The organism is Bacillus sp. ISL-57 (genome assembly GCF_018613135.1).
GTDB lineage: Bacteria > Bacillota > Bacilli > Bacillales > DSM-1321 > Peribacillus > Peribacillus frigoritolerans.
In genome coordinates, this window is sequence record NZ_JAGGQV010000010.1 from 1 (window position 1) to 106131 (window position 106131).

At 38.2% G+C, this 106131-nt stretch carries 98 protein-coding genes, 5 pseudogenes and 1 riboswitch; of the genes and pseudogenes, 73 read left to right on the forward strand and 30 right to left on the reverse strand.

Features of this window, described 5'->3' with window-relative positions; genetic code table 11:
- Positions 1–270: 270 nt before the first annotated feature.
- Positions 271–485 (forward strand): annotated as a pseudogene (locus J7I90_RS28270) (IS110 family RNA-guided transposase); the annotation flags it as partial.
- 14 nt (positions 486–499) lie between these two features.
- Here the strand turns inward: J7I90_RS28270 and J7I90_RS15045 are convergent.
- Positions 500–1591 carry a GntR family transcriptional regulator gene (locus J7I90_RS15045; protein ID WP_214772676.1) on the reverse strand — a complete coding sequence of 364 codons (1092 nt, stop codon included), beginning with the start codon at positions 1589–1591 and terminating at the stop codon, positions 500–502.
- Between the two features lie 346 nt (positions 1592–1937).
- On the opposite strand from J7I90_RS15045, the gene J7I90_RS15050 reads away from it, so the two are divergent.
- The 14 genes and pseudogenes from J7I90_RS15050 to J7I90_RS15110 all read left to right on the forward strand — a co-directional run bounded on the left by J7I90_RS15050 (position 1938) and on the right by J7I90_RS15110 (position 20356).
- Positions 1938–3548: a xylulokinase gene (locus J7I90_RS15050; protein WP_214772678.1), complete on the forward strand. Its 1611-nt coding sequence runs from the start codon at positions 1938–1940 to the stop codon at positions 3546–3548.
- Positions 3549–3570: 22 nt separating this feature from the next.
- The gene (locus J7I90_RS15055; protein WP_214772680.1) at positions 3571–4266 is read left to right on the forward strand and encodes an L-ribulose-5-phosphate 4-epimerase; all 696 of its coding nucleotides are present in this window, start codon (positions 3571–3573) and stop codon (positions 4264–4266) included.
- Between the two features lie 51 nt (positions 4267–4317).
- A complete protein-coding gene (gene araA / locus J7I90_RS15060) occupies positions 4318–5742 on the forward strand; it encodes an L-arabinose isomerase (protein ID WP_214772682.1) in 1425 nt (474 codons plus the stop codon).
- 239 nt (positions 5743–5981) lie between these two features.
- On the forward strand, positions 5982–7376 hold the full coding sequence (locus tag J7I90_RS15065; protein WP_214772684.1) for a sugar porter family MFS transporter: 1395 nt from the start codon (positions 5982–5984) through the stop codon (positions 7374–7376).
- Positions 7377–7625: 249 nt separating this feature from the next.
- On the forward strand, positions 7626–8669 hold the full coding sequence (locus tag J7I90_RS15070; protein WP_214772685.1) for an aldose epimerase family protein: 1044 nt from the start codon (positions 7626–7628) through the stop codon (positions 8667–8669).
- Positions 8670–9466: 797 nt separating this feature from the next.
- Complete coding sequence (locus tag J7I90_RS15075; protein WP_214772686.1) at positions 9467–10147, forward strand: C40 family peptidase; 681 nt, start codon at positions 9467–9469, stop codon at positions 10145–10147.
- A gap of 209 nt (positions 10148–10356) precedes the next feature.
- Positions 10357–10463 (forward strand): annotated as a pseudogene (locus J7I90_RS27425) (hypothetical protein); the annotation flags it as partial.
- Between the two features lie 304 nt (positions 10464–10767).
- A complete protein-coding gene (locus tag J7I90_RS15080; protein WP_214772687.1) occupies positions 10768–11604 on the forward strand; it encodes an alpha/beta fold hydrolase in 837 nt (278 codons plus the stop codon).
- Between the two features lie 608 nt (positions 11605–12212).
- Positions 12213–12588: pseudogene (locus J7I90_RS15085) on the forward strand (iron chelate uptake ABC transporter family permease subunit); the annotation flags it as partial.
- Between the two features lie 266 nt (positions 12589–12854).
- A complete protein-coding gene (locus J7I90_RS15090) occupies positions 12855–14684 on the forward strand; it encodes a sensor histidine kinase (protein ID WP_214772688.1) in 1830 nt (609 codons plus the stop codon).
- Positions 14662–15828, forward strand: coding sequence for a response regulator (locus J7I90_RS15095; RefSeq protein WP_214772689.1), 1167 nt, complete (start codon positions 14662–14664; stop codon positions 15826–15828). The genes J7I90_RS15090 and J7I90_RS15095 overlap by 23 nt, the downstream gene beginning before the upstream one ends.
- Complete coding sequence (locus J7I90_RS15100; protein WP_214772690.1) at positions 15828–17102, forward strand: ABC transporter substrate-binding protein; 1275 nt, start codon at positions 15828–15830, stop codon at positions 17100–17102. The genes J7I90_RS15095 and J7I90_RS15100 overlap by 1 nt, the downstream gene beginning before the upstream one ends.
- Positions 17103–17248: 146 nt before the next feature.
- On the forward strand, positions 17249–18712 hold the full coding sequence (locus J7I90_RS15105) for a glycoside hydrolase family 68 protein (protein ID WP_214772691.1): 1464 nt from the start codon (positions 17249–17251) through the stop codon (positions 18710–18712).
- 105 nt (positions 18713–18817) lie between these two features.
- The gene (locus tag J7I90_RS15110) at positions 18818–20356 is read left to right on the forward strand and encodes a glycoside hydrolase family 32 protein (protein WP_214772857.1); all 1539 of its coding nucleotides are present in this window, start codon (positions 18818–18820) and stop codon (positions 20354–20356) included.
- 219 nt (positions 20357–20575) lie between these two features.
- On the opposite strand, the gene J7I90_RS15115 is transcribed toward J7I90_RS15110, so the two are convergent.
- On the reverse strand, positions 20576–22009 hold the full coding sequence (locus J7I90_RS15115) for an IS4 family transposase (protein WP_214772692.1): 1434 nt from the start codon (positions 22007–22009) through the stop codon (positions 20576–20578).
- A 190-nt stretch (positions 22010–22199) separates the two neighbouring features.
- Between J7I90_RS15115 and J7I90_RS15120 the strand changes: the two genes are divergently transcribed.
- Together J7I90_RS15120 and J7I90_RS15125 are read left to right on the forward strand one after the other, a co-directional pair.
- Positions 22200–24659 (forward strand): SpoIID/LytB domain-containing protein, encoded by a 2460-nt coding sequence (locus J7I90_RS15120; protein ID WP_214772693.1) that lies wholly within the window; start codon positions 22200–22202, stop codon positions 24657–24659.
- Positions 24660–25260: 601 nt separating this feature from the next.
- A pseudogene (locus tag J7I90_RS15125) lies at positions 25261–25527 on the forward strand (SPFH domain-containing protein); the annotation flags it as partial.
- Between the two features lie 420 nt (positions 25528–25947).
- Here the strand turns inward: J7I90_RS15125 and J7I90_RS15130 are convergent.
- Both J7I90_RS15130 and J7I90_RS15135 read right to left on the reverse strand, forming a co-directional pair.
- Complete coding sequence (locus J7I90_RS15130; RefSeq protein ID WP_214772694.1) at positions 25948–26220, reverse strand: hypothetical protein; 273 nt, start codon at positions 26218–26220, stop codon at positions 25948–25950.
- 198 nt (positions 26221–26418) lie between these two features.
- Entirely contained in the window at positions 26419–28038 is a 1620-nt protein-coding gene (locus tag J7I90_RS15135) for an ABC-F family ATP-binding cassette domain-containing protein (RefSeq protein ID WP_034307325.1), read from the reverse strand.
- Positions 28039–28381: 343 nt separating this feature from the next.
- On the opposite strand from J7I90_RS15135, the gene J7I90_RS15140 reads away from it, so the two are divergent.
- A complete protein-coding gene (locus J7I90_RS15140; protein WP_214772695.1) occupies positions 28382–28783 on the forward strand; it encodes an RDD family protein in 402 nt (133 codons plus the stop codon).
- Between the two features lie 189 nt (positions 28784–28972).
- Here the strand turns inward: J7I90_RS15140 and J7I90_RS15145 are convergent, their stop codons facing one another.
- The gene (locus tag J7I90_RS15145) at positions 28973–29212 is read right to left on the reverse strand and encodes a hypothetical protein (protein WP_214772696.1); all 240 of its coding nucleotides are present in this window, start codon (positions 29210–29212) and stop codon (positions 28973–28975) included.
- 324 nt (positions 29213–29536) lie between these two features.
- On the opposite strand from J7I90_RS15145, the gene J7I90_RS15150 reads away from it, so the two are divergent.
- Positions 29537–31822, forward strand: coding sequence for a HelD family protein (locus tag J7I90_RS15150; RefSeq protein ID WP_251025302.1), 2286 nt, complete (start codon positions 29537–29539; stop codon positions 31820–31822).
- Between the two features lie 40 nt (positions 31823–31862).
- On the opposite strand, the gene J7I90_RS15155 is transcribed toward J7I90_RS15150, so the two are convergent.
- Positions 31863–32384: a GNAT family N-acetyltransferase gene (locus J7I90_RS15155; RefSeq protein ID WP_214772697.1), complete on the reverse strand. Its 522-nt coding sequence runs from the start codon at positions 32382–32384 to the stop codon at positions 31863–31865.
- A 140-nt stretch (positions 32385–32524) separates the two neighbouring features.
- On the opposite strand from J7I90_RS15155, the gene J7I90_RS15160 reads away from it, so the two are divergent.
- Both J7I90_RS15160 and J7I90_RS15165 read left to right on the forward strand, forming a co-directional pair.
- On the forward strand, positions 32525–32716 hold the full coding sequence (locus J7I90_RS15160; RefSeq protein ID WP_034307314.1) for a hypothetical protein: 192 nt from the start codon (positions 32525–32527) through the stop codon (positions 32714–32716).
- 78 nt (positions 32717–32794) lie between these two features.
- A complete protein-coding gene (locus tag J7I90_RS15165; protein ID WP_214772698.1) occupies positions 32795–33208 on the forward strand; it encodes a hypothetical protein in 414 nt (137 codons plus the stop codon).
- Positions 33209–33302: 94 nt separating this feature from the next.
- Here the strand turns inward: J7I90_RS15165 and J7I90_RS15170 are convergent, their stop codons facing one another.
- Positions 33303–34493, reverse strand: coding sequence for an alanyl-tRNA editing protein (locus J7I90_RS15170; RefSeq protein WP_214772699.1), 1191 nt, complete (start codon positions 34491–34493; stop codon positions 33303–33305).
- Positions 34494–34975: 482 nt separating this feature from the next.
- Between J7I90_RS15170 and J7I90_RS15175 the strand changes: the two genes are divergently transcribed.
- From J7I90_RS15175 to J7I90_RS15185, 3 genes are all read left to right on the forward strand, one after another.
- Positions 34976–35431, forward strand: a complete 456-nt coding sequence (locus J7I90_RS15175) for a response regulator (protein WP_214772700.1) — start codon at positions 34976–34978, stop codon at positions 35429–35431.
- Positions 35388–35630 (forward strand): response regulator, encoded by a 243-nt coding sequence (locus J7I90_RS15180; RefSeq protein WP_214772701.1) that lies wholly within the window; start codon positions 35388–35390, stop codon positions 35628–35630. The genes J7I90_RS15175 and J7I90_RS15180 overlap by 44 nt, the downstream gene beginning before the upstream one ends.
- Before the next feature lie 121 nt (positions 35631–35751).
- Positions 35752–36624 carry a CvfB family protein gene (locus J7I90_RS15185; protein WP_214772702.1) on the forward strand — a complete coding sequence of 291 codons (873 nt, stop codon included), beginning with the start codon at positions 35752–35754 and terminating at the stop codon, positions 36622–36624.
- Positions 36625–36669: 45 nt separating this feature from the next.
- Here the strand turns inward: J7I90_RS15185 and cotJC are convergent, their stop codons facing one another.
- From cotJC to J7I90_RS15200, 3 genes are read right to left on the reverse strand one after another with little or no spacing between them, the layout of a single operon-like run.
- Positions 36670–37239 carry a spore coat protein CotJC gene (cotJC, locus tag J7I90_RS15190; protein ID WP_048679126.1) on the reverse strand — a complete coding sequence of 190 codons (570 nt, stop codon included), beginning with the start codon at positions 37237–37239 and terminating at the stop codon, positions 36670–36672.
- Positions 37240–37252: 13 nt separating this feature from the next.
- Positions 37253–37519: a spore coat protein CotJB gene (locus tag J7I90_RS15195; protein WP_034307303.1), complete on the reverse strand. Its 267-nt coding sequence runs from the start codon at positions 37517–37519 to the stop codon at positions 37253–37255.
- The gene (locus J7I90_RS15200) at positions 37520–37753 is read right to left on the reverse strand and encodes a spore coat associated protein CotJA (protein ID WP_311315192.1); all 234 of its coding nucleotides are present in this window, start codon (positions 37751–37753) and stop codon (positions 37520–37522) included.
- A 257-nt stretch (positions 37754–38010) separates the two neighbouring features.
- Here J7I90_RS15200 and J7I90_RS15205 point away from each other — a divergent pair, with 257 nt between their 5' ends.
- The 4 genes from J7I90_RS15205 to J7I90_RS15220 all read left to right on the forward strand — a co-directional run bounded on the left by J7I90_RS15205 (position 38011) and on the right by J7I90_RS15220 (position 42507).
- Positions 38011–38844: a 3D domain-containing protein gene (locus J7I90_RS15205; RefSeq protein ID WP_214772704.1), complete on the forward strand. Its 834-nt coding sequence runs from the start codon at positions 38011–38013 to the stop codon at positions 38842–38844.
- A gap of 154 nt (positions 38845–38998) precedes the next feature.
- Positions 38999–41125, forward strand: coding sequence for a DNA helicase RecQ (gene recQ, locus J7I90_RS15210; RefSeq protein ID WP_251025319.1), 2127 nt, complete (start codon positions 38999–39001; stop codon positions 41123–41125).
- 124 nt (positions 41126–41249) lie between these two features.
- The gene (locus J7I90_RS15215) at positions 41250–41456 is read left to right on the forward strand and encodes a cold-inducible protein YdjO-related protein (protein ID WP_034307297.1); all 207 of its coding nucleotides are present in this window, start codon (positions 41250–41252) and stop codon (positions 41454–41456) included.
- Positions 41457–42312: 856 nt separating this feature from the next.
- Positions 42313–42507, forward strand: a complete 195-nt coding sequence (locus J7I90_RS15220; RefSeq protein ID WP_034307294.1) for a cold-shock protein — start codon at positions 42313–42315, stop codon at positions 42505–42507.
- Between the two features lie 83 nt (positions 42508–42590).
- Here J7I90_RS15220 and J7I90_RS15225 read toward each other — a convergent pair whose 3' ends face one another.
- Entirely contained in the window at positions 42591–43505 is a 915-nt protein-coding gene (locus J7I90_RS15225) for a YitT family protein (RefSeq protein WP_222619851.1), read from the reverse strand.
- Between the two features lie 374 nt (positions 43506–43879).
- On the opposite strand from J7I90_RS15225, the gene J7I90_RS15230 reads away from it, so the two are divergent.
- From J7I90_RS15230 to J7I90_RS15265, 8 genes are all read left to right on the forward strand, one after another.
- Positions 43880–44638, forward strand: coding sequence for an MHYT domain-containing protein (locus tag J7I90_RS15230; protein WP_214772706.1), 759 nt, complete (start codon positions 43880–43882; stop codon positions 44636–44638).
- A 13-nt stretch (positions 44639–44651) separates the two neighbouring features.
- Positions 44652–45044 carry an ATP-binding protein gene (locus J7I90_RS15235; protein ID WP_251025303.1) on the forward strand — a complete coding sequence of 131 codons (393 nt, stop codon included), beginning with the start codon at positions 44652–44654 and terminating at the stop codon, positions 45042–45044.
- Between the two features lie 50 nt (positions 45045–45094).
- Positions 45095–46306, forward strand: a complete 1212-nt coding sequence (locus J7I90_RS15240; protein WP_214772860.1) for an MFS transporter — start codon at positions 45095–45097, stop codon at positions 46304–46306.
- Between the two features lie 477 nt (positions 46307–46783).
- Complete coding sequence (locus J7I90_RS15245; protein ID WP_214772707.1) at positions 46784–47578, forward strand: SGNH/GDSL hydrolase family protein; 795 nt, start codon at positions 46784–46786, stop codon at positions 47576–47578.
- Positions 47575–48486, forward strand: coding sequence for an ABC transporter ATP-binding protein (locus tag J7I90_RS15250; RefSeq protein ID WP_214772708.1), 912 nt, complete (start codon positions 47575–47577; stop codon positions 48484–48486). Before J7I90_RS15245 ends, J7I90_RS15250 begins: the two co-directional genes overlap by 4 nt.
- Entirely contained in the window at positions 48479–49459 is a 981-nt protein-coding gene (locus J7I90_RS15255) for an ABC transporter permease (RefSeq protein WP_214772709.1), read from the forward strand. Before J7I90_RS15250 ends, J7I90_RS15255 begins: the two co-directional genes overlap by 8 nt.
- Before the next feature lie 326 nt (positions 49460–49785).
- Positions 49786–50622 carry an MBL fold metallo-hydrolase gene (locus J7I90_RS15260; RefSeq protein ID WP_214772710.1) on the forward strand — a complete coding sequence of 279 codons (837 nt, stop codon included), beginning with the start codon at positions 49786–49788 and terminating at the stop codon, positions 50620–50622.
- 80 nt (positions 50623–50702) lie between these two features.
- Positions 50703–51134 (forward strand): CBS domain-containing protein, encoded by a 432-nt coding sequence (locus J7I90_RS15265; RefSeq protein ID WP_214772711.1) that lies wholly within the window; start codon positions 50703–50705, stop codon positions 51132–51134.
- A 42-nt stretch (positions 51135–51176) separates the two neighbouring features.
- On the opposite strand, the gene J7I90_RS15270 is transcribed toward J7I90_RS15265, so the two are convergent.
- Together J7I90_RS15270 and J7I90_RS15275 are read right to left on the reverse strand one after the other, a co-directional pair.
- Positions 51177–53150, reverse strand: a complete 1974-nt coding sequence (locus tag J7I90_RS15270; RefSeq protein ID WP_214772712.1) for a S9 family peptidase — start codon at positions 53148–53150, stop codon at positions 51177–51179.
- 167 nt (positions 53151–53317) lie between these two features.
- A complete protein-coding gene (locus J7I90_RS15275; protein WP_214772713.1) occupies positions 53318–53638 on the reverse strand; it encodes a YckD family protein in 321 nt (106 codons plus the stop codon).
- Positions 53639–53913: 275 nt separating this feature from the next.
- Between J7I90_RS15275 and J7I90_RS15280 the strand changes: the two genes are divergently transcribed.
- Positions 53914–54060, forward strand: a complete 147-nt coding sequence (locus J7I90_RS15280) for a lmo0937 family membrane protein (RefSeq protein WP_214772714.1) — start codon at positions 53914–53916, stop codon at positions 54058–54060.
- An 84-nt stretch (positions 54061–54144) separates the two neighbouring features.
- Here the strand turns inward: J7I90_RS15280 and J7I90_RS15285 are convergent, their stop codons facing one another.
- Together J7I90_RS15285 and catR are read right to left on the reverse strand one after the other, a co-directional pair.
- Positions 54145–55062, reverse strand: coding sequence for an NAD(P)/FAD-dependent oxidoreductase (locus J7I90_RS15285; protein ID WP_214772715.1), 918 nt, complete (start codon positions 55060–55062; stop codon positions 54145–54147).
- A gap of 138 nt (positions 55063–55200) precedes the next feature.
- Positions 55201–55524 (reverse strand): catDE operon transcriptional regulator CatR, encoded by a 324-nt coding sequence (gene catR / locus J7I90_RS15290; protein WP_048678030.1) that lies wholly within the window; start codon positions 55522–55524, stop codon positions 55201–55203.
- 242 nt (positions 55525–55766) lie between these two features.
- On the opposite strand from catR, the gene J7I90_RS15295 reads away from it, so the two are divergent.
- Together J7I90_RS15295 and J7I90_RS15300 are read left to right on the forward strand one after the other, a co-directional pair.
- A complete protein-coding gene (locus tag J7I90_RS15295) occupies positions 55767–56867 on the forward strand; it encodes a nitric oxide synthase oxygenase (RefSeq protein WP_285289434.1) in 1101 nt (366 codons plus the stop codon).
- A gap of 62 nt (positions 56868–56929) precedes the next feature.
- A complete protein-coding gene (locus tag J7I90_RS15300; protein WP_214772716.1) occupies positions 56930–57202 on the forward strand; it encodes a hypothetical protein in 273 nt (90 codons plus the stop codon).
- An 86-nt stretch (positions 57203–57288) separates the two neighbouring features.
- Here the strand turns inward: J7I90_RS15300 and J7I90_RS15305 are convergent, their stop codons facing one another.
- A complete protein-coding gene (locus J7I90_RS15305; protein WP_214772717.1) occupies positions 57289–57426 on the reverse strand; it encodes a hypothetical protein in 138 nt (45 codons plus the stop codon).
- 617 nt (positions 57427–58043) lie between these two features.
- On the opposite strand from J7I90_RS15305, the gene J7I90_RS15310 reads away from it, so the two are divergent.
- Entirely contained in the window at positions 58044–58982 is a 939-nt protein-coding gene (locus J7I90_RS15310) for a magnesium transporter CorA family protein (RefSeq protein ID WP_214772718.1), read from the forward strand.
- A 30-nt stretch (positions 58983–59012) separates the two neighbouring features.
- Here the strand turns inward: J7I90_RS15310 and J7I90_RS15315 are convergent, their stop codons facing one another.
- Positions 59013–59204, reverse strand: a complete 192-nt coding sequence (locus tag J7I90_RS15315) for a hypothetical protein (RefSeq protein WP_063576027.1) — start codon at positions 59202–59204, stop codon at positions 59013–59015.
- 98 nt (positions 59205–59302) lie between these two features.
- On the opposite strand from J7I90_RS15315, the gene J7I90_RS15320 reads away from it, so the two are divergent.
- Positions 59303–59464: a hypothetical protein gene (locus tag J7I90_RS15320; RefSeq protein WP_214772719.1), complete on the forward strand. Its 162-nt coding sequence runs from the start codon at positions 59303–59305 to the stop codon at positions 59462–59464.
- Between the two features lie 115 nt (positions 59465–59579).
- Here J7I90_RS15320 and J7I90_RS15325 read toward each other — a convergent pair whose 3' ends face one another.
- A complete protein-coding gene (locus J7I90_RS15325; protein WP_214772720.1) occupies positions 59580–59714 on the reverse strand; it encodes a YuzL family protein in 135 nt (44 codons plus the stop codon).
- A gap of 98 nt (positions 59715–59812) precedes the next feature.
- Between J7I90_RS15325 and J7I90_RS15330 the strand changes: the two genes are divergently transcribed.
- On the forward strand, positions 59813–60064 hold the full coding sequence (locus tag J7I90_RS15330) for a YkuS family protein (RefSeq protein WP_214772721.1): 252 nt from the start codon (positions 59813–59815) through the stop codon (positions 60062–60064).
- A gap of 55 nt (positions 60065–60119) precedes the next feature.
- Here the strand turns inward: J7I90_RS15330 and J7I90_RS15335 are convergent, their stop codons facing one another.
- The gene (locus J7I90_RS15335; RefSeq protein ID WP_214772722.1) at positions 60120–60569 is read right to left on the reverse strand and encodes an OsmC family protein; all 450 of its coding nucleotides are present in this window, start codon (positions 60567–60569) and stop codon (positions 60120–60122) included.
- Between the two features lie 72 nt (positions 60570–60641).
- Complete coding sequence (locus J7I90_RS15340; RefSeq protein ID WP_214772723.1) at positions 60642–60809, reverse strand: hypothetical protein; 168 nt, start codon at positions 60807–60809, stop codon at positions 60642–60644.
- 159 nt (positions 60810–60968) lie between these two features.
- Here J7I90_RS15340 and J7I90_RS15345 point away from each other — a divergent pair, with 159 nt between their 5' ends.
- From J7I90_RS15345 to J7I90_RS15355, 3 genes are read left to right on the forward strand one after another with little or no spacing between them, the layout of a single operon-like run.
- Positions 60969–61730: an SDR family oxidoreductase gene (locus J7I90_RS15345; protein ID WP_214772862.1), complete on the forward strand. Its 762-nt coding sequence runs from the start codon at positions 60969–60971 to the stop codon at positions 61728–61730.
- A gap of 27 nt (positions 61731–61757) precedes the next feature.
- A complete protein-coding gene (locus J7I90_RS15350; RefSeq protein WP_214772724.1) occupies positions 61758–62264 on the forward strand; it encodes a hypothetical protein in 507 nt (168 codons plus the stop codon).
- Complete coding sequence (locus J7I90_RS15355; RefSeq protein WP_214772725.1) at positions 62257–63309, forward strand: alpha/beta fold hydrolase; 1053 nt, start codon at positions 62257–62259, stop codon at positions 63307–63309. The genes J7I90_RS15350 and J7I90_RS15355 overlap by 8 nt, the downstream gene beginning before the upstream one ends.
- Before the next feature lie 182 nt (positions 63310–63491).
- On the opposite strand, the gene J7I90_RS15360 is transcribed toward J7I90_RS15355, so the two are convergent.
- The gene (locus J7I90_RS15360; RefSeq protein WP_214772726.1) at positions 63492–64091 is read right to left on the reverse strand and encodes a nitroreductase family protein; all 600 of its coding nucleotides are present in this window, start codon (positions 64089–64091) and stop codon (positions 63492–63494) included.
- Between the two features lie 242 nt (positions 64092–64333).
- Between J7I90_RS15360 and J7I90_RS15365 the strand changes: the two genes are divergently transcribed.
- From J7I90_RS15365 to J7I90_RS15380, 4 genes are read left to right on the forward strand one after another with little or no spacing between them, the layout of a single operon-like run.
- Positions 64334–65311: a ring-cleaving dioxygenase gene (locus tag J7I90_RS15365; protein WP_214772727.1), complete on the forward strand. Its 978-nt coding sequence runs from the start codon at positions 64334–64336 to the stop codon at positions 65309–65311.
- 24 nt (positions 65312–65335) lie between these two features.
- Positions 65336–66283 (forward strand): ring-cleaving dioxygenase, encoded by a 948-nt coding sequence (locus J7I90_RS15370; RefSeq protein ID WP_214772728.1) that lies wholly within the window; start codon positions 65336–65338, stop codon positions 66281–66283.
- On the forward strand, positions 66283–66891 hold the full coding sequence (locus J7I90_RS15375) for an alpha/beta hydrolase (protein ID WP_214772729.1): 609 nt from the start codon (positions 66283–66285) through the stop codon (positions 66889–66891). Before J7I90_RS15370 ends, J7I90_RS15375 begins: the two co-directional genes overlap by 1 nt.
- 17 nt (positions 66892–66908) lie before the next feature.
- The gene (locus tag J7I90_RS15380; RefSeq protein ID WP_214772730.1) at positions 66909–67517 is read left to right on the forward strand and encodes a flavin reductase family protein; all 609 of its coding nucleotides are present in this window, start codon (positions 66909–66911) and stop codon (positions 67515–67517) included.
- 45 nt (positions 67518–67562) lie between these two features.
- Here J7I90_RS15380 and J7I90_RS15385 read toward each other — a convergent pair whose 3' ends face one another.
- Positions 67563–67724: a hypothetical protein gene (locus tag J7I90_RS15385; protein WP_214772731.1), complete on the reverse strand. Its 162-nt coding sequence runs from the start codon at positions 67722–67724 to the stop codon at positions 67563–67565.
- Between the two features lie 27 nt (positions 67725–67751).
- Positions 67752–67854, forward strand: a riboswitch (SAM riboswitch).
- An 83-nt stretch (positions 67855–67937) separates the two neighbouring features.
- Here J7I90_RS15385 and mmuP point away from each other — a divergent pair.
- The 3 genes from mmuP (at position 67938) to J7I90_RS15400 (ending at position 70758) form a co-directional block, all read left to right on the forward strand.
- Positions 67938–69332, forward strand: a complete 1395-nt coding sequence (gene mmuP / locus J7I90_RS15390) for an S-methylmethionine permease (RefSeq protein ID WP_214772732.1) — start codon at positions 67938–67940, stop codon at positions 69330–69332.
- Positions 69322–70284 carry a homocysteine S-methyltransferase gene (gene mmuM, locus J7I90_RS15395; protein WP_214772733.1) on the forward strand — a complete coding sequence of 321 codons (963 nt, stop codon included), beginning with the start codon at positions 69322–69324 and terminating at the stop codon, positions 70282–70284. Before mmuP ends, mmuM begins: the two co-directional genes overlap by 11 nt.
- A gap of 306 nt (positions 70285–70590) precedes the next feature.
- A complete protein-coding gene (locus tag J7I90_RS15400; protein ID WP_162878727.1) occupies positions 70591–70758 on the forward strand; it encodes a hypothetical protein in 168 nt (55 codons plus the stop codon).
- 494 nt (positions 70759–71252) lie between these two features.
- Here J7I90_RS15400 and J7I90_RS15405 read toward each other — a convergent pair whose 3' ends face one another.
- Complete coding sequence (locus tag J7I90_RS15405; RefSeq protein ID WP_214772734.1) at positions 71253–71627, reverse strand: helix-turn-helix domain-containing protein; 375 nt, start codon at positions 71625–71627, stop codon at positions 71253–71255.
- A 229-nt stretch (positions 71628–71856) separates the two neighbouring features.
- Here J7I90_RS15405 and J7I90_RS15410 point away from each other — a divergent pair, with 229 nt between their 5' ends.
- The gene (locus J7I90_RS15410) at positions 71857–72846 is read left to right on the forward strand and encodes an asparaginase (protein ID WP_214772863.1); all 990 of its coding nucleotides are present in this window, start codon (positions 71857–71859) and stop codon (positions 72844–72846) included.
- A gap of 23 nt (positions 72847–72869) precedes the next feature.
- Positions 72870–74300, forward strand: a complete 1431-nt coding sequence (gene aspA / locus J7I90_RS15415; RefSeq protein ID WP_034307227.1) for an aspartate ammonia-lyase — start codon at positions 72870–72872, stop codon at positions 74298–74300.
- A 278-nt stretch (positions 74301–74578) separates the two neighbouring features.
- Here aspA and J7I90_RS15420 read toward each other — a convergent pair.
- Positions 74579–75266: pseudogene (locus J7I90_RS15420) on the reverse strand (MFS transporter); the annotation flags it as partial.
- A gap of 285 nt (positions 75267–75551) precedes the next feature.
- Between J7I90_RS15420 and J7I90_RS15425 the strand changes: the two are divergent.
- From J7I90_RS15425 to J7I90_RS15445, 5 genes are all read left to right on the forward strand, one after another.
- Complete coding sequence (locus J7I90_RS15425; protein ID WP_214772735.1) at positions 75552–75995, forward strand: SRPBCC family protein; 444 nt, start codon at positions 75552–75554, stop codon at positions 75993–75995.
- Positions 75996–76162: 167 nt separating this feature from the next.
- Complete coding sequence (locus J7I90_RS15430; RefSeq protein WP_214772736.1) at positions 76163–76426, forward strand: metal-sensitive transcriptional regulator; 264 nt, start codon at positions 76163–76165, stop codon at positions 76424–76426.
- Positions 76427–76654: 228 nt separating this feature from the next.
- Positions 76655–78112, forward strand: a complete 1458-nt coding sequence (gene cls, locus J7I90_RS15435; protein WP_214772737.1) for a cardiolipin synthase — start codon at positions 76655–76657, stop codon at positions 78110–78112.
- A 420-nt stretch (positions 78113–78532) separates the two neighbouring features.
- Complete coding sequence (locus tag J7I90_RS15440; RefSeq protein WP_214772738.1) at positions 78533–79282, forward strand: (S)-benzoin forming benzil reductase; 750 nt, start codon at positions 78533–78535, stop codon at positions 79280–79282.
- Between the two features lie 190 nt (positions 79283–79472).
- Positions 79473–80735, forward strand: a complete 1263-nt coding sequence (locus J7I90_RS15445) for a glycosyl hydrolase family 18 protein (RefSeq protein ID WP_214772739.1) — start codon at positions 79473–79475, stop codon at positions 80733–80735.
- A gap of 152 nt (positions 80736–80887) precedes the next feature.
- On the opposite strand, the gene J7I90_RS15450 is transcribed toward J7I90_RS15445, so the two are convergent.
- Positions 80888–82129, reverse strand: a complete 1242-nt coding sequence (locus tag J7I90_RS15450) for an MFS transporter (protein ID WP_214772740.1) — start codon at positions 82127–82129, stop codon at positions 80888–80890.
- Positions 82130–82345: 216 nt separating this feature from the next.
- Here J7I90_RS15450 and J7I90_RS15455 point away from each other — a divergent pair, with 216 nt between their 5' ends.
- From J7I90_RS15455 to J7I90_RS15505, 11 genes are all read left to right on the forward strand, one after another.
- On the forward strand, positions 82346–84061 hold the full coding sequence (locus tag J7I90_RS15455; RefSeq protein ID WP_214772741.1) for an ABC transporter ATP-binding protein: 1716 nt from the start codon (positions 82346–82348) through the stop codon (positions 84059–84061).
- Positions 84062–84683: 622 nt separating this feature from the next.
- Positions 84684–85631, forward strand: a complete 948-nt coding sequence (gene manA / locus J7I90_RS15460; protein WP_214772742.1) for a mannose-6-phosphate isomerase, class I — start codon at positions 84684–84686, stop codon at positions 85629–85631.
- 215 nt (positions 85632–85846) lie between these two features.
- Positions 85847–86587, forward strand: coding sequence for a sugar phosphate nucleotidyltransferase (locus tag J7I90_RS15465; protein ID WP_214772743.1), 741 nt, complete (start codon positions 85847–85849; stop codon positions 86585–86587).
- Positions 86584–87543, forward strand: coding sequence for a dTDP-glucose 4,6-dehydratase (gene rfbB / locus J7I90_RS15470; RefSeq protein WP_214772744.1), 960 nt, complete (start codon positions 86584–86586; stop codon positions 87541–87543). Before J7I90_RS15465 ends, rfbB begins: the two co-directional genes overlap by 4 nt.
- Positions 87536–88393 (forward strand): dTDP-4-dehydrorhamnose reductase, encoded by an 858-nt coding sequence (gene rfbD, locus J7I90_RS15475; protein ID WP_251025305.1) that lies wholly within the window; start codon positions 87536–87538, stop codon positions 88391–88393. Before rfbB ends, rfbD begins: the two co-directional genes overlap by 8 nt.
- Positions 88386–88844 (forward strand): dTDP-4-dehydrorhamnose 3,5-epimerase family protein, encoded by a 459-nt coding sequence (locus J7I90_RS15480; RefSeq protein WP_214772745.1) that lies wholly within the window; start codon positions 88386–88388, stop codon positions 88842–88844. The genes rfbD and J7I90_RS15480 overlap by 8 nt, the downstream gene beginning before the upstream one ends.
- Before the next feature lie 437 nt (positions 88845–89281).
- Positions 89282–90388 (forward strand): glycosyltransferase, encoded by a 1107-nt coding sequence (locus tag J7I90_RS15485; RefSeq protein ID WP_214772746.1) that lies wholly within the window; start codon positions 89282–89284, stop codon positions 90386–90388.
- Positions 90389–90605: 217 nt separating this feature from the next.
- Positions 90606–91643 (forward strand): mannose-1-phosphate guanylyltransferase, encoded by a 1038-nt coding sequence (locus J7I90_RS15490; RefSeq protein ID WP_214772747.1) that lies wholly within the window; start codon positions 90606–90608, stop codon positions 91641–91643.
- A gap of 54 nt (positions 91644–91697) precedes the next feature.
- A complete protein-coding gene (gmd, locus tag J7I90_RS15495; protein WP_214772748.1) occupies positions 91698–92654 on the forward strand; it encodes a GDP-mannose 4,6-dehydratase in 957 nt (318 codons plus the stop codon).
- Between the two features lie 187 nt (positions 92655–92841).
- Complete coding sequence (locus J7I90_RS15500; protein ID WP_214772749.1) at positions 92842–93468, forward strand: LamG-like jellyroll fold domain-containing protein; 627 nt, start codon at positions 92842–92844, stop codon at positions 93466–93468.
- 571 nt (positions 93469–94039) lie between these two features.
- Positions 94040–94318 carry a TylF/MycF family methyltransferase gene (locus J7I90_RS15505; protein WP_214772865.1) on the forward strand — a complete coding sequence of 93 codons (279 nt, stop codon included), beginning with the start codon at positions 94040–94042 and terminating at the stop codon, positions 94316–94318.
- Between the two features lie 351 nt (positions 94319–94669).
- On the opposite strand, the gene J7I90_RS15510 is transcribed toward J7I90_RS15505, so the two are convergent.
- Entirely contained in the window at positions 94670–95269 is a 600-nt protein-coding gene (locus tag J7I90_RS15510; RefSeq protein WP_214772750.1) for a class I SAM-dependent methyltransferase, read from the reverse strand.
- Positions 95270–95627: 358 nt separating this feature from the next.
- On the opposite strand from J7I90_RS15510, the gene J7I90_RS15515 reads away from it, so the two are divergent.
- From J7I90_RS15515 to J7I90_RS15525, 3 genes are all read left to right on the forward strand, one after another.
- Complete coding sequence (locus J7I90_RS15515) at positions 95628–96629, forward strand: glycosyltransferase (RefSeq protein WP_214772751.1); 1002 nt, start codon at positions 95628–95630, stop codon at positions 96627–96629.
- Between the two features lie 151 nt (positions 96630–96780).
- On the forward strand, positions 96781–97911 hold the full coding sequence (locus tag J7I90_RS15520; protein ID WP_251025306.1) for a glycosyltransferase: 1131 nt from the start codon (positions 96781–96783) through the stop codon (positions 97909–97911).
- Positions 97912–98581: 670 nt separating this feature from the next.
- Positions 98582–99865 (forward strand): glycosyltransferase family 2 protein, encoded by a 1284-nt coding sequence (locus J7I90_RS15525; RefSeq protein WP_214772752.1) that lies wholly within the window; start codon positions 98582–98584, stop codon positions 99863–99865.
- A 14-nt stretch (positions 99866–99879) separates the two neighbouring features.
- Here J7I90_RS15525 and J7I90_RS15530 read toward each other — a convergent pair whose 3' ends face one another.
- The 4 genes from J7I90_RS15530 to J7I90_RS15545 form a co-directional block, all read right to left on the reverse strand.
- Positions 99880–100704 (reverse strand): glycosyltransferase family 2 protein, encoded by an 825-nt coding sequence (locus J7I90_RS15530; protein ID WP_214772753.1) that lies wholly within the window; start codon positions 100702–100704, stop codon positions 99880–99882.
- Between the two features lie 412 nt (positions 100705–101116).
- Positions 101117–101728, reverse strand: coding sequence for a class I SAM-dependent methyltransferase (locus J7I90_RS15535; RefSeq protein WP_214772754.1), 612 nt, complete (start codon positions 101726–101728; stop codon positions 101117–101119).
- A gap of 80 nt (positions 101729–101808) precedes the next feature.
- Complete coding sequence (locus tag J7I90_RS15540; RefSeq protein ID WP_396020140.1) at positions 101809–102696, reverse strand: glycosyltransferase family 2 protein; 888 nt, start codon at positions 102694–102696, stop codon at positions 101809–101811.
- Positions 102697–102869: 173 nt separating this feature from the next.
- Positions 102870–106131 (reverse strand): hypothetical protein (locus J7I90_RS15545; protein ID WP_214772756.1); only part of this gene is annotated, 3262 nt, incomplete at its 5' end.

Here is a 106131-nt window from a genome sequence, read left to right on the forward strand (position 1 = left end):
ACAACCAGTTTCTTATACAGGGTATCTTCCTTAAGATCCACCAAAAAAAGTTCAGCCTGGTTGTATTGTTATTTTCCATTATTGTCAAGGGGTTAATGGGCTAGACTCTATTTTGAGTTTAGATTTTCGTAGTAGATGGTGGCGGCGAGGAGCGCCGCCATAGGAGTTTCTTATGGAACAAAACGGGTTCAGCTTTTAAAAAAATAGGGCTCCTCAGTAAGATATGAGTAATACACCACTCTAACTCAAAACCCTAGAAGGAACCCTAATATGAAGTTTAAAAGGCAAGATAAACTAATCGAGAGCATTTCCGATAAACATATAATTGTTGGGGTGGGGGTGCCCAACAATTATATGTGGCTAGAGCAGTGAATTTCCGTGGTGTTGTAGTCGTAGATCCACTTGCATTTGATAAGACTGAAGATGGATTTGCTGGTTTATTAAAATGGATGGAGGCAGCCATTGTGGGAACGGAGCCTACAGGCATCACACACTAAGATTATTGTATGTCTAACTCTTTGACAGTTTCTCCTTCAATTAACACTGGTTGATAATAGGTTTCGTTTGGTAAATCCTTCTTTCCTTGTAACTTTTTGATGACCCAATCAGCTGCATCATGTCCCATTTGTTCTTGTGGGTGTGTTAATGTCGTTAGTTTGATATTTGCATTTTTCGCAATATAGGAATTGTCCTGGCCAATAATTGATAATTGTTCGGGAATAGAAATATCAAGTTGTCTGCATACATTTGCTACTTCCAATCCTACCTCGTCGTTATAGCAAACAATGGCAGTCAACACGTCTCTATTTTCATTTAGGAACCCTTTCAAGTTCGTGTAAAGGTCTAGCTTCGTTTCTGTAGTATACGAAAACAATTGCTCTGGTTGAAAGCGTAATTTGGCTTCTCCAAGTGCTTTTATATATCCTTTCATTCGATACTTTCCTTGTAAATCATCCATTTTAGCAATGAGTCCGATTTGGGTGTGTCCTTTCGAAATCAATTCTTTTGTTGCGAGATAGCTAGACTGCACATCGTCCAGGCAAAAGAAAGGAACCTCTAATTCTTCATAATAAGCGTTAATCATGATGAATGGAACCTCTTGTTCCTTAAACGATAGGTAGTAACCGATGTTGGGATTGTAAAGGTTGCTTTTTGTAGGTTCAATGATCAAACCATCCACGCCAAATGACAACATCATTTCCAAGGCTTTCTTTTCTTGTTCGACATCATTATTTGTACTGGCTAATAGTAACGAATAATTATCTTCATTCAATCTTCTTTCAATTCCGCGGATAATAGAGGGGAAAATGTAATCAGAAATGTAGGTCGTGATTACACCTATCGTTTTATTTTTGGAATGGCTACCAGATTTTGATTGATATTGGTTACTAACATATGTGCCAGATCCTTTTTCACTTCTTAAGAATCCCTCGTTTGATAATTCTAAAATGGACTTTCGTACAGTGTGTCGGCTAACGTTATACATTTCTTGCATGACGGATTCAGTAGGAATTTGTTCCCCTACACTATATTCACCTGTAAGGATTTTATTTTTTAAATCATCAATGATTACCTGATACTTCGGTTTCATTAAACCTCACTTCTTTCATAATTGTTTGCATGCTAATTAATTCACTTGAAGTATTTGTGCGGACATATTTTAACATAATTTTGAATGATTTAAAACAAATCGCCTTATTTTTTGTATAAATTATAGGAAAGTTATAAAATCCCCTATTTACCTTTAGGTTTCATGTCATAAAAATTCCTTTATTACTAATTTACCACTCAAAGGTGAGGATGGAGTATTTCGCTCGAAAGTTGTAAGTATAAATAATATTCACTATTGACAAATGTACGTACAGAAAAATATAATATGGTTGTTAATATATTTAAGCGCCTCCTTTTATTGAAAGCGCTGTCAGGAGGGGATTAACGTGCAAACGAGTCGTTTGAAAATTAAACATGCGATTACCGAGGGAGAAACTTCACTTGGGATTGAATTTGGATCCACCCGTATTAAAGCGGTGTTGATTGATAATCGTTATGAAACTATCGCATCTGGAAGTTATGAGTGGGAAAACCTCTTGGAAAATGGAATTTGGACGTACAACTTAGTGGATATTATCACTGGTCTGCAAACAGCTTATAGTGAAATGAAGCAAGAAGTTGAACGGAATTACGGAATTACCATTCGGAAAATAGGTTCTATTGGATTTTCCGCAATGATGCACGGGTATATGGCTTTTGACAGTACAGGGGAGCTACTTGTTCCGTTTCGAACTTGGCGCAACTCAACAACTGGTGTTGCAGCAAAAGAATTAACTGATCTATTTCAATTTAATATCCCTGAACGGTGGAGTATTGCCCACCTTTATCAAGCAATATTAAATGAAGAGAAACATTTACCTCGTATTGATTGCATTACGACTTTGGCTGGATACATTCACTGGTTATTGACTGGTAATAAAGCAATTGGCATTGGAGATGCTTCTGGTATGTTCCCCATTGATGAATTAACGCAAGATTACAATGAATCAATGGTCAAGCAGTTTGATGATTTAATTGTGACGAAAGATTATCCTTGGAAACTAAAAGAGATTCTTCCCAAAGTTTACATTTCAGGAGAGCAAGCGGGTGAATTGACCGAAATTGGAGCGAAAATCCTGGATAGATCAAGGAATTTACAACCAGGCACTCCAATTTGCCCACCGGAAGGCGATGCTGGAACTGGAATGGTTGCTACGAATAGTGTAAGGAAACGTACCGGAAACGTATCAGTAGGAACTTCCGTTTTTGCCATGATTGTACTGGAGAAAGAACTTTCAAAGGTATATCCAGAAATAGATTTGGTAACTACACCAAACGGAAGTCCAGTTGGAATGGTTCACGCGAATAACTGTTCAAGTGATCTCAATGCTTGGCTGGGATTGTTCCGTGAATTTTCTGAGGCAATGGGGCAGAAGGTTGAAACAAATAAATTATTTGAAGTAATGCTGAATAAGGCTTTGGAAGCGGATCCAGATGGTGGCGGTTTGCTTAGCTACGGTTATTTCTCAGGTGAAAATATCACAGGATTAGAAAAAGGGCGACCTTTATTTGTTCGCTCACCTGAGAGTCATTTCAATTTAGCGAACTTCATGCGGACTCACCTTTTTACTGCTTTTGGTGCTTTGAAAATCGGCATGGGTATTTTGACAACGGAAGAAAATGTTGCAATTGATCGTATTTTGGCTCACGGTGGTTTATTTAAAACGCCTCTTGTAGGACAAAAAATTGTTGCCGCTGCAATGAATGCTCCAGTTTCAGTGATGTCAACAGCAGGAGAAGGCGGCGCGTGGGGAATGGCGATTCTAGCATCTTACATGATAAATAAAGATCAAAATGAAAGTTTAGAAGACTTCCTCGACAAAAAAGTATTCGAAGAGGCTGAGGGGCAAGAAATTTATCCTGATCAGGTGGATGTTAAAGGATTTGAAGCATTTATTGAAAGATACAGGAAGGGTTTAGTGATTGAGCAGGCCGCTGTAGACAATTTGATGTTATGAGTGGAAAACTGGAGGGATTGACGTGTTAGAACAACTGAAAGAAGAGGTATTTCAAGCAAATTTGGACTTGCCTAAATATGGACTCGTGAAATATACATGGGGAAATGCGAGTGCCATTGATCGTGAAAGCGGTTTATTTGTTATCAAACCTAGTGGTGTTGATTACGAAACGATGAAAGCCAGCGATATGGTTGTTGTTGATTTAGATGGCAATGTTGTTGAAGGCAAGTTGAGGCCTTCATCAGATACAGCGACTCACGCAGTACTTTATAAGTATTACCAAGAAATCGGCGGCATTGTACATACTCATTCAACTTGGGCGACAATCTGGGCTCAAGCAGGCCTTGATGTTCCGGCGATGGGGACCACTCACGCAGACACATTTTACGGATCCGTCCCATGTGCCCGCTACCTAACACAAGAGGAGATTGATCGTGGGTACGAAGTGGAGACTGGGAAGTTAATCATCGAAACATTTGAAGAGCGCGGGTTAGACATTTTAGCCGTTCCTGGTGTCTTACTTCATGGTCATGGTCCCTTTACTTGGGGAAAAGATGCAAAAACCGCCGTAATGAATAGTGTGGTGTTGGATGAAGTTTCGAAAATGAATTTATTTACACGGGAATTAAATCATTTTGCAAAAGAATTACCACAAAATATTTTGGATAAACACTATTTACGAAAACATGGAAAATATGCTTATTACGGTCAAAAGTAAGATCAACTCTATCAAATTATCAAACCATTAGATAAAGAAAAGAGGCTTATTATGTTAACAACAGAAAAAAAAGAATTTTGGTTTGTCGTAGGATCACAACATCTATATGGGGAAGAAGCGTTAGCAGAGGTCAAGGCGAATGCACAAACGATAACCGATGCATTAAATGAAAGCGGTATTTTACCCTATCCACTTGTATTGCAAGATTTAGCTGTCAGTGCAGATAAAATCACAAGCATCATGAAAGAAGTCAACTATCGTAACGAAGTTGCCGGTGTCATCACTTGGATGCATACTTTCTCACCTGCAAAAATGTGGATTCGTGGAACAAAATTATTACAAAAACCATTGCTTCATTTGGCTACACAATTCAATGAAAGCATTCCTTGGGCAACGATTGATATGGACTTCATGAACTTAAACCAATCCGCTCATGGTGACCGTGAATATGGTTTTATCAATGCCCGTTTGAAAAAACAAAATAAAGTTGTTGTAGGTTATTGGGAGCGTCCTGAAGTGCGCCAGCAAATTGCACAATGGATGGACGTAGCGGTTGCTTATAACGAAAGCTTCAACATTAAGGTCGCTCGTTTTGGAGACAACATGCGTAACGTTGGAGTAACCGAAGGGGATAAGGTTGAAGCGCAAATCCAATTTGGGTGGACAGTTGACTATTTTGGAATCGGAGACCTTGTTCAATATGTAAATGCGGTTACTGATGAAGAAATTGATGCTTTATTTGCAGAATACGAAGGACTTTATGAATTTGATTATGGTACCTACAGTAGGGAAGATTGGGAGAAAAGCGTAAAGGTACAGGCAAGCTATGAAATTGCGATTAAACGTTTCCTTGATGATGGTGGTTACACGGCCTTCACAACGAACTTCGAAGATTTATATGGGATGAAACAACTTCCTGGTCTTGCCGTCCAACGTTTGATGGCACAAGGATATGGCTTTGCGGGTGAAGGAGATTGGAAGACGGCAGCACTTGATCGCTTACTGAAAGTGATGAGCCATAACCAATCAACTGGATTTATGGAAGATTACACCTATGAATTAGCCGCTGGACAAGAATCTATCCTTCAATCACATATGCTTGAAGTCGACCCATCTTTAGCAAGTAACAAACCAAAAATTATCGTATCTCCATTAGGTATAGGTGATCGTGAAGACCCAGCACGTTTGGTATTCGACGGCAAAGCAGGAGATGGTGTCGTTGTTTCCATGGCTGACTATGGTACAAACTATAAACTTTTGATTAATGAAGTTTCTGCATTTGAGCCAACTGTTCCAGCACCAAACCTTCCTGTGGCCCGTGTACTTTGGGAAGTGAAGCCAAACTTCCAAGATGGAGTGAAAGCTTGGATTGAGAATGGTGGCGGTCACCATACAGTTGTTTCATTGAATTTAACAACAGACCAAATCATAACCTATGCCAAACTTGTTGGCTTGGAATACGTAGTTATCAAGTAATGTCTCCCCCTCCAAGGAGGCTCTGCTTCCTTGGAGGGGAAAAATAGGTAATCCAGAAGTTTCTGGAAATAGTAATAGATTAGTATTTTTCCTGTATCCGGAAGCGTATTCGTGTTTTGCATGGAAAAGATGAAAGCGTTTTAATAGCAGAATGACGACACAGAATTCATCCTGATAAATAGTTTTTAGTAGTGGGATTTTTAAAAATATAATTTTAAAACCTTGAGGAGGGAATTTTAATGGTTAATGATAAGAAAATCTCAAGTGGATTCATTTATTTTTTTGGGGCTTTTGGAGGCATTCTCTTCGGTTATGATATCGGCGTCATGACGGGTGCTTTGCCTTTTCTGCAACATGATTGGAACCTTCAAAACAACCCAGGTGCCATTGGCTGGATTACCTCTTCGTTGATGTTTGGAGCTATTTTTGGAGGTGCCATGGCCGGACAACTTTCCGATCGTTTAGGACGGCGCAAAATGATTTTAATATCTTCTATCATTTTTGCTGTTGGATCCATTTTGGCAGGAATATCCCCTCATAATGGGATCCTTTTTATGATAGTTGCCCGGATTTTATTAGGGTTGGCTGTTGGAGCTGCTTCTGCGTTGGTCCCAGCCTATATGTCGGAAATGGCGCCTGCACGTTTACGTGGACGTCTGTCAGGAATTAATCAAACAATGATCGTCTCTGGAATGTTGCTTTCGTACATTGTCGCTTATTTATTGAAAGACTTACCAGGAACAATGGCATGGCGGCTGATGCTTAGTTTGGCTGCCGTACCTGCATTGATCTTATTTATTGGAGTGTCCAGGTTACCCGAATCACCACGTTTTTTAATTAAGAACAAGAAAATGGATGAAGCTCGTAAGGTGTTGGGCTATATTCGCAATAGCAAAGAAAAAATTGATTCTGAAATAACACAAATACAAGAAACTGTTAAAGAGGAAGCAAAGGTAAATCAAAAAGCATCATGGGGTACCCTTTTAAGTAATAAATACCGTTATTTAGTAATGGCTGGTGTGGGTGTTGCTGCGTTTCAACAGTTCCAGGGAGCAAACGCAATTTTTTATTACATTCCTATGATTGTGGAAAAAGCAACAGGGCATGGAGCCAGCTCAGTATTGATGTGGCCAATTATTCAAGGGGTTATTCTCGTACTAGGTTCATTAATATTCCTAATGATTGCTGATAAATTTAATCGCCGTACTTTATTAACAATCGGCGGAACGATTATGGGGCTATCCTTTATTTTGCCGGCCATATTGAATGTATTAATTCCTAATGCAAACCCGATGATGATGGTTGTTTTCTTAAGTATCTATGTAGCTCTTTATTCATTCACTTGGGCTCCATTAACCTGGGTCATAGTTGGGGAAATTTTTCCGCTGGTAATTCGCGGGCGGGCGTCAGGAGTGGCTTCATCATTTAACTGGATTGGTTCTTTCTTGGTTGGGTTGCTATTTCCAATCATGACCGCTTCGATGTCTCAAGAAGCTGTTTTTGCAATCTTCGGTGCTATTTGTTTACTTGGTGTTTTATTTATCCGGACATGTGTTCCTGAAACTCGAGGTCATACTTTGGAGGAAATTGAAAAGATTGGAGAAAGCAGACGAGATAAGGGGAAAAGTGCTTAAATTAGACCTATTAAGGGTTGGAGCGGAATTCAATGAAGCTATACCAGAATAGGAGAGATTTTAAATCAGGGGGCAATAAGGTAAATACTTCATCAAGGAATATGTTGATTTACTCATATGATTCCTTTTCTTAGGCCCGAGGTTGCTACTTCGGGCTTTACAATTATTAAAAATGTTAGCTGAACTTTTTATGCAATTTTTTTAGCTTTTATTTATATGAAGGAATTTAATAGGGAAGGAGCCGATAAAATGAAAGTAGCACAAAGCTCGTTTGGAAATGATGTCTTGCTGTTTACCATAGAAAATGATCATGGAGTAAGAATGGAAGTTACAAACTTTGGTGCAAGAATCGTCAATCTGTTCGTCCTGACGGAATCGGGTCGTAATAATATTGTATTGGGATTTGACTCGATTGAGGATTACAAAAAAGAAACATATTTTGGAGCAACAATAGGAAGAGTCGCTGGAAGAATAAAAAATGGCCAATTTTCAATTGGTGATTCACGTTACCAAACATCTGTAAATCAATTAGGGAATACCTTACATGGTGGCAGCCCTGGATTCGATGAAAAAGTCTGGGGTTATGAAGTGAAGGAGACGGATGAAAGTGCATCGATCATCTTTTCAACCGACTCACCCGATGGCGAGAATGGTTTTCCGGGGAATTTGAAAGTAAGTGTGACTTACACATTAAACAACTTAAATATTTGGTCAGTCAGCTATCAAGCAACTAGTGATAAAGACACAATTTTTAATCCGACCAATCACGTCTATTTTAACTTAACGGGGCATCCCAGCAATCCAATCGATGATCACTTCTTACAAATCTTTTCTGAAGAATTTGCACCAGTAAATGACGATACCACGGTAACTGGGGAAAAGCGAAGCACAATTGGCACGCCTTATGATTTTCGAACCCCGAAGAAATTAAAATCAACCTTTGAAGCCATGGACGCAGAAGTTAAAAAGGTTCAAGGGATCGATCATCCATTCTTCCTTACGCGCCCAGGATTTCATCAAACTGCAGCCAAATTAATTAGTCCTGACCAGAAAATAACAGTCGAGGTATACACAGAAGAACCTGCGGTTGTCATTTACACGGCAAACTTTGTGAAAGGTGTGCCACTTATGCACGGAGAAAAATTAATTCAACACGGCGGAATAACGTTTGAAACCCAAGTTGCTCCAGGAGCGATTGAGTTTGAAGATTTTGGGGATATTCTTCTTTTAGCAGGCCAAGATTATACTTCCCAAACAAAATACAAAATTGAGGTCAGGACCCCCCTCAGCTGAAGTTTCCAGTACGTGTGTTAAAACGTCGAATAGGTGGATTTGGTTTCGATAATTTTACATCGATTCGGCTGCTTGTTAGAATTAACATCAGGTGACTGTAGAGCGATCGAGCATAGCTCGTGACATTCCCGCCGAATAAGAGTTAGCCACTCACTCGAAATGAGTTTTGGATGATAGGGGACAACTTATAACTTTAAGCGTAAACAGTTAGAAAGTGGGCCGTAAAACTAAGGTTAAAGGTGAGCCCCCATTTAAACAGCACATATTTCTATTCGTAGCACCTCCTGATACGATCCTTGTATCAAATGAGGTGTTTTTCCTATGCCTCAAAAAAAATTAACGATTGTTCCCGACAAATCATTCACTCGATTGTTTTGTACGAAACAAGGCAGAAATTCTACAAGAATGGAATGACATCACGAAAATTATTCAGGCAGTTATAGTCGTGAGCGGTATGCCTTTGTTAGACATCCATTTTAAGGTTAAGAGGATGTTTATTTACTTTAATAAGCTCAAAGATTTGTAACTAGTGAAAAATTAAAATTTAAGGAGCGGAGAATATATCATAGTATTAATGAAAATGTAGAGGAGGCTATCCAAACCGGATGGTTACTACTATAAAAAGCGAGGAATTTACTCTTAATTACACCTTTCGGGAGTATAAGCAATATTTTGGTTATTTTGTATTTTATACTCACTTTATGTATTCATTTGTAATAATAATGTAAAATTAGGTAAATATATGTGTCACTTAAAGATGATAAAATTATAAAAAAGTGATTTAATCGGGGGAGAAAATGAAAAAAATTATAGCATCTTTTGTTGTTTCTGGATTGTTACTATCAAATCCGTTGGTTGGTAATGCTGCATTGGGCGATCGTACATTGAAAAGTGGAATGACTCATATAGAAGTAAAACAATTACAAGAAGTTCTAAAGAAAAAACAATATTTTAAGAGTAATAATACAACTAAATATTTCGGAACCGTTACTAAAAGTGCAGTCGTAAAGTTCCAAAAAAGTAAAGGTTTAAAAGCTGATGGTATTGTAGGTCCGAATACATATAAAGCTTTGGGGGTAAAAAAGAAGACCTCCAACGCTAATGTAAATAAAACAAGCAATAAATCTTCTGCGATAGTGAAGGAAGCAAAGAAACATTTGAATGTACGGTATGTATGGGGTGGAACTACACCAAAAGGTTTTGATTGCAGCGGATTCCTAAAATATGCTTTTGATAAAGGCGCAAATGTCACATTACCAAGAACGGTATCGGAAATTTATAAAAAGGGGACAAAGGTGTCCAAACCACAAGCTGGAGATGTGGTCTTTTATGAAACATATAAACCTGGTGCCTCACATGCAGGTATTTATATAGGTGGCAATCAATTCATACACAGCTCCTCATCAAACGGTGTAAGCATTTCCTCCATGGATAATAGTTATTGGAAGAAAAGATATTTAGGATCAAAAAGAATGTAATAGAGAAGGTTGCCAGTTCTTTTTTGAAGAGACTGGCTTTTCTAGTTCTACCAATAGGTTACGATACTAAGAAGTCCTACGGATGGTAGACTCGGTATTAAAACATAAAATTTTTTTAAGACACAATTTTAGCTTTTTTTGCTCCCAGAAACACTTGGGTATAATGGACTTCCATATACCACATAAAAATTCTTTAATTCTCACAAAAGACAGTCGAGGAAGTTTATAAAAACCGTGAAAAGTTTACCCAGGAGGTACAAGGGTAGCCTCGCAGGGCTTAGTTAAAGTTGGCCTTATTATCGTAGCGTTCAAGCTGTGATTCCTAATTCCAACTTAATTGGAGATACCCTAATTGGAGTTGCTTAGAAATCTCTAATTCGATTTTTTAAGTTTAGTTTTTTCAATATTATTTAATAATTTACACACCTTGGTTTAAACAAATAAATTGTAATCTAATAAAATTAATTGATTTGATATTTTTTGAATAATTTTACAATTTCAATAGTAGGGAATATAATAATCCTATAAACATTTTGCAAAAAATATGTTAAATATTTTGGAGTAAAGAGTTTTATTAAGAGAAGCAAGAATATAGGTTTAATTCATGGGAGGAAATTTATATGGCAAAATTTACTGTAGGAAATGAAAATCATGCTCCAATTGAACTTTATTATGAGGATCATGGTTCAGGGAAACCCGTTGTCTTAATACATGGTTGGCCTTTAAGTGGACGCTCTTGGGAATATCAGGTGCCAGCTCTTATTGAAGCAGGTTACAGAGTCATAACATATGATCGTCGTGGATTTGGAAAATCATCTCAGCCGTGGGAAGGATATGAATATGAGACATTTACTTCTGATTTACATAAACTGTTAGAACATTTAGATCTTCAAAATGTCACACTTGTTGGTTTTTCTATGGGTGGAGGTGAGGTAGCTCGATACATTAGTACGTACGGAACAGATCGTATTGAAAAGGCTGTTTTTGCTGGAGCAGTTCCTCCTTATTTATACAAATCAGAGGATCATCCTGAAGGAGCATTAGATGATGCAACAATTGAAGAATTCAAAAGTGGCGTGATAAATGACCGCCTTGCATTTCTTGACAAATTTACGAAGGGGTTTTTCGCGGCGGGTAATCAAACAGATTTAGTTAGTGAGCCATTCCGTTTATATAATCGGGAAATTGCAGCTAGTGCCTCACCTAAGGGAACGCTCGATTGTATAACGGCCTTTAGTAAGACAGATTTTAGAAAGGACTTGGAAAAGTTCAATATACCTACTCTTATTATTCACGGTGACTCTGATGCAACTGTACCTTTTGAGTTAAGTGGAAAACGTACATATGATTCCATTCCTGGTAGTAAGCTCGCTTTAATAAAGGGTGGTCCGCATGGATTAAACGCAACTCATCCAAAAGAATTTAATGAAGCGTTACTAACATTTTTAAAAGATTAATAAAGTAATGACGATCCTATTTCAAATGGGAAGGAGGCAGTCTTTCTTTTAATAAGTTTGTAGGAAAACTCTTAATATGAGGCAGAAGTAGAGTGTTTGCTAGAAGATACTTTTAGTAAATGACTCGTAGCAATCATTATTACACTGATATAAGGGGTTTATTGGTTAATTCTACACTTTTCAATACCCTTTATGTTACCTGCAATTGCATTTTTGGGGTTCTGCTAATAAATAAGTTAGCTGTGATATATACGGTATTATAACTATTAGCAGAATCTAGGGCACCCCGAGATGTACTTGACCTTAATTGTTATAAACGTATTTCTAAAGAAAAAAGGCAGTCTAATACCTTCCTAGTTAATAGAAGAAACTCGTAAAAAAAGGAGCCTTTGCCCAAAGTGACAAAGGCTTACTTCTATATTTATTTCCCATTTCCGTCCTTGCATCGTATAAAACCCAACAGCCGTTCCCCATAATAATATAGTCCAGACATATCCTTTTCATAATTCATCATATTTTGACGAATGTCTTCTAAAGTTAATGTAAATGGAAGATGAATTTTGCCCTAATATAGTGAGTTAATTAATTTATTCTCGTAACTATAACCAATTCTCATCCCCTTTACACTGTACAAAGTGACTCGGCTGAATCTTTTTGGTTTGAGTGAACCTGTGCCAATAGGCTTAGGTGTATCAGTTGAAAAAAAGGGCGATCCTGTTGCTGACATCGGTTTCGCTTGCAGCAGCAGCTGTCTCTGTCACAGGAGGCATCGCCTTCGTCGGGCTCAGGGTTCCGCACTTTGCAAGAGCTCTGGTCGGACCTCGAAATCAGCTCTTCCTGCCGGTAGTGATTCTGATCCGCGCCTGGCTGCTCCTTCTGGCAGAATACCATCGGAAGAGAAACATACTTGAACCCAAAGGAATACCTGCGGGGATTATGATCGCTATAATAGGGGATCCTTTGTTTATGTATTTGTTGTTGGAGAGTAGGAGAAAAAGCACGATTTTTGTAAAAGCTGAAGATGTCTTCAGCTTTTTTTGTTTGCCTTATCATCTTCAAATCACTTGGCGCAGCGCAGATTGGAACATAATATAAGCCCGAACTGCGAAAGATAACGATACATGCACTTACACGAATCCTACTTAAGCATGATTGACTTGGTTTTTTGATTTGATATAGTTTTAGGATGCTAAAGTGAGAAGATAAGGTCAGACTAAAAAAAGAGCCTTCTGCGAAAGGGGGTGCCTCCTGTGAAAAGCATACAAAGCCGTTTATTGATCATGCTGCTGATTTTCATCGTTCTGCCCTATTTCCTGTCCGTTTTTTTCATCTACACTTACACAAAAAGCAGTGTGGAGCAGTATGAACTTGAAAACAGCCGGGAGCAGCTTCAGAAGAATGCGGATGAACTGGAGCAGTATTTTGACGACATGATTGATTTTCCATATATTCTGTACCGCAACCCTGATCTGTTTCGGATTTTTAAAAACGGCTTCGAGGACTCCATTTATTTCAGCCCTATGACCATGGAAAAGAGTCTCGAAACCTTTTATCTAATGAGAAACGAATTCAGGCAAATCCGTTTCTATATTGCTAAAAACAATGAGTCATTCACTGTCTATAATGCAATGATCAGCACACACAGGTATCAGCCGAATTTTCTGAAGCAGGGCCCGATCAAACAGCTGTATACATCTGACTCACAATATTTGATTGAGCCGCCCCACCCACTTGAGAATTACAATAATGCAGCCATTGTTCCAAAATCGGACAAAACGATGGTGATGACTTTTCACCACAAAATTATAGATGTTCTTTCTAAAAAGTTTCTTGGGATGATTACAATCGACATTGATTTGGGCGAGTACGCCCGCATTTGCAATAACCTTGTCCAGGGAGACGCATCTTCAGTTTTGCTTATTGATTCAAAAGATCGCGTCATGTATGCAAATGATCGTGCCCTGATTGGAAAACCTCTTCCTGCCGATGAAAAGCAACGTCTTGACGGGAATGGGAGCCGGCATGATGACGATATTCTCTTATCAAAAGAGTTATCAGGGTCACTGAACGGCTGGAAATTGATTAAGGTCATGTCGAGCCAGGCTTTATATGAAGATGTCAGGAAAACCGCCTATACCAATATCCTTGTCGGCATCGGCGTAGGAATATTGGGTTTGCTGATGATAGGCATTATCTCAAATAGGATTACCCGTCCCATTACGAGGCTGAGCAGCAAAGTCCGCTCCATTGAAGGCGGAAATATGAATGTCCCTTTTGATGATACCAAAAGCGATGAAATTGGCCATTTGGAGTCACACATGAAGGATATGATGAACCGGATCAATTCCCACATTGACCGTGAATATAAACTTGAAATTGAAAACAGGAAGAACCAGTTCAGGGCGTTAAAATCACAGGTTAATCCTCATTTTTTGTTTAACGCTTTACAATCCATCGGCGCTGTCGCCCTCAGGTCGAATGCACCAAAGGTCTATCAATTGCTGACTTCACTGTCCAAAATGATGCGCTACTCAATGCAGGCAGATCAATGGGTACGGGTTCGGGATGAAGCTGAGTATACAAAAGCGTACCTCTCCCTTCAAACAGAGCGTTTTGGTGAAAATGTAAGTTACTCGGTCAATATCGATGAGTCTATTATGGACATGACTATTCCAAGTATGATTCTCCAGCCCCTGGCAGAGAATTTTTTTAAACACACGTATGAGGAAGGTTATAGCAACGCTCATTTGTCGATTAACGGGGAAAAACAAGGAAACGATCTGTTCTTCACTGTCGAGAATGATGGTCCGGGTCTGACGGAAGAAGAGCTTCAGACTCTTCGGGAACATATCTATTCACCCCCTTACGAAGGGACTTATTCGCATGAACATATAGGCCTGAAGAATATTCGTGACAGGCTGCTTCTAGGGTATGGACCAAGTGCAGAAATGAAAGTAGATTCGAATGACGGACTGGGGTTTTCCGTTAGCATGAGAATCCCGATAAAGAGCCCCTTGGGAATAATAAAGACTTATTTCAGGAAAGGAGATGCACACGGTGAAAGCACTGATTGTCGATGATGAATTCAATGTGCGGGACGTCATACGCCATTTAGGCCAGTGGGAAACTCACGGCATCACCAAGCTATTGGAAGCCAAAAATGGCCATGAGGCAAAATCACTGATTGAAAAAGAACGCCCGGAGATTATCTTTACAGACGTGAAAATGCCCGGTATGGGCGGAATCGAACTGATTGAGTGGCTGGATTCCATTTCCTATCCTGGGAAAGTTATTTTCATTACTGGTTATAACGATTATTCCTATATGCGCAAAGCCATTCAGCACAGCAGCTTTGATTACCTGCTGAAGCCGATTGAGTATGAGGCGTTCAATCATACACTGGAAAAATCGGTACAAGCCTGGAAGGTTGACTTTGAACATGCTGAAGTGCTGGAAGATGTGAAAAAACTGCGGAGAAACCAGTTAGCCACTGCGATATGTCTGGGGGACCGTTCAGATTCAATCAGCCTTGCCGAGTTTCTTCCTGAATCGGAGGGCTATATGCTGACGCTGCTCTCCTTTTACCAGATGCACAATCCGGATTTCTATATCCAAAAGCTTTCAGATGAGCTTACGGACCGCAAATTAGGAAATGCGTTTTCCCTGCAGACGGATCTTAACCTCTGCCTTGTTATCACCATTCGCGATCAATGGCTCTCCGTTGAGGAATGGATCAGCCAGGAGTTCGATATCCCGGTTAGGCTTGTAACTGAAGAGCAGATCGAAACTTTATCGGATATCAGGACCTCGTTTCAGGCTCTGCAGAAAAAGCTCGAGGAACAAAACTTCCGATCCATCCACCGTCTGGATGAAATAGATGCCGCTCGCCGCATGGAAGACATGGTTTCCTATGTTGACATGTATTATATGGAGGATTTGAGTCTGGAAAAGCTGTCGAATGTTTTCTTTTTAAGCCGCGAGCATATCTCGAGAAAGTATAAGCAAGAAACCGGAATGACCCTGTCCAAATACATCACGGAGCTTAGAATCAGCCAGGCAAAGTCGTGGCTGAAACAAAAAGACAAAAGCATTTATTCCATCTCGACCATGCTTGGCTATCAAGATGAAATCTACTTTTCAAAGCTATTTAAAAAGGTCGTCGGCATGACGCCTTTTGAGTTCAGGAACAGGAACGATCAACATGAATCTAAAGGGGTGACATGATGAAAAACAGGTTTTTATCCCTTTTGTTAATCGGAGCCGTCAGCCTGCCTCTTTCTGCATGTCAGGATGAAGCCTCACCAGAAAAAACGGAAAAGACAGAGCGGAAAATCACGCTGGATTTAAGGAATCCGAAAGTGGAAATCTCCACTCAATTTGAAGAAATGACACGTGCTTATGAACGGGAAAATCCTCACGTCAATATCAGGGTACATACTGTTGGAGGCGCAATGGATGACCTCGCCGACCTAAAAGCCGAAATGGCGACCGGCACTGGTCCGGATATCTTTACAAACAGCGGCTATGAAAATGCCAAGCTGTGGCGGAATTATCTGGAGGATCTTTCAGGGGAGCCCTGGATTAATCAAGCATACAAAGAATCCCTGACGCCAGTCACATTGGACGGGAAAATTTACGGAATGCCGGTTAACCTTGAAGGGTATGGCTTTATCTATAATAAGAATCTATTTAAAAAAGCCGGCATAACTGAACAGCCAGCCACTCTTTCTGAACTGACAGCAGCTGCCGAAAAGCTGCAGAATGCAGGCATTACTCCCTTTGCAACAGGCTACTATGAAGACTGGAAATTGGGCGACCATCTAATGAATGTTGCTTTTGCCCAGCAAAAGGATACTGATGCTTTTATAAGAAATTTAAATAACGGTACGGAAAAAATCAGTACCAATCAAACATTTAAGGATCTCCTTGCCCTGCTGGATCTCACCATAAAGTACGGAAACGATAATCCGCTGTCAACGGACTATACAATGGAAGTGAATCTGTTTACCTCCGAAAAAGCAGCCATCATTCTGCAAGGCAACTGGATTCAGCCGATGATCGATCAAGCTTCGCCTGACATGAACATCGGTTTTATGCCGATTCCGATTAATGACCGACCTTTAAAGGAAGCCCTTGTCGTCAGCGTTCCAAATTATTGGGCCGTAAATAAACAGTCCATTCCTGAAAAGAAAAAAGAAGCCAAGAAATTTTTAAATTGGATGGTGTTGTCAGAACAAGGAAAACGGTTCATGACGGAAGAATTCAAATTCATTCCTGCGTTTAAGAACATTAAAACTGATGATATAGGGCCGCTCGCAGAAGAAACTCTTCGGAATTACAAAGATGGGAACACCGTCCCATCTAACTGGTTTCACTTCCCTGTTGAAATTAGGGAAGAATTCGGAGCCGCTACTCAGCTCTATGTCGGGAAACAGCTGAACCGCAATCAACTGCTCATTGAATATCAGAAGTCCTGGGAGAGGTTTTCGAAGGAATAGCCTCTTGCCGGGGCTTTTTTTTGCCTTCCACAATTGTGATATCAATATACGACTAAATTCCAATCAATATGTGGCATACCTCTCTTTTCACGAATCGCCTATAATTCTACTGTACTAGCAAACACATAAAACGAGGAGGAAGATTTATGAACTTTAGCAGGCTTGCCAAACAGGCAACAGCAGGAATACTTAGTACTGGCATTCTATTAAGCGGTACTGTTACCCAATCATTTGCAGCTTCAAAGGATCCGGCAGATTACAAAGAAACGTACGATACTTCACAAATCACTCGATCAGCTATGAAAGATATGATTAATCAGCACGGTGATACTAGATATGCCGTTCCTAGGTTTGACGAATCCACAATTAAAAACATCCCTTCTGCCAAAAAAGTAACGGAATCAGGCGAAACCATTAATTTAGATGTGTGGGATACATGGCCATTGCAAAACGCTGATGGAACTGTTGCAGAGTACAAAGGATATCATATCGTTTTTGGATTAGCAGGAGATCCTAAAAACGCGAGTGATACGTTCATCTACATATTCTACAAAAAAGCGGGCGACAACTCCCTTGATGCTTGGAAGAATGCTGGAAGAGTATTTGATGCCAATGATAAAAACGTTCCAAATGATCCTTATCTAAAAGAGCAAGCCGAAGAGTGGTCAGGTTCTGCAACCTTCACTAAGGACGGGGAAGTTCGCTTATTCTATACAAACCGTGAACCGTATATACCTGAGTCAGGGAATTATGGGAAACAAACCTTGACAACCGCTCAAGTAAACCTTTCAGAGCCAGATTCTGAAACATTAAAAGTGGATGGAGTTGAGGATTACAAATCCATCTATGAAGGCAAAGACAGCAAGTACTATCAAACTGTAGATAAATTTGTAGAGGACGGAAATTCCGCTGATAATCATACCTTCAGAGACCCTCACTATGTAGAAGACAACGGCCGCAAATACCTTGTATTTGAAGCAAATACGGGTACAGAATATGGCTACCAAGGCGAAGAATCGCTATACAATAGAGCTTATTATGGCAACAGCAATAAATTCTTCCAGGATGAGAAAAACAAACTTATGCAAAGCCCTAAAAAAGAGTTAGCTGAACTTGCAAACGGTGCAATTGGAATCATTGAGGTAAACGACGATTATACATTGAAAAAAGAAATGAAGCCATTGATTGTTTCAAATACGGTCACAGATGAAATCGAACGTCCAAACATCTTTAAAAAGGACGGCAAGTGGTATTTATTCACAAGTTCAAGAGGATCAAAAATGACCATTGATGGAATCGATAATCAAGATATTTACATGTTAGGCTACACGTCAAATTCCTTAACTGGCCCATATAAACCATTGAATAATACGGGTATCGTCCTGCATCAGGATCTAGATCCATATGACATCACTTGGAACTATGCACACTATGCGATCCCGCAGGCTGACAGTGATAATGTTGTAGTGACAAGCTACATGACAAACAGAGGTTATTTTGAAGACAATAAATCTACCTTTGCCCCAAGCTTCCAGCTTAACATTAAAGGGAAACAAACATCGGTAGTAAAAGACAGTATTCTTGAACAAGGCCAGATTACGGTTAAGTAGTTACCAGTGAAAAGAAAAAGAAAATGTCAGGAAAACTTGGCATTTTCTTTTTTCTATTTTAAAAGAGAAAAGTGGTGAGTTTAAGTGAACAAAAAGAAATATAAGATGGTTGGATTATTCGTTCTTGGATTATGGATGGTTATTTGCACAGGAATTTTGATTCATTCATTTTATAAAACAAAAGAAGCTAATTCCCCAAATAAGGTAGAAAAGCACTCATACCGGGCTGCCTATCATTTTACTTCCCCTGATCATTGGAAAAACGATCCACAGAAGCCCCTTTACTTTGAAGGAAATTATCATTATTTTTACCTTTATAATGGAGATTACCCGGATGGCAATGGTACAGAATGGCGACATGTCAACTCTAAAGATTTGATTCACTGGAAGGATGAAGGAATTGCCATTCCAAAATATACGAATCAAAATGGGGATCCATGGACAGGGTCAGTCGTGTTTGACAAGGAAAATACAGCTGGGTTTGGAAAAGAGGCTTTTGTGGCGGTCGTAACACAACCATCTAAGGGTGGCCAGAAACAAGAACAATTTCTATGGTACAGTACGGACAAAGGAAATACGTTTACCTCTTACAGTGACGAGCCTATTATGAAAAATCCAGGAACGAAGGATTTTAGAGATCCCAAAATCATCTGGGATAACACGTATCAAAAATGGGTCATGACCATGGCCGAAGGATCGAAAATAGGTTTTTATGAGTCTTATAACCTGAAAGATTGGCGCTATATGAGCAGCTTTACCACTAAGAACATTGGAGTTTTAGAGTGCCCTGACCTTTACCAGATCCGCGCTGATGACGGGACAGTAAAGTGGGTGCTGGGCGTCAGTGCAAACGGAAAAGCAGCAGGGAAACCCAACACCTATGCATACTGGACAGGAACGTTTAATGGAACGGAATTTCTTCCAGATAACACTGAACCGCAATGGCTAGACTACGGTTTCGATTGGTATGGCGGAGTAACGTTTGAAGATGGCAAGGCAAGTGACAAATTAGACAAACGCTATGCCCTCGCTTGGATGAATAACTGGGCCTACGCCAACAATACGCCGACATTAAAAGAAGGGTTTAACGGAATGGATTCGATCGTCCGTCAAATTGAACTAAAGCGTGAAAGCGAGAATAAGTATTATCTTTCTTCACAGCCTTCAGATTCATTAAAAAAATTGACAAGCTCAACGAATTCTTTTAATAAAATCGAAGTGGATGGCTCGGAAACACTTGATGTTAAAGGAGATGCCTATCAAATAGAGGCGGATCTCTCATGGTCGGATTTTAAGAATGCAGGATTTAGGCTCAGGGAGTCAGATGATCAAAAACGCCACGTTGACGTAGGCATTTCTGCAGAAGGAAATTACTCTTATGTCAATCGGGTATTCACAGATCAACCTGACGAAACGAATCAGTTGGTTGAAAGTACTGCACCATTTGATGTCAGTAAGAAGAAGGTTCATTTAAAGATTCTCGTCGATAAAACGAGTATTGAAGTTTTTGTGGATGATGGAAAGGTTGCTTATTCAAACTTAATATTCCCTCATGCTGAAGATACAGGAATTACTCTCTTCTCCGAGGGCGGCAAAGCGATCTTTAAGAATATGAAGGTTACACATTTTGATCCGATTAATTGAATCTCATCTTAGCAGATACCTTTCATATGAGTACAACTACATTCTTTTATAAGAAATAACTCTTCAAATATGAAAATTTACTAAAAGGGGCCCCACCACATCGCCATCAAGCTAAGCCTGCCAAGAATTAATTTGAAAGTGCGTTCTCTTTATTTTGCTACAGTAATCCTAAAATTGTGCATGACAAAAAAACCTATTAAATAGGTTTTTTAAAAAGTATTAGGCAACTTTGAGTTTTTGTGACATCGAATAATCATAGACAACACCTAAGATATCAAAGACCGTTTTCTTGTTATAACGATGACATTTCCGTCCGTTTTTCTCCAAAAGGTAAAACAGACGGAGAAAAGTCTTTGATAGTTCTTGGGTGTCCTTTTGTAATCCTTGATAAAACAATAAATAATAGTCTTTTATCATATAGATAGATTTATATTCACTTAACTTCTTCTTTTTCATATCTAAAAGTAACTGACGCATTTTAAACATGGTAGAGGAACAGAGTAAAATGCTAATCAGTTGCCCATACAAGTGACACTCTAAGCGTTCCCTCTTGATCTCTTTGCACTTGTCAATTTGAAAGAAAGATTTCCAGGTCTTAAATAGAATTTCAATCTGCCAACGTAACGAATACAGGTCATGGATATGTTCCGTTGGAACTTCTTCTAAAGAAAGATTTGTAATATATACGTTCATTCCACTTAATCGTTTGCTTCGGTCTTTATAGGTAATACCCTTCTTCTTTTCTTTTTTTGCTTGTTCTTTCAATCTTTTCTCTGTTTGTGACTCAGTTAGTCGATGAATAATCACTCGGGCGGGTAGTTTTTGATACAGTCCAATGTATGCTTCTGAAATTTCGAGTGTTTGACCAGGTTGTAATTGATTCATAAGCTCTTCCGTGTCTAACTGAATAAAGAGAGTACCTTTCTTCACAGTCCCATTTCGAAAAAACTCTGGTTTATTGTTCTTACGATAGATACGAGAATTTAACTTCAAACGTGAGACATAGTAAGCACCTTCATCATTCATTTTCTTTAAGTCATGTAAGTCGAAATACCCTAAATCCCTTATGTATAAGTCTTTCGGTTGAATGATTTGTAGACTCGTTGAACCGAAGGTTTTATCATTTTCTCTCCCTTCTCCTACATAAACGTGAAGGAACTTCCCACTCAATAAGTCATATTCAAGTTGGATTTTAACACCTGCGGTATGGCTGCTTCCGCCAGAACCTTGATAATGTGAGGCAAACTTATCTGGAAGTTGAAATGTTGTAGAATCTAGGATCCGAATACGTTTAAAAATCGTGGAGTATGGGTGAAGTATTTCTTGTGTTGAATGAATTCTTTGAGTGAGAAGATTAGCTAGAACTTGTTGAAGAAACTGTACGGCTGAACCATTAAATCGTTGATTAAGCCCTTCGGGGCTCATGAGGACACCCGTAGATGCTTCGAGATGGCTACACAATTGTGTGAGTGGCGTACTCGCGACCTGTTGACTAAGCCATACACATAAAGCAATTAATTCTTGTGCTTGATATTTACTTTTACGTTGAACAAAACCAACTTCTTTAGCTAATTGTTGTAGAGAAGACGGAGATAAGTAGTTTTGAAGTTCTTGAGAAAAGAGATTCATTTCGTCTGAAACAGAAAAACTCATAGAAAACGCCATCCTTCCTGTATATTTCTAAAAAAAGAATAGCGTTTTTTTCGTTATGATGATACAAATTCACCTTAGCTTAATGGCCATGCGATGGAACCCCTAAAATAGTAAAATATCGACTAATGTACCATTATGGATGGTATACTATTTTTTAAATATATTTCCAAATTATGAGGAGGTTATTCAATTGAAAAAGGTACGGAATGGAATATGGATGTTTGTTACACTCATTCTCATGCTATCTTTACTTCCAGAAATGCCTGTTAAGGCGGCAGCCGATCCGATCATTAAGGTTAAATTAAAAGGCTATCTTGGTAATAAATCCGAGATTACCGTCGAACCGGAAGTCACGTACACTACGAATCTAGCAAATGTAAAACTAGAATCGAACAAAAAGTATACGTTGAGGGTCAGTGGTACGGACATTGTTGTTCTGACAGATTCAAAAGAAATAGGCAAAGCTTCTGAGATTGAAGTGCAACCTGAAACAGGGAACGGTCCACTTTCGATTAATGGGCGTACATACTTAGGTAGTTTACGTTTTATTATGGAAGATGGGAAATTCATCCGTCCATATAACTCAATTGGACTTGAAGATTATTTAAAAGGGGTTGTTCCAGCTGAAATGCCGGCTTTATGGAATCAGGAAGCCTTAAAGGCACAGGCTGTTGCGGCAAGGACCTATGCGATGAGCTACATCAACAGAACGCCCGATGACACAATGAGTTACCAGGTATACGGTGGCTACACTTGGCACGAAAACTCAACAAAAGCTGTTAAAGCAACAGAAGGTCAGGTCATCGGTTATGGTAAAAAACTACATATAGGTTCAGATGCTCTTTTTTCCTCTAGCAATGGAGGGAAAACCGAGTCCAACAATAATGTTTGGGTTGGTACAGAGCTACCATATTTAATGGTCAAAGACGATCCATATGATCCGCAAACTGTATGGAGTTTTAGTGTAAAAAAGCAACAAATAGACCTTACAAATTTAGATTTGACAAAAGCAGATACATGGTGGGCTAATACCAAGGAAGCTGAACAAACACCAGTAATTTCTAATATAAGAGCATGGCTACAGAAAAATGGATATACCGGCAAGGACATTAAAGTAACGGCTGTCCCTCACCTTTCCCTTCACGCACTAACAAGTGGCGGCAGGGTGAGTAAGGGAAGTATTACGATTGAATTTATGGTGAAAGAAAAGGAGAAAGCTCTACAGCAAAGTGTAATATTAGAAGATGTAACCGCTTCGAAAATTAGAGACATTATCGGTCTGAGCTTCATGAAAAGCTTTTTAGTAGATAAAGTGGATACTGCAAAGGATGTAATTAACGTTTCAGGCAAGGGCTACGGCCATGGTGTCGGACTAAGTCAGTATGGCGCGAAAAAGGCTGGCGAACAGGGACATACGTATCGCGAGATTCTTGCTTTCTATTATGAAGGGACAAGCTTAAAACAAGCTTATGAGCCAGAACCTGAGGAAGTAGAACCAGTAAAGCCGGAACCGGCACCTGTCATTCCAACGCCAATCCCAACACCAGATCCAGACCCTGCACCTAAAGATGAAACAGCACCAACGATTAAAGATATAAAAACGTATTACGATACTAAAACTAAACAAGTCAAACTAACCTTTGATACAAATGAAAAAGCGAAGGTGACAGTTGAAGTTAAGGATGAAAAAGAGCATGTCGTTGCTACTCTTGTCAAAGGGGACGAAAAACCGTCAGGATCGCAATTAGCCATTTGGGATGCATCAGAAGTAAGTAACGGTTCATACACCTTTGAAGTTAGAGCGATTGATAGTAGTAATAATGCAAGTTCAGCATCTGTTCCATTTTCATTAACAAAGCCTGACACAACGGCTCCAGTTATAAAAAATACAAATACCTCATATGACTCAAAAACGAATAAAGTTTTCCTGAAGTATGAGATCAATGAAAAATCAAAGGTTACCGTTCAAGTAAAAGACGCAAAAGGCAAAATCCTAGCTACCCCGGTCAATAATGCAGAGAAAAATGCCGGTGTCCAATGGACATCGTGGGATGTATCGAAGGTTTCGAACGGTAAGTACTCATTTGAAATTGCAACGATCGACAGCAATAAAAATAAAAGCTCGGCAACGGTTCCATTTACATTAACAAAACCCGATACAACGGCACCTTCCATTAAAAATATAAAAACCTCATATAATTCAACAACAAATAATGTTGCTTTGAAGTATGAGATTAATGAAAAGGCGAAGGTAACCGTTCAAGTAAAAGATGCAAAAGGCAAAACCGTGGGTACACTGATCAGTAATGCTACAAAAAATGCCGGTGTCCAAAGTGCATTATGGAATGTATCAAAGGTATCGAACGGTAAGTATACGTTTACCATTACAGCGATTGATCCAAGCGAGAACAAGCGTACAACGACGACTTCCTACACATTAAACAAACCGGCAGCGAAGAATATGACTGGTAAGGTCAATGCTACGAAGTTGAATGTCCGTTCCCAACCATCCACATCAGGGAAAGTTCTTGGCTCTTTGAAGAATAACCAAATCGTTACCGTAATTAATAAGAGCAGCTCTTGGTACAAAATTCAGTATGGTAATGGAACAGGCTATGTGTACGCAAAATACCTAACGAACGTCCGCTAACGAAATCAATCAGTGAAAAGCCCTAATCAAATTTAGAGAGCACTGAAAAAGACCATGATTTTTTAAAAGTCATGGTCCTTTTTCTATAAATTTCATTTCCGATAGTAAATTCAGTCTGAAACAGCCCCTTATTGGGGTCCCCACAGCATCGCCATTAAGATAAAAAATAAAAAAAAACCCCAAAACAAAAAAGAGCTACTTTTTCTGTAAAATCAATAGAACAAAGAATTTTTTCGTTATGGGGATACATATATATCTTAGCTTGATGGCGATGGGGCCCCACCAACATTTCGACAAAAATACGTTAAGCAATTTTGACATAGCAAAAGCTCGATTTCTATAAGCCTATGTACTGAAACTTATCTTTGTCATATTAACTGTATATAGATAAATGTATGAGTTATTGAACATAACAGATGAGGAAAATCCTCATAAATCCTTTAGCTAAAAGGTGTTGAGAAACTTAGGTTTTCTGAACAGAACCTTAGTTCTTAACACCTTACGGGAAATGATACAACTTTAGGTTTTACTTCTACCAGAAATACTTGGGTTTAATGGATACTCCATATACCATATATAAACTCTTTAATTCTCACATAAGACAGTCGAGGAAATTTATAAAAACCATGGGAAGTTTTCTTAGTAAAGTAAAGAGGGTAGCCTCGCAGGGCTTAGGTAAAATGGGACTCATCATCATATCGTTCACCATTAAAGACGTTCAGGATAAAAGTGGATATCATGAGTCGCTTGTAAAGCCAAGGATTACGCAGGTGAAGAGGGAGGCAGATATAGCTCCGTCGATGCAGAGAAAAAATCGCGAATCAAGCGAGCCGGAGCGAACATGAATATGGCAGCAAGCAAGGATGAATAACAGGGGGAAATTTAAAGGGCACTTACCTAAGTATGTAGACAAAGTGGGTTCGGAAATCAACATCCAAATTGTATAGGCAAAAAACTGTAGGTCCAATCATATAGACAAGGGAGCTACAGTTTGTAGACTACTATCTAAAAGTTAAACCAAAGTTGATTGGAGAGAAAGGTGCGAGACTCCTGCGGGAAAAACGCGTCCAGGGGAGACCCCGCAGGCGCAAAGGCGCCGAGGAGGCTTCCCGGACCGCCCGCGGAAAGCGAGTGCTTGGAGCGGAATTTAACATCTAAATCGTACAACCCAAAAAAAAACTATAGGCAAACTCAATTTTCATCAAGTTTGCCTATAGTCTCAGGTAAGGGACGATTATACTCTTACCTTTTTTTAAATGGTTTTGGCAGTTTATCTGGCCTTATATACTTAACAAATATGTTCGTCATACTCGGTTTTCAAGTAATTCATCATCCTTTGTTTTTGGTGTGAATAATGAAAGCAATTAAAGTAATAGGAAAAGTCGTCAAAAAAGAGAGGGTTTTTATCATCGAAGCCATAAGAATTTAAAAAATCCGAGATTACTTTTTCTTGTTCAACTAGATCGAACAATCCGGATATATAAAAATGATAACTGAATTTATCATATAAAAAAAGGTATCCTGTATCATCAAAAATATTTTTCACTGTATGTCCATCCAATTCTAACTCACTCCTTCCTTACCAATATACCTTTTTATCCATGAAATTATTCAGTGCTCATCTTTCAGGGAATATTATTATATTTATTGCAGCGTGTTTTTTATGCCTTCAATACATTAAAGGCATGAAATAAATGCAGGCAGCAAGAATCGGGAACGAAAAAAGCACATCCAATAAGGATGTGCTTTCATAAAAGTATTATTTGTACATTTCAGCCACTTGTTTTTGCAATTCGCCATTTTCAAGGTACTCATCATAACTCATTTGCTTATCGACTGTACCTTTTGGAGTAAGTTCAATGATCCGGTTCGCAATAGTTTGGATGAACTGATGATCATGAGAAGAGAAGATCATAGATCCTTTAAAGCTTATTAAACCGTTGTTTAATGCCGTAATCGACTCTAAATCCAGATGGTTGGTAGGTTCATCAAGCATCAGGACGTTCGAACCGCTTAACATCATTTTGGAAAGCATACAGCGGACTTTTTCGCCCCCTGAAAGTACACTTGCCTTTTTCGTGACTTCATCGCCAGAGAATAACATTCTGCCCAAGAAACCGCGCAGGAAGCTTTCGCTCTGGTCATTAGGAGAATATTGACGGAGCCAATCCACAAGATTTAAATCGACACCTTCAAAGAATTCAGCATTATCCTTAGGGAAGTATGCCTGAGAGGTCGTAACGCCCCATTTGAATGAGCCGCCATCCGGTTCGATTTCACCTGCCAAGATTTTGAACATTGTTGTTTTAGCAATCTCATCTTTACCGACAAATGCAATTTTGTCGCCTTTATTCATCGTGAAGCTGACATTATCCAATATTTTTACGCCATCAATCGTTTTCGAGATTCCATCTACACGAAGCAGGTCGTTCCCGATTTCACGTTCAGGAGTAAAGCCGACATATGGATAGCGGCGTGAAGAAGGCTCGATGTCATCCAAGCTGATTTTGTCCAATAATTTCTTACGGGATGTCGCCTGGCTCGATTTGGATGCATTGGCACTGAAACGCGCGATGAAATTTTGAAGCTCTTTGATTTTTTCTTCTTTTTTCTTATTTGCATCTTGAGTCAGTTTAAGGGCTAGCTGGCTTGATTCATACCAGAAGTCATAGTTACCGATATAAACTTTGATTTTACCGAAATCAAGATCCGCGATATGTGTACAAACTTTGTTAAGGAAGTAACGGTCATGGGAAACAACGATAACAGTGTTTTCAAAGTTGATTAGGAATTCTTCCAGCCATTTGATCGCTTTTAAGTCCAAGTGGTTGGTAGGCTCATCCAGTAATAGAACATCCGGTTTACCGAATAGTGCCTGGGCAAGCAATACTTTAACTTTGTCGCCACCGTTCAATTCAGCCATTTTCTTCGTATGCAGGTCTTCTGTAATCCCAAGGCCTTTTAAGAGGATTGAAGCTTCGGGTTCAGCTTCCCATCCGTTTAATTCGGCAAATTCCCCTTCAAGCTCGGCCGCTTTCATTCCGTCTTCGTCCGTGAAGTTTTCCTTCATATAAATCGCATCTTTTTCTTGCATGACTTCATATAATCTTTCATGTCCCATAATGACGACTTTTAGGACTTCTTCTTCCTCATAAGCGAAGTGATCTTGTTTTAGAACGGCAAGGCGTTCTCCAGGCCCCATATGGACATCGCCGGATTGTGCTTCAATTTCACCGGAAAGGATTTTTAAGAAAGTGGATTTACCGGCACCATTCGCACCTATCAGGCCATAGCAGTTACCAGGAGTGAATTTTATATTAACATCTTCAAACAGTTTACGATCGCCATAACGTAAACCAACATTATTTACTGTAATCATTTATTTACATTCCTCCAAAATACTTTTGTTTCAACGTGTCCAACACTTTATTTCATTAGTTCTACGCTGATTCATGCAAACAGCAGTTTACGATCTTATATGTTTTAAACTGTGCATCATTTAAATTGTATCTTATTTCTTAGGAAAATTAAAGGCAGATTAGTAAAAACAAACGTTTATAAGCAAAAATTACACAAGGATTTAATTTTGTTTATAAATTGTCACCTATAAATGTAAGTACTATTTTTTTTTGATTATGATTATGGGCATAAAGGCTCATTACGCAACAACCTTATAATTGGTAATATAGGTAACTGTAACTAAAACAACGGGAGGAACATATATGAGTGATTCAGTAGGTTTTTGGAAACGTCTTTTCGCAGGAGTTTTGGACGGCATAATAGTATCAGCACCATTAGCGATAATTTTCGGGGTGATTACCGGTGATTGGGAAAATGAAGATTTTTCAACGCTTTTTAACTTTCTCTACATGGTGATTGTCCCGATACTATGGTATGGATATACAGTTGGTAAAAGGATTATGGGAATACGCATAGTAAGGATGGACGACAAAAAATTAGGCATAGGCACTATGCTATTAAGGTATTTAGTTGCTGCTTTGGTGTATGCCATTACATTAGGGATAGGGTTTATTGTCAGTGCATTCATGGTTGGCATAAGGAAAGACCATAGATCGATACATGATTTCATAGCAGGTACATACGTGACATCAAATGAACCATGAATTACGGATAAGCAGTTTAATAGCTGCTTTTTTTTTGCGGAATTTTTTAAAATATGAAGGAAATTTTGCTGAATACTTTATTGTAGGGGTATTTAAGTATACATATTACATCAGAAACCATGATAGAATATATATTTCATTAATACAGTGGCAGTTTTTAGGAAGCTAAAAAGCACTTAACCTTAATGGTCAAGTGCTTTTGTTATTCAAAACCTCTTTATTTTGATTGATGATGATTTTATTTCTTAAAATCATTTCTTTATTATTAAGTCCAACATTGAGTTCTTTGGTATTATTCACTTTTTCCAGCAGTGAAATTACGGATATTTCCAGTAATTCAGAAATAGGCGATTGTGTTTTGGATGATAAAATTTCAAGTTCATGGATTAATTTAGGGGATAGCATTGGTTGTTTTTGATTTATTTCCATGACAGGACCCGCTTTCTTAAAAAAGTTATGTAATTGTCATTTAATTATATAATGTCAGTTTCCAATAAAACATTAAATTAGCGTTATTTATGTTAAGAGTTGATGACAATTACATAAGAAAGGCATAACTATGAATGTCCCAGCATAAGTCAACATACCATAGATAAATCCAATCTGGAATATTTCAATTATTCTTCGAATTATATGAAGTATCATGGAAGGTACATTACAACTATATAATTCTATGTCTCCAGATTTGTCAACCATTGGCTTTTCTGATAGTATAAATGTCCATTTCGTCTTAGTATCGGCTTTTTTATAAGATTGATCAATATACAAGGAAGGGGAGTGATTTCATTGGGTAATCACCCTGATTTTGAACAGGAACGAAAGCGGCTGGATTTTACAAAACGTTATATCGATGTTGTCATCAAAACATCAGAAACAAGCAAAGATCAATTCCAGCGGAATATACAAGAAGCTTTTGGCGATGCCGATTGGTCTGAATCAGCCTTATATTCACAGCTGCTGACGACGGCCAACTTTTTTGAGATGTCCAAAACTGAACTTGAAAGTTTACGCAAAGCAAGTAAAAAACCTTACTTTGCAAGAGTGGATTTTGAAAGGAATGATGGGGAGAGAGGCGAAGTCCTTTATTTCGGAAAAGCATCTCTTTATCAGAGGGAAAGCCAGGAACAGATTATCGTCGATTGGCGTTCACCGATTGCAAATCTGTATTATGAGGGACGGATTGGTGAAATAGAATATGAAGCGGAAGGGGAGACATTCAGCGGGAACATCACTTTAAAAAGACAGCTGATGATAGAAGAAGGTGTCTTGGAAGAGATTAGGGACATTGATTTGACAACAACGGATGAATTGTTGCAGGAATCCCTTTCCAAGAGTTCCAGCAATCGATTGACGGATATCATTACCACGATCCAGGAAGAACAGAATAAAATCATTCGGGCAGATTTGAATAAACCTATCATTGTCCAGGGCGCAGCGGGTAGCGGTAAAACCACAATCGCTTTACATAGGATCTCTTATTTCATTTACCACTATAAAGACTTGTTCGATCCGCGACAATTAATGATTCTTGCTCCGAGCCGGGTATTCATTGATTACATATCTGAAGCTTTACCTGAATTGGGTGTTGAAAAGGTAAAACAATTCACGTTTTCCGAATATGTTCAGGCAGCGATAGGAAAGCAAGTGAAGCTTATAGCGGATGATAAATTAACACGATTGCTGGAAAAGGATGATGAAGAAATTAATTCAGCCGTATGGATATCAGGTCTGAAGGGATCCCCTGCCTTTCAATATATATTGGACGAATATATAAAGGATATTTTCAGTGGGTTTCATCCGGATGCTGATTTTTATTGTGATAAATATCGCCTCTATTCCGCTAAGAAGTTCATTAGATTATTGGAAGAGGATTATTGGTATTTACCGTTATACAGCCGACTGGACAAACTGAAGGCCATTTTACAAAATGAAGTGAAATTAAAAAAGAAAACAATGCTTGAACGTGTTGTTGATCTTTATGATGCCAAAATTGAGAAGGCAATCTATAAGAATATCGATCCAGTCATACGTAAGGAATTTGTTACAAAATGCCTTGATAAAAAAGAGGAAAGGATAGGACAGATCCAAAAGGCGATCCGTACTTCTGTAAAAGCGTATTTTAAGCAATTTAAAAGTAAAGATCTCCTGGAGTACTATCAGGAATTATACCAAGATCCGGAGCGTCTCGCCTCATACAGCAACGGTAAGCTTACTGTTGAAGATGCCAGGGTTTTATGTGAGTACAATCATAAATTATTTTCTGCTAATAGTTATGAGATGGAGGACTTAGGAGCACTATTATATCTTCAGGAGCGGCTTTTCGGTGTCGATAAAGAAAACAAAGCAAAAAATGTCGTCATTGATGAGGCACAGGATTATAGCTTCATGCAGTTACAGGCCCTAAAGACGGCAGTGGATACCGATATGTTCACACTTGTAGGCGACCTTGCACAAGGCATCCATTCATACCGCGGACTTCAAACATGGGAAGAGGTTCACAGTCGTATTTTCCCTCGGGCGACGTATACTGAATTGCAAAAAAGCTACAGAACAACTGTTGAAATTATGAAACAAGCTAATGAAGTACTTCAGTTGTTAACTTACGATTTCCCCGAAGTTGAACCCGTGGTCCGGCATGGCAAGGATCCAGAATTCATTTACATCGAAAAGGAAGGTTGGGAAGAAGAACTGATCGAGCTGATTGCAACCCTTAAAGGAGAAGGTTTTAAAACGTTTGCCGTTATTGCCAAAACGATGAAAGATTGCAAGCTGGCAAATGAGAAACTAAGTGAATTCCATCAAGGTTTTCATTTAATAATAGATGAAGCGGGAAACATCCCTAAAGATAAAACATTGATTGTTCCTTCCTATCAAGCCAAAGGTCTCGAATTCGATGTCGTATTTGCAATATCACTCGAAGAAGCGTATTGTCACGAAAATGAACTTGATATCAAATTGCTGTACGTAACAATGACAAGGCCATTGCACAGGTTATATTTTTTAGGTAAAGAGAAAAATGCTTTCCTTATTGAGACATGAAAGGGGGAGGGTGGAATGCCACCACCTCCTCGTGAAATGCTCACAGATGCAAAAAGATATCCTGGATATTTTCCCATCCGAAACCGACTTCGATAAGCTCGACGCCTGCCATTTTAACGGTTTTTTCAGCTATCACTTGACCTCCAAGCGCTTTGTAAAAACCGCATGAGGGGTTATCCTTTAATGCCCAGATTATTAAATTCTTATGTTCCATTTTCACAAGCTCATGTATGACCGCTTTTATCATTTTTCGTCCAAGTCCCTGTTGGTGATATTCTTTTAAAAAATAAATGGCATATACTTCACCTTGAAAATGCGGATCATTCGTTTGTTCTGGTCCCCCGGCAGCGAAACCGATGATTTCCCCATTGGCGTTTTCCGCAACAAAGGTAGCATTATGCAACATTTTTAAATTCCTTAGCCAGTTTTTCTTTTTGGCTTCCAGATTCATGGAAGACAAATATTGATCCGGAAGGATTCCTTTATAAGTAGTTTTCCAGCTGTTTATATGCACAATTGCTATTCCATCTACATCTTCTTCTATGGCTTTCCTTATCTTCATAAAAACACCTTCAGATTTTCATATTTTCCCCTAGAATATCATGGAAAAAGTGAATAAGCATTTTATTTATGTTTATAACTGCATGAGAAAGGATAAGAAATAAAAGAGTGATCAACCAGATGAAGGGAAGGATGAGAAAGATGAAATTGAAAGTTGGTTTTTATTTTCCGGGCGGCAAAGAACTAGAGCATGAGGTTGAAGGCGATGATTCAACTCAAATGATTTCAAATATTCAAAAGCACCGTTATTATAATTTAGTTAAAGGCGATTGCCATTACGTCGTAGATACGGAAAAAGCAGCATATTTTTCTGTAACCGAAATATTGGATTGAGAATGAACCGCATTGGACTTTTGTTCCATTGCGGTTTATTCTTTTTGTTGTAAGGAAACCGGAAAAGGAGTATCGTCAATGAAAATCAATTTTACCAAGAAACAGTATGAAACATTATTCAAAATGGTTCAGTACGGATATTGGGTTGCTTCCGATACTGAAGATAATAAAGAATTCAGTGAGATGGAACAGTATATCAATTCCTTTGCAAAAGATTTCGACAAGGAAGGAGTACAGTTTATAAAGGATTACGAAATGTATGATCTGAGCAGGGAATTGGAGGATCAACTACATACAGTCATAAATGAGTACGAAGATGGAGTGTTCAGGGATAAGCTTGCCTACCATTTGGCTAGGAAAGAGTTCGCCGAGGAGTCGGAAAACCACGAATACAATCAAGAGGAAGCGTTTAAACGTATCATGGAGCTCGAGGAAAAATATCATCTTCATATTGAAGAACACGGGTTAGGGAAATTGAAAATAGAAGAATAAAAAGAGAGAGGACGTAATCTGTCCTCTCTTTTCTAATTTTGAGAAGTCATGATTTCCATGATCATCACGTTTCGCCATCCATTACGGATCGACTTTATGCACGAGGATTTTGACCTAATTTTTCAACTGAGTATTGATAAAATGCAATTAAGTCATTTTTTGACGCAAAGCCTGCTTGTGCAGTTCGTTCGTTCCCTCCGCCTTTTCCATTATATGAGCCCAGTTCCGCTTTGAAATATTGTCCGCAATGAAAGGGACTGTCCCCGCTGTGCGAGAGGATGACCTTTTGCTCCTTGCGTGATGCTAATAATACGGTAACCTTTTCTCTTTTTACAATCGTACCTGCAAGGTAAAGCAGCTCTTTCATTGAGCTATCTTCGAAAATATGAGAGATGAATCCCCCTCCATTTTCTGCAAGCAGGGAGTCAGCAAGAAAATTTGCATTTTCAAGTTTTAAGTTTTCATTTGCCGATAGCAGCTGCTTATAGTCATTTTCAAGTTTCTCCACCCTATTCAGGATCTCTGTGCGTCCGGTATTGAATTTAGTCGATAATGCAGAAAGAATTCCTAGACTTTCGGAATAATCATTCAATGCCCTGAAGCCGCACTTAAAGTAGAGACGGGTAAGCTCTTTCTGCTTCTCCGCTTTGAAAATCTTTATTAACCCAATCTCACCGGTACGCCCTACATGAGTTCCACCGCAAGGGTTATATTCAATTCCTTCTATCTCAACAATACGGATATTTTCAGACACTTTAGGCATTTTGACGACGGGAAGTGTCTGTAGCTGCTCGTTTGTCACGTAATAGATAAGTATTTCGCGATTCTCGATGATATATTGATTAACCAGCTTTTCAGCAGCAGCCGTATGTACTTCAGTCCATTGAAATCCTGCCATTATATCGATCGTTAAATATTCCTTTCCTAGGTGAAAGCTGACCGTATTAGAGTCAAACAGTTCCCTGCAGACAGCAGAGAGTAGATGCTGGCCGCTATGCTGTTGCATATGATCGAAGCGGCGGGACCAATCAAGTTCACAGTGGACGATCTCTGAATCTGGCCGTCTCTCCATCTTATGAAGAATCTTTCCAGCATTGTCTTTTATAACTTCAAGAACGGTGATTCCTTCTATTTTCCCAGTATCTGCTGGCTGACCGCCGCCTTCGGGATAAAAAGCGGTTTCTTCAAGTGTGATATAGTAAAAGCCATTTTCTACAAGGGTCTCCCGAATTTTGGTATCCCATTGGGAAGTCTTGGTGGACGTGTAATACAATTTTTTTGTCATGAATGAATTCTTTATCCTTTCAGTTGATCATTAAATTATATCACCGAAATACTAGAGTATAAAATCACGGGTTTTAGAAGATTAGTCAGGGAAAAAAGCAATACTTTATGACAATCCTAAATAAATGGGGCAAGATGGCAATAATCTATTTATAGACTGCACTTTATGATGTGAAATATTTCTGAAAGTATATAACTTTAGGTCTATTAAGAACACATTAAATAGATTTGTATAGTTAAAAGATCATTGTTTAAGAGGTTGGGAATAGGATAATCATAGGGACATTTGGGTTGGAAGGGTAAGTGATATGAAGTGAATCTCTTAAATATGGAAAAATAGCTTATTTGGGAATATAAAAAATAAAATTTCTGATTGGCTGGAGCTTGATGTAGGAAAGACCATTCCTGCTCAAGAGATATTCCGTTTTCTGCATTCAGTCCAAGGGGGGCTGGAACGCTGCAACGCTGCAATTATGCGGACTTATGGCCATCACCGAACAGCTATTGGATGGACTTGATGAAGACAGTGAGCGGGTCTGGAATCGGACGAAACTTAGGAATTTCCTTTTTGAGCTCATTGAACATGCATATGAATATGAGCATTTCGATGAAGTTGAAGTAAAAGCAAAGCCTGTCCGCAATTCACAAGCCCCGCTGATCCAGATCATTGATGATGATATTTCCATGTTGATTTTATTGAAAGATCTATTGGAGGATAAGGGATGGATGTTCATAACGAATGCGGACCCAGTCAAAGCCACAAATCAATATTTTGAAATGCAGCGCGATTGCCTGATTCTTGATATTCAGTTACCCGCAAAGGATGCTTTTCAAATCCTTCAGGAGATTCATCTGCTAACGAGAAATATTTCATACCGAAAATCAAGAGGGAGAGATGGACGGCTGGGCGATCCTGGGGGAATTAAAAGGATCCGCTGATTTGAATGAGATTCCCGTTTTTGTATCTACCGCACTTGACGAAAGGGAGAAGGGGATTCCCTTGGGAGCTAAGGATTATTTAGTTAAACCTTATAAACCGAGCCAATTATCCAAAGTGATCATGCATACCTTGTTAAGTAACGGTAAACAAGGGCAGATACTGATCCCGCAGGGATTTCATGAAGAAAACAAAGGTTAAAAAATAAAAAACCGTAATAGGTATACAGAACATCAAAAAAATGATAAATTCAAATATGTTGGAAAAATAAATAATTGGGTACAATTGTAGGTAAAGGTAAGTTACAGGAGGATTTTTATTCATGCAAAAAATTCAGGCCGGCATGGCTGTAGTGTTAGAAGTGGAACGTAAGGCTGATTTCGGATGGTTTTTAACGGATGGTTCAGAAGATGTCTTACTTCATCATAATGAAATGAATGAAGGAACGGAACTTGAGATTGGCGATGAAGTAACTGTGTTCATCTACCATGACAAACAAGCAAGGCTAACAGCGACAATGAAGATTCCCGAAATTCAGATTGATCAGTATGGCTGGGCGGAAGTTGTCAATGTGAAAAGGAAACTTGGTGTTTTTGTTGACATCGGTCTTTCGAAAGATATTCTTGTATCCCTGGACGACCTTCCGAATATAGATCGATTATGGCCTGAGGTTGGTGATCGTCTATATGTATCCCTGAAGACAGATCGTCATGATCGCCTGTTTGGTAAACTTGCAACCGAAGATGTCATTCAGGAGATTGCAGTAACAGCTCCATTAAAAGGGATTCGTAACACCAGTATTAAGGGAAATGTCTATCGTTTGCTTATGGTTGGATCATTCTTTATTTCACAAGAAGGGTACCGCTGTTTCATTCACGAAAGTGAACGCAAGGAGGAGCCCCGTCTGGGTGAATTAGTTGAAGGGCGCGTCATTGATAGTAAAGAAGATGGAACGCTTAACGTTTCTTTAATCCCCTTTAAACAAGATTTAATGGGGGAAGATGCTGATGTCATTTTCACTTATTTAATGAATCGCGGCGGTGCAATGCCTTATGGTGACAAAACGCCACCTGATGATATCAAGTTTCACTTCGGTTTGAGCAAGGGAGCGTTCAAGCGTGCTCTCGGCAAACTGATGAAAGAAGAAAAGATTTACCAGGAAGATGGATGGACATATTCTTCAGACCGTAAATGAAAAAGGCAGCGGATTTTATCCGCTGCTTTTTTCTTGTGAATTTCATTAAAAGAACTTCTTTTTACCTTTTTCTTCTTTTAAAATCTCCACAGCTTCCCTGAACCTCATCGAATGGACAATTTCCCTCTCGCGTAAAAACCTGAGTGAATCATTGATATCAGGATCATCCGATATGTCAATCAACCACTGGTAGGTTGCTCTGGCCTTCTCTTCAGCGGCGATATCTTCATATAAATCTGCAATCGGATCTCCTTTTGCTTGGATATAAGTGGCGGTCCATGGATTCCCTGCTGCGTCATGATAATAAAGGGCACTATCATGATTGACATAATGATCCCCTAGCCCGGCGGCTGCCATCTGCTGAGGTGTGGCATCTTTTGTAAGCTTATAGATCATCGTGGCGATCATTTCGAGATGGGCAAATTCTTCCGTTCCGATATCCGTAAGCAGGCCAATGACTTTATCCGGAATTGTATATCGTTGATTTAAGTAACGGAGTGCTGCAGCCAACTCACCATCAGCACCACCATATTGTTCTATTAAATATTTAGCCAAACGGGGATTACAGTCTCTTACTTTAACTGGATATTGCAGCTTCTTTTCATAAACCCACATAGCTCATCTCTCCTTATACCTGCCATGGCCAAGGGCCTTGGCCCCATTCCCATTTATTTTCACCGCCTGGACTGTTTCCAAATCCCAATAATGGACCATATTTAGGCTCAAAAACCGATTTCAGTTGTTGGGAGTATTCATGAAATTGGTTGAATTGCTGTAAAGCCTGCTGGTCGTTAGGATGTGTATCCAAATAAAGAGTCAACTCGACAAGTACGAAATCGGCAGCCTGTATTTGTTCGAGCAACTGATAATATTCATCATCCAGTTTCTTATTCATTTACGTCTCCCTTTCCCGATATGGATTATCATAAAAATCATAAAAGAATTTCCAAAGTGTACCGTATTTCAAAGCTTCTTCCGGTGTGAACTGCTCCATATTGGGCGGTTGAAAATTAATATACAAATTAGGAGGTGTCCTGTAATACTTTCTCCCAATAGGCGGACACGGATCGAATTTACTATGGAAAGGTTTATATGACTTAACTAGGGTAAAAGTCTTCTCGCGATTCACAAAAAATACCTCCTTTGTAAAGATATAGCCTCTAATTTTTATGCCTCGGTAATGCATAATATGACTGCTGTGGCCTGAGAAGGGAATTATATGGAAAATGATGTCTTTTCAGAATATTATAAAATCTTGTTATAGTCCCGTTATCTTACTGTGATGTTTGTCATCTATTCTTTATCTGTTTGTTCTTTGTATAGAAAAAAACTATGTTAAGATTTAACTCGTAGCTTATAAAGCAGCTCACAAGGAGGTAACAACATATGAAAAAATCAATCTTATCGTTAGCGGCAGCGGCTGCCATATCCGGTGCATTCACAATTCCGGTACAAGCAGAAGATGTCAAAGTGAAAGATGGAGACACATTATGGGGGATATCTCAAACATATAAAGTATCAGTAGAAGATATTAAGTCTTGGAACGATTTGTCTTCAGACGCGATTTATGCCGGAGAAACCATACATATTTCTCAAGAAGAGCATTATAAAGTAAAGTCAGGGGACACATTATCGGGAATTGCACACAAATATGATGTAGGGGTAAATGATATTAAATCTTGGAACGGTTTAAGTTCAGATACAATCCATCCTGGTCAAGAAATTGTCATTAAACCGGCAGCTAACAAAGTCGAAGCTGCAAGTGTAGGGCCTGCACAGAAATCAGAGCAAGCTGCACAAGCAGAGCAATCCGAGCCAGCTGAACAATCTAAGCCAGCAGAACAAACAATGCCGGCAGAACAAACAAAGCCGGTTGAACAATCGGAACCAGCAGATTCAAACAATGAATCCCAAGATCAAGCGGAATCTGGAAAAGAGATTACTGTTAGTGCAACCGCCTATACGGCTGATTGTCAAGGCTGCAGCGGAAAAACAGCAACAGGAGTGGACTTGAAAGCTAATCCTGATGCAAAGGTGATTGCTGTGGACCCATCAGTCATTCCGCTGGGATCAAAGGTTTATGTTGAAGGTTATGGCTACGCAACGGCAGCCGATACAGGCAGTGCCATCAAGGGGAATAGAGTCGACATATTTGTTTCAAACGAACAGGATGCCGTGAATTGGGGCGTTAAAAACGTTAAAGTGCAAATCCTGAATTAATTTAGCCATGCAAAACATGTTTATATATTGAAAAAGCAGACACAGACATATTGTGTCTGCTTTTTGTCCTTTAGGTTGTCGGGAAAAGCAGTTACAATAGAAGAAATAGATCCTTATAAATCCTTAGAAGTTAAATAGGAGGAATAGTAAATTGATGGAAAAAGCACGGGAATATTTACAAGCATACTTTGGTTATGAGTCATTCCGAAAAGGTCAGGAACAGATTATCGAACAGGTGTTGGGAGGAATAAACACAGCAGGAATCATGCCTACCGGCGGAGGTAAATCAATATGTTACCAAATTCCAGCCCTTCTGTTACCAGGTGTAACACTCGTTATATCCCCACTAATTTCCTTGATGAAGGACCAAGTAGATGCCCTCGAACAAAATGGGATTGATGCCACGTTTCTTAATAGCTCCATTTCTGGGTTAGAATCATCCAATAGAATGAACGATATTAAGCACGGTAGATATAAGCTGGTTTATGTGGCACCTGAACGTTTGGAAAATCCTGCATTTCAACAGGATCTATTTAATGTGGAAATTTCTATGGTTGCCATTGATGAGGCCCACTGTATATCTCAATGGGGGCATGACTTCAGGCCAAGCTACTTAAAAATCAAAACCTTATTGAAAAACATGCCATCCGCTCCGACTGTACTGGCTTTAACGGCAACTGCCACACCGCATGTGACCGATGATATATGTCAGTCGCTCGGAATATCTGTACAGCATACAGTATCCACAGGATTTTCCAGAGATAACCTGTTCTTTTCCGTTGTGAAAGAAGAAAATCGCAGCCGGTTTTTAATGCGCTATTTGGAGAAAAACAAAAATGAATCGGGTATTATATATGCAGCAACCAGGAAAGAAGTCGATTCCTTGTATGCCAAGCTTATTAAGGCCGGATTCAAAACAGGTCGATATCATGCTGGCATGAATGAAAAAGAACGGTCGGAACAGCAGGATCAATTCATTCGTGATGACGTTCCCTTGATGGTAGCGACATCTGCCTTCGGGATGGGAATCGATAAGTCGAATGTTAGATACGTCATCCATTACCAAACTCCAAAGAACATGGAGAGTTATTATCAGGAAGCGGGCCGTGCAGGGAGGGATGGTTTGGAGAGTGAATGTATCCTCTTATATTCCCCTCAGGATATGCAGATACAGCGTTTCTTGATTGATCAATCAAATCCCTCTCAGGAGTGGCAATCCCAGGAATTGAAGAAATTGAACAGAATGAAGGATTATTGTTTTACCGAAGGATGTTTGCAAGCCTTCATTCTTAGATATTTTGGAGAAGAAAACCCTGAAGATTGCGGTCATTGCGAAAATTGTACAGATAAACGTGACTCTGTTGATGTAACTACACAGGCACAAATGGTCCTTTCATGTATGTTGCGAATGGGGGAGCGATTCGGTAAAACGATGATTTCCCAAGTGCTTACGGGATCACGCAATAAGAAAATTGAAGAGTTCGGATTCCAGAAGCTTTCAACCTATGGTATCATCAATGATCAAACTGCGAAGGATGTTGGTGATTTCATTGATTTCCTGACAGCAAAACAGTATATCGAAATGACGGGCGGACAGTTTCCGGTTCTTAAAGTTACCAATGCTGGCAGGGAAGTGCTATTGGGACAGAAAAAAGTCCTGCGTAAGGAAATAAAAAAAGTAAGCAGCATCAGCGCAGATCATGGATTGTTCGAAGAGCTTAGACAGTTAAGAAAAGAATTGGCAAGCAAGGAAAATGTACCTCCATTCATTATTTTTTCCGATGCATCTTTGAAAGATATGGCCGTGAAACTGCCGAGGACGGAAGAGGAATTCCTGGAAGTCAAAGGGGTAGGCATGCAGAAATTCGAACGCTTCGGAAATCTGTTCTTACAAGGTATTTCCAAGTATGTACAGGCACATCCTGAATTGGAAACGAATACTATGATTACAAAGGAAACGGTAAAGCGAACGACTAAACCATCTCACTTAGAGACCTATCGCTTATATCAGGAAAGCAAATCAATCAAGGAAATAGGGGCATTGAGAGGGCTGTCTTCCATTTCAATTGAAAATCATTTACTAAAGTGTGCAGAAGAAAACTTGGATATTAAATGGGATGAGATTTTCTTGGATAAAGAGTTTGATCTTGTTTTGGAAACTGCGAAACAATTGGATTCAGAAAAATTGAAACCACTTAAAGAAGCCCTGCCCGAACATATTTCCTACTTTATGATCAAAGCGATCTTGGTTAAAGCAGGGTTGGAAAACGAAGGGTGTTAAGGTTTTTTGGATAATTTCTTCATTGAATAAATAAGAATTTGGTTTAATGCGTATACTAGGAATGATAAAAAGGTGAAATTTCGCTCCTTTAATCAGAGTCTTTATAAAAAAGAGGAGGTTGCTCATGTATTTTGGTAAAAAGAATTCAGAGGAACCAGAAATAGTTATGGAAGATACGATAGTATATGCATGCGGATCAGCGGATTGCAATGGTTGGATGAGAAAAGATTTTGCCTCGGAAAACTATGATTGCCCAATGTGTGGAAGTCAATTGGTTGAAGAAATCAGGGAGCTCCCAAAAATTGAAAATGAGTATAATGCGTTTAAATAAAAGAGGTGAATCATAGCCTCTTTATTTTTTATTTTGAGAAGGAAGAATGGCGGAGTGTTTTTATCTTGGATTAATGCTTTACATATAAAGATATTTATGTTAATATTAAATTTCAGTGTTATGAAAAGAATGCACTGGAGGGTAATTTAAAGTAACATTTTTATTAATAAAATAATTTTTCATCATTTTCATGATGAAGTAGAAACAAGTTAAACACATTTAGAAAAAAGAAATACATGTTATCACCAAGTATTTTCCTCGATCCATTTCTGTTCTTCATTAACTTACTTCTATGTACCATTTGTCTTTTGGAATTTAATCTACCCAATTGGAATTACGGACGGTTTTAATTAATAAACATGTACTTACAAGCTTTTATCTGATTCTCGCAGGCACGGTCTAGGAACCGTATGGATGGGAGAGAGGCAGGGCTTTCATTGTTTTAGGTTTTGGCATTAAAAATTACTCTCGTGCTCGCTTCGCTTTTGAAATGTTCAACGAACGGGCAGGAAGAACCATATGGAATGGATTCTTAAACAGGCGCAGTCTCGATTATCTGAAGGGTAAGTCCGGGACTGTGTTTCATTTTGGGGAATACTTTCTTTTTTAGAATCTTTCCTCAAATATATAAATCATATATATGATATAATGATAACTGAGATATGAAAAATTCATGCCGTAATCTCAAGTTCTTACCATTCAAAAAGTTTGGTTGAAAGAACAATAATCATACTTAGATTTGCGAATGGTTATTTACTCACAATTTAGATTAAACGCCATCTATTCTTCTTTTATCTTTATGGCTTGTGATCTGTTATGCAGGACGGAGTCAATTCAATTCTAAGGAGTGAGATATATGTATAGAAGAAATAATACGGAAGAAATCATTCCTGAAGAAACAAAGGTGTGGGAATGTACATCAGAAGATTGCAAAGGTTGGATTCGCGATAACTTTACAAGTAATGATGAACACGTTTGTCCGTTATGTAGCAGCGAGATGAAACCCGGCACCAGAATGCTTCAAGCAATTAACAATCCAAGAAACTATTAGGGCTATAAAAAAAGCTGAAGGGGATCCCCTTCAGCTTTTTTTATCTTTCTGCCAATTAGATGAAGCAAAAAGCAGATGAATGATTAGTGGATATCTTTTTTCTTGAATCGACCGCCTCGGACTTCCGCGATATCCCCTACAGCAAGAAATGCAGATGGATCGAAGCTTTTGACTATCTCTTTAAGTTTAGCTTCCTCAAGCCTGTTTATGACACAAAAGATGACTTTTTTATCATCACCGGAATAAGCACCTTCGCCTGCTAAAAAGGTTACGCCCCGTCCAAGGCGATTCATTATGGCTTCACCGATATCATTAAATTCATCACTGATGATCCAGACAAATTTGGATTCGTCCAAACCTGCGATGACGATATCCATCGTTTTATATGCCACGAAGTAAGCAATGATTGAATACATGGCACGATCCCACGAGAATACGAAGCCCGCACTGCCCAGGATGAATAAATTGAAAAACATGACGATCTCCCCAACGGAAAAAGGGAGCTTCTTACTAGCTAGTATAGCAAGTATTTCTGTACCATCCAATGAGCCGCCATATCGAATGACCATTCCAACACCAATGCCAAGAATCATTCCGCCGAAAGCGGACGCTAGGAGGATATCTTGAGTGAAAGCTGGTACATGATGAAGCAATGTAGTGGTAATGGAAAGGATTAAAATTCCATAAAGGGTAGATAATGCGAAGGTTTTGCCGATTTGTTTATAACCGATAAAAAAGAAAGGAAGATTCAAAATGAAAAGAAAGATTCCGAGCTTCCATCCAGTGATGTAAGATAACATAATCGATATACCCGTTATGCCCCCGTCGATTACGTTATTCGGCACTAAAAAAATCTCGAGACCGACAGCCATCAAAACCGCACCGATTGTAATTAATAGACCTCTCTGTAAAATTTGTCTCAGTGTTAATTTTTTATGCTGGGTCTTCTTTTGCATAATTTCTGTTGTACTTGCACCTGCCAGGTCTGACATAATCATGCCACCCACTCCTTCTCTCTATATAGGTTCTATTTAATTATAAACCTAGAGGTATAATTAAATAAAGAAATTAACATTCTTGATTCATATATTCCTGAATAATTATTGGTATCATTGATTACGTCCTGGAATGAAGAAACAGGGTTGTTAATGCTTGTCATTACCATGTATTCTTATTCTACTCCATATAAAACAATAGTATTTCTAATTTTATTGAATTTATGAAAGAAACCTGCATTTTCTTGAGATATGGGGTGCACCGAAAGAATCGATGTGTAAATAAATAGGAATAATGAAATAAAAAACCTTTGAGGTACTATGAATTTCCTTTACAATATAGGAGAATAGAACGTTTGAGGTGATCAAGTAAAAAAATGGAACAATCAATTGTAGCATCAAATCCTGTTCTCTTTATGATTGCAGTACTTTTGATAATAATGGCTTGTTATACGGCGTTTGATTTACTGACAACATTACTGACGATAAAGAGATATAAACTCCTTGTGTATATAGGGGGCAGCTGCTCTATGGGAGTGGCTTTTTGGACGCTTAATTTTGTTGTCATATTCACCCTCGATAATTCAGGAATGGCAGCATACAACTTTTCTAAAATAATTTTTTCGTTAGCATTAGCGATCGCTCTCGCAGGGGTTGGCTTATTGGCCATTTCGTATAAAACACAAGTACTGCAAATCGTTTTTTGCGGTTCCATGTTTACGATGGCCATATTATCTAATTATTTAATGGGAACATCTTCATTAAACCACTCTTTGCACTTTAGCCCATTATCGGTCTTCAGTACGCTTTTCAGCATCTTTATTTTATTTGTAGCAGCACTTGCCATATTATTTCATTTTAATAAATTAAGTCAATCTTCGCTAAAACCAGTCAGTACTCTCTTGATGAGTGGGGCAATCATTGAAGGCTATTATCTTTTTGTAAGGGTGTTACCGATTAACGCGAAAAATGAAGCGGGTGAATTTGTCCCACTCACTCCATTTATGCTTTATCTTACATGCTCCGTTTCATTATTCATCCTTGCCAGCTTGATAGCTTCAAGTACGATTGTGGGCCGGCGGTTAGCAAAAAGTGATAATACTGTAAGCGATATCCGTTATGCTTTAGATCATTAAAAATGTTGTATCTTTGCCGGAGTTTGAAGCCAGGAAGAAGGACATCACGCTGATTTCGGAGTGTAATGACGAAGAGATCTTCGTTCGTTGTAATGAGAATCGATTAAAACAAGTCATATTGAACTTCATTAAAAATGGTATGGAAGCTATGCCTGACGGTGGGTTCATAAAAGTCATGACTGAAATTAAAGAGGATAAAGTGCAAATATCCATTGCCGACACAGGAATTGGGATGCCGCAAGAGCAGCTTAAGAGACTGGGAGAACCATTTTTCACAACGAAAAAATCTGGTAATGGGTTAGGTTTAATGATCAGCTTTAAAATCATAGAAAGCCATTTGGGAAATGTCTTTGTCGAGAGCGAGGTCAATAAAGGTACAGTCTTTAATATTGTGCTCCCTATTTAGCCTAATAAGAGGCAATGAAAAAAAATCAACAGTTTGTAGAAGATGTCTGCATGGGGGAACCGGATTTGGAAAAACAAAAGCAAGTCAATATCATTAGCTTGAAGGTTTTTTACCTTTTTTCATTTTTTGCAGTAGGAAGTTTAACACCGCTATTAAGCGTTTATTTAGCCAATGAGGCAGGTTTGTCAGGTATTGAAATCGGTACGATCATGTCAGTTGGACCAATAGTGATGATCGTTTTTCAACCTTTTTGGGGGATTGTCTGTGATTGGAGCGGGAGACCGGCAAAAATACTGGCAATGACGTCGGTGCTTGCGGGTGTATTCGGTTTAGGTTACTTGCTGTTCGATCATTATTTACTTATAGTATCCGTTGCTGTCGCTTTGGCTATTTTTCAAAGTGCGATAATACCAGTTTCAGATAGCATCACCCTTCAATATACAACGAAAATCAAATCGAATTATGGGAAAATCCGTTTATACGGATCACTTGGTTACGGTGTGGCCGTTTTTGTAATGGGAAAATTATCTGAATCCTTCATGGGTCCTTCCGTGATATTTTATGCTTTTTTCTTCGGCCTTTTGATTGCGGCTAGTCTGGCTCTTCGTTTGCCCGAAGAGCAGCCTGGGGAAAAGGTGAAGCTTTTCGGTGGAATGAAAGAATTGATCACCATGAAACGATTTCTTATCTTTCTTGCTATAACGTTCTTGCTTTTTGGTCCTAATCTAGCAAATAACGTCTACTATGGTTTGTTTGTAGAGGCAAGAGGAGGGACATATACAGGAATTGGCATTGCGTTCCTTTTAGCTGTATTATCGGAAATCCCCTTTATGAGAATCGCAGGTACCTGGATTCATAAGATAGGCCTGCTGCCAATTACCTTATTGGCTGGAACGGCCTCATTGGTCCGCTGGGTTTTATACTTCACCGAGCCGAGTTTGGCTACCGTATATGTGTCTTCAATCATTCAAGGGTTTTCACTTGGCTTATTCATTCCTGCAGCTTTACAATATATTAGGGAAGTTGTCCCTGTACGTATTACAGTAACAGCAATAACGCTTTACTCCGCCATAGGCAATGGATTGGGTAACTGGTTCAGTACCTTCAGCGGCGGAATAATCTTGGATAAATCAGGAATATATGCGGTCTATTTATTTTATGGTTTACTCACCCTGATTGGAATGCTGCTTACAATATGGCTAATGAGTTATGAAAAAAAATTAAAAGTTATGGGGAAACCCATAGGTATAATCGAAAAATGAGGGAAAATAAAGCGAGGGACCTCTTTGCCTATCATGGTGAAGAGGTCTTTCTCTATTCTATTACAAATTTGAGAGAAGGCAGGCTAAATGATCAAGCAGAATGAACATTCTTTGAAAGGGCGTGGGGTTCATTCAAACCCCCAGGTAGACAAATTCGCTGAAAATGGATTTGTCTCCAATTTTTTTAGGGTGTGTAGAATTTACACCTAGATTGGAATGAAAGGCACTCGTTTTCCGCGGCACTTTAGCCTTCCAGCCCTCCCTTGGAACGGTTCCCTTCAGAAGTCTCGAACGCCCGTTCCAATCGACTTTGTTTAAAAATTTAGAGAGAACCCCTTTTGTAATCCCTTTCCGCGGTAAGTTTATAAAAGATATACTTCTATGGATTGGGGATTTTAACCAAAACAATCAGTTTTTTATTTTTGGAAATAATATGATTTAATGGAAGATAGAGAATGTATGGAAGGGTGAGTGTTTTTGAGCAAACCAAAAGTGTTGGCCATTACTATCGTATCAGCTTTTATAGGCCTGTTTTTTTTATTTTGTCTAGGGTGGGCGATTATGGACCATTATGGAAAGGGAACTTCCGATAAGAAAGTGATTGAAGAAACCACCATTGAAAAAAATGAATTTCCCGATGATTTTACGGTAGTTGCGATAGGCGATTCATTGACCCGCGGCACAGGTGATGAAACAGGGAAAGGCTATGTGGGGCTTGTTATTGAAGATTTAAAGAGTGAATACGATAGAAAACCAATCATTCATAACCTCGGAATCAATGGGCAAGTGTCTAAAGAATTGGTACAGCAAGTGAGACAACCGGAAGTGAAGCGCCAAATCCAGGCTGCTGATGTTATTTTAGTTACAATCGGGGGTAACGATTTATTTCAAAAAGGCAAGACCCTGCTTGAATATGATCGTGAAGCTATTACTGTATCACAAAAGAATTTCTTGGGAAATTTGCATGAAATTTTTGAAGATATCAATAAAGTCAATGATACAGCTACCATTTTGTTGCTTGGGCTGTATAATCCGTTTATAGATTTGGATGAAGACTTTGATACGAATCGCATCGTACGGGACTGGAATAATGAAACGGCGGAAGTCGTGGCTCTTTATGAAAATGCAATTTTCGTTCCAACTTTTGATTTATTTCAACTGTCGGTAAATGAGTATTTGTATTCGGATAAATTTCACCCTAATAAGAAGGGATATCGTTTAATTGCTGATAGAGTTGCTCCTTTAATAAAATGGGAGGATGTGGAACGATGAAACAGGTGACATTGTCTGTCAGGGACTTAAAAAAAAGGATTGGCAAAAGGGAAATTATTAAAGGAATTGATTTTGAGCTGAATGAAGGGGAAGTTTTCGGCTTTTTAGGACCGAATGGAGCAGGCAAGACGACGACGATCCGGATGTTGGTCGGTTTAATTAAGCCAACCTCGGGTTCCATCCATATATGCGGTTATGATGTTCGTCAGGACTTTACGAAGGCTATGAAGCAAATGGGATGCATCGTTGAAAATCCAGAGTTATATCCATTTTTGAGCGGGTGGGATAATTTACTCCACTTTGCAAGAATGTTACCTGATGTTGATGAAACAAGAATGGACGAGGTTGTTGATCTCGTCGGATTGCAAGCGAGAATTCACGATAAAGTGAAGACCTATTCGTTAGGAATGAGGCAGCGTTTAGGAATCGCGCAGGCCATGCTGAACAGCCCTAAACTATTGATTTTGGATGAACCGACTAACGGGCTAGATCCTGCCGGAATCCGTGAAATGCGGCAATTCATCAGAAAGTTGGCTGAAGAAGAAGGTATGAGCGTTCTGGTTTCCTCACATTTATTAGGTGAAATCCAGCAACTTTGTGACCGGGTCGCAATCATTAAAGGTGGGGAAATTATTAAAACGGATACAGTGGAGAGCTTATTATCCACGCAGGAGCGGATATTCTGGCGGGTGGAACCTATTCAAAAGGGCGCGGAAATTCTTAGCAACTTCACCGAAATTACCTTAGATCAAAAACATATCATTACAGCCTATGATGAACTCAAGACACCTGAATGGAATGCTGCTCTTAACCAAGCAGGCGTGAGGGTGCATGAAATGAATCGAAAGCTCCCGGGATTGGAAGAATTGTTTTTGCAACTTACGGGGGGAGGTGCGGGTATTGAATAACTTGGTCCAAAATGAAATGATGAAGTTGCTGGCAAAGAAACGGTTAATCATAATCGGTCTCATAGTTGGTATTTTAGTCCTGATGTTTACATATGCCCAATACAAACAAGTGGAAGAGCAGCGGGAGAAGTTGGGAACTGATGATTGGCGTGCAGCTCTTCAGCAGCAAATCATTGATACTCAAAATCGATTGGGCTCCAATAGGATGCTCGATGAGTGGCGTGAACAGCTGCAAGTTAGTCTGAAGCAGCAGCAATATTATCTCGATCATGATATCAATCCCTCTGAACCAGGCGCAGCCACTTTTACACGCATGTTTTTGGAAAATGCAATCGATTTATTCATTCCGCTGTTAATCATGATTGTGGCTAGTGATATGGTTTCTTCCGAAAATAGTCAAGGGACAATCAAGCTTTTACTGACACGGCCAGTGGAGCGCTGGAAAATCTTATTAAGCAAATATGTAACATTATTATTATCGGTTTCGATTATCGTGGCGGTGACAGCCTTATTGTCTTACCTATTATCGGGTATCGTTTTCGGATATCAAGGTTGGGGAGCTCCTGTAATAACCGGATTTGAATTGAAGGGGGCTGATGTGGATGTCAGCCAAGTAAGGTTAGTGGAACAATGGAAATTCTTATTGATGGATTTGGGACTTGTCTGGCTGGTGGCGGTTGTTGTAGGGACCCTTTCTTTCATGCTTTCGGTACTGGTGAGAAGCACCCCTGCAGGCATGGGCATCATGCTGGCTGCATTGATTTCCGGGGCTATATTGAACAATATGGTTTCATCATGGGAATCAGCGAAATATTTCTTTATGGTGAATTTGAAATTGACCGCTTATATTAGCGGAACGGCTCCGCCAATAGAAGGGATGACTTTAATATCGTCCGTCATTACCCTGCTCGTTTGGTGGGCGCTTGCTTTGATTGTATCTTTTACAGTATTTACCCGGAGGGATGTATACTGAGAACAGCCTATATAAATTTTAAGCTGTATCAGTTTGTTGACATAATTGGTTCGGAAGTGTCGCGCCCTGAACCATGATTTTTAAAAAAAGAATCGGTTTAACCGTCTAGTCAGTCCAAAGATGCTTGCGGCGAGAAGCTTGGCAGACAGTCGGCGGAAAGGGACCGGATTTCTGAAATCAACTCCACCTTTTTTAAAAAAATTGTAGGCTTGCTTTCGAAATTGCCTGCAGTCTGACAGCCTATATAAATTATAGGTTGTTTTTTATTTTCTCGTACAGGGTATCCTTTAAAAAACAGTATGTTCAAAATGGGAGGATAAAAATAAATGGATGATAATCATTTGAATGAAAAATTCATGCCAATGACTTCAATTTCCAGTGGAGATGTACAGATAATAAATGAGGATATATATTGTCTGTCCGTCCAAATCGTTAATGTAATTTTTGTAGGGTCACCCAAAGATGATAAATGGGTATTGATTGATGCAGGGATGCCGCGTTCAGCAGAGGCAATAAAGAATACTGCTGAAGAAATATACGGACCGCAAAAACCACCTGCTGCAATTATTTTGACACATGGACATTTCGATCACGTTGGTGGACTTATTGAGTTAATGGAATATTGGGAGGCTCCTGTTTATGCCCACATTAAAGAAATGCCTTATTTAACGGGAAAGGAAAATTACCCCGAACCGGATCCAACTGTTGAAGGGGGGATGGTCGCCAAAATCTCATCGATATTTCCGAATGAGGGAATCAACCTTGATGAAAAAGTTCAACCATTGCCTGATGATCATAGTGTTCCCGGGCTTCGTGATTGGAAATGGGTTCACACACCTGGCCATTCGAAAGGACATATTTCACTTTTCCGTGATAGCGACCGAAGTTTGATTGTTGGAGATGCTTTTGTGAATGTCAGGCAAGATTCCCTATACAAGGTTATCACTCAGGAGAAAGAAATAGCAGGACCGCCGCGGTATTTAACAACCGATTGGGAGGCTGCCAAAGAATCGGTATGTCTATTGGAAGGTCTGAAGCCCGCTGTTGCCATAACGGGGCACGGGTATCCTGTTGAAGGGAAAGAACTTGAAATGGGTTTAGCGAAACTTGCAAAGGAATTCGATTCACTAGCTAAACCGGATCATGGGAAATATGTGGAATGAAAGGTGAACGTTTTTAATGAATAATTTCTCTACAAAAGTCAAAAATAAACAAGCAACTTATGAAAAATGGAGGGATTTCCGTGACTAATTTAAGAGATATCATGACAACAGACGTTGACTGTTGCACTGCGGAGGATAATATATATGAAGCAGCAGTCAAAATGAAAAATGAAGATGTTGGTGTCATTCCTGTATTGGAGAATAACCATTTAATCGGTGTCATTACAGACAGGGATATCGTCATTCGCTGTGTTGCCGAGAAAAAGCCGAACTCGACTAGAATTACCGATGTCATTTCCACCAATCTTGTAACAGGTACGCCCGATATGTCAGTGGAGGAAGCTGAGGAGTTAATGGCTACCGAACAAATCAGAAGGCTCCCTATCATTGAGAATGAAAAGCTGGTCGGTGTCGTTGCATTAGGTGATCTTGCTGTACACCAACAGACAAATTCAATGGCTGGAGACGCTTTAAGTTCAATTTCCGAAGACAGAGATCAAATTCAGCATTAAAAACCAAAACTCTGTTAGCTATGGCTAACAGAGTTTTGGTTTTTAAAGATACTTATTGAACCAGCCCTTGATTTCTTCAACATGTTGCAGCCGCATTTTTGGAGAACCGCTTCGCGATACCTCATGAGTTTCATTTGGGAATGACACAAGTACCGCTTCTTTATTTTGCCGTTTTAAAGCGACAAAAAATTGCTCGCTCTGTTCAATGGGACAGCGGAAGTCCTTTTCTCCGTGAAGTAATAGTAAAGGGGTATCCACATTGGAAACATATTTTAATGGAGAGTGCTGCCATAGTTTTTCAGCAGAGTTAATGATATCGCCGCCAACTTCCCACTCTGTAAAGTAATAGCCAATGTCGCTGACCCCATAAAAACTTAGCCAGTTACTGATACAACGCTGAGACACAGCCGCCTTGAAGCGGTTGGTGTGTCCGATGATCCAATTTACCATGAATCCTCCATAACTTCCTCCGGATACCCCTAAATCTTCATCGTCTATAAAATCATACGTAGCTAGAACGTGATCGACTCCAGCCATTAAGTCGCTATAATCCATGCCTCCATAGTCGCCACGGCAGGCGTTTACGAAGTCCTGGCCATATCCTATACTCCCTCGTGGGTTAGTGAACAATACAGTATACCCTTCATTAGCCAAGGTCTGGAATTCATGAACATAGGTATTTGCATACATCATATGCGGTCCGCCATGGATTTCTAAAATGAGCGGATATTTTTGACTATCATTAAAACCGTTCGGTCTCATGATCCAGCCGTGAATGGTAAGCCCATCGACTGATGGAAAAGTAATGGGTTCAGCCATGGACAAATGTTTATCCTTCAAAAAATCCTCATTAACAAAACTGATTTGTTCCTTATCACCATTGGTAAGGTTATAAGCAAAGAGATCGCCAGGATGAACAGGTGTACTGATTGCAACGACAGCACGGTGGCTTTCGGGATCTATAGTCAGTCCGTATATATGCTGCGGGTCAAGGATTGATGGATACATAGCTCCTTCAATGGACCCATAATATACTCCGGTATTTCCATAATCACTTATTAAAAAGTAAAAGCCTTGACTATCGTTTGTCCACAAAATACCTGGGTCGACGGCTCCGATTTGGAAATCCCCTATTGCGGAATCTCCAATTTGCACGTCCCATCCGTCGGTCAAACACTGAGTCGTTTGGTCCATGATGGAATATAACCAGATATTTGAAAAGGTGGCACCGGCAAATTCTTTATTATGGCCAATGAAAGATAAATATTCGCCATTTGGAGACCATTTAGGATCTCTAAAGAAACCTGTACTATCCGTAATTTTCTCTAAAGATTTCGTATCAAGATCCATGATGAAAATATCTGAAAAAAGTTCATCATCACTTCTTTCTGCATCCCCGCTTATGAAGGCAATACGCTGTCCGTCTGGAGACCACGCATTCGGAATATGATCAATATTGCTTTCCGTCAGCAATGTGAAGTCTCCCTTAAAAATGTCCGCTATTACAAGCTGCTGATATAACTGATCAAAATAGCCTCTCCCATCCCATTTATACTTGATCCGGTCATACCTATTAACATCTTTGGATAGATCATTTTCCTTGACCGTATTAAGGTTTTCGCCTTCCTTTAACCCGGTAGAAAGCAGTAACTTGGTGGAACAAGGGGACCAAATAGGCTTTGACGTGCCGTTAACGAAATGGGTGAGCTGGCGAGCTTCCCCGCCAATGCTCCCGATAATGTGGACTTGTTTTTTTCCTGATCTATCTGATATAAAGGCGATATGCTTGCCGTCGGGGGACCAGGCTGGTGATGTATCGCGATTATCCCCAAACGTCCATTGCTTTGTTTCATTCGTAATCAGGCTGAACATAAACAAATTGGAAATGTATTTTTCCGTTTTTTCATCTATTCTGGTTTGGACATAAACCGCCATGCTGCCATCCGGTGATAGCTTTGGATCGGTCACTGATTTCAAGTGAAATAAGTCTCTTGCTGTTATACCTATTTTGTTCATCCTTTTCACCCTTTCATTTCTCATAGTTATGTATTTCGCTAAAGAGAAATAAAATCCTTTAGTAAATGGTAAACGCGTCATGTTTATTTATCAAGGACGAAAGAAATGAAAATAATCCGGCCCGTTTTTCAGGTCGGATTATCTGGAGATATGGGAAAAGCTTACAATTACTTATGCATATGTCCTGTATGCGGACGGTGCGGCGGTATTTGGAAATTATGTTCTTCCATCATTTTATAATGTTTTTCAAAATGTGAAACCATTTTATCGGCTTCTTCTTTCGAAAGCGCGCCATACTCAACATATTTTTCAATCAATATCTTTTTGTCTGCGAGTATTTGTTTTTGGATCTTAGCGATTTCTGATTTTTGAGCATCAGTGAATTGTACACTTTCAGTCTTTGCTTTAATTTCCTGTGCAGCCGGATGATTAAGGGTGACTAAGAATAGGGAACAAGCTGTTAAACAGATGAAGAAAAACTTTTTCATGAATGAACGACTCCTTCTTTTTAATGATTTTTTCTGTCTAATTGAAGAACTGTAGAACCTTTAAAAACCTGAAAGTCCCTTCCTGATGGTGAATGAATATCAATATGGAAGATTCCTTATTTCTTTATTATCATTTACAGCATTTACAGTTTTATGTAAAAAATAAGGGGGAGGTTTGTTAGAGAAGGATATGGGTAATTTAAATGTAAGTGGAAATTTTGTTGTAACTTCTTATTAATAAAAAGTCCTTTAATAGGGGAGAAAGGGGGATTATCATGATTTGGACGATTATTGGTATAATAATATTATTATGGGTTCTTGGTTTAGTCTTTAAAGTGGCTGCAGGCTTTATACATATCTTGCTTATCATCGCGGTCATTCTCATTTTGGTCAAGGTTTTTAAGGGAAGGAATCGAATGTAGATGTGTATTGAATGACTGACTTGGATTAAATACCAATGTAAAAGGCGGCCTGGTGAACAGGCCGCCTTTTAATTCAGTAAACTGTCAATCATAAGGAAGTGGATGGCCTAACAGCCTCTTATGAATCCATATCGCTGACTGGGTGCCATCTCCCATGGAAATGGTGACTTGTTCGGAATGGGCAACGAGGTCGCCGCCTGCCCAGACTCCTTTAATATTCGTTTCTTTAGTTCGGGGATGAACCACGACATGATTGTTTTCATTGACTTGCACACCTAATTGTAAGGCTAGGTCATTATTAAGTTTGTTCCCTTTAAACGCCGTGAATGCCTTTTCAGCTCTGATAATTTTACCAGATACTAATTGTATGCCCGTTAACTCCTGATTGGGATTGACATGAACCTCACAAACTTCCTCTTCAATTACGGGAATGTGATTTGCCGCTAACTTATCTCTATACTCATCATCAATTTTAGATTTCAAATGGTTTACATAAATGATATCTTTTGACCAATATAATAGAGTAAGTGCCATGCCTGCACCCGTATTTCCGCCACCAAGAACAACGGTTTGCTTATCCATGATCTCATACCCATCACAGTCAGGACATATATATGTGGATGTCCCAAGAGTTGAATAGATGTTTTTGATTGGAGGAATGTTATCGGTAATGCCAGTACCCAGAAAAATCATTCTTGCTTGATATTCCCTGTCATTTTTAGTTTTGATAAAAAACTTGTCCTGCCTTTTTTCTAGAGATGTCACTGTATCATCCGTGAATTCGACACCGAATTTTTCAGCGTGCTGTCTGCCAAGCGTCCTTAATTGTTTGCCGCTAACCCCGTCTGGCCACCCAAGAAGGTTATGGTATGCCTTGGCAATGGAAGATCGGCCTTGAGCAGAATCAATGACGATAATATCATGTTTATATCTTCCTAGCTGGATGGCTGCCTGAATCCCGGCTATACCTCCACCAATAATAATGCAATCTGCTTGTTTCATGAATTCACCGCCCATATATTTGGAATAAACCTAGTGTTATTCTATCTGTAAAAAATATACCACTAGTCGCTGGAGCTTAAACAAAAAAAGGAGGAAGTCCGCATCTGGCAGATCTTCCTCCCTTATCTTTAGCCTATATCATTGATTCTGTATTGGTTCGAGCCATTCTTGTGCCCAATTTTGGATTTCGTTCATAACCGGTGCAAGGGCCTTGCCTTTTTCAGTTAAAGAATATTCAATCCTGACCGGTGTCTCTGGATATACGTCCCTTTTAACAATACCTTCAATTTCCAAGTCCTTTAAACGTTCAGAAAGAATCCTGCCGCTTATCGGGAATGCAGATTCAATATTACAAAACCGTTGAGGGCCATTAAGTAATTGATTGACAATCAATCCAGTCCAGCGTTTACTCAAGATTTGCATTCCTTTTTCAAATCGTGGACAAAGTGTCGTATTATTCATCATATCACCTCATTATTAATATATTATAATGCATTTACCTCATATGTAACAACTTTACCGAAAATTATTTAGTTACTTGAGATGTTATAGTATAAGAAATTCATGAGCTTACTTTTAGTATCATGAAAAGGATTCCGCCTCGGAATTGCCACATTTTAAAAAAAGTGCGCTTTTAAAAAATGTGTTGTTTAGAGATACCATGAAAAATATGTTATTTTAATATTGAAGTCAAAGTTTTGCAAATGGAAGGATCCGTGGGAAAGATGAGTGAGTTACTGCAAGAGGCCGTATCCTTTATCAGGACAAGTTATCCGGAATTATTGAAAACGGAAGAGGACATAAATGGCAGGGTCGAACAAATTAAAATGGAAATAAATGAAACAGGCAGATATGAACATACTTATGAAGAATTGGTTTATGGTGCTAAATTAGCTTGGCGGAATAGCAATCGTTGCATTGGACGCTTTTTTTGGGAATCACTTAGGGTGATAGATAAAAGGATGATTCAAAGCGAAGAACAAATGGTATCGGCCCTCTTCGAGCATATCGAATATGCTACGAATAATGGGAATATCCGACCTGTGATTACAATTTTCAAACAGAAAGATCATGATCGAAAAGTGGATATTTGGAATCACCAGCTTATTCGTTATGCAGGATATCAGACGGAACATGGTGTAATCGGCGATTCAAGTTCAATCGAATTCACCAAGCGATGTATGGCATTAGGGTGGGAAGGAAAATTCGGACCTTTCGATATTTTACCCCTTGTAGTCCAAATGGACGGAAAAACCCCTAGTTTTCATGATATACCTGAAAGCCTCGTTAAAGAGGTTCAAATCACCCATCCTGAACTGACATGGTTCGAAGATCTTCAACTAAAATGGTATGCAGTTCCAATCATATCTGGTATGAGGCTGGAAATTGGCGGTATTACATATTCAGCTGCACCATTTAATGGGTGGTACATGGGAACGGAAATCGGTGCGAGGAATCTTGCTGATGAAGAACGCTACAATATGCTGCCGGCAATCGGGGAGAGGATGGGCCTGGATATTAAACGTGATTCGAGTTTATGGAAAGATCGAGCCCTTATCGAACTGAATGAAGCAGTTCTTCATTCGTATAAAAAACACGGAGTCAGCATTGTTGACCATCATACAGCAGCTAAGCAATTCAAGAAATTCGAAGAAAAAGAAGCCTCATATGACCGGAAAGTAACGGGGGATTGGACATGGTTGATTCCACCGGTGTCACCAGCCACGACCCATGTTTTTCATCAGCCATATACCAATGAAATAATGAAACCTAATTTCTTTTATCAAATTCCTCCATATAAATAAAGGTTTACATGAACTGGCGGCGGGTATATATATAGCAAGCCAAATAAATAAGGGGGAAGGTAATGATGGCATTAGGAAGAAACGTGGTATTACTAGGAGTCGGAGTTGCCGGAGTCTCATTTTTATCGAATAAAACGAACAGAGGAAAAGTGAAGGACATGTGGTCCACTGCAAAAGCAAAAACGGTAGGCTTTTGGAATAGAACGGCTTCAGAGATGGATCCTGTAATTGAAAAGGCAGGTCACCCTGATCCATATGATCACGATGACAATAAAATGGTGGACGAAGGCGCCATGTACGGTGTTCACTATTATAATAATGCAAAGCATGGATAAAGCAATCAGAATCGCTTGGGAGTACCCAAGCGTAGACTGCAGACAAACTTGTTCAGTTTGTCTGCAGTTTTTTTAATTAAAAAGTTTTATTGATTACAGAAATCCGCTCCTTTTCCGCCGACTGTCTGCCAAGCCCCATCAAAGCAAGCGTATGGTGTCTCGGCTAGCCGGTACTTCGGCAGGAGTGTCGCAAATTTCTTCAATCTAATGAGAGTTTCCTTCATATAAAAAGTAAAAAACATGAAGGATAAGCAGGTCTTCTTTAAAATCATGGTTCAGGATGAGACCATTCCGACCCATCATTTTAAAAAAAGTTAATTGGAATGTAAGGAACGAGACTCCTGCGGAAAAAGGCGCGTCAAAGGGAGACTCCATAGGCTTGCGCCGAGGAGGCTACCGGACCGCCACGGAAAGCGAGTGCCCAGAGTGGAAATCAACATCTGAAAATTGTAACCAGACCCGAGGAGTTGAAGGTGTGTTTTGATTCAGTTGGTTTAGTAACATCAGTTACGTTTTCCGAACCCCTTTTGTCTACTAACTATCGCTTGGGGCTACCCAGGCGATTTCTTGTAGTGCATTTTATTTATCAATTGATAAAAGATAATTATGAATCCTGAACAAGCTTCAAGGTATTAAATTATTTATTGTGCTTTAAATGAATAAGGATTAAGATAAAAGAATCGAAAGGAAGTGGATACGAGTGAGCAGCAGTTCTTATGATCCTGAACCCAGAAAGCAAGAGGAAGCCAATATGATGCTAGAAGTCGAGACTGTTATTCACCCTGAGTATCTGCTCGAAGAAGGTAAATAAGGCTTTCTCTATAGAAGAGGAGGTCAAAAAATGATTGAAATCTACAAGACGGATGATAACCGTCACCTGAACAATATCGAGGAAATGACAAAAGGTTCCTGGGTGAACATTGTCGCGCCCACAGAAGCTGAAATAGATTATATATGCTCGACTTTGAAGTTACCGATCAATTTCATGAAGGATCCACTGGATGATGAGGAAAGGCCGCGAATCGAAAAAGAGGATGATAATGTTTTAATTATTGTCGACTTCCCATATTTGACAAGGGATGAAGCCGACTTACCGATTTTTGAAACGATTCCCATAGGCATGATCTTTTCCAAAGACTGTTTCATTACGGTATCTCTGAAAGAAACACCGATATTGGCTAATTTCAAAAACAATAAGATCAAAGGTTTTTTCACCAATAAGAAAACGCGGTTTGCTTTACAAATATTATTCGAGATTTCATCCTATTATTTACGTTACCTGAAACAGATTAACAAGATGACTAATGAAGCCGAACGTGAATTACATCAGTCCATGAAAAATAAAGAATTATATACTTTCCTTGCTTTGGAAAAAAGCTTGGTTTATTTTACTACGTCATTGAAATCCAATCGTGTAGTCCTTGATAAGATTCTCCGTTTTAATTATTTGAAAATGTATGAAGAAGATAAAGAATTGCTTGAGGATGTAATCATCGAAAATGCTCAGGCTATCGAAATGGCAGAAGTGTATCTATCCATTCTTAGCGGTATGATGGATGCATTCGCTTCGATCATCTCCAATAATGTCAATAATGCCATGAAGTTTCTAACATCAGTGACCATTATATTAACTCTCCCGACGATGGTGGCAAGTTTTTACGGTATGAATGTGGAGCTGCCATTTGAACATAATCGGTTTGCTTTCATTTTTACATTATTAATTGCCATAACTTTGGCGGGGACGACTGCATTCATTTTTTGGAAGAAAAAATATTTTTAAGAATAACCGGCTTATTAAGCCGGTTTTGTTTTATTCCTCGAAAAAATCAGAAAATCCTTCACTGTTAATGCGATCTGTATAAGGGTTCTCATCATTTACATTCTTTGCATCCAAATTGGTTTTAATCACTAAACGGGGACTCTGTGATGCTTCTCTGATGATACGATCGTTCAACTCTTTAAAATCCGGTACATTCTTATTGCCGGGTTTGTTTGGTTCCAATTAAACCACCTCCATTTTTATCTTTGCAAGAAATGATGGGGTGTATTCATGAATATTCTTAGGTTTGGGAAGGATAAAGGACTGAGGAGGAGATCATGATGACCAAATGGAACGAGCAAGCATCTCGCAATAATAATTTAAGGGCAAGTGATTTAAACCCAGATGGAGCCGGTAAAGGAAAAATGGATTCAAAAAAAATTGATGGAGATCAATTGAATGATCTAAAGATCCAAGAGGAAATCAGAAAGCAAAATATGTAAGAGAAGTCCCTGATTTAAAAGTAAAACAAAAAAGAATCATGCAGCGGAAAACGCTTGGCGGATAAACCAAGCGTTTTTTTCGCATCATGGATGGTTGATTTAGGATTCTCTTTTATCAGGTACGCTTTTGCTTTTTAAGTGAAGAGGGTTGAGTGAAGGACCCGGTTTCTTTTGATGTGGTACCTTGCCCCTCTACCTGAGAAGAACCTAAACGAGTTTGTGAAGCATCTTTCTTGTTTTTTCCATTCATGTTTATCACCTCGATATTACTTTCCCTATTTCCTTTGCATCCTATACATATATTGAGGGTGAAAAGGACAGGTTAGAAGGTAGAGGAGGTGTGTGTCGATGTCAAGAATCGGTGTTGAAGAATCATTAACGAATATTCAGGAAGCACTTCGTGAAAAAGGTTTTGATGTTGTGGAGATTAAACAGGAAGCTGACGCAAAAAACGTGGATTGTTGTGTAGTGACAGGTTTGGAAAGTAATGTGATGGGTATAAGCGATACTACATTAAAAGCGTCTATCATTGAGGCAAGTGGTTTAACGGCTGATGAAGTGTGCCGTGAGGTTGAAAATAAAGTGAATACCATTCAATAGTTAAAAAAGTGCCTAATCCGATATAGGGTTAGGCGCTTTTTCTGTTTATTCAAGGTTACTGTGCTATGGAAATTGCCGCAATCAATTCCACCGCTACATTCCCTTTGATCGCCCTGGAAATCATACATGAAGTTTCGGCTTTTTCAGCAAGTCTCCTCGCTTTTTCAACCACTTTTTCAGAAGTACCCGGCACCAATATAAGTGCGGGGCGATGAATGATTTTCTTATAGGTGAATACACCATTCGTAACATCCACTAACGCTTCCGATTGCATGGTCAAGCTCACTTTTTCTATATGGGACCGCTCTAACATGGCAGCATAGGTAATGATATAGCAGGTCGATGCCGCTCCAAGCAGCATTTCATCGGGATTAGTTCCAATCCCTGGTCCTTCCATTTCCGTAGGAATACTTATCTGTGTTTGAAGATTCCCTGAATGAATCGTGCCGCTATCATTTCTGCCGCCAGGCCACTCCGCAGTTAAATGAAAGTGATGTATCGTCATTTTTTTACCTCCTTACTAATCTATATAGTGTAAACGATAAAACAGGTTAAGTATCCGATTTTGCTCAATCAGTCAAATAATCCAGCACTCGGCTGAGTTTAAAATCTGCCAGAAGGATGAAGAAATGCCGAACCGGTCGAATAATCCAACGCTGTCCGAAGCTATGAATCGATCAAATAAATTACCGCCCTGCCGATTTACGTTTCCAGTAGGCACAATTTCTGCTAGTAACAGAAGCATGCTTAATAAATATAAGATACATGTTGATGAAACAAAAGGCTGAGGCATTAGGCTATTTTAAGCACAATATTGGATAGGCTTTTCTATAATGATATAGACGGTTTTATATAAATAATACTTCATTAAGGAAGGGCTGAAAAGTTGACTACATTGAGTAATATGTTCGATTTGACTAATAAAACGGCTATCATTACCGGCGGCGGCAGAGGACTGGGCAAACAGATCGCCATGGCGTTGGGGGAGGCTGGCGCAAATATAGTCATTGCTTCACGAAATCTACCTGTCTGTAAGGAAGTATGTGAAGACTTGCAATCGATGGGTGTTAATGCCATTGCCTTTGAATGTGATATCACCGATGTGAGTGCCATTGACCATGTCGTTCAAGAAACGGTTGCTCAATTCGGCACGATTGATATTCTTGTCAATAATAGCGGTACGTCTTGGTCAGGTCCGCTTTTGGATCTTCCCAAGGACAAGTGGGAAAAAGTATTGAATGTCAACGTTACGGGTACATTCCTGTTTTCACAGGCTGTAGCGAAGGTCATGACGCAGCAAAATTCCGGAAAAATCATAAATATTGCATCGGTGTCAGGACTTGGCGGGACGTTTCCAGAGCTTTTGGACACGATAGCTTATAACACAAGTAAGGGTGCCATCATTACAATGACCAAGGATTTAGGAGTTAAACTTGCTAGATACGGCATTCAAGTCAATGCAATTGCACCTGGATTTTTCCCGACTAAAATCACAAAGAAAATTCTTGAAAAGTCTAACTATGACATATTAGGTAAAACTCCGGCTGGCAGGTTTGGCGATGAAGATGATTTAAAGGGTGCCGCCGTATTTTTAGCCTCACAGGCTTCTGACTATATGGTTGGTCATATTTTGATCATTGACGGTGGAATATCAGCACTAGTGTAAACGGAAGAGAAAGGAAGGAAGAAATATATGGCGGAAAAAAAATCCAATTTTTATAAAGGACTTAAATTACTAGGCACACAAAAAGAGCAACAGCTGAATAATAAAATTCAAAATCTGCTGAATAATCGCGAATTAATCGAAAGAGTGAGCGATAATGCGCAAATGCAGGTGCCAAGAATAAATAGTCTGCAGGAAGCTTCAGAAAGAATGTCCATCATCATGAATTATCCAACAAAAAAAGATGTGGCGAGTTTAGCGAAATTAGTCATCCAACTCGAAGAAAAAATTGATGGGTTGGAAGAATTGGTTTCTATACTTGTTGAGAATAGGGGCGGGAATGTCGGGGGTAATTCTTCAATTCGCAATAAAGGCAATGCCAATTCATCCCGCAGCATCAAAAAGAAATCAAGATTGGCACCCAATGAAATGGAAGGGAGTAAAAAAAGGATATCTGATTTTATAAATAACTCCTTATTGTTAAGCTCACAGTTGCCTGAGTTCAATTCAGTTGGACAGGAGAATTCAAATGGCTAAGCGGAAAGAGCCGAAAAATCAATCTGAATCCAAAACGAAATGGCAACATTTATTGGATATTCCCAATCAGCCAATGCCTGAAATGGGACTGACTCCAAAAATAGCGGTGTGGAAAAAAAACAAATCAACGCTTTGGTTTTATCCCTCAGCACAAAAAAAATATGATGTACCGGTTTTTCTTATATATTCACTAATCAATACTCCTTTGATTCTTGATTTATCCCCGGGAAATAGTTTAATAGAATCTTTTGTAAATGAAGGTTTTGATGTGTATTTGCTTGATTTTGGAAGCCCGGGCTTTGAAGATGGTGACATATCTATCGAAGATTATATCGTCGATTATATTCAAAAAGGAGTGCAGCGTGCATTACGTCACTCTGGAGCATCAGAAATTACAATCATGGGGTTTTGCCTCGGCGGTACAATAGCCGCAATATATGCTGCCATTGCAGACGAGCCGATCAAGAATTTGATACTTTCCGTGACCCCGGTGGATTTCAGTGCCTCGGAATTTTTTGATCAATGGCAGGAAGCGTTAAAAGAAGGGACAGCGGATTTTGACGAGACAATAGATATTTACCAAACGATACCGGCCAGTGCAGTTAAATATGGAATCCGGTTAATTACATCGCCCATCTATATATCACCTTATTTATCTTTATTGAATCAAGCGGATGATGAGAAATACGTTCAAAATTGGCGCCGCTTCAATGCTTGGGCTAATGGGCATGTACCGTTATCCGGAGCAGCCGCAAAACAAATATCCAAGGATTTATTGATAAAAAATAGCTTGGTTAATGGTAGTTTTAAGGTAAGGGGTAAAAAAGCGAAGCTATCGAAAATTGATGCTAGTGTTTTGGTCATAGCAAGTAAGTATGATCGACTGGTCCCACAGGAAATGATTTATCCGGTAATGGGGCATTTAACATGTAAGGATAAGACATATAGCCTACTGAAAAGTGGACATGCTGCTAAACAATATTCCGGTGTACTCCCATATTATTTGAAGGAATGGCTGCCAGGGCGTTCTTCACCAATTCAATAAGATTAATAGAGGGATGTTAAATGTACGTTTTGAACGTCAGTGAGGGTATCAAAATCATGCTGGTTGTTGAGTATATAGGCTTTGCGTTATTGATTTTTTTAAAATTTTTTGCAACATTTCCGGATTACTAAAGCGAAATAAATGAAAACGGCTGGCTTGTTATGTTGAGCCAGCCCCTATTATCATTGAAAATATTTCACACGTTCTTCAAGTGGTGAGAAGTCTTTATCCCCAGGTTCTGCTTTGGGTTTTCCAAAGGGCATCTGTGCGATGAGTTTCCAATCTCGTGATATATCCCATTTCTTTCTCACTTCGTCATCGAGTAAAGGATTATAATGCTGAAGGCTTGCACCAAAGCCCTCAATTTCCAAGGAAGTCCATACGACAAATTGTAAAATGGCAGACGATTGGTTCGACCAAATCGGAAAATTTTCGGCATACGTTTTATATTGTTCTTGGAGCCTATTTATAATGGCTTGGTCTTCAAAGAATAAAACCGTTCCATAACCATTTATAAATGACCCCAAATTTTCTTCCTTTTTTTTAAAATCTTTGCCATCGGCTGCTTTTCTTAATGTTTCTTTCGTGATATCCCATAATTGGTCGTGGCTTTGTCCAGTTAATACAATCACTCTGGCACTTTGGGAGTTGAAAGCGGAAGGGGAGTATTGAACGGCATGATCGATAACTTCTTTAATCCTTTTATCAGGAACGACATGTTCCTTGCTAAGGGAGTAATAAGAGCGTCTATCTTCAATTGCGCTAAAAAAATCTTTAACCATATATCACACCTCCATTCTTATACCGATTTATTTTGACCTGATTTTTTTATTTTATGATAAGTGATTCCGGTTGAAATTATTTGAATGAAAATGGTTGACAATTTTATCTCTGTCGTTTATCTTTAAATCAAGATATTTGCATTAAAAGTATTATGTTAGGTTAAATACCTTGAATTCGAGATATTATTAGCGGATTAATTCATCTCCGTAAGGGGAGATTTATAAAGATAGGAGTGGTACGGATGGAGTTAAAAGGATTACATCATGTTTCGGCGATTACAGCAAAAGCGGGAAATAACTTTGAATTCTACACAAAAGTCTTAGGAATGCGGTTAATCAAAAAAACGGTGAATCAAGATGATGTTCGTGTGTATCACTTATTTTATGGAGATCAAATTGGTTCACCGGGTACGGAATTGACGTTTTTTGAAATTCCAAATGCTGCTCGCACTCATGAAGGAAATAATAGCATTTCAGAAATTTCTTTAAGGGTGAGGGATGATGAAGCGCTAGGATATTGGAAAAAACGGTTTGTGGAATTCGATGTTGAGCACGATGAAATATCGAACCGTTTTAAAAGGAAGGTGCTTGCTTTTAAAGATCCTGAAGGGCAGAGGCTTATTCTGGTTTCCGATCAGGATAATAACGGCGTTCAAGGTGGATTACCGTGGGATGGAAGCCCGGTACCGAAAGAGTTTTCCATCCTTGGATTAGGACCAGTAAAACTTACTGTACCCAATATAGAACAAACAGAAAGTGTTCTTATCGAGGTATTGGGGTTCAGGAAATCAGGCACATACCCATCCGCAATCAGGGGGCAAAATCCAATAGTCGTTTACGAGACAGGTGAAGGAGGAACAGGAGCGGAACTCCATATTGAAGAAAGGAATGACATCCCTCGGGAAAGGTTGGGGAGAGGTGGAGTACACCATGTTGCCTTCCGGGTGGATAATGAAGAAGAATTGAGAAAGTGGATAGAAAAAATTAGTGAATCGAAATTCGTGAACTCTGGATATGTGGACCGCTTTTACTTCCGTTCACTCTATTTTAGGGAGCCGAATGGCATATTATTTGAACTAGCTACTGATGGACCTGGTTTTGAAGTGGATGAAGCTGAGCAGCACCTAGGTGAAAACCTTGCCCTGCCACCTTTTTTGGAATCGAAAAGAAAGGATATTGAATCGAATCTAAAACCACTGAATACAAAGTCAACTTATTAATCAATGGGAAAGGAAGTAATCGGCATGCAAAAGCAAAATGCAGGAATACATCATATAACCGCAATTGTAGGCAAACCTCAAGAGAATGTGGATTTTTATGCTGGAGTATTGGGAATGCGTATGGTGAAGAAAACAGTTAATTTTGATGATCCAGGCACCTATCATTTATATTTCGGAGATGAATCCGGTTCACCGGGCACAATCATCACTTTCTTTCCTTGGCCTGATGCATACCGGGGGACAATTGGCTCTGGACAAGTGGGGATTACAACATATGCCGTTCCGGAGGGGTCAATGGGCTTCTGGGAAAAGCGTTTGGGTAAATTTAATATAGACTTTGAAAAGGTTACACGCTTCGGTGAGGAATATCTGGAATTCCAGGACCCACATGGTTTGCAACTTGAACTGGTTGAGCGTAAAGAAGGTAAAAATAGCGAGTGGTCATTCGGTGGTGTACCATCTGATAAGGCAGTCAAGGGATTCGGCGGTGCTGTATTATTGACGGCAAAACCGAACAAAACGATGGAACTATTAGAGGAAGTTATGGGCCTGCAAAAGATTGGGGAAGAGGGCGATTTCATCCGCTTCAAATCCACATCGGATATCGGGAATTTGATCGATGTTAAAAAGACGGTTTTACCAAACGGTAAAATCGGAGTGGGAACTGTCCATCACATTGCATGGCGTGCGCGCGATAATGAAGATCATAAAGAATGGAGGGAGCATATCGGTAATCATGGCTATGGTGTGACTCCCTTTACAGACCGTCAATACTTCGATGCCATATATTTCAGGGAAGATGGAGGCATACTCTTTGAAGTTGCCACAGATCCACCTGGCTTTGCTCATGATGAAACGAAGGAATCGATGGGCAGTAAATTAATGCTGCCGCCATGGTTGGAAGAAAAACGGGAAGTTATGGAAAGAACGTTACTGCCGGCAGTGCCGAGAGTACTAGAGGAGGATAAATGATGAAACATATTTTTCAAAAAGGAAGTAATCCAGAAGCTCCGTTACTACTGCTTTTACATGGAACTGGAGGAACGGAAACAGATCTCTTGCCATTATCGGAAATGGTTTCACCGGGTTCATCCGTATTGAGCGTACGGGGAAATGTACTTGAAAACGGAATGCCCCGTTATTTCCGCCGGTTAGCTGAAGGCGTTTTTGATGAGGAGGATTTGCTCTTCCGAACGAAGGAGCTTTATGACTTCTTGGAATCAGCGTCCGGAAAGTATGACTTCGACCGTGACAGAGTGGTGGCATTAGGTTATTCCAATGGTGCAAATATAGCGGCAAGTTTGCTGTTCCATTACGAGGGGGCATTACAAGGAGCGATTCTTCATCATCCAATGGTTCCAAGACGAGGGATCGATTTGCCGTCCCTTTTAGATATACCTGTATTTATAGCTGCAGGTAAAAACGATCCGATTTGCCCGGCAGAAGAAACAGATGAACTTAATCAACTTTTACAGCAAGCTGGTGCTGCCGTGAATGTTCACTGGGAAAATTACGGTCATCAGTTAACACGTTCAGAGGTTGATGCAGCAAGTTCATGGTTCCAAAAGAACTTTTTATAAGAATGAGGGGGATGAAGATGATTTCAGTTAATCCTGAAAGTCTTACAGAACGGGAAAATTATAAGTTTTTGACTGGAAGCATTATACCGAGACCAGTAGCCCTGGTTACGACACAATCCGAAACCGGTACAATCAATATAGCGCCGTTCAGCTTTTTTAACATAGTCAGTTCAAATCCTCCGATGATTTCCATTTCTGTTCAAAGGAAAGAAGGAGTTTCAAAGGATACAGCCCGAAATGCAATTCAAACAGGTGAGTTCGTTGTTCATATCACTGATGAAGATAATGTTGCTGATGCAAATCGAACGGCCAAGGAACTCCCATCTGAAGAAAGTGAATTGGGTCTTACCAATTTCACGCTTGCTGTTAGCGATAAAGTATCCGTACCAGGATTGGAAGAAGCGAAGGTACGTTTAGAATGTACATTAGAACAGTCGATTCCATTGGCAGGTTCCAAGAATAAACCTGGTTGTGATTTACTGATAGGGAGAATAGTCTGCTATCATATAGAGCAAGATATTTACCATAATGGCCGTATTGACCCGAATGGGCTAAAACCTGTAGCAAGATTAGCAGGTCATACTTATACAAAACTAGGGGAATTATTTGAAATAGAACGTCCTTAAGTAAAAAGAAAAAAATGGCGACATCTTCTAAGATGTCGCCATTTTTTAAAACAACATAACCCCGGTTAGTTTTATTTGCCATATAATACGCTCAGCGCCAGTTCCAAAACCAAGCAACCATTTAATATTAATGACGCAGGTGCCATGGTCGTTAGTAGTTAAAAGGAAGCCTTTACTTTCCGAAACAAAACTTGACAATTTTTTCATAGATTGATAAAGTTATAAAAAAATAATTTCTTATCCAGAGAGGTGGAGGGACTGGCCCTATGAAACCTCAGCAACAGGTCTAAAAAGACACTGTGCTAATTCCAGGGGGTGAAACCTTGATAGATAAGACCGTACGTGTTTATTTGTCAGTAACGCACTCTTTTTTAGGGTGCGTTTTCGTTTTTTCTGGATGCAAGATTAAGGAGAGTAAGAATGGAGAACAAAAGGAAGCATGATTTTCAAAGGAAAATGCAAGCACGGCATATAATAATGCTATCGCTTGGCGGGGTGATTGGAACTGGTTTATTCTTAAGTTCGGGATATACGATTCAACAGGCTGGTCCGTTTGGAACCATCCTTTCGTATTTGATTGGTGCATTAGTGGTTTATCTAGTCATGCTATGTCTAGGAGAACTTTCAGTGCATATGCCCGAGACAGGTGCGTTTCATAGTTACGCAGCCAAATACATCGGACCAGGGACAGGGTATACAGTAGCCTGGTTGTATTGGCTAACCTGGACTGTTGCACTAGGTTCGGAATTCACGGCTGCAGGATTGTTGATGCAACGATGGTTTCCATCAATCAGTGTCTGGATATGGAGTGCTCTATTTGCCATGTTGGTTTTGGCATTAAATGCATGGACCGTTAAGTTTTTCGCTGAATCCGAATTCTGGTTTGCGTCTATTAAGGTATTTGCTATTGTGATATTCATTATTCTGGGAGCTGCGGCAATGGTAGGTTTCATTCCAATGAGTAACGCACAATCAGCTCCGTTATTTTCAAATGTTACAAGTGCAGGTTTATTTCCAAATGGTGCTTTTGCCATTCTAATGACGATGCTGGCGGTGAATTTTGCATTTTCTGGAACTGAATTGATTGGAGTTGCAGCTGGAGAAACTGTGAATCCGGAAAAAACGATTCCAAAGGCAATCCGTATGACATTATGGAGATTGATTATCTTTTTTATAGGTACCATCGTTGTTTTATCCGCATTATTGCCTGTTTCGGATGCAAGCGTATTAGAGAGCCCCTTTGTTGCCGTTCTAGAACGAATTGGAGTGCCATATGCTGCGGATATTATGAACTTTGTAATATTAACTGCCATTTTGTCTGCTGCAAACTCAGGACTATATGCCTCATCCAGGATGCTTTGGTCTCTTTCAGATAAGAAAACTATTTCGCCAATATTTGCAAAATTGACAAAACGGGGTGTTCCATTGAATGCAGTCCTTTTCAGTATGCTGGGAGGTGTTTTAGCACTTTTCTCGAGCATTATTGCTCCGGATACTGTATACATAGTGCTAGTATCCATCTCTGGACTAGCCGTGGTTATAGTTTGGATGAGTATTAGCGCGTCACAGTTTCTATTTCGCAGACGATATATAAACGAAGGAAACTCAGTTAATGATTTGGCTTATCATACACCATTATATCCATTCGTACCAATCGTTTCATTTATGCTATGTCTTGCTTCTTGCGTAGGAATTGCATTTGATCCTACACAAAGAATTGCACTATATTGTGGCATTCCGTTTATTTTGTTTTGCTATGGAAGTTATTATCTGACACAAACCATAAAGAAAAGAGGAGTAGATCATGAAGAATGAAATTAACCCAATTGAAGCAATTTTACGAGATCATTCAGTGATGATTTTGGACGGAGCTTTAGCTACTGAGCTTGAAAGTCATGGGTGTGATTTGGACGATCCCCTGTGGTCCGCACGTGTATTACTTGAAAATCCAGAAGTGATTTACCAGGTTCACTCTGATTACTTTCGAGCTGGTGCTGACTGTGCGATAACGGCAAGCTATCAAGCAACAGTTGAAGGTTTCGCCCTCCGCGGAATACAAGAAAAAGAGGCATTGGATCTAATCAGGAAAACGGTTTTACTTGCAAGAAAAGCAAGAGATGAATTTTGGAAGGAAGAATATCAATCGAATAGACCTAAGCCATTGGTTGCTGCATCAGTTGGACCTTATGGGGCTTATCTTGCAGATGGGTCAGAGTATGTCGGGAATTATGGTGTTTCAGATGAAACTTTAGCGGCATTTCACCGCTCACGAATATCAGCTTTGATTGAAGCAGGAGCTGACATTTTAGCATTTGAAACGATTCCTTCCCTGCAAGAAGCAAAAATATTACATTCATTATTGAAAGATTATCTAGAAGTCTATGCTTGGCTATCCTTTTCTTTGAAAAATGAAAAAGCGATTAGTGACGGCACATTGCTGGAGGAGTGTGCCAGATTGTTTGGGGACAGTGAGCAAATTGCCGCAATTGGCATCAACTGTGCGCCTGTAACAGTTATCACGGAAGCCATACAGGTGTTGCGTGCAAACACGCATAAACCAATTATCGTCTACCCGAATTCCGGTGAATCTTATAATCCAGAAACTAAAACATGGCATGGTCCAGAATCATGTAATAGGCTCGATGTGAAATCTGAAGATTGGCACCATGCGGGGGCAAATATAATTGGAGGATGTTGCAGAACCGCTCCTCATCATATTGCAGCCATTTCAAGAAAGTGGCGACCTTCCGTGGTAACGATCTCCTAGCCTTTTTTTGTTATCAAAAATGGTTTGTTTAAATATGTAAGTAGTCGGTAAACCAATAAACAAAAAGAACAGGAAACGTCATTATCTGGCGGTTCCTGTTCTTTTTGAGCTCTTTATTCAGATTCGAGTGATTTGAGAGGTTTGAATTGTTATTCCTGCCATTTCAGAATCAAGCCGCGCAAGACGGGATGGGAATTTCAGGTAAACCAACCCTTTTGCAAAAACTGAAAAAAGAGAAATTAAATCATATTTTTTTCGTGCTTGGGAAAACTATACAAACAATGAATGGAAAGGAGAGAATGAGTTATGAGTCGTGGTAAAAATTTTAATCATAAAGAAAAAGGACATCCAGGAAATTTACCCAATAATAGAATTAGCGAAGAGAAGGAACACAGCCGCCAATACGAACAGATTGAAGATATTGTCACACATGAAGCTTTCAAAAATCGGGAAAAAGAAGATGAAATGCCTTAATATATGGAAATACAGCATATCTGTTGAGACATTATAATTGAGCAATTTTCCATTTCTTTAAGGATTTCAATAATAGAAGCACATGAATTAAGACATAACTCTCACTTCATGTTGCTTCTTTTTTTGATTAATTCACCAGGGGAAACCAAGATCTTTGTCATGATTTTTCTCTCATTGCAAATAGTTTAGAGGGAAAATTGGAGATAAAACTTAAATCAATCTTTCCTTGATGGAAAATGAATAAGTCTAAAGAGGACAACAGAAAAATGAAGATGGATGATTTTTTGGAAAACCGACTTTCTTCCATATAATAATTAATTAATAAACTCTAAATTTCTAAACAGAAATAATTACGTGCAACCGGCAAAGGGCGATCCGACCTTTCCTAATTGATGAAAGCCGCGGTATCTTTTATATGAACATGCCAGGCAGTATGAGAACATGTTGATGAAGTGCGGTTCTTTTTCCAAATACCAGTTTAAACAAGATGTCTGCTATATTTCATTTTGTTTATCGCGATTTATTTCCACTTCCCGTTTAGCTCTAATAAAGGCGATAAATTGAATCGTTTCCTCTTCAGAAAGGGAAATTCCATCTATAGCTAGCTCCATATCTGGTAAATCCGTTAATTCCATGACTTGAGGTGGCTCTTTATCCATATCCTTAGATGGATAATCCACTCGACCCAGAATGTAATCAGTTGAGGTATCATATAAGCCTGCCAATAAATTAATCGTTTCTAATGAAGGGCGGCGGTGTCCCGATTCGTAACCGGCATAGGTACTCTTGGCGATTCCGAGCCTGTCAGCGGTATATTGCAAAGACCATCTTTTGGCCTTCCTTAATGTAGTCAATCTATTTAAAATCATTATTATTACTCTCCTTTTATATAAATCCATTATAACATCATATTGAAAAAAGTGTACGCGTAATGAATAACTTTCGCTTGATTTCAATATGAAACATGACTATAATAACATGTGTTGTACGCGTTACATGAACATTTAAAGCGGAAACATCCTTTTCTGAGATGATAGAATGATAGTGAAACAGGGAGGCTAATTAGGGGGTAGTATATTGGAAAAGTTAAAATCAAAAATGAAGAAGTTGATGTTGCTTACTACAGGTGGTACAATTGCATCGTTAGAAGGAAAAAATGGACTTGTTCCAGAAATGAAAGCTGACGAAATTTTAGGCCACCTACCGGGATTGGATTTACTATGTCAGATTGATAGTAAGCCTTTGATGAATATTGATAGTACAAATATGCAGCCGGAAGATTGGACAGAAATGGCACAATCCATCCATGAGCAATACCATGATTACGATGGCTTTGTGATTACCCATGGAACAGATACAATGGCTTACACTTCTGCTGCGCTCTCATATATGTTACAAGATTTAGGGAAACCAATCGTCATTACTGGTTCTCAGGTACCGATTGCCTTTAAAAAGACAGATGCCAAAAGGAATATCTCTGATGCGATCCGGTTTGCTTGTGAAGATATTGGCGGGGTATATGTTGTTTTTGATGGCAGAGTCATTCAGGGTACGAGGGCCATTAAATTGAGAACGAAAAGCTATGATTCGTTTGAAAGTATTAACTATCCTTATATTGCTACCATATTCAAAGATAAAATTGAGTATCTAAAGCCAGTTCAATCACCAAAGAATAAGGAAGCTAAGTTGGATGCTTCCCTATGTACTGATGTTGCTTTAGTCAAGCTGCATCCCGGTATTAAGCCTGAATTCTTTGATTTCCTGAAAAATCAATGTCGGGGAATCGTAATTGAAAGCTATGGAAGCGGTGGTATTCCATTTCAAGGAAGAAACATTTTAGAGAAATTGAATGAGTTAGTACAATGTGGAATATCCGTTGTCATTACTACCCAATGCTTAGAAGAAGGGGAAGATATGGATATTTACGAAGTGGGACGAAAAGTCGACAAGAATGTCATCATTCGTTCCAGGAATATGAATACAGAAGCCATCGTTCCTAAGTTGATGTGGATATTAGCGAAGACGCAGGATCCTAAAAAAGTGAAGGAAATGATGGAAACACCGATTGCAGAGGACATTACATTCTAGAACAAACAAAGGGGCAAGAGGAAATGTTGATAGAAGAGAAAACATACCGAATCGAGAAAGACTTTCTTGGGGAAAAGGAAATTCCGGCAGATGTTTATTATGGTATACAAACTTTACGCGCAGTGGAAAATTTTCCGATTACCGGTTACAAAGTCAATGAAGAAATGATTCGAGCACTGGCCATGATTAAAAAAGCTGCCGCTTTAGCGAATATGGATACCAAACGGTTATATGATGGTATTGGAAGCGCTATCGTTAAAGCTTCTGAAGAAGTGATCGATGGAAAGTGGCATGAATATTTCATCGTTGACCCAATTCAAGGCGGTGCGGGTACATCGATGAATATGAATATTAATGAAATCGTTGCCAACCGTGCGTTAGAACTTATGGGACACAATAAAGGTGATTATGTACATGTTAGCCCAAATAGCCATGTTAACATGTCTCAATCAACCAATGACGTATTCCCAACTGCCATTCATTTATCAACACTGCGTCTTTTGGAGCAATTGTTACAAACAATGACCAAGATGAGTACAGTTTTAAAGAAAAAAGCAAAACAATTTGATCATGTTATCAAAATGGGACGCACACATCTTCAGGACGCAGTGCCGATTCGCCTTGGTCAGGAATTCGAGGCTTACAGTCGCGTTTTGGATCGGGATATAAAAAGAATAAGTCAATCACGTCAACATTTATATGAAGTGAATATGGGAGCAACAGCAGTGGGAACGGGATTGAACGCAGATCCGCGTTACATTGAAAACGTTGTTACTTATTTAGCTGAAATCAGTAACTTGCCGCTTGTAGGAGCAGAACATTTAGTAGATGCAACCCAAAATACGGATGCATACACTGAGGTATCAGCTTCATTGAAAGTATGTATGATGAATATGTCTAAAATTGCAAATGATTTACGTTTGATGGCTTCAGGACCGAGAGCGGGATTAGGAGAAATCACACTTCCAGCCCGTCAACCAGGTTCATCCATCATGCCAGGTAAAGTAAATCCAGTCATGCCAGAATTAATTAATCAAGTCGCTTTCCAAGTAATAGGGAACGATAATACGATTTGCTTAGCATCAGAAGCGGGACAACTAGAGTTGAACGTAATGGAGCCAGTGCTTGTATTCAATTTGTTGCAATCAATCAGCATTATGAACAATGCTTTCAATGTCTTTACAGATTATTGCTTGGAAGGCATTGAGGCTAATGAGCAGCATTTAAAAGATTATGTCGAACAAAGTGTCGGAGTGATTACAGCAGTCAACCCGCACCTTGGGTACGAAGTGGTTTCACGTATTGCCCGTGAAGCGATATTGAAAGGGAAATCAGTTCGCGAACTTTGTTTACAATATGATGTGTTGACAGAAGAAGAATTGGATCTGATTCTAAATCCTTATGAGATGACAAAACCCGGAATAGCGGGGGCTTCTCTTTTTGATCGGCAATAAACAGTATTCTGGTGGAAAACATGAATCTATATGATTTTTGATATAATGACCATGCCTTTAGGACCATTGGTATAAAGGCATGGTCATTTTTTTATATTCATTTCAATAGAGTATGTCAAACTAACGTCCGTCAACTGCTTTTTGTCAAAGATAACTGAATATTCAGTTATCAGGGGCGTCAATCTAATCATGGATGGGTTTAACTGATAATAGAAAACCCATCCCCCTAGAATATATCCAGGGGGATGGGGAAACTTGAGCTCAATAATATGCCTGTATTAGCCCTTTACTACTTCCTGTCCTCGGACATTCCAAGTACATGCAAAGACCACTACTGCCAGCACACAAGAAATCGTAATCAATGTAAAACCTGCATTCCAGTGAAAAGTCAACTACATATCCCATAATGGCATTAGCCGCTACAGATCCACCTAGATATCCAAACAAGCCAGTCAGTCCTGCTGCAGTGCCTGCAGCTTTTTTAGGAACTAAATCAAGTGCTTGCAGACCTATTAACATTACTGGTCCATAAATTAAGAATCCAATCGCAATTAGGGATATAATATCAATCATTGGGTTGCCTGCAGGGTTAAACCAATAAACAAGGACTGCGATTAATACTCCTAGCATGAAGACAACGCCAGCAGGTCCCCGACGGCCTTTAAAAACTTTATCAGAGATATAGCCGCATAATAAAGTACCCGGAATACCTGCCCATTCGTATAAGAAATAAGCCGTACTGGACTCGTCCATGTTGAAGCCTTTTTCTTCGCTTAAATAGGTTGGTGCCCAATCAAGTACCCCATAACGGACGAAATAAACAAAGATGTTTGCAATCGCAATCGCCCAGACCCATTTGTTATTTAATACATATTTAAATAATATCTCTTTTGTTGTCAGTTCTGTTTCAAACGTTTTTTTCATTTTATTTGGAAAATCATTACGATACTCTTCAATCGGTGGCTCCCTGACCGCCCGCGGAAAGCGAGTGCCTGAAGTGGAAATCAACGCTTATATTTTACACTCCCTCAAAAAAATGTAGGCATTCTATATTTGTATCGAGTTTGTCTAAAGTCTGAGTCCCAGCAAAAAAACGATCGTTCCTCAGGGGCGATTCTTTGCTGTTATTGTCTTTAAATGGTTTCTTACACCGGGAGAATTTTGTTCAAGAATCTAATCTTACCGTTCTATTCAATATTGTTAAGCCATACATTACAAAGATGTAAATAGAATGATTAAGGGGGAACTGCTTTGTCAGAAGGTGTGCATAGTATCATATTACCTGTTTCCAAAAAAACGGTATGGGGTTTTGTAAGTAGCATAAATCGTTGGGCACCTCTAGTCCCAGGATATATCAATCATGAGATGATAAATGAGCGGACACTTATTTGGGAGTTTAAAAGCGATTTGGGATTAATGAAGAAGAAAATTAAACTGGAAGTGAATATATTGGAATGGATTGAACCAGATAAGGTAACATTTAAGCTTAAGGGATTAAATGAAAAATTTGATGGGCATGGCTATTTTTTAGCGGAAGAGTGCGGAATTGGACAGACTAAAATGACTGGCTGCCTGGCGATTACAGCAAAAGGCGCAAAAGCCCCTATCGTCAATGCTTTGTTAAAAACCTACGTTCCCCAAATGACGATCGAGTTTTCTGAGGCAGTTGCACAAAGTCTTCTTGTACAAAAATAGGAATTACATATTGGAGTTTTATTGGATATTGGTACTTGACAATTATACCTAAGTGGTATGTATTATAAATTGTAAGATTTTTATCAAACCTTCATTTCGACTGAAAAGGTTTTATGATGGATGTCTGGATAGGATTCATAAGTAATAGGCAGGGTAGGAGGCCTCATATGGAGTACGATAAGCAGGTTAAAAATAGAGTAAAGCGAATTGAAGGACAGCTTCGTGGGATTTTGAAAATGATGGAGGATAATAAAGATTGCAGGGATGTAGTAACTCAGTTATCTGCAACCAGATCTGCAATCGATCGGACAATTGGGGTGATAGTAAGTTCCAATCTTGTTGAATGCGTCCGGGAGGCTAATGATTCCGGAGAGAAGAATCCCGAAGAGCTAGTGAAAGAAGCTGTGAATTTATTAGTGAAAAGCCGGTAAGCAATTATTTATTGTTAAATAGGGATTTTTAAGACAATTATTATTAGACTGCCCTGGCCAATCTGAGAAATTTTAGTGTCCGGGGTGGATGGATTTTTTAAAATGGGCCTCTACAAGAAGAGGTCCATTTTTGTGAATTCTCTGTTTTCATTTCTGATAAGCAAATCCTTTGATATAAAGAATTTGCATGGTATCCTTAAAGGGATAAAAATTTAGTGAGGGTATGCTATGGAATTTACGCATGTTACATCGGTTTTGCTCGGCCTCGTCATCATTCTAAATATTTTATTTGCAACGATTGTCATATTTTTTGAAAGAAGGGAAGCGAGCACTACCTGGGCTTGGTTATTGGTTTTATATTTTTTGCCTGTAGTCGGTTTTATTTTATACCTGCTTTTTGGAACAAGTTTAAGGCACGCACACTTATTCCAATGGGAGGATAAGAAGAAGATTGGGATTGAAGAAATCATTGATAAACAGATGGAAGAGCTTTCAACGAATCATTTTCCTTTTCGAAATGCTTCTTCGAGTAATTATCGTGATTTGATTTATATGCATCTCCGAAATAATGATGCCGTACTTACTGAAGATAATCAAGTCGATATTTTTACGGAAGGGAAAAATAAGTTTGATCAGCTTTTTAAAGATATCGAAGCGGCCGAAAACCATATACATATACAATATTACATCATTCAAAGGGACGGCCTGGGTAAACGATTCATTGAAGCTTTGACTAAAAAAGCGAATGAAGGCGTCAAAGTTCGGCTGCTTTATGACGAACTGGGATCTAGAGGGATGACCAAACGTTTCTTCAGGGAATTTAGGCAGGCTGGAGGACGAGTGGAGGCATTCTTTCCTTCCAAATTAAAATTTATAAATTTACGACTGAATTTCCGTAACCATCGAAAGCTCGTCATCATAGATGGAAAAGTAGGGTATGTTGGAGGCTTTAATGTTGGGGATGAATATTTAGGGCTTAATCCAAAATTCGGTTATTGGCGTGATACACACCTTCGTATAGAGGGTTCGGCTGTCAAAGCCATTCAAACTCGGTTTATCCTGGATTGGAATCAGGCATCAAAGCATCATGATATAACTTATCAGCCACATTATTTCCCTATTGTAGAGACCCAAGGGAATATAGATTTGCAAATAGTGACAAGTGGGCCGGATTCTGAATGGGAACAAATTAAAAATGGCTATATTAAATTAATTTCATCAGCAAAGAAATCGATTCTCATTCAAACACCTTACTTCATACCGGATGCCAGTTTATTGGATGCACTCAGGATTGCCAGCTTATCAGGGGTAGATGTAAAAATCATGATTCCGAATAAACCTGATCATCTTTTTGTTTATTGGGCAACGACTTACAATGCAGGGCAGTTATTAAGAGCGGGTGCTAAGGTATACATCTATGATAACGGCTTTATTCATGCGAAGATGATCGTGGTGGACGAAGAGGTCTCCTCGGTGGGGACAGCTAACATTGATGTCCGTAGTTTTAAATTGAACTTTGAGGTCAATGCCTTCATTTATGATGAAGGAATGGCCGAAACACTGACCAGGATTTTTTATAAGGATGTCGAAGTATGCAGGCAGCTTACAATTGAAGAGTTTGAAAAGCGATCAAAGTGGATTCGTTTTAAAGAGTCCATTGCAAGGCTGGTATCACCGATATTATAATATTCTAAATAAGCGGAACCATTACTACATGGTCTGTTCAGACTGTAGACAAATTCGGAAAATCGAGTTTGCCTGCAGTTTTTTTACTTAAAAATAGTACGGAGCTTGATTTCAGAAATCCATTCCCTTTTAGTTGTAGACCATTGTTATTCATTGAGTTTGCAAAATCCTTGACTTCCTCACCAGGCACGCGCTTTCCCCACAGGAGTCTCGCACACCCACTCCAATCAACCTTGCTTTATTTTAGATGGAGCCTCTTTTGTCTCAAAGTCAATAATTGAGGCTTCCTGCATTTTTAAAACAAGTACGGAGCTTTATTTCATAAAACGGCAGTCTTATCTTCAAAACACGGTTTGTGGTGAGACCATTCCGAACTCGGTTTTGGTACAATAGTTTATATCCAGAAAAGGGGGAAAAGCCGTGAAAACGTTTATAATCACAGGAGCTTCAAAAGGTCTAGGTGCTGCCATCGCCAAAGGATGTTTACAGGCGAGTGATCATTGCATTTTAGTTTCCCGCACCGCCCATCCTGAAATGCAGCGGATGGCTGACCGTTCCGGGACGAAACTTACATTTATTTCGCTGGACTTGAATGAAACAGAAAAGTTACCTTCCTTAGTCAATGATATTCTTGCTGCCGTCGATGATACAAGTGACATTTATTTCATTAACAATGCAGGTGTCATTGAACCGATAAAGCCAGTAGGAAACCTTGGTATAAAAAATTTGGAAACGAGCATGAGGGTGAATTTCATGGCACCCATCGTATTGGCTGATGAATTCGTTAAACAGACAAAGGACTGGAACAGAAAGAAGGTAATGGTCAACATATCTTCAGGAGCAGCAAAAAATCTTTATCATGGCTGGGCAGCCTATTGCAGTACTAAGGCGGGGCTGGAAATGTTTACACGGGTTGCAGGGTTGGAACAGGATAAAACGTCTTATCCTACGTCTCTCATTTCTTTTTCACCAGGTGTAATGGATACGGAGATGCAAGGGACAATCCGATCAGCAGACGAACGGGACTTTGCTGATCGAGACAAATTTCATGAATATAAAGAGAAGGGCATATTAAGAAGCCCCGAATTTGTGGCAGATAAACTTTTGCAGCTGCTTGAAGCAGAAGACTTGGAAAATGGGAAGTTCTACGACATTAAGAATTTACTTTGATGTATAGGAGAATATGAAGCGAAAAATCAATTGATGGCTTATAGCGTAGGGGGTGTCCCTTTGGACAGCCTCTTTTTTTTGATCCTTTATTCCATTAAAAAAACGAATCATCATTAGGAAATGTGATAATTCGTTCTATCCAATTACCTGAATAACATAAACTTTTTTTAGGGAGTTTGGAGGGTTTTGAATGACGATCATTATTGTGAAAAAAGGTGACACCCTTTGGGAAATTGCCTCGAAAAACAAAGTTGCCCCATCGAGGATAATTGAAGTCAACGGATTGGAATCAACAACTTTGGTTCCTGGTCTGGCGTTGTATATACCTAATGAAAAAGCGGTGAATCGAAGGTATCTAATTAAAAGTCAGGATACCCTTACTAAAATCGGCAGTCGTTTTGGTACGAGTGCAGCGGCAATCAAGGAGGAAAACCCTGGAATCTCTGAAAACTCGCTAAAAGTCGGTACGGAAATTTTGATACCGTCTCCTTACAAAAATCAATTGATTACGCTGGGTTTTGCCTTCCCGACCACAGGTGGAGTCGTATTTGAAACACTTGAGCAGAATGGTGATAAATTATCCTATTTAGCCATTGTCGCTTATTCGTTTACAAGGGAAGGAAATGCGTACGTTGATGGAGATGATCTCCCGCTTATCGCGAAATGCGAACAGACAGGGGTGACGCCGCTACTGATGATCAGAAACTTTCAAGATGGTGATTTCGATGCTGATTTGGCTGGTGATGTCCTTGCCAGTTCAGTATACAGAGCTAATTTAATCAATAGTATGCTGACTTTCGTTAGGGAGAAAGGCTATGGGGGTGTCAGCATGGACATCGAATTCATCCCACCTGCCAGGCGTTCCGATTATGTGCTTTTTTTAAAAGAATTAAAGGAGGGATTGAACGAACTGATCCTGCATGTGAACGTTCATGCAAAAACAGCGGATAATCCTGATAATCGAATTGTAGGCGGGCATGATTATCGGGGGATCGGAGAGGCGGCAGACCTTGTTGCAGTAATGACCATTGACTATGGGTATCCAACTGGACCGCCTGAACCCATTTCCCCACTCTGGTGGATGGGAGAGGTTCTACGTTATGCTTTGTTGAATATCCCAGAGTATAAACTGCAGTCGGCATTTCCTATGTATGGATACGATTGGATTGTACCAAGCCACGAGACGAAAGCTTTATCAGCTCAAAATGCCCAAAATCTTGCCATTGCAACTGGTGCTGAAATAACTTTTGACACCTCAGCGGCTTCACCTTCCTATTCCTATCGAAGAGAGAATTCGAATCATGTCGTTTGGTTTGAAGATATTCGATCGATAAGTGCAAAATATGAAATGATTGATGCATATGAACTGATAGGTGCAACTTATTGGCAGATTGGTTTGGAATTCCCGCAGAATTGGGAGTTTATAGATAATAATATCTGGATTATCAAATAGAATGAATGGGTGCAGGCGGTTCATATATTTACTTCTTTCGTTTGGTTGTACAACTTTTAACAGAGGCAATATTGTTCGACGGGCATTGAAACGATAAAAAAGGAGCCATGGAAAACCAAGGCTCCTTTTGGTAGTGAATCGAAAGACATGCATCATCCAGGAAGATTGGATGACTGATTTGACAGTGATTGATCACATTGCTTCCCTTGTAAGTCGTTCCTTTTAAAAATTGCATAAAGAAAGGCAAGAAATATCAGGGTGGAGGAAAATTGGAACGTTGTTTTGACACTGTATGTTTCCGTTATAAAGCCTAATAGTAAGACAGAGCCGGCAAATGTAAGATTGATGACTGCTCCCCAAACGGCATAAATTTTTGCAAGAGTCTTTTCCGTAGCATGATCTTGGAATAGCTTTGTATAGATCACTTCCCGGATTTGTTCTGGGAGACCGTACAGGCATGCCAGCAGCAAAGCTAAAGTAGGAATACTGGTAGTTCCAAAAAGCAGGATCAGCAGTGAACTGAGAAATAGCCCGAGAGTGATGAAGAATCCAATATGTTTTTCTAGTAACTTGGCAAAACGGATGACGATCAATCCACTTAAAATCATGCCGACAAAGTAGCTTGTGTTAATGTACCCCCACCATTCCTCACCAAGTTGCAGGTTCTGTTCTACGTATATATATAGAACGGCAGCCACCCACACGCTTGAAGCTAAAGTGGTTATGAAATCAATGGAAATGAGGGTACGTATAGTTGGGATTTGACGAATCGCAACCCATCCGGATTTAATCGAACCCCAGTTTGACGGAGCAACAGGGGCCGTCGTTTGTTCTGGGTCTTTGATTCTGCCTGTATAGATTGTTGAAACGGCATAAAGCATGACCGTAAGCCAAATGATGAAACTGCTGTTGGTACTTATCAATAAGACGGAACCTAGAGGCCATCCTGCTACAAAGATGGTCTGGGTGATCACATTCAAGAAACCATTCGCTTTCATCCGCTCTTCTTTTGGAACTAATTGAGGAACCAAAGCTGCGCTAACCGGGGCAGCGACTCCGTCCAATAATGAAATCAAGGCAATGAAGAAAATGACGGCAACAGAAAAACCATGATTGAAGCTTATTATAAAGATTCCTAGGCAAACGAGTAAGACCGTTTTCCACCATTGAGATTGCACGATGATTCTTTTTAAAGGAAACCTGTCGATGACAAGGGGGGCAAGTAAACTGCTGATGAACCGAAAAATCGTTGTAATGAACGGGAGCAAACTCAAATAGAGGGCAGATCCCGTCAAGTTATATAATAGTGAAATCAACCCGACTACATAAAAAATATCCCCTAGATTTGCAAATGCCTGACCAATCCAAAGGCATCGAAACGATGTGTTTTTCATGAATACCATCCTTTACGAAAATAAAGTTCATGGATATATAGAATGGTTTATTTTTTTACACTGGATTCACTCCTTCATTCAATAGATTGCATGAGCCGGGTTGGCTGTTTTATAGATGATTTTACCATAATATGAACGTGGGGGTTCTGAAATGCTTGCTCAATATTGAATATGGAATTATACTCCTTAATATATGTAAAAAAGGAGAAAAATTTGATGATTCGACGTTTTGCTTCATATTACCTGCCGCATAAGCGGTTATTCATTATTGATTTCTTCAGTGCAGTGGTCGTGGCTGTACTTGAACTTGCATTTCCGCTAGCAGTTCAGTGGTTTATTGATACACTGCTGCCTGGCGACGATTGGTCTGCCATTGTTTCGGTAAGTGCCGGTTTGTTCCTGCTTTATATCATTAGTACCTTCTTGCAGTTCATCGTAGGGTACTGGGGTCACAAATTGGGTATAAATATCGAGACTGATATGCGTGAGGAATTATTTGAGCACGTGCAGAAACAATCATTTCGTTTTTTTGATAACACGAAAACCGGCCATATCATGAGCCGCATAACCAATGATCTGTTCGATATTGGTGAACTTGCTCACCATGGTCCCGAAGATTTATTCATTGCCTTCATGACTTTTATAGGTGCATTTTGGATTATGTTGACAATCAATGTGAAACTGGCACTCGTATCGGTTTGTATTTTACCTTTCCTCGTGTTATTGATTGTCATAAGTAATTTAAAGATGAATAAATCTTGGAAGAAAATGTATACAGAGGTTGCGGATGTAAATGCCCGTGTGGAAGATAGCGTCTCAGGAGTGAGGGTTGTACAATCCTTTACGAATGAAACATATGAAATGAAAAGATTTGCTACTAATAATCGCAGATTCCGTAAAGCGAAACTACTAGGATATAAGGTAATGTCCTTTAGCTTATCAGGTATTTACATGATGACGAGGTTCATGACCCTTGCCGTGTTGGTGATAGGAGCTTGGCTAACTTTTCATGGGCAGCTATCTTATGGGGAACTGGTTGCATTCGTCTTATATGTTAACGTATTATTTAAGCCGATCGACAAAATCAGTGCGTTGATGGAACTATATCCAAAAGGGATGGCCGGTTTTAAACGTTTCACGGAACTACTGGATGTCGCGCCTGATGTAGTGGATAAAAAGGATGCAATTGAGGTGACCACCCTTTTGGGGGATATTTCCTTTAAAGATGTTTCTTTTAACTATGAAGACAAAAAGCCAGTTTTAAAAGGAATTGATCTAACAATTAAAGCTGGTGAAACCATCGCTTTTGTCGGGCCTTCAGGAGCTGGGAAAACGACCATATGTTCATTGATCCCACGTTTTTATGATGTTAAGGCCGGTTCAATATCCATTGACGGAATTGATATTCGTGAAATGACGAAAAAGTCATTGCGCTCACAAATTGGCATAGTCCAGCAAGATGTATTCCTTTTCACAGGAACAGTAAAAGAGAACATTGCGTATGGAATGCTTGGAGCATCGGATGAACAAATTCAAGAAGCCGCCAGGAAAGCCCATTTGGAGACTTTCATTGAAGGACTTCCAGAAGGCTATGAAACTCAAATAGGTGAACGAGGCTTGAAATTATCCGGAGGACAAAAACAACGAATTGCAATAGCGAGAATGTTTTTAAAGAATCCGCCAATATTAATTCTCGATGAGGCAACCTCTGCACTCGATACGGAGACGGAAAGAATCATTCAACAGGCCCTTACGGAACTAGCTGAAAACAGAACGACGTTAATCATCGCACACCGATTGGCAACCATTCGAAACGCCGACAAGATCGTGGTTGTTACGGAAGAAGGAATTGCTGAAGAAGGTGGTCACGATGACTTACTTAAGCAGGGGGGCATTTTTGCCAATCTGCATCAATTACAATTTCAAAAATGATGGTGATCAAAAGCTACATGCCCTTTCATTGAGGATATGTAGCTTTTTTTATTTGGTGGAGTTATTTCTTATTGAGTTAAATATTTCCATTTTAAAAGAATGGAAGTGCCCTTTTTGTTAACATATAACTTGATTCTTAAATTGTTTTCATTTGAGGGTGCGGTATGCGGATAGACTCCAAAACCTGTATCTGCTTGCGCCAGTCTTTAACTATCATTAAACACATAAGTCTTCATATTGACGAGTCGGGGCAGTAGGCACTTAATTTGAGAGTTGGTCTAGGCAGTCTTGCAACTGGATTTTGCACCGCTTATTGATTGGGCCATACCGAACTGAATGTCAGTGGAAGTAGGTATGCAGTGTACTAACAACCGAATCACGGGTAATAAAAGTTATGGAAAATATAATAATGTAGCAAATGGGAGGACTTGGAGTTGATCCAGGTCTTTTTTTGGTTCATTAACTTCACTTGAAATAGCAGATTCTTGATTTAGGATAAGTAAACTCATGCCCTATTCCGAAAATGCAACGGAACCGATTCTTCAAGTTATCCATAAAATAATTAAAGATGTTTTAGTAATGGGTAATATTTTTAAAAAATATGGAGAGGGTTTGAAGAAGGTTGAAGCACCCAATATTTTTACAACCGGTTTTCAAAGAAAAAATATGGGGAGGCACTGCGTTACGAGACAAATTCCATTATAACATTCCTTCACAAAACACAGGTGAATGCTGGGCAATTTCTGCCCATCCAAATGGGCAAAGTATTGTAAGTGCAGGTCAATTTAAAGGCCTTTCCCTAGGAGAACTTTGGCGAAAACACCCTGGGATTTTTGGTGGGATGAAACAGGGGGATTTTCCACTTTTAACAAAAATTCTAGATGCGAATAATGATTTATCTATACAAGTCCATCCTAACGATGAAAATTCTAATAACAAGGAAAACGGAATGCAGGGTAAAACAGAGTGCTGGTATATAATCCATTGTGAAGAAGATTCAGAGATTGTACTTGGGCATAATGCAAATACAAAGGATGAATTAATAAACATGATTGAAAATAAGCAATGGGATCGATTGCTTAAAAGAGTAAAAATTAAACCGGGTGACTTTTTCTATGTACCAGCTGGTACGATACATTCTCTTGGTAAAGGAATCCTTGTTTTGGAAACACAACAAAGCTCTGACTCCACTTACCGTGTCTATGATTATGACCGTGTCGACAGTAATGGTAACCTTAGAGAATTACATTTGGATAAAGCGATTGATGTAACGATAATTCCTCATGAACTAAAAGAATCAGGTTGTATAGTGATAAAAAAAGAAGAGGCAACCATTACAAGATTTGTAGATTCAGAGTATTTCTCTGTATATAAATGGGAAGTGAATGGTGTTTATTCTAATACACAAAACGAAAAGTTTCAATTAGCAAGTGTAATCGAAGGAACTGGTCAAATTAAAACAGCAGAAGGAACATCTTTATTCAAAAAAGGAGACCACTTTATTCTGCCGTTCGATTTAGGGGATTTTGAAATTAAGGGTAATTTAGAGCTAATCGTTTCACACCCATAAGGTTGTAGTCGGAATTATAATGAAAGAGGTATGAAAAGTAAAATATAATAATAATACCCAAATATCAATAATAACTTAAGAAAGCAAACAAATTTTTATTCAAATATTATGTCAAGTGAGTATGTCAGCCATATAGGTAATAAAACATGATTTGAAAGGAACTCTTTTATTCGTGTAAAACATCTGATGCTAATTCAATAAAAAGGTGGTAAAGAATGAAGGGAGTAATACTTGCTGGTGGTACAGGGTCCCGTCTAGAGCCATTGACTAAGTTTCTGAATAAGCATCTTTTGCCAGTAGGTCCTTATCCGATGATTTTTTGGTCAATTTTAAAGTTGAAAGAAGCCGGAATAAATGAAATTTTAATTGTAACAAATAAAAACCATCTTAGTTCCTTTATCGAATTATTGGGACTCGGGGAAGATCTCCATGTAAACATTCAATTTAAAATACAGGGTAACGTAGGTGGAGGAATAGCGGATGCATTAATATCAGCTAATGATTATATAAAAAATGAAAAGTTTGTCGTATTACTAGGAGATAATATTTTTGAAGATTCATTATCCCCATTTGTTCAGTCATTTCAAAAACAGAAAAAGGGTGCAAGGTTACTTCTAAAAGAAGCGGAAGATCTTACTCGATATGGTGTACCTCATTTAGACATAACCAACCAAAAAATAAAATCCATCATTGAAAAACCGAGCAATCCTCCGTCTTCGTATTGTGTGACTGGAATCTATATGTTTGATCAAAAGGTTTTTGAATATATTGAAACGATTCATCCTTCACATCGAAATGAGTTGGAAATAACCGATGTGATTAATCTATATATTCAAGATGATCAACTGCAATATGATATTTTGCAAGGATGGTGGGTTGATGCAGGTACACATGATTCGCTTTATCAAGCCAATCAATATGTATACGAAAAAATAAAGAAGGAGGATGCGAAGTGAAACGACACCTCCTCATAACAGGTGGAGCCGGTTTTATTGGATCTAATTTTATATCCTATTTACTTGAAAATACTAAATACTATATAACCAACGTGGACTCTTTAACCTATGCCGGTAATCTTGAGAATATCCAATCATTTGAGAAATCGAATCGCTGTCGTAGAATTAAAGCGGATATTGGTGAAAAAACAGAATTATCCAAGGTATTTGATCAAGATTACTTTGCCATCATTAATTTCGCTGCAGAATCCCATGTAGACCGTAGTATCGAGGATGCATTTCCATTTATTCACACTAATATTATAGGGACATATAACCTATTACAAGCAGTTATATCTGGAAAAGCTCATAAAATGATTCAAATCTCAACCGATGAAGTATATGGTTCTTTAGAGCCGTATGATTCTCCATTCACTGAAACAACTTCTCTTTCTCCGAACAATCCATATTCAGCAAGTAAAGCCAGTGCGGATTTATTGGTAAGATCTTACTTCCAAACCTATCAGCTGCCGTTAACGGTTACCCGGTGCAGCAATAACTATGGTCCCATGCAACATACAGAAAAATTCATTCCTAAAGTCATTACGAGAGCCTTGAATAATATGGAAATCCCTTTATATGGCGACGGATTAAACATTCGTGACTGGATATATGTTGAGGATCATTGCCGGGCGATCCATGCTGTTCTTGAAAAGGGAGTGGCCGGAGAGGTCTATAATATTGGAGGTTCTGAAGAAAAAACAAATCGAGAAATAATCGACTATATTTTAAAGAAGTTAAGAAAAGAGGAAACACTAATCAAGCATGTAGCGGACCGAAAAGGGCATGATCGTCGATACTCCATGGATTCCTCGAAAATCTCGAGGGAACTAGGTTGGAGACCAACTATTTCTTTTCATGAAGGGATTCAAAAGACGATCGAATGGTATCGCCAAAACGAACAAAAGAATGGGTGAGAATTTGGATATTGTCATTACGGGTGCCAATGGCCAGTTAGGAAAAGAACTAGAAAGAAGGTTAGGTCCATTTCATAATGTGGTAAGTTTAAGTAAAAATGATTTAGACATATCAGAAAAAGAGGAAGTATATAAAAAAATCACCCACCTTGAGCCACAAATCATTATTCATGCTGCCGCATTTACTGCCGTGGATCAATGTGAAACGGACCGTAGAAAGGCTTTTGAGGTAAATAGCCTTGGTACGGGCTATATTTCGAATGCTGCAAATATGGTTGGCGCTCGGGTATTTTATATTAGTTCTGATTATGTGTTTGATGGAAATAAGCAATCTCCTTATTTGGAAGAAGATGTTCCAAACCCACAATCAATTTACGGTATAAGCAAGTGGATTGGGGAACAATTCGTACTTTCAATAAATAATGGTATAGTGATCCGCACTTCCTGGTTATATGGTCATGAAGGAAAGAATTTTGTGAAGACCATGTTAGAACTGGCGAAAAAAAATAAGGAAATAAGAGTTGTAAATGATCAAGTGGGTTCCCCCACCTATGTTAATGATCTTGCTGAAACAATAAGTCATTTATTGAATAAGAAAAGTGGCATTTATCATGTATGTAATGAGGGTTCATGCTCTTGGTATATATTTGCAAAGGCTATTTTTGAGGAAGCTGGATTCGATCCATATTTGGTAAAAACCATAACGACTGAAGAATTTGGTGCTTTAGCCCCAAGACCTCATTTTTCAGTTTTAGAAAATAAAGCATTGCTTCGAGAAAATGTTCAAATTCCCCGTCCATGGAATGAAGCATTAAAGGAATTTATTCGAAAAGAGGTCTGTCATGATTGAAGGTGTAAGGGTAAAGAAACTTGTAAAACATTGTGATGACCGTGGCTTTTTTGCAGAGCTTGTCCGTGATGATGAACCTGAATTGTTATCGAGGTTTGGTCAGGCTTCTTGTTCGATGAGTTATCCAGGAGTCATAAAAGCTTTTCATTATCATGAGAAACAGGATGACCTATGGTTTTTTCCTTCTGGAAATGCCCAAGTCGTTCTTTATGATTTGAGGGAAGGTTCTTCTACAAAGGGTGAAACTGATGTGTATTATATGGGGGAGGAAAATCCAATCATGCTACTGATACCAAAAGGCGTTGCACACGGGTATCGGGTTCTCGGGCAAAAACCTGCAACGATTCTATACTTCACAACTGAGTCATATAACCCGAAAAATCCTGATGAGAAACGGATTAATTGGGATGATTCGGAAATAGGTTTTTCATGGGAGACAGAAAATAAATAATGAGTTCTTTACAGAGAGAAATTAAAATGTAATTGGGGCCGGTTCTATTGTAGCTATTTATGGAATCTGGTTTTTTTCTTTGTCTTTTCCAGATTCGTTGAATTTCCGTGAAGCCTTTAATAATTCTTATTTTAATAAATTAATAAGTATATATAGAAATAACCAAAGTATAAATACATATATATCCTATTCCCTAAAATAATTGATGTCTCCAATGAATCCATGTATTAATATACCTTGGTACGTAGATCTTCATTAAACTTGATTCATCTCAAAAACTTGATTTAGATGCAAAAGTAATCTTAATTATATAAAACGTGAACGAAATCCACTATTTGTATTAAAGTAAAAATATTCATGAAAGGAAACGAATAGCTTGTAGTGATCTGAATTGAAATGGGATAATCCCAGACAAAATAGCAATTGAGGTGAAAATGATGAAAAATGGAGTAAATCTCATTGGATATGCTAGAGCTGAATCAGGTTTGGGTGAAGCATGTCGTTCGGCTGCCAAAGCTCTGCAATCTGTAGGTGTTCCGTTTTGCATCATTAATTTTCCTAGATGTCCTTCAAGACAAAATGACCTTAGTTGGAAACACAAAGAAGTAAAACAGCCTATTTATAAAACTAATATTTTTTTTATAAATGCAGACCAACTGTATTATCACTTTAGTTTAACCAATTTAAAAAGAGAATGGTTTAACAATCGATACAATATTGGATATTGGCATTGGGAATTGCCTGAATTTCCAGATACTTGGGTAAAGAGCTTCGATTTAATAAATGAAATTTGGGTTCCTTCACGTTTTATATTAAATTCAATTTCTTCGAAAACATCAAAACCTATTCATTTTATTCCCCATGCAATTTCCGTTGAAATCCCAAAAATAAATCGGACTCATTTTAGTTTACCAAATAATCGCTTTCTGTTTTTAACGATGTTCGATCTTCACAGTACATCAGCCAGAAAAAATCCCTTAGCGGTCGTAGAGGCATTTAAAAAAGCTTTTCCGCAAAATGATCATACAGTTGGTTTAGTTCTTAAGATCAATAATGCATCTCATTTTCCAAACGAAGTTAATTTAATAAAACAAAAAATTATGGGGTTAAATAATATATTTTTAATTGATAAAGTGTTAAGCCGCATAGAGGTTAATGGGTTAATGAATGTCACAGACAGTTTAATTTCCCTTCACCGTTCAGAAGGATTTGGTTTACCGCTAGCTGAAGCTATGTATTTGGGGAAACCAGTGATTGCAACAAACTGGTCGGGAAACGTTGATTTTATGAATGAAAACAATTCAAGTTTAGTTGATTTTACATTGAAAAATATTGAGGGAAATTACGGACCCTATTTAACAGATCAAAAATGGGCAGAACCTGAAATTGATCATGCTGCGTTTTTAATGAAAAAAATGGTGGATGATGCAGATTACGCTAATCGAATTGGTTTACAGGCTAAAAAAACAATATTAATTAAATACTCACCCAAAAATATAGGACGTATATATAAAATACGTCTAAATCAAATCGGATTATTATGATTAATAAAAGTATCATACTAAAATTTGAGCGAGACTTAGAAAAACTAAAAACCTAACTTACTTTGTAAAAAAAGAAAACTGTAGAGGCAACTTTTTTATGCTTATAAGGGTAACTTTGGTGTTCCTATTGTTCTTTATGACACATACTATGTAATTGAAAGATTTTGTATTTATTCTGGGTGTACTTAAATTTTATTACAAGGGTGTGTAGTAAAGTATGAAAGCAATCATTTTAGCGGGAGGACAGGGAACACGGTTTTGGCCATTAAGTACAAAAGATAAGCCTAAACAGTTTCAAAAAATAATTTCAAATGAAACAATGCTTCAACAAACTTATCAAAGATTTCGTGATTGGCTTCCAGCTGAAAAGGTGTTTGTAGTAACAACTGAGAAATATTTAAATCTTGTAAAAGAACAATTACCAGAGATTCATAAGGAAATGATTATATTGGAACCAGATCAAAGGGATACAGCTCCATGCATTGCACTGACTGCTCTGCACTTTCTGGAAAAAAATGATGATGAGGCTTTGGTTATATCTCCTTCTGATCAGTATATACAAGGCAGTAAATCCCTTCAAAATGCAATTAATTTAGCAGAAACGATAGCCGACAATGAAAATGCAATCGTTACACTTGGTGTAAACCCTATTAACCCTGAAACTGGATATGGGTATATTCGCACAAAACCGAATGCTCAATTTTATTCTTCCGTTTATCAGGTAGAAGCATTTATTGAAAAACCAGACATTAAAACGGCAGAAAAGTTGTTGCTTGAAGAAAATGTATATTGGAACACAGGCATTTTTATTTGGAAACCTTCGACAATTTCAGCATATTATAAAAAATTGCAACCAGAGATGTGGGAACTTATAAACAATAAAGAAGTTGACATAAAAGCAGCTTATTCAATGATTCCAAAAGTGTCTGTCGATTATGCAATCATAGAAAAAGCAGATAATCTTTATACCATACCAGTAAACTTTGTCTGGGATGACTTAGGTGTATGGACATCTTTGGAACGTGTTGAAACAGCTGACAAAAATAATAATTATCAAAAAGGTGAAGTTACTACATCCTCTTCTGAAAATTGTATTGTCTACACTGATCGTAAGACGCTCCTTATTGGAGTGAAGGACTTAATTGTAGTTTCAACAGAAGAGGGGATATTGGTTTGCCACAAATCAGAGGAACAAACTATAAAAAAGCTATTGAATAAAGAATGCTTCTCGGATAAACCATCCAAAGATGAATAGGAATCTCCAATAATAATTGATTTACGATGAAAATAACGAACGGAGGTTTAACTTATGAAAACAGCATTAATAACAGGAATTACAGGCCAGGACGGCTCATATTTGGCAGAACTGTTATTAGATCAGGGTTATAAAGTTTATGGATTAAAAAGAAGAACAGCTACCCCTAATCTTGAAAATATCAAATCTTTGATAAATGAAATTGATTTTATATCAGGTGATCTTCGCGATATTACATCTTTGACTGAAGCAGTGCAATTAGCAAAACCTGATGAAATTTATAATTTAGCAGCACAATCCTTTGTCGGCGATTCATGGCGTCAGCCAATCTATACGGGAGAGGTAACGGGACTCGGAGTAACGAACATGCTTGAGGCGATCCGTCAAGCAAAACCCGATGCACGGTTTTATCAGGCATCTAGTAGTGAAATGTTTGGGAAGGTGCTTGAAACGCCACAAAATGAAACGACACCATTCTACCCTAGAAGCCCATATGGTGTGGCAAAGGTTTATGGTCACTGGATTACTGTGAATTATCGAGAGAGTTACGATATGTATGCTTGCTCTGGAATTTTGTTTAATCATGAATCACCTCGCAGGGGAATAGATTTTGTTACCAGGAAAATTACTGATGCCGTTGCCAAAATAAAGCTTGGGATTCAAGATAAATTGCATCTAGGAAATATAGATTCAAAACGCGATTGGGGTTTTGCAGGAGATTATGTTAAAGCTATGTGGCTTATGCTGCAGCAAGATGAACCAGATGATTATGTTATTGCAACTGGAGAAACTCATACTGTTAAAGAATTCATTGAAATAGCTTTTGAACATGTTGGTTTAAACTGGCAGGAATATGTCGTTCAAGACCCACAGTTCATGAGACCTGCAGAGGTTGATATTTTGTTAGGAGATCCTTCAAAAGCAAAACAAAAATTAAAATGGGAGCCTCAAATAAACTTTGAACAACTGGTAAAGATGATGGTAGATCAGGACCTTGAAAATAATAAATAAAAAACAAATCTCTATTTTTATACTTTTTCCGTACATTATGAAAATAAAAACAATATTCATCAGACTTAAACTTAGTTATTTTTCCTAAATTCCGTCTTTTTACTTATAAATATATCTTTATTGACATACCTTGTTTGTTATTTAAAAAATCGATTGCGCATGAGGAAAAAGGTTGGGGGAACAGCCAATGTATTTTAAAGGAAAAGAGCATATGGTAGATCAATCTATATTTGAGAACATTCGCAACTCCTTCACGTATGAGTTTCGGGTAAAACCAAATGCATCCCATAAAATAGTCGATGAAACTTCCGTTGGAATTAGTGGACTATCCGGTCAAAGATATTTAATTGGACCAGCGCATTCTTTAACCCGGGAGAATGCAGGGGTAGGGGTATCCGCCGGTACCAACGGTGTAACGGTATTTGAACATTCTTCTTCACATCTCCCAGCCTTATTGGTATATGAAATACCAATAACAGAGTGGACACATGTTTCAATTGTTTATTGTGACAAAACACCTTCCTTGTATATCAATGGTGAATTCAAGAAAATGGGCCAAAAGAGCACCAAAAATAATGTATATGCTTCAGGGCATCTAGGCGGCTATGATCCATATGGTTTTTATATTGGACACGTTAAGGATATAAAACTTTGGGACTTTGCCAAAACTGAAACGGAAATTAAAGAAGGGATGCAGGAGATATTGACTGGGGAAGAAGAGGGATTATTTAGATATTGGTGGTTTCATAGTAATATAACAATTAGCCCTCCCAACCTTATCAATAATTTTATTTTAACCGCTCTTACCAAGTAAACATATTTGAGAAAACCAAAAGGGGCAGCATTCCTGTTAGAAGGATGTTCGGGCTCTTTTGAAAGAAAAAGAGCCCTCTTGTATGATGCATGAGTGTCAACGACCATTGACCCAGCATCAAACAAGGAGGACTTCTCTATGCAGTTTATATGGAATGAAAAAATTAATCAAGTTACTAAAAGCGTGTTCATTACGCTTGTTTTGTTGATGAACAAGGGCGCATGATAGAAAAAGCCCTCGCGTACATCAATCAAAAGAGGGCTTTTGAACACCTATATGAAAAGATTAGTCAAACAATGGATGAAGGATCTCTACTGTCTCTCAGAGGCAGCGTATGCATTTCTAACTATCAATTTATAACAAGAAGGATGACACGGAGAAGCCGGCAACATTACTAAACTAAGACCAAGAGGCCCGGGGCGGCATAGCAGGTCTCTGCCTTATGAATAGACCGAACGAAGGAATGTATGCGCAAATGATGATTAAAAGAATGGGAGGGTACGTCATCATAAGTTTCGCAGAGATCTATTGTGCATCACCTAGTGGAGAAAATAGCTAATGGTTTCCATAAATTTTAGCGAAGCGTAAGCTCGATGATTTATTAGATGAAAAAGTTTGTTTTTTAAAAGGTTGGTTTAAAGATACATTACCTAATGCTCTGATTCAAAACTTAACTATATTGAGATTAGATGGGGATATGTATGGTTCAACTATGGTTAGTTTAAGGAATCTTTACACAAAGGTTTCAATTGGTAGGTTTATCATTGGAGATGATTTTAGTTTACCAGGTTGTAATGCTGCGGTTATAGATTTTCGAACGGAAAATTATTTATTGATGAACCACTTGTAAACATCGATGCTAGTGGTGCTTTTATTCGAGGAAAATGAAAGATATCTAATTTTAAAAATCCTATGTTTACAACTTTAAGCCAAATTACCTTATTATATAGATTAATATTTAAAATAGTAATAATCCCGGAACTTCAAGTTAGGATTTAACGGTAGGCGATGTCTTTTTCAGACTAGTCTACCGTTTTTTTCCTTTATAAGATCTCGGGTTAATGTTTAAATCCAAGGTAAATAAATAGTAAAGACCATATTAAAATAGACGCCTAGTTTGTAAAACTAAACGCCGATATTTATGCTGGTTGCATATAAATATTAATAATATTAGTTTAAGGTTTAATCTCAAGAAAAGATCTTATCGTCCATTCCTACATATCTGAAAACATAAAAAGCCATTTTGGATAAGACAAATATGAATATCTTCCGTTAAATTTAATTCATCAATTACTTCTGTCACATCGGGAACGAGTGAATTCCCGTAGTCGTGCCAACAAATAATCCCACCTTGCCGTATTGTTTGCCGAGCTAAAAGGGTATCAAGTAAAACTCCCTCTTTAGAATGATCACCGTCAATTAGTATCAAATCTGCAATAGGTAAATCGGCCGCCGTTAAATCTCTCGTCCCATTGGGTTTTAAAATTAGTTCTACACGGGGATCATCTTTAACTAACTCCCCAGCCATTTGAGGCACTTCTCCCTGCTGTAGTGATAATGTAGTTTGAGAATCAGGTGTTAGGTCTATACCAATATATTTTTCTATCCAGGGGCTATTTTCTAAAATAACTTTTGCTGTTTCTCCTCGTTGAATACCGATTTCGATCACTGTTTTCAAACGAAATGTTCTCGAGAATGCAAGTAGTGGTTCTACATCCGCCCCCATAAAAATAGGTGGCTCTCCATCGAATGCACCACTACCAAAAATGTCAAAAAAAGTACTTCTATCTATAATGCTCATAATCTACCTCCAGTCCATTTAACTAATGTGATGTCATTTCAATTAATAATTGATATAAGATTTTTTATTCTTAAGGAACCCATTAATAGGATCCCATTAATTCATCTATTTCAGAATGTGTTAGCAAACTTGTATTAGTGTATGCGGATTCTAAAGCAAACATAACATCCAATAATAAAAACAAAAGTTCCTAAGTGTATTTAAAAGAACATACTTTTAAATGGGATTGCATAGCCTGATATATACGGACTTTTGAGTAATTAATTTTAAGACACTTGAATGTTATGAATTTATACGTATATAAAACATTAAGAATATATTCCGAAAAGTATCAAAGTTAAGGAAAGAAGGGTAGAATATGCGCATTTTATATATTTCTGTTCATGAGGTATTAGAGTATGATGAGTTAAAAATATTTAATGAATTAGGTTACGAATGTTTCTCTCATGGCGCTTATAGTCGACCACATATAGGAAGTTCACTTCGCCCACCTATCCCAGAGATGAATTATGATCCCAATTTCGCAGATTTAGTTGATCATTCCCCTAACAAAGATAATCTTGATTCCAGGCTTATTGATGATAAGGATATTATTATCATTATGCATTCACCTTCAATTGTAGTTAATAATTGGGATAAGATTAAGCATAAAAGGGTTATCTGGAGATCAATAGGGCAGTCTGTATCTTCAGTTGAACAAGTACTGAAGCCTTATCGGGAACAAGGTTTAGAGATTGTCCGCTATTCACCAAGAGAAAAAATGATTCCCGCATACCTTGGTGAAGACGCAATAATACGCTTTTATAAAGATCCATTAGAGTATAATGGGTGGAATGGTAATAATAACCAAATAATGGCTCTGAATCAGTCAATGAAACAAAGAGCAGTTGATTGTAATTACGATTTTTTTCATAAAACATGTAAAGGGTTTCCAGTTAAATTGTTTGGTGGAGGAAATGAGGGATTACCAGAAAGTGCTGGGAAGATAACATACGAACAATTAAAGCAGGAAATGAGGGATAACCGTATTTTTTTCTATACAGGAACACAAGTAACGAGTTATACCCTTGGCTTTATTGAGGCATTCATGACGGGAATTCCTATAGTTTCAATCGGAGAAAAACAGGGTAACCATCAATTTTATAAACAACAAACCTTTGAAATTCAGGATATTATTGAAAATGGTAAGGAAGGATATGTATCAGATAATATTTCAGAGTTAAAAATGTATATAAGTGAACTTATGAATAACCACCAATTTGCTAAAGAAATTAGTGATCGTGCCAGAATAAAAGCAATAAATTTGTTTGGGAAAGATAATATTAAAAAACAGTGGGGACAATATTTAAGTAAAAGTTGATAATTTTGAAATTAATAAAAGGTTATTTTGTGTGTTGTGATATTAACTACAAAGCTAAGATCCATGAAGGGGAAGTTTAGATTCGTTCCATAAATGTAAATAATTTGATCCGAGATGCATCTAAAAAAGCTTAAATAAGGAGAAAAATAAAATGATAGAACCATCAGGAATTACTTGGGTAGGACCAGTAGGTGATATCGGTGGATACGGTAATGTTTCGAGAAATTATTTAAGAGCATTGAAATATATAGGGTTCCCAGTATTAATTAACTTAAATGGCTCAATTGAAAAAGAACTTGGGAATGATGATAAGGAATTTTTGTACAATTACCGGTATATCCGGACGCCAGATAATAGCATAGGCCAGTCTTCAATACTATTTATTCATGGAACACCAGAGAATTTTGTGAATGGTAACAAATTTGGCTTTAAAAAAAGGATTGGAATAACTATTTTTGAAACGGATCGTATCCCAATGAGTTGGGTGAATTTGTGTAATACAATGGATGAAATTTGGGTACCTACTCAATTTAATTACCAGACTTTTACACAATCTGGTGTTGATCCATCGAAAGTAAAAGTTATCCACTATCCAATTGATTATACAAAATACAATCAATTATTTCCCCCATATCCATTTCCACCACAAGTAAGATCCTTTAGATTTTTATACACTATAGCCTTTGATTTTCGAAAAGGTCTAGATTTACTTATACCAAGTTTTTGTGAAGAATTTTCAAATGAGGAAGATGTTAGTCTTATCTTAAAGATTTACGTCCCTAGTTGGAATCAAGAAAATGATTATTTAAAAGTAATTTCTTCATATATTCCCGTTAAAGAAAATAATCCTCACATCCATTTCATTATTGAAAAAATGCCTCAAGAAACTCTCTTATCCTTATATTCAAGCTGTAGTTGTTATGTTTCTACCGAGAGGGCTTGCGGTTGGGGAATGCCACAGATGGAAATGATGGCTATGGGAAAACCAGTTATTTCAATAAATTGGGGTGGAGTTACAGAATTCATGAATAACAGTAATTCTTTTCTTATACAACCAGAACTTGAATTAGAACCTGTTCATAATGAACTACAAAAGGCCAGACCTGAATTATACTTAGGACACAAGTGGGCAAAAGTTTTGAAACAAAATGTTAAGAAAGTAATGCGTGAAGCATTTGAAAACCATATAAAAAGAGAAGAAGTTTCAACAAATGCAAAACAAGACATAAGAAATAAATTCACATTTCAGAATATTGCAAATCAAATTAAAGAGAGATTATAAGGGAAAAAGTTTAACGTCTATTAAAGGAACTTTAATAATACGGAAAATACGTAATAACTATTACTGACTGGCCTAAAGTTCTTCTTTTTACTTAAAGGCAGAAAAGTGATAGGAATTGAAAACCGGAAATAAAAGTGTGAGGAGAGCTAAATTTTTTATAAAAATAATTTATACTACTATTATTGAACTTTATGGAATCAAGAGGTGGTTTACAGGTTAATGGAGGTGGGTGATATTCAAATTGAAATTGCATGGGATCAATAAATTGAGCAGATGTGGCCATCCGTTGGTACATCTGCTTTATAATATTCTTATCAGGTTTCGTAATTGAGAACTTCAATAATCTTTTGAAGTGTATTCGGTAAAAATTTCACTCACTGTTACTGATCACTTTCTTTGTTTAAGAGAATAGTGGTTACCATTTAATTGAACATAGGCAAAACCAAAATTAATTCCATGCTTTACATACGAGTTTTTTGATCTTCTTTATTTTTGAAATCAATAGTTGTAGTAGCAAAGGACCTAGCACAGACGCCCAAGCTTATGGCTCAATGCATTCATATAATAAAATATCAGTACTTTATGAAATTCAGCTCTTTCCAACAGATCGAAGCAATGAATATTAACCAAGTTATATTCCAATTTAAAAACAAGTTGAGGTGAATAGAGAATGACTCCGATTGTATCGGTCATTTTAACTAGTTACAACAAACCCAATACAATTGGTAAAGCCATAGAAAGTGTTCTCAATCAAACTTATCAGAATTGGGAACTTTTCATTATGGATGATAACTCCAATGAAGAAACAGTTAAAATCATAAAGCAATATATAAATAAGCCTAGAATACATTATTTTAACAGTAACATTCAAGACAGTGAAAGATACAAAACAACAAGGTATGCCACATTAATTAATGAAGCGATTCCTAAGACAAGAGGAAAGTATCTTACTTATTTAACGGATGACAATTCATTTTTACCTTCACGCTTTGAATCGATGTTAAAAGTACTGAATCAAAATTCTTCTATAGAAATCGTATATTCAAAGCAATTAGTGAAAACCATTAACGAATACGGAATAGTTGAACAGGAAAAAGTTCGAAAAACATATGGAGTGTTAAAGAATCCTGTGGGGTTTGTTGATCATTGTTCAATCATGCATACCAGGAATCTTGCAGAAAGGATATATAAGGAATTTGGAAGCTACTGGAATGATGATCAAGCATACTGGTATAATGGGGATGCAGCTTTTTGGAGTCGTTTAACTAAATATAAGCCTTTTCATCCTATTCCGGAAGTTTTAGATATTGCGCTTAAGGATGATAAATCATTTCAGAGACTATATACTCATTTGCCAAAGAGCATACCAAACGGAACTCTTGTAAGAGGGCCATCCTCAGAGACATATATTATTGATAATCAAGTACGGAGAAAGATTTCCCAAGAAGTGTTTACAAAATTAAAATATGATCCTAGCATGGTTGTGAAGATTCCGGATCCATTTATTTTCAAATATAAAGAGGGGACACCGGTCGATAGTCAGGTATTTATAAACTTTTTGCTTTTTCCGAATCAAAGGCTCGTGAAGGCGCAAAATCACCCGGCAGTATATTATCTGCAAAATAATCGCAAGCACCTCATTAAAAATGAAATAGCATTTAGAGATTTTAATTTTAGGTGGGATAAGATAATATCCACTGATGAACATTTATTAGCACAAATACCAGATGGTTTGCCTATTGAGGAATTATCCGAAAGCACCCCTATTTTGCCAGATGGTACCCTATTTAAGCACGAAAACTATTACATTAGCCTGAAGAATTGTTTACATCCTATAGAAAAACAGGTAGCGTTGAAACTGAACCTCCCTGTTTCGAATCCAGTTAAAATGGACCATTCGGTGTTATCTAAATTTAAAACAGGGGAGCCTTTTGAATGGGAGATTCTTTTTTGAAAATAAAAAGCCTTTCAAAAGGGAATATAATGATGCTCCCGATCGAAAGGCTTTTCGCGTTCCACAGTTTCTTTAATCTCTTTAAGGTCACTCATCTTCCATTTAAGAAAGAACTTTTTTTGGCTGTCTAGGATGATTTTATTCTGCAATGCTCTATTTAACCTAAAACTACTACTGCCATAATGATGAATAAAAACATCATTTGCTACCCATAGTTCTCTATTGGATATTTGAGCCCTTATACTGAAATCTGCATCTTCAAAATATCCAGGGGAAAAGCGCTCATCAAGACCCCCAATCATATCAATCAAACTTCTTTTGAAAATCATGCAAAGGCCGCTTAAGTAATTCACTTCGTAGCCTTCCTGATCATGCTTTTGTGTCCATTCATTAGCGAATTTTTGCATTTGATCCATATTCTTGTAGGGAGTTGGGGTAATTGCTTGATGTGAAACGACATTATTTGATCTGGGCCCAACGATGCCAATGGAAGGATTTTTATTAAGTTGCCATAGAAGCCTGCATAACCATTCGTTTGTAACAACAGTATCATTGTTTAAAAGGACAATATTTTCTCCTCTTGCAATAGTGAAGCCCTGATTGCATCCGCCGGAAAATCCTTTATTTTTTCTATTTGCAATTACCTTGGTATTAGGGAGCGTTTTAATAAATTCAAGTGTGCCATCCGTAGATCCATTGTCAACTAAGATCAATTCAAAGTTTTCAGTGTGGCGAAATATGCTTGATATGCATTCCTTTGTAAAAGTAAGGCCATTCCGGGTAAGAATGATAATGGAGGTCAGTGGTGATGTATCAGATGGATATTCGTTACTCTTCATTTTTTTCTCCTCCTACCTAGCAGCCCCTCTTAAAGGCCATTATTAACAAAGGGCTAGATGCAATTAAGATGATCAAAATTACAAACCAGCGTTATTTGTTGGATACCAAATGGTCGAAAGAACTATACCAAGGTCATAAATTAATGACGAAAGATTAATTAGAGAGAGAATTTTGGACATGGTCAATTATTCTTGTTAAATTTACCATTTATACGACCATTGTTTATACTGCAATATAGTCTTCAGGATAATCTGAGAAGAATTGTTAACTGTATGACGAAAATACTAACTTTATATTCATTTTAATTAGGATGTTTCATGATACCAACAAACATAGGAATAAGCTTAAATTAACTAGCTCTGAGACACGATCAATAGGAAAATCATTTTATTTACCTTATTCATGCCTGTTTTATGAATTGATTAGATTCAAATCCCATAAAGCTAGTGATTTATCAGTAAAATTCATTTCTCCTTCCGTACAATTCTCATTAATAACCAAGATGGGTTTTGGAAAGTTGAATGGCTCAATCTCTAGGTTAAGAGGACGCCAGCTTCCTGTTCTTATTTCATGATTACACGAATGGTTTGTAAATGTAGTCGTTAATAAATACCTTGATTGGCTAGCTTTAAAATTGTTTAAAGCTAAATGAATATCAGAAAAGCTAAAATGTACGAGACAATCTCTACAAAGGATTAAATCACCTGTAGGCAGACGGTCTTTTGTAATGTCCATGTGAACAAACCGTACATTGTTTAATGGGTATTTTTTTTTATTTCTTTTTATAATTTCATCGACGATATCAATCCCAATATATAATTCCGTATTTTTGTATACTTCTTTCATCCAATTAAAATCACCACAAGGTGCATCTATCATTTTTTTTATCTGAAGTTGTTTTATTATGCTTGGTAATTCCTGAATGAGTGTTTTGGTTTGAGTAAGTGATGAACCCGTACCAGATACAGACTCAGAATTTCTCCACCTGTTTTTCTTATAAATATTTGTAAATAGCTCTTTCATTTACATTCTCACCTTTCATCATTTTGTTAATTTAGAAAGGAATTAAAAAACGACATACTCGAAAGGGCCATCTGTACAATCTAGAAATCTATATTAAATTTGGTAAAGTACCAATCATCATCATATTTTCGTTTTTGAAAGTAGGTCCGTCTCTGCTTTTTGACTCCATCAAGGATCACTTGGGATTCAATCGGGTTTGCTTTTACATGTATCATGAGTTTTTTGCACTTTTGGATGCGATGAGTATTAAAATGAGAGTAGGCCATCCTTAATAAATTATAATAAACTTCATCATAGCTAACTTCATAGGGATGAGTTTTTCTGAATAAATGGATAATTTTTACATCAGGCAGAGCGTGACAGCGAAATCCAAACAGCCATAGCTTAATTGAAAGCTCTACATCTTCATGTCCCCAAGTTTTAAATCCCGTTTCAAATCCGCCCACATCTTCAAACACTTTTTTTGAGATAATAAAACATCCTCCGGGTAATACGGCAGTTTCAAAGAGGCCATTTTGTTTAGCGTTCCATTTAATTCTAAGGTTTGACTTTAAGGTTTGACCATAGCCAATGAAATCGGAATTGCCAAAGGAAGCAATTGCTGGGGTTACTGCATCCGATTTTCCTGTAAGCAGAGGTTCTATAATATGATCGATCCAAAAATTTTCAAACTGTAAATGGGCATCGCAAAAAATCAGGAATTCTCCAGAAGCTTTTGTTGCACCCAAATTTCGTGCGTTAGCAGCTCCAATTCCTTCTGTTTGAAAAAGTTTAACTTGGTTTGCATGATTATAGGTATTAAGGAAATCGCAGCAATTGTCTGATGATCCATCGTTTATAATAATCACTTCGAAGGAATACTGTGTTTCAACTGAAAATAATGAATCAAGAGTGTTTTTCACATTTTCCCCTTCATTTTTGGCAGGAAAAATTATTGAAATTAAAGGATGAGTTTTCACTTCATTTATCTCTCCTTTTGTAACGAATTTTTCATTATAGAAAAATATCAAGGACTGTGAAATGGATGTTAAGAAGGGGGGTATCACAATCCTTGATCTTCGGTTGAAAGTGTAATTAAGTTTTGTTTGTAGTTCAATGAGTTAAAGTGAGAGGGTGCATATACTCTAAATAATGCTTAATATTATTGCTTTCTAAAATTCTTAAAAGGATCAATCGCTGTTTTTTGCACTCCGGAATGTAAATTATATAAAGGATGATTTTTATAAAACATATCTAACGAAAATGAATCTTTATTATTTTTGTTAAATTTAGTATCTTGGTAATCGTTTTTTTGATACGATGACATGATCCCGGAATTATAATTTTGTTGGGTTCGATCAATTTCTGTGTAACTCGGTTTATTTAGTGGAAAGGATATTTGACAATGTGATGTTTGCATATTAAAATTTTGGGTTGTATTTTTTTGTTGGTTTGTTTCATTCGAGAATCGAAACGCACTTGGTTGATTAATTATTTCTTTGTTATTTGGCGATTTGAAATTTCCCATATTAACACGGGTATTTCCAACTTGCTGCTGTTTTCCAATATTATTAAAAGGTTTTCGCATTTTTCCTGTTGCTTTTTGATCATTAACTGTTTTATTCATATTTTCTATTTTTTGCAAATAATTTATTTCTTTATCTGTTAAATCTGATATGGATTCGGTTAATTCCTTAATCTCCTGTTGATGTTGGCTTTCATTTTCCTTTAAATTGATAATCGTCTGTTCTAAATTATCAATCTCGGTTTTATATTTATTTTCTTGCTCTGAAACACGAGCAATCGTTTGATTCAAATGATCGATTTCTTGTTGATGTTGATTTTCATTTTCCTTAAAATTTTTAATCATTAGCTCTAAGTTTTCAATCTCGGCTTTATATTTATTTTCTTGCTCCGAAACAAAAACGATCGTTTGATTTAACTGATCGATTTCCTGTTGACGTTGATTTTCATTTTCCTTTAGATTGTTAATCGTCTGTTCTAAATTATCAATCTCGGTTTTATATTTATTTTCTTGCTCCGAAACAAGAGCAATCGATTTATTTAACTGATCGATTTCTTGTTGATGTTGATTTTCATTTTCCTTTAAATTGATAATCGTCTGTTCTAAATATTCAATCTTGGCTTTATATTCATTTTCTTGCTCCGAAACAAGAGCAATCGTTTGATTTAACTGATCGATTTCTTGTTGATGGTTATCTTCATTTTTCTTAAAATTAATAAGCATTTGCTCCAGGTATTCAATCTCGGCTTTATATTTATTTTCTTGCCCTGAAAAAAGAGTAATCGATTGATTTAATTGTTCAATTTCTTGTTGTTGGTTATCTTCATTTTCTTTAAAATCAATAATCATTTGCCCTAGGTTTTCAATCTCGGCTTTATATTTATTTTCCTGTTCGGATAGGTGGTCGATGGTTTTGGTATAATTTTCAATTTCCTGTTTGAATTTGTCGATAACTTGTATATGATGATTTTCCTTTTCGGAAAGTTCAATCATGGCTTTTTCTAATTTTTCAATCTCCACTTTATATTTATTTTCTTGTTGGGATACAACGCTAATCGTTTGATTTAACTGATCGATTTCTTGGTGATGGTAGTTCTCTTTTTCCTTTAAATCTATAATCATCTGTTCTAGATTTGTAATTTCCACCTTATATTGACTTTCCTGTTCCGATAGTTGGCCTATCATTTGGGAATAATTTTCAATTTCACGTTTGAAGTTGTCGATAACTTGTGTCTGCTTTTCTTCTTTTTCGGAAAGTTCGATCAGGGCTTTTTCTAAACGTTCAATCTCGGTTTTATATTTATTTTCTTGCTCCGAAACAAGAGCAATCGTTTGATTTAACTGATCGATTTCTTGTTGGTGGTAGTTCTCTTTATCTTTTAGGTCGGAAATCATCTGTTCCAAATTCTCAATGTTCACTTTGTAATGACTTTCCTGTTTGGAAAGGAGGTCGATCGTTTGATTATATTTTTCCATTTCCTGTTTAAAGTTTTCGATAACTTGTATATGATGATTTTCCTTTTCGGAAAGTTCGATCATGGCTTTTTCTAAGCTTTCAATCTCCACTTTATATTTATTTTCTTGTTGAGGTACAATGCTAATCGTTTGATTTAATTGATCGATTTCTTGTTGATGATAGTTCTCTTTTTCCTTTAAATCTATAATCATCTGTTCTAAATTTGCAATTTCCACCTTATATTGACTTTGCTGTTCCGATAGTTGGCCGATCATTTGAGTATAATTTTCATTTTCCTGTTTAAAGTTGCCGATAACTTGTTTCTGCTGCTCTTCCTTTTCGGAAAGTTCGATCATGGCTTTTTCTAAACGTTCAATCTCAGCTTTATATTTATTTTCTTGTTGAGAAACAACGCTAATCGTTTGATTTAACTGATCGATTTCTTTCTGATGGTCGTTCTCTTTTTCCCTTAGATCGTTAATCATCTGTTCCAAATTCTCAATGTTCACTTTATATTGACTTTCCTGTTCGGATAGGTGGCCGATTATTTGAGTATAATTTTCAATTTTATGTTTAAAGTTTTCGATAATTTGTTTATGATGATTTTCCTTTTCGGAAAGTTCGATCATGGATTTTTCTAAATTTTCAATCTCAACTATATATTTATTTTCTTGTTGGGAAACAACGCTAATCGTTTGATTTAACTGGTCGATTTCTTGTTGATGGTAGTTCTCTTTTTCCTTTAGATCGGAAATCATCTGTTCTAAATTTGCAATGTCCACCTTATATTCATTTTTCTGTTCCGATAGTTGATCGATCATTTGAGTATAATTTTCATTTTCCTGTTTAAAGTTGTCGATAACTTGTTCCTGCTGCTCTTCCTTTTTGGAAAGTTCGATCATAGATTTCTCTAATTTTTCAATCTCGGCTTTATAATTATTTTTTTGTTGGGTTACAACGCTAATCGTTTCATTTAACTGATCGATTTCTTGTTGATGGTCGTTTTCTTCTTCCTTTAGTTCGGAGATCATCTGTTCCAAATTCTCAATATTCACTTTATATCGACTTTCCTGTTCGGATAGGCGGTCGATCGTTTGCGTATAATTTTCAATGTCATGTTTAAAGCTTTCGATAATCTGTTTATGATGCTTTTCCTTCTCGGAAAGTTCGATCATGGATTTCTCTAATTTTTCAATCTCAGCTTGATATTTATTTTCTTGTTGGGATACAACGCTAATTGTTTGATTTAAATGATTGATTTCTTGTTGATGGTCGTTTTCTTTTTCCTTTAGATCGGAAATCATCTGGTTTAAATTTGTAATGTCCAACTTATATCGATTTTCCTGTTCGGATAGGTGGCCGATAGTTTGAGTATAATTTTCCATTTCCTGTTTAAAGTTTTCGATAACTTGTTTCTGCTGCTCTTCCTTTTCGGAAAGCTCG

What these genes read in the sequence shown, in the direction of transcription:
- J7I90_RS15045 (WP_214772676.1), bottom strand. Translation starts at nt 1,591, where the DNA reads ATGAAACCGAAGTATCAGGTAATCATTGATGATTTAAAAAATAAAATC.
- araA (WP_214772682.1), top strand. Translation starts at nt 4,318, where the DNA reads ATGTTAACAACAGAAAAAAAAGAATTTTGGTTTGTCGTAGGATCACAA.
- J7I90_RS15065 (WP_214772684.1), top strand. Translation starts at nt 5,982, where the DNA reads ATGGTTAATGATAAGAAAATCTCAAGTGGATTCATTTATTTTTTTGGG.
- J7I90_RS15070 (WP_214772685.1), top strand. Translation starts at nt 7,626, where the DNA reads ATGAAAGTAGCACAAAGCTCGTTTGGAAATGATGTCTTGCTGTTTACC.
- J7I90_RS15075 (WP_214772686.1), top strand. Translation starts at nt 9,467, where the DNA reads ATGAAAAAAATTATAGCATCTTTTGTTGTTTCTGGATTGTTACTATCA.
- J7I90_RS15080 (WP_214772687.1), top strand. Translation starts at nt 10,768, where the DNA reads ATGGCAAAATTTACTGTAGGAAATGAAAATCATGCTCCAATTGAACTT.
- J7I90_RS15100 (WP_214772690.1), top strand. Translation starts at nt 15,828, where the DNA reads ATGAAAAACAGGTTTTTATCCCTTTTGTTAATCGGAGCCGTCAGCCTG.
- J7I90_RS15105 (WP_214772691.1), top strand. Translation starts at nt 17,249, where the DNA reads ATGAACTTTAGCAGGCTTGCCAAACAGGCAACAGCAGGAATACTTAGT.
- J7I90_RS15110 (WP_214772857.1), top strand. Translation starts at nt 18,818, where the DNA reads ATGGTTGGATTATTCGTTCTTGGATTATGGATGGTTATTTGCACAGGA.
- J7I90_RS15115 (WP_214772692.1), bottom strand. Translation starts at nt 22,009, where the DNA reads ATGAGTTTTTCTGTTTCAGACGAAATGAATCTCTTTTCTCAAGAACTT.
- J7I90_RS15135 (WP_034307325.1), bottom strand. Translation starts at nt 28,038, where the DNA reads ATGATTACAGTAAATAATGTTGGTTTACGTTATGGCGATCGTAAACTG.
- J7I90_RS15140 (WP_214772695.1), top strand. Translation starts at nt 28,382, where the DNA reads ATGAGTGATTCAGTAGGTTTTTGGAAACGTCTTTTCGCAGGAGTTTTG.
- J7I90_RS15145 (WP_214772696.1), bottom strand. Translation starts at nt 29,212, where the DNA reads ATGGAAATAAATCAAAAACAACCAATGCTATCCCCTAAATTAATCCAT.
- J7I90_RS15155 (WP_214772697.1), bottom strand. Translation starts at nt 32,384, where the DNA reads ATGAAGATAAGGAAAGCCATAGAAGAAGATGTAGATGGAATAGCAATT.
- J7I90_RS15160 (WP_034307314.1), top strand. Translation starts at nt 32,525, where the DNA reads ATGAAATTGAAAGTTGGTTTTTATTTTCCGGGCGGCAAAGAACTAGAG.
- J7I90_RS15165 (WP_214772698.1), top strand. Translation starts at nt 32,795, where the DNA reads ATGAAAATCAATTTTACCAAGAAACAGTATGAAACATTATTCAAAATG.
- J7I90_RS15170 (WP_214772699.1), bottom strand. Translation starts at nt 34,493, where the DNA reads ATGACAAAAAAATTGTATTACACGTCCACCAAGACTTCCCAATGGGAT.
- J7I90_RS15175 (WP_214772700.1), top strand. Translation starts at nt 34,976, where the DNA reads ATGGCCATCACCGAACAGCTATTGGATGGACTTGATGAAGACAGTGAG.
- J7I90_RS15180 (WP_214772701.1), top strand. Translation starts at nt 35,388, where the DNA reads ATGGACGGCTGGGCGATCCTGGGGGAATTAAAAGGATCCGCTGATTTG.
- J7I90_RS15185 (WP_214772702.1), top strand. Translation starts at nt 35,752, where the DNA reads ATGCAAAAAATTCAGGCCGGCATGGCTGTAGTGTTAGAAGTGGAACGT.
- cotJC (WP_048679126.1), bottom strand. Translation starts at nt 37,239, where the DNA reads ATGTGGGTTTATGAAAAGAAGCTGCAATATCCAGTTAAAGTAAGAGAC.
- J7I90_RS15195 (WP_034307303.1), bottom strand. Translation starts at nt 37,519, where the DNA reads ATGAATAAGAAACTGGATGATGAATATTATCAGTTGCTCGAACAAATA.
- J7I90_RS15205 (WP_214772704.1), top strand. Translation starts at nt 38,011, where the DNA reads ATGAAAAAATCAATCTTATCGTTAGCGGCAGCGGCTGCCATATCCGGT.
- recQ (WP_251025319.1), top strand. Translation starts at nt 38,999, where the DNA reads ATGGAAAAAGCACGGGAATATTTACAAGCATACTTTGGTTATGAGTCA.
- J7I90_RS15215 (WP_034307297.1), top strand. Translation starts at nt 41,250, where the DNA reads ATGTATTTTGGTAAAAAGAATTCAGAGGAACCAGAAATAGTTATGGAA.
- J7I90_RS15220 (WP_034307294.1), top strand. Translation starts at nt 42,313, where the DNA reads ATGTATAGAAGAAATAATACGGAAGAAATCATTCCTGAAGAAACAAAG.
- J7I90_RS15225 (WP_222619851.1), bottom strand. Translation starts at nt 43,505, where the DNA reads ATGATTATGTCAGACCTGGCAGGTGCAAGTACAACAGAAATTATGCAA.
- J7I90_RS15230 (WP_214772706.1), top strand. Translation starts at nt 43,880, where the DNA reads ATGGAACAATCAATTGTAGCATCAAATCCTGTTCTCTTTATGATTGCA.
- J7I90_RS15240 (WP_214772860.1), top strand. Translation starts at nt 45,095, where the DNA reads ATGGGGGAACCGGATTTGGAAAAACAAAAGCAAGTCAATATCATTAGC.
- J7I90_RS15250 (WP_214772708.1), top strand. Translation starts at nt 47,575, where the DNA reads ATGAAACAGGTGACATTGTCTGTCAGGGACTTAAAAAAAAGGATTGGC.
- J7I90_RS15260 (WP_214772710.1), top strand. Translation starts at nt 49,786, where the DNA reads ATGGATGATAATCATTTGAATGAAAAATTCATGCCAATGACTTCAATT.
- J7I90_RS15270 (WP_214772712.1), bottom strand. Translation starts at nt 53,150, where the DNA reads ATGAACAAAATAGGTATAACAGCAAGAGACTTATTTCACTTGAAATCA.
- J7I90_RS15275 (WP_214772713.1), bottom strand. Translation starts at nt 53,638, where the DNA reads ATGAAAAAGTTTTTCTTCATCTGTTTAACAGCTTGTTCCCTATTCTTA.
- J7I90_RS15280 (WP_214772714.1), top strand. Translation starts at nt 53,914, where the DNA reads ATGATTTGGACGATTATTGGTATAATAATATTATTATGGGTTCTTGGT.
- J7I90_RS15285 (WP_214772715.1), bottom strand. Translation starts at nt 55,062, where the DNA reads ATGAAACAAGCAGATTGCATTATTATTGGTGGAGGTATAGCCGGGATT.
- catR (WP_048678030.1), bottom strand. Translation starts at nt 55,524, where the DNA reads ATGAATAATACGACACTTTGTCCACGATTTGAAAAAGGAATGCAAATC.
- J7I90_RS15295 (WP_285289434.1), top strand. Translation starts at nt 55,767, where the DNA reads ATGGAAGGATCCGTGGGAAAGATGAGTGAGTTACTGCAAGAGGCCGTA.
- J7I90_RS15300 (WP_214772716.1), top strand. Translation starts at nt 56,930, where the DNA reads ATGATGGCATTAGGAAGAAACGTGGTATTACTAGGAGTCGGAGTTGCC.
- J7I90_RS15305 (WP_214772717.1), bottom strand. Translation starts at nt 57,426, where the DNA reads ATGAAGGAAACTCTCATTAGATTGAAGAAATTTGCGACACTCCTGCCG.
- J7I90_RS15310 (WP_214772718.1), top strand. Translation starts at nt 58,044, where the DNA reads ATGATTGAAATCTACAAGACGGATGATAACCGTCACCTGAACAATATC.
- J7I90_RS15320 (WP_214772719.1), top strand. Translation starts at nt 59,303, where the DNA reads ATGACCAAATGGAACGAGCAAGCATCTCGCAATAATAATTTAAGGGCA.
- J7I90_RS15325 (WP_214772720.1), bottom strand. Translation starts at nt 59,714, where the DNA reads ATGAATGGAAAAAACAAGAAAGATGCTTCACAAACTCGTTTAGGTTCT.
- J7I90_RS15330 (WP_214772721.1), top strand. Translation starts at nt 59,813, where the DNA reads ATGTCAAGAATCGGTGTTGAAGAATCATTAACGAATATTCAGGAAGCA.
- J7I90_RS15335 (WP_214772722.1), bottom strand. Translation starts at nt 60,569, where the DNA reads ATGACGATACATCACTTTCATTTAACTGCGGAGTGGCCTGGCGGCAGA.
- J7I90_RS15340 (WP_214772723.1), bottom strand. Translation starts at nt 60,809, where the DNA reads ATGCTTCTGTTACTAGCAGAAATTGTGCCTACTGGAAACGTAAATCGG.
- J7I90_RS15345 (WP_214772862.1), top strand. Translation starts at nt 60,969, where the DNA reads ATGTTCGATTTGACTAATAAAACGGCTATCATTACCGGCGGCGGCAGA.
- J7I90_RS15350 (WP_214772724.1), top strand. Translation starts at nt 61,758, where the DNA reads ATGGCGGAAAAAAAATCCAATTTTTATAAAGGACTTAAATTACTAGGC.
- J7I90_RS15355 (WP_214772725.1), top strand. Translation starts at nt 62,257, where the DNA reads ATGGCTAAGCGGAAAGAGCCGAAAAATCAATCTGAATCCAAAACGAAA.
- J7I90_RS15360 (WP_214772726.1), bottom strand. Translation starts at nt 64,091, where the DNA reads ATGGTTAAAGATTTTTTTAGCGCAATTGAAGATAGACGCTCTTATTAC.
- J7I90_RS15365 (WP_214772727.1), top strand. Translation starts at nt 64,334, where the DNA reads ATGGAGTTAAAAGGATTACATCATGTTTCGGCGATTACAGCAAAAGCG.
- J7I90_RS15370 (WP_214772728.1), top strand. Translation starts at nt 65,336, where the DNA reads ATGCAAAAGCAAAATGCAGGAATACATCATATAACCGCAATTGTAGGC.
- J7I90_RS15375 (WP_214772729.1), top strand. Translation starts at nt 66,283, where the DNA reads ATGAAACATATTTTTCAAAAAGGAAGTAATCCAGAAGCTCCGTTACTA.
- J7I90_RS15380 (WP_214772730.1), top strand. Translation starts at nt 66,909, where the DNA reads ATGATTTCAGTTAATCCTGAAAGTCTTACAGAACGGGAAAATTATAAG.
- J7I90_RS15385 (WP_214772731.1), bottom strand. Translation starts at nt 67,724, where the DNA reads ATGAAAAAATTGTCAAGTTTTGTTTCGGAAAGTAAAGGCTTCCTTTTA.
- mmuP (WP_214772732.1), top strand. Translation starts at nt 67,938, where the DNA reads ATGGAGAACAAAAGGAAGCATGATTTTCAAAGGAAAATGCAAGCACGG.
- mmuM (WP_214772733.1), top strand. Translation starts at nt 69,322, where the DNA reads ATGAAGAATGAAATTAACCCAATTGAAGCAATTTTACGAGATCATTCA.
- J7I90_RS15400 (WP_162878727.1), top strand. Translation starts at nt 70,591, where the DNA reads ATGAGTCGTGGTAAAAATTTTAATCATAAAGAAAAAGGACATCCAGGA.
- J7I90_RS15405 (WP_214772734.1), bottom strand. Translation starts at nt 71,627, where the DNA reads ATGATTTTAAATAGATTGACTACATTAAGGAAGGCCAAAAGATGGTCT.
- J7I90_RS15410 (WP_214772863.1), top strand. Translation starts at nt 71,857, where the DNA reads ATGAAGAAGTTGATGTTGCTTACTACAGGTGGTACAATTGCATCGTTA.
- aspA (WP_034307227.1), top strand. Translation starts at nt 72,870, where the DNA reads ATGTTGATAGAAGAGAAAACATACCGAATCGAGAAAGACTTTCTTGGG.
- J7I90_RS15430 (WP_214772736.1), top strand. Translation starts at nt 76,163, where the DNA reads ATGGAGTACGATAAGCAGGTTAAAAATAGAGTAAAGCGAATTGAAGGA.
- cls (WP_214772737.1), top strand. Translation starts at nt 76,655, where the DNA reads ATGGAATTTACGCATGTTACATCGGTTTTGCTCGGCCTCGTCATCATT.
- J7I90_RS15445 (WP_214772739.1), top strand. Translation starts at nt 79,473, where the DNA reads ATGACGATCATTATTGTGAAAAAAGGTGACACCCTTTGGGAAATTGCC.
- J7I90_RS15450 (WP_214772740.1), bottom strand. Translation starts at nt 82,129, where the DNA reads ATGAAAAACACATCGTTTCGATGCCTTTGGATTGGTCAGGCATTTGCA.
- J7I90_RS15455 (WP_214772741.1), top strand. Translation starts at nt 82,346, where the DNA reads ATGATTCGACGTTTTGCTTCATATTACCTGCCGCATAAGCGGTTATTC.
- J7I90_RS15465 (WP_214772743.1), top strand. Translation starts at nt 85,847, where the DNA reads ATGAAGGGAGTAATACTTGCTGGTGGTACAGGGTCCCGTCTAGAGCCA.
- rfbD (WP_251025305.1), top strand. Translation starts at nt 87,536, where the DNA reads ATGGGTGAGAATTTGGATATTGTCATTACGGGTGCCAATGGCCAGTTA.
- J7I90_RS15480 (WP_214772745.1), top strand. Translation starts at nt 88,386, where the DNA reads ATGATTGAAGGTGTAAGGGTAAAGAAACTTGTAAAACATTGTGATGAC.
- J7I90_RS15485 (WP_214772746.1), top strand. Translation starts at nt 89,282, where the DNA reads ATGAAAAATGGAGTAAATCTCATTGGATATGCTAGAGCTGAATCAGGT.
- J7I90_RS15490 (WP_214772747.1), top strand. Translation starts at nt 90,606, where the DNA reads ATGAAAGCAATCATTTTAGCGGGAGGACAGGGAACACGGTTTTGGCCA.
- gmd (WP_214772748.1), top strand. Translation starts at nt 91,698, where the DNA reads ATGAAAACAGCATTAATAACAGGAATTACAGGCCAGGACGGCTCATAT.
- J7I90_RS15500 (WP_214772749.1), top strand. Translation starts at nt 92,842, where the DNA reads ATGTATTTTAAAGGAAAAGAGCATATGGTAGATCAATCTATATTTGAG.
- J7I90_RS15510 (WP_214772750.1), bottom strand. Translation starts at nt 95,269, where the DNA reads ATGAGCATTATAGATAGAAGTACTTTTTTTGACATTTTTGGTAGTGGT.
- J7I90_RS15515 (WP_214772751.1), top strand. Translation starts at nt 95,628, where the DNA reads ATGCGCATTTTATATATTTCTGTTCATGAGGTATTAGAGTATGATGAG.
- J7I90_RS15520 (WP_251025306.1), top strand. Translation starts at nt 96,781, where the DNA reads ATGATAGAACCATCAGGAATTACTTGGGTAGGACCAGTAGGTGATATC.
- J7I90_RS15525 (WP_214772752.1), top strand. Translation starts at nt 98,582, where the DNA reads ATGACTCCGATTGTATCGGTCATTTTAACTAGTTACAACAAACCCAAT.
- J7I90_RS15530 (WP_214772753.1), bottom strand. Translation starts at nt 100,704, where the DNA reads ATGAAGAGTAACGAATATCCATCTGATACATCACCACTGACCTCCATT.
- J7I90_RS15535 (WP_214772754.1), bottom strand. Translation starts at nt 101,728, where the DNA reads ATGAAAGAGCTATTTACAAATATTTATAAGAAAAACAGGTGGAGAAAT.